We start from the raw sequence: 115,343 nt of genomic DNA, 5'->3' as shown, positions 1-115,343 counted from the left end.
TCCAACTAGTGGTCATGTTCATTTGGAGCCTGGTAAACGTATGTCTGTTTTAGAACAAGATCACTACGCTTATGATGAAACTCCAGTTTTAGAAACCGTATTGAGAGGTAATAAACCATTGTTTGCTATAAAGAAAGAAATGGACGAGCTGTATGCCGACTATTCTGATGAAAATGCTGATAGAATTGGGGAGTTACAGGTTCAGTTTGAAGAAATGAATGGATGGAATGCTGATAGCGATGCTGCTGCTTTATTATCCAATCTAGGAATTTCTGAAGATCTTCATTATAGTTTAATGGCAGACCTTGATGGGAAGCAAAAAGTACGTGTTTTATTAGCACAAGCATTATTTGGAAGTCCAGATGTTTTAATAATGGATGAGCCTACGAATGACTTGGATTTTGAAACTATTAGTTGGTTAGAAAACTTTTTAGCGAATTACGAGAATACTGTAATCGTTGTATCCCATGACCGTCACTTTTTAGATGCTGTTTGTACGAGTATTGCAGATATCGATTTTGGAAAGTTAAACGTATATAGTGGTAACTACACATTCTGGTATGAAAGTAGTCAGCTTGCTGCAAGACAGCGTTCTCAGCAAAATAAAAAGGCTGAAGATAAAGCAAAAGAATTGAATGAATTTATTCAGCGTTTTAGTGCCAATGTAGCGAAAAGTAAGCAAGCTACATCTCGTAAAAAAATGTTGGAGAAGTTAAAAGTAGACGATATTAAGCCTTCTAGTAGACGTTATCCTGCTATTATTTTTGAGCGTGAGCGTGAAGCTGGAGATCAAATATTAAATGTACACGGACTTTCTGCTAGTATAGATGGCGATGTGTTATTTAAAGGAGTAGATATTAATCTTGCTAAAGGAGATAAAGTAGCTATTATCTCTAAAGATTCTCGTGCTACAAGTGCTTTTTATGAGATTATTAACGGGAATGCAGAAGCAGATAGCGGAGAATATAAATGGGGAATTACAACAACCCAAGCATATTTACCATCAGATAATGCTTCGTTCTTTGATAATGACGATACGTTAGTCGATTGGTTGCGCCAATATGCTAAGACAGAAGAAGAAAGAGAAGAGGTTTTTGTCCGTGGATTCTTAGGGAAGATGCTTTTTAGTGGAGAGGAAGCCTTAAAAACAGGGCGTGTACTATCAGGAGGAGAAAAAGTACGTTGTATGTTGAGTAGAATGATGATGATACGTGGAAACGTATTAATGTTAGATGAACCTACAAACCACTTAGACTTAGAGAGTATTACAGCTTTTAATAACTCTTTAAAGAAGTTTCTTGGAACGATTATGTTGACTTCTCATGATCACGAGTTTACACAAACGATAGCCAATAGAATTATTGAGCTTACTCCAAACGGAACTATAGATCGTTACTTAACTTTTGATGATTATATGAGCGATGATTCTATAAAAGAACAACGTGCAAAAATGTATCAGAAGTAAGATACTTTTAAATTATAATTAGAAAGCCTGTCAATTTTTATTGACAGGCTTTTTTAGTTGAAAATGTATGATTTGTTCAGATAAAAAGAGTTTAATAGCAGTCTACCTTTTTAAGTGCTTCCTCTTCTTTAAAATCTATTTTTGTGCTGTTTTTGAAAACAAATTTTCCGTCTTTTTCTTCCGATTCACCATAACCGGGAATATAAGTGTTGTTTTTCTTCATAAAAACTACTTCACGAATGGAAGTTGTTCCTTCTGATTTATATGTGTAATCGGCTTTTATAATAGAACCATTTAGCTTTCCTTTAATGGTACCGTTGCTTTTATCTTTTTCAAAAAACTTATAGTTTAAAATACCGATTATAGCATTATCTTCATTTTCTATTCTTAGCTGAATAGAATCTTTCCCTCTGGTATATAAATAGCATTCTACGGAAGGAATGTCTGATAAAATACTATCTTTTGGTGCTTGATTCAACTCAATAATATTACTCTCTTTACTTTCTTTTTTACAGGAGAAACTTAATATTATGATGAATAAGAAACTTAGCTTTAGTATGTTTTTCATTGGAAGGTTTTATAATTGTTTTTGAAAAGTAATAAAAAAAGCTGAATAGAAAAATGATCCATTCAGCTTTAAAATATATTTATGATTTTTGGGATATATTATTTTAATCCGCCTACCATATCTTCTGGTTTCACCCATTCGTCAAATTCTTTCTCAGTAAGATAATTCAACGCAACGGCAGCTTGTTTTAATGTTGTACCTTCTTCATGGGCTTTATTTGCGATTTCAGCAGCTTTATAGTATCCAATTTTAGTATTTAAAGCAGTTACAAGCATTAAAGAATTGTTTAATAGTTCTTTAATTCGCTGTGTATTAGGCTCGATACCGCTAGCACAATGTTCTTCAAAACTAACACAAGCATCTCCAATAAGTCTAGCCGACTGTAATAAGTTGGAAGCCATCATTGGTTTAAAAACGTTAAGCTCATAATGACCTTGAGTACCACCAACAGTGATAGCAACATCGTTACCCATTACTTGAGCACAAACCATAGTTAGCGCTTCACATTGAGTTGGATTAACTTTTCCTGGCATAATAGAACTTCCTGGTTCGTTAGCTGGAATAATAATTTCTCCAATTCCACTTCTAGGACCAGAAGCCATTAATCTGATATCGTTTGCTATTTTATTAAGAGAAACAGCTAATTGCTTTAGTGCTCCATGTGTTTCTACAAAAGCATCATGAGCTGCTAAAGCTTCGAACTTGTTATCAGCTGTTTTAAAAGGGTGCTCAGTAAACTTAGCGATAAATTCCGCTACACGTTTAGCATATCCTTTAGGTGCATTTAAACCAGTTCCTACAGCAGTACCTCCAAGAGCAATCTCAGAAAGGTGATCCAATGTATTATTTAATGCTCTAAGACCGTGGTCTAATTGAGAAACATATCCAGAAAACTCTTGACCTAAAGTTAGAGGAGTAGCATCCATAAGGTGTGTTCTACCTATTTTTACTACGTTTTTATACTCTTCAGATTTTTTCTTTAGTGTGTTTCTAAGCTGTGTAACTCCAGGGATTGTTTTTTCAACAACCATTTTATAGGCTGCGATATGCATTCCAGTAGGGAAGGTGTCGTTTGAAGATTGAGATTTATTTACATCATCGTTTGGTTGTAAAGTTTTATCTCCTTCTCCAATCTTTTTTCCTGCAATTTGGTGCGCACGATTAGCAATCACCTCATTAACATTCATATTACTTTGTGTGCCAGAACCTGTTTGCCAGATTACAAGTGGAAACTGATCGTCGTGTTGTCCTGCTAGTATTTCATCACATACCTGCGCTATAAGGTCTCTTTTGTCTATTGGTAAAACTCCCAATTCACAGTTGGTATAAGCAGCAGATTTTTTAAGATATGCAAACCCATAAACTACCTCTAAAGGCATTGATGCAGGCGCACCAATTTTAAAATTGTTTCTAGAACGTTCTGTTTGCGCTCCCCATAATTTATCTGAAGGAACTTTAACTTCCCCCATTGTATCTTTCTCTATTCTAAAATCCATAGTTGTATTCATCTATTTTGATGTACAAATTTACATTTTTATTCTTTTGAGAATTTCAATTTTCACATTATTTAGCATTAAAATACACTTAAATTTAAGCCTTCATTTTTATAAAAGATAGATTTAAATGCATTTTAAACATTCTCAAAATTTATATTAATTTGACCTTTAATAAGGTATATAAAACGCTGTTATTCGTTTGCTAGAAAATCTAACTTAGCTCCTTCGACAACATTATCAAGATATTTTTTCAGAAAAAAGAAATTAGTAGCTTTCTTAACACCAATAGCTTTTACAAATTTATTGTAATACTTTTTATCTGTTTTTACCTTCTGAAGATCTGTTTTAATAAGCTCTTTGTTTAGATCATTAATTTGATCTGGAGTATAAGACGCTATGTTTGTAGCATAGTTTTCGAAAAGCTCTGTTTTCTTAACGGAAACTTCTCCACTTTCATCAAGGTATTTATTGAATACAGGAGAAAATGCTTCTCTTTCTGCAGACGTTAATTGAAGCTCTTCGTAGATGAACGATTTTACTTCAAGATTTAAATTTGATTTAATTAGGTTTAGATAATCTTCTTTATCCTGCGCTTGCAATGTTACAACACTTAATAGTAATGCTGTTACTAATACTAATTTTTTCATGTGTTTATATTTATTTTATTTAACTTCTAAGTAATCTTCAGATTGATCAAAAGCTTCATCAACTCTATCTTGGATAAAGTTTATGTTACCACTTTGATCGCCTCTAACAAGCCCATTGATTCCTGCTCCCCAAACAATATCGATTTCTTTATCTTCTTCGTTTAAAGTGGTAGCATCTCCCATTTCAATCAAAATAGTTCCTTCTGTCCATTCGTAATAAACAGGATACCATCCACCTGGGTAGAAAGGATCGTAATATCCCCACCAATCATACCATCCGTCCCAAATTATATCTACATCAGCATAAGTTGTGGCAACAGCCTGTGCAGCTATAATTAAATCAGGAAGATTGGAATCATCTATAGAAGACACTTTTGTGTATCCTAATGAAGCCATATTAGTTTCAATACTAGATAAAATGGCAGCGTCAAAATCTCTTGTTATATTTGGATTAGAGTTGCCAATACCGTTAGGATCTTCAATCCATCTAATTTCGTCTACAAGGTAATAAGTAGAAGGGTTTTCTGTATTCCAGTAAGTTTCAGTATTTTTTGTAATAACCTGATCGTAATCAGAAATGTCGTCATCATCATTATTACAACCAACTAAGAATAGGGTAGCAGTAAGAAAACTGAGTGCAATTAGTTTTTTCATTTTAATATATTATTAAGTTAGTTTTCATATTTAATCAGTTTACTAACTTATATTAAGCATCTGTTTAGGTAGCACATACGAGTAGTTGGAAGATTAATATACTACTGTAAAATTAATTAAAAGACTTTTATTAGCCACTTTTTTTAATCTATAATTCTGAAAAAATACTATAGTTTGTATTTAATGCTGAAATAATTAAATTTAATTGGCTTTAAATTAAGAATTGTCCTTATCTTTGAGCCGAATTCAGAAAAAAAATTTCCGGAAACTATGTTTGAATTTGATCAATACCTTGGCTTTTTAGCATTCTTATCCATTCTAACTATTGGATTTTGGTTAATGATATTTTTATTAACCTTTGTTATTCCTTATTGGTTAGGAGGATCAATCATCGAATTGATTAAAGAGAAAAGAGCGGCTAAAAAAGCAAAGCGAGACGAATAAAAAAAGAAGCCTATTGGCTTCTTTTTTTGTATCTATACTTTTTGGATTACGCTATTTTACAGCGTAATTACCACTTCTTTTTATTGAATATATAGGTTTGTTTAATATACAAGCAAGATTATCTATTGTTCTTTCCTCACTTTAATTCTATGAATCTTACAGCGTATTGAGAACTAGTAAATATCTCTTATAATATTCTATTGTTAAAATTTATCAAGCTATATAGATCTATAGAAACTAAACACACAGCTATTATAATTTTTGATTTTGAATTATAGCTTTTATAGTAGTTCGAAGTCAAAAAAAAAGAAGCCATCGGCTTCTTTTTTTGTCTTTATATCTAACAGTTTTTATCCTTCAAATTCTCCACCGTCGTCACCTCCATTACCATTTCTATTTCCACGTTCTCCACGTGTGTTTTTAGGTTGGTTGAATCTATAGATAAACGATACTGTAAATTGACGTTGTCTCCACTGGAACTCACTATCCGATGTAAACGATAGTTGTCCTGCATCGTTATAAGACTCTGTAAAAGATTGTCTTTTACGAGAGTTGAACAAGTCGCTTACGTTCATAGAAATTGTAGCATTGTCATCTAAAATGTCTTTACTTAATGCCATGTCTATAGAATACATTCCTTCAGATTTTGTCTGAGAGTTTTCTCTTGGTCCCATGTAAAAACCATTTGTTTGCCAGTCTATGCTTTGTGGGAGTTTTACCTTAGCGCTCAAACGAGAAAACCAACTTGTACTCTCTGTACCGTAGTCAATTCCGTTATAATCACCTTCAGTATTAAACTTAAAGAAGTTAAAACTTCCATTAAACTGTAACCACTTTATGGCATTATATATTACGCCAACTTCACCACCATAACGCTGATTGGTAGCAAGGTTTATAGGGATGGTTCTAATAATATTAATACCATCTGAGGTTTGCTGTCCTGTTTCTGTTTGTACTCTCTCAAAAGCGTCTGTTTCTCTTTGGTAATAAACAGAAGATGTTAGCGTAAGTTTTTCCCATCTTTTTAAGTATCCAAGGTCAAAAGCATCTGCAAAAGCAGGGTTTAAATCAGGATTTCCTTGAAAGATGTTAGCTCTACTAGATCTAGAAGGAAATGGATTAATAAACCAACCTCTAGGTCTATTAATTCTTCTATTATAACCTAAAGTAATGTTTTCCCTGTCGTTAATTTCATAGCTTATGTTTACAGTAGGGAAGAGTCCTAAATAATTTTTATCAAAATCTGGATCAAAGTCAAAACCAAGTGTATCTACAAGTTCTTCATCCGTAAGATCAGATTCAACCTTTCCTTTAAGTCTTGTGTTCTCTAAACGCAATCCTAATAAAACAGAAAACTTACCGAATTTATCACCATATTGAGAGTAAACAGCATTTACATTTTCTGTATATGTGAATTTATTTGTTAGGTTATAATTAGTCTCAAATTCGCCTGTAGCTTGGTTAAATTGATTTAATTCATAGTCATTAACCGTTTCTTCAAAATTACCACGGTATCCAGCTTCAAATTGGGCATCTCCCATCGGAAGAACATAATCTGCTTGTAATAAATATTCGTTTTGAGTTTCTCTTTCATTTACCTCCTCTAAAGCGATAAGCTCTTCTGTAGGTAGAATTTCATTCTCATCGATATTGGTTAGAATTTTCTCATTATCGTAAGAATATTGAAAATCTGCCGTTAACTTATGTCCATCATCATTAAAGTTATTGGTATAATTAAGAGAAGCTTGGTAAGTTTCATCATCTTCATTTTCAATCTCTCTACGAAGTGTAGAGCTATCAAAACCAGATTCTTTATATCTTAATGTGTTATTGTCTGTACCATCCATTTCATCAGATTGGCGTGTAAATATACTTCCCGTAATCGATGATTTATCAGTTAAGAAATATTCCATTCCTAGATTAATATTCACACCTTTATCCTCTCTATAAATATCACGATCTTCAGTTATACGTGTAAAATCAGAATTCAAGAAATAATTATTATCAAAATAAGCATTTCCAGGTGGTTCTCTGTAATAGTAACCTATAGTTGTAAAAAGGTTGTATTTATTAGTTCTAAGATTAAGATTAGCATTTACTTGACTGCTAGAAGGGTATCCTGTATTTAAATTTATAGATCCATTAAAACCTAATGTTTTTTCTTTCTTTAAAACGATATTAAGAATACCAGCAGTACCTTCAGCATCATATCTAGCAGAAGGACTTGTAATAACTTCTACTTTTTCTATAGCATCTGCAGGAAGTTGTTTTAATGCGTCTGTAGATCCATATCCTGCAATTGCAGAAGGTTTTCCATTAATTAAGATACGTACATTTTCGTTTCCTCTTAAACTTATAGCGCCTTCTACATCTACGGTTACAGAAGGTACATTTCCTAGAGCATCACTTACAGAAGCACCACTAGTGGTAAGATCTTTACCTATGTTGTATACTTTTTTATCGAGACGTATTTCTACGGTGGTTTTCTCACCAACAACTTCTACAGCGTCTAATTGTGCAACATCTAGCGCTAATTTTATAGTTCCTAAATCTTTAGATTCAGAAAGATCTTGATTGTTAAGTGTATAAGGACGGTAAGAGATATACTCTAATCGGATGTTATATTTTCCTGCTGGAGCTTCGACTTTAAAATTTCCCTTTTGGTCGGTAACTCCACCAGTTACTTTACTTGGGTCGTCAATGCTTTGTAGAACAAGCGTAGCGTATTCTAAAGGTTCTGCAGTTTCTGCATCTATTGCTTTCCCTGTAACAGTAATTTGTTTTTTTTCTCCTCTATCCGGTCGTTGAGCAAATAAAAATGTAGAAAAAAGTGTCGCTGCAAGCATGCAGTAATGTCTAAATTTCATAGTTAGCGTATTAGTAGTAGTTTAGTAAGTTTGACGCCAAAATTAGACCATGGTTTAACCTTAAAGGGTTAAATTTTTCATAAAATTGACTTAATATTTTCAACCGGTCTACCTATTACCGCAACGTTATTTTTTATAACTATAGGACGCTCAATTAGTTTAGGATTATTAAGCATAGCCTCAATAACTTCGTCATCTGTTAAAATTTTATTTTTAAACTCTTCTTTCCAGATGCTTTCATTTTTTCTTACCAAATTGATTGGCTTGATACCCAAACATGTAATAATATTGCGAAGCTCTTTTTCTGATGGAATCTCTTCTAAGTATTTTACAATTTCATACTCTTTTCCAGATTCTTCTAAAACTTGAACTCCTTGTCTTGATTTGCTACAACGTGGATTGTGATATATTTTAATCATAATTTTAATTTATTTGAAAACTTAATTTTCCCAAAGATGAATATAATTATTGGGGAAGATTTAAAATTACTATCTGTTTAATTTATGGTTTGATAAAAAACAATTATTTACTCTTCATCTCTTTGTCCCATCATCATTAAATAGGCTTTTAAAAATTCATCGATATTACCATCCATTACCGCGTCAACATTTCCTGTTTCATGCGTTGTACGAACATCTTTTACAAGTTTATATGGATGCATTACATAGTTTCGAATTTGAGAACCCCATTCAATTTTCATTTTTGAAGACTCAATTTCATCTCTAGCAGCTTGTCTTTTCTTAAGCTCAATTTCATATAACTGAGACTTTAGCATTTGCATCGCTTTTTCTCTATTTTCCAATTGAGAACGAGTTTCAGAGTTATGGATTATAATTCCAGAAGGGTGGTGGGTAAGAATGGCTTTTGTTTCAACTTTATTTACATTTTGTCCTCCAGCACCACTAGAACGTGCAAAATCCCATGAGATTTCTGATGGATTGATATCAATCTCAATAGAATCATCTGCCAACGGATACACATATACAGAAGCAAAAGATGTGTGTCGCTTGGCGTTACTATCAAACGGAGAGATTCTAACCAATCTATGTACTCCATTCTCTCCTTTAAGCCATCCAAAAGCAAAATCCCCTTCAAATTCTAAAGTGACTGTTTTTATTCCGGCAACATCTCCCTCTTGTAAGTTGAGTTCCTTTATTTTATAACCATTTTTTTCACCCCACATTAAATACATTCTCATAAGCATAGACGCCCAATCGCAACTTTCCGTTCCACCAGCACCAGCCGTAATTTGTAATACGGCGCTCATACTATCTCCTTCTTCAGAAAGCATGTTTTTAAACTCCATACTTTCTATTAGAGATTTTGCTTTTTCGAATTGATTTACAAGGTCTTCTTCGGTAGCTTCTCCTTCTTTATAGAACTCAAATAAAACATCTAAATCGTCAACTAGGGTATTGGCTTTATTGTAATCTTCAACCCATTTCTTTTGGGTTCTAAGCTCTCTCATTATTGCCTCCGCTTCTTTTGGTTTATCCCAAAAATCTGGAGCAAAGGTTTTTTCTTCTTCATTTTGGATTTCAATAAGCTTTTGCTCAATATTGAGGTATCCTTTTAAAGCGTTCGTTCTTTCTGCAAGATTTTTTACCTGATCGGTAGTAATCATATCTTCTTATTTTCTTCAAAAGTAAAACACTTTTTTAAATGATAAGAAGTTTTTCATGGATGTGTCTTAACTTTGTGTAAAATATATAGTTTTTATGAAAATAAATCTGATAAGTGATACAGTAACCAAGCCATCTAAGCAAATGTTAGAAGCTATGATGAATGCAGAAGTTGGAGATGATGTTTTTAAAGATGATGCTACTGTAAATAAGTTGGAGGCTAAAGTAGCTGATATGTTTGGAATGGAAGCTGCGTTATTTTTTCCTAGCGGAACAATGGCAAATCAAACAGCAATAAAAGTACACACGCAACCTGGGGAGCAGCTTATAACAGATAAAGATGCTCATATTTTTAATTATGAAGGGGGAGGAGTAAGTTTTAATAGTGGTGTTTCATGTAAGCTTATAGATGGTAATAATGGGAGTTTTACTGCTGAAGATGTTATAGATGCTATCAATCCTCCAGAATTTTATCATAGTCCTTTAACTAGTTTGGTTTCTCTTGAAAACACGGCAAATAGAGGAGGAGGAGCTTGTTGGGATTTTAAAGAGATCTTAGAAATAAGAAAAGTATGTAACGAAAATTCTTTGGGTTTACATTTAGACGGAGCAAGATTATGGAATGCTTTAGTTGCAAAAGGGGAAACGCCAGCGCAATATGGTAAAGTATTCGATTCTATTTCTGTATGTTTAAGCAAGGGCTTAGGAGCTCCAGTGGGTTCTGTTTTAATGGGGTCTAAAGACTTTATGGGGAAAGCATTACGAGTTAGAAAAGTTTTAGGAGGCGGAATGAGACAAGCAGGATATTTGGCTGCAGCTGGTATTTATGCATTGGATAATAATATAACCCGACTTAAAGAAGATCACAAAAGAGCCAAAGAATTAGCAGAAGTTCTTTCTAAAGCGCCTTATATAAAAGCAATAGATCCTGTAGAAACAAATATTGTAATCTTCTATTTAAAGGAAGGAATAGATTGTATAAAATTTATGGATACGTTGCATGAGAATGATATTTCAATCATTAATATGGGGCAAGGGAAGTTAAGAATGGTTACTCATATTGATTATACTCAAACCATGCATGAGAAAGTGCTAGAAGTACTAACAAATAGCAAATAAGATAGTTATTCATAAAACAAAACTGTCTCAAAAGTATTGTTTTCAATAATATATAGTTTTAATAGTTCTAACTGTATATTGTTGAGATTACCTTCGAGACAGTTTCTTTATTTTATATTGACACGTGAATTATACAAATACTTCTTGTTGTATACCTTCTACTTTAGCTTTTGATATATTTAATTGATTTATCAATGCAGTACTATCTGTTGGTGAAAAAATAGCATTATCAAGAAATATAGACGTGTAGTATTCAATCCCTTCTAAAAGATTTTTTGTGTAATTACGAATATGCTTCTCCTGTTTTCTGTCTAACACATTTGGCATTTCCTTAATCTCATTTATTAAATAATCAATATAGATATTCAATTCTTTAATAAACATATGTGGACGGTCTGTTCTAGAAATTACGTTTGTTTTTCCATAAATATGCCCAACCATTTCCTCTAGCTTTAATACTTTAGAGTAATATGCCATGTTTGGACCAGGACAAATAGATACGCCTTCTCCTTCTTTTTTAGTGTCTAAATCATTTGCTAGAAGAGCAGAAGTTCCTAAACCTACACAAATACAAGATTTCTCAACTATTTTATCATAAGCTTTTTTGTAATCTTCTGGATTTAGATTTTCCTCTTCAAGAGCCTCTATTTTTTTATGCTGATATTGTCTTGAAGCGGTACAAATAGACTTATCTGTAAACTCTTTATTTAATGAGACATATTTTTTAGGACAAGAACTTCCAGGGCGTCCTTTATTTATCAATTTGTCTTTCTCTAGATCTTTAGTATTCCCTCTTAAATTATTGAAGGGAACTCCCAAAGGTGAAATATTACTTAGATATAAGTCATTTTCTTTAGCATTAGCTAGTTTTTCTAGTGTTTTTGGATCTACTGTTGTAGCTTCAGGAACTAATAAGAAAGGAGAACCCCAACCTACAGAATCAACCTTATAATAATCTAATAGAAACTGTTGCTCTTCATGCGTTCCTACACCTCCTTGTGCGGTAACTTTAATAGCTAGTGGCTCTGTTGGGCAATCGATTTCCTTTTCAGAAAGTGCTTTCTTGTAAATTTCATGAAGTTCTTGCTTTAAGTCTTCTTTATTATTTTTAAAAGCTTCTAATATCGGACCTAAAAGAAATCCTTCCGTAGCAAAAGCATGTCCGCCACAATTTAAACCAGATTCAATTCTATACTCAGAAACCCAGATTCCCTTTTTGGCTAAGAATTTCCCTTGAATAAGAGCAGAACGGTAATCGCTTACTTTTAAAACGATTTTCTTTTTTAATGTATTCTCTTTAGGATAGAAATCATCAAACTGCTCAATATAACCGTATAATCTAGGATTCATTCCAGCAGAAAGTACGAGAGATCCAGTAACATCACTTTCTGCAAAACCTCTAAGGGCAGCATGTGCGTCGTTATATATGGAAGGGAGCTGTTCGTTATCTTTATAATTATCCTTATCGATTTTGGTCATAATATTTACATCAATGCTTCCTTTATTGATGTTTTTATGAATCCATTTTCTAATTTCTGAAATACATTCTGTGTTGGCTAGTTTGTCTAAAAACTCTTCTTTTACTCCTTCAGAAGGCAATAAATTGAAGTATTTTTTTAACTCATCTATCTTATCTAAAGATGCGTTTTTTAGTTGATCAATTTTTTCATCAACCAATCCGTTCATCATATTTAGGTAAGAAGTAATTCTTTTCGCTCTGTAGTCGTCTATTTTTTCAGTTATTTCTGAATACATGAGATCATATTTTTCACAATAGTTCTTTCTCATTTTTTCAATCAGTATATCATCAACTAGAGAAATAACAGAATCGATCCCGTAATGTGCTACTTTTAGTGGAGAATCTATTGTAAATCCAATTCCCATAACAGGGATATGGAAAGAATGTGTGTTGGTTGTCATAATGATGTTAATATTAAATTAAAAGGAGCTGATTACAGCTCCCTTGCAATATTATCCATCTTAAGGCAATAAAAAAATGATAAATATCAGTATTAGGTGTTAATTAATTTGAAATAAAATGATGTAGAAAATAAGTAAATTTTTTGTGTCAAATTACTGTTATAGAAAGGTTTAAAACTTACTGTAGATCTTTAATTATAGCTTTTTTTATGCTGTTTTTAATAGTATTTATGCTATTATTCATACCTGCTTCCGAGGAGTAAGACCCACTTTTACCAATAGAAATACCACCATTATTTTTTATAATAAAATAGAATTTTCCATCTACCGTTGTTTTACGTTCATAGCTTGCTATAGAGTTGTTAATGATGATATTAACATCTGAATCTAGATCATCTTTATCACTATAGTTTTTACTTATAAAAATGAGTTTCCCATCTGAGTTGCAGAGGTGGAAATAAAAATTATTAGTTTTTTTATTGAAAAAAATTTTAAACATATAGTAAATAATTTATATTTGCACTCGTAAAAAAAACAGCAAATAGGTTATTAATTAATTTTAAGATTCTATTTATCAATAATTTACTCAGTTTTAATTTGATAAAGAAAAAAGTTTTACTTAATTTTATGTTAAATTCACTTCCCTCAAGCACTATTTGCTGCTTAATACTAATCATTTTAATTTAAAAAGAATTATGAAAAGAATTTTATTTTTATTCTTATTAGCATCTAGTTATGGGGCATTTTCTCAAGACTTACCGGCAAATCCAGAACCGGGTAAATGTTACGTTCGTTGTACAACTCCAGACGTATATGTTAATGAAGATGTACAAATTATGGTAAAACCTGCGTATAAGGTTTTAAAAACGTATCCTGCGGAATACAAAACAGTAACAGAACGTGTTCTTGTAAAGGAAGCAAGTAAAAAGTTAACTATTATTCCTGCACAATGGGGAACTGAAACGGTTTCTTTTGTTTCTAAAGAACGTTCTAATGAATTGGAAGTTATTCCAGCAACATTTTCTCCTAGTTCAGAAACTATAGAAATGAAACCAGCGTATGCACAATGGGAATTGGGCGCTCCAGCTCCAGATTGTGATTCTTCAAACCCAGACGATTGTAGATACTGGTGTTATAAAGGATATCCTGCTGTTTACGAAACTTTTCCTAAAGAAGTTTTGAATGTAGATGCATCAACAGTTTCTTCACCTGTAGCAGAAAAATCTAATTCATATACAAAGAAAGTTATTGTAACTCCTGCGAGAGTAGAAGAAGTTGAGATTCCTGCTGAATATGATGAAATTACTAAAGTTGTTTTAGTAAAAGATGCTTATTCTGCTGAAGAAACAGTTCCTGCAGTTTATGAAACAGTTTCTCGTGAAGTACTTAAAGAAAAGGGAGGATTAACTACATGGAGAGAAGTAGAGTGTAAGCTTGTTGAATACAATGCTTTACCTATAAACTGGAACTTAGCTAGTTATACATTAACTCCAGAAGCTAAAAGAATCATTGATGAAAACTTAATGCCTGTTTTAAAACAAAACCCTGGTGTTAAAGTTGAATTAGCTTCTCATACAGATTCAAGAGGTTCTAAAGAAAGCAATAAATTACTTTCTGAAAGAAGAGCTCAAGCAGTAGCAAATTATTTACAAACTAAAGGTGTAAATTCTAGTTTGTTAGTTGCGAATGGTTACGGAGAATCAAAACTTAAAAATAGATGTTCAGACGGTGTATCTTGTACAGAACGTGAACATGCTGTAAATAGAAGAACTGAATTTAGATTGATAAATAACTAACCAACTTTCTTTATCTAAATTCATAAAAAGGAGCTGCAAACGCAGCTCCTTTTTTGTTTAAATCACTTATCTCTTATACTTTGGTAATTTGGTTTGAAGAGACTTAAAAAAGCTGTTTTAGACCATAGATATGCTTGTTAAGTCTCATATAGGGCTATTTTGAATATTGCTAATGATTTGCTTCTAAGAGCTAATACTTTTACTTAAAGTTAGTAAGAGAAACGTGTTGTTGTGTCGATTTTACTACTAAAGATAGAAAAGAGGAGTGCGTATAGATAAAATAAAAAGGGTTTTACTTTTAAAAGTAAAACCCTTTATTATAATAGGTAATCAAATAGTATTTTTTAATATAGACTATTGATATTTTTTTATCATTTCAAAATAATGGCGTGGGTCTCTTAGTGAGTTATAACCTTCAACTTCATTCATTTTTTTTCCTCTTGGATTAAGAAAAACTATTTTAGGGAATACTTTGTCAGAATTATAAGTTCCTAATAATTCTTTATTCTTTTTTAATTGTTCTTCAGAGATAATATCTACTCTCCTTGGAATATCAACTTTAACGAGAACATAGTTTTTAGAAAGCTCCTTAAACTCTTTACTGTCAAATAAATCCTCTTTTAGCATTTTACAGGGGCCACACCAATCGCTTCCAGTAAAATACATCATGATATTCTTTTTTTCATGCTTCGCAATACTTTTTGCTTCAGAAAAATCTGTCTTCCATTCTACATCGCTAGTGCTTGTAGCAAGGATTGTGGTTAAGAATAGGGATATTATAAATTTCATTACTAAGGTATTTTTTCAAGGTTAATAACAAAGACTACGCCAAACTATTTAAACATATCCATTCCAGGGATATCTGGCATTCCATCTTTGGCAGCTGCACCAAGTTCAGCTTCATTGATCTTACTAGCTTGCGAAATAGCTTTATTAAGGTACAAAACCAAATAATCTTCTAATTGCTCTTTATCTTTCAACAGTTCGTCATCTAAACTAATAGATTTTAATTCTCTGTTGGCAGTCATTTCTATTTTAAGAAGTTTATCTGTACTTTCTTCAGAAATAGTAACCGTATCTAGGCGTTTTTTTGTCTCTTCAATTTTTTTCTGGGTTTCTTTTAATTTACCCATCATTCCCATAAGGTCTCCAAACATAATATTATAATTTTTGTGACTGCAAAATTACTAAATTAGTAGTTAACAATCTTAATTTAAATAATTATGGGTATCCGTCCTTTAATTCTTGTACTATGTCTTATTTTTGTGGCTTCCTGTAAAAAGAAAGAAATTAAAGATATGAAAAATATAACTCCTCCAATTGCCGAAAAGAAGCCTAAAAGATTAGAAAAACATGGAGATATTAGGGTGGATGATTATTATTGGATGAATGATAGAGAGAACCCAGAAGTTATTGATTATCTAGAGAGAGAAAATGCTTATTTTAAAGAAATGACTGCGCATACAGATTCTTTTGAAGCCGATTTATTTAAAGAAATGAAAGGCCGTATAAAAGAAGATGATGAGTCGGTTCCTTATAAATATAATGGATACTGGTATATTACAAAATTCCAAGAAGGGAAAGATTATCCTATTTTTCTGCGTAAAAAGGACAGTGAAGGTGCGGAAGAAGAAGTGATGTTCGATTGTAATGAAATGGCAAAAGGATACTCTTATTTTAACTTAAGAGGAATTAATATTAGTCCAGACAATAAATTAGCCATTTTCGGAGTAGATACATTAAGTAGAAGAAAATATACCCTTCAGATAAAAAATCTACAAACAGGAGAGATTTATCCATTAAAAATAGAAAATACTACGGGGGGAAGCACATGGGCAAATGATAATAAAACATTTTTTTATACCCGTAAAGATGATCAAACTTTAAGATCGGATAAGGTTTATAAGCATGTTTTAGAACAGCAGAAAGATGAAGATGAATTAGTTTATCATGAAAAGGACGAAACATTTAATGCTTTTGTTTATAAAACTAAATCTAAGAAATATATCATTTTTGGCTCTGGAAGTACATTAACTTCAGAATTTAGTTTCTTGGATGCTGATAATCCTAACGATGAGATTACCGTTTTTCAACCTAGAATAAGAGGGCTAGAATATAGTATTTCTCATTATCAAGATGCTTTTTATATTATTACAAATGCCGATAAAGCGACCAATTTTAAATTGATGAAGACTTCCGTAGCGAAGACTACAAAAGGGAATTGGGAGGAAGTTATTCCGCATCGTGAGGATGTTTTACTGGAAGATATAGATATTTTTAAAGATTATTTAATAGTTAGCGAGCGTTCTAATGGACTTAATAAAATAAAAGTATCGCGTTGGGATGGAACTAATGAATATTATATCCCTTTTGATAATGAAACTTATACAGCTTTTACATCAACAAACTTAGAGTTCGACACAGACACGCTTCGTTATGTTTATAACTCATTGACTACACCAGCAAGTACAATCGATTTTAACCTGATTACAAAAGAAAAAACAGTTAAAAAAGAGCAAGAAGTTCTTGGAGGGAAGTTCGATAAAGACAATTATGAATCTGAGCGTGTATGGGCAAAAGCTGAAGACGGTACGATGATTCCTATTTCTATAGTTTATAAAAAGGGAATAGAGAAAAATGGTAAGAATCCATTATTATTATATGGATATGGTTCTTATGGAGCCACTATAGACCCTTATTTTTCAACTGTAAGACTTTCTTTATTGGATCGAGGTTTTATTTATGCAATAGCTCATGTTAGAGGAGGGGAATACCTTGGTAGAAAGTGGTATGAAGACGGAAAGTTATTGACAAAGAAAAATACATTTACAGATTTTGTTGACTGCTCTAAATTTCTAATTAATGAAAATTATACTTCAGATAAACATTTATATGCAATGGGCGGTTCTGCTGGAGGATTGTTAATGGGAGCGGTTATAAATATTGCTCCAGAACTCTATAATGGAGTGATTGCAGCGGTACCTTTTGTAGATGTTGTTACAACCATGTTGGACGAATCGATACCGTTAACAACAGGAGAATATGACGAATGGGGAAATCCGAATGACAAAGAATATTACCAATATATAAAGGAGTATTCTCCTTATGATAATATTGAAGAAAAAGAGTACCCAAATTTATTAGTTACAACAGGATTGCACGATTCTCAAGTACAATATTGGGAACCAGCCAAGTGGGTAGCAAAGTTAAGAAGTGTTAAAAAAACGGATAAACTTTTATTGTTCCATATTAACATGGATGCAGGCCACGGGGGAGCTTCAGGGAGATTTGAAGCTTTAAAAGAGGTTGCAGAAGAATATGCTTTCCTCTTAGATTTGGAAGGAATAGGGCAGTAATTAAAAAAAATAATTAAATTTGCATGGTTTGGAGGAATTCAAAACTATTTTGTATCTAACCAAATTGTTTATATGAAACAAAAGATAAATGCTTACGATAACGTTTTAGATTTAATAGGGAATACCCCATTATTAAAGCTTAGAAAAATAACCCAGAATCTTATTGGAAATTTTTATGCAAAAGTAGAAGCTTTCAATCCGGGTCATTCTAGTAAAGATCGTATAGCACTCCACATTATTGAAGAAGCAGAGCGTAAAGGAATTTTAAAACCTGGAGACACAATCATAGAAACTACTTCTGGAAACACTGGTTTTAGTATCGCTATGGTAAGTGTAATTAAAGGATATGATTGTATTCTTGCCGTTAGTTCTAAGTCTTCCCCTGATAAAATAGATATGTTACGCGCCATGGGTGCAAAAGTGTATGTTTGTCCAGCACATGTTAGTGCAGATGATCCAAGATCGTATTACCAAGTGGCGAGGCGTATGCACGATGAAATGAAAGGTTCAGTTTATATAAATCAATATTTTAACGAGCTTAATATCGATGCACATTACCAATCTACAGGACCAGAGATTTGGGAGCAAACAGCAGGACAAGTAACACATTTTATTGCTTGTAGCGGTACAGGAGGAACTATTTCTGGAACAGCTAGGTTTTTAAAAGAGAAAAATCCTGCAATTAGAGTTATAGGAGTTGATGCTTATGGTTCTGTGCTTAAAAAATATCATGAAACTAGAGAATTTGATTCCGATGAAATCTATCCATACAGAATAGAAGGTTTAGGAAAGAATTTAATTCCAACAGCAACCGATTTTGATGTTATTGATAAATTTATAAAAGTTTCAGATGAAGAAAGTGCTCACACAGCTCGTGAGATTTCTAAAACTGAAGGTTGTTTTGTAGGGTATACAAGTGGTGCTGTTATGCAGGCAGTAAAACAATTAGCAGAAGAAGGAGAATTTGACAAGAATAGTAATGTTGTAATGATTTTCCCTGATCATGGTTCACGTTATATGAGTAAAATTTATAGCGACGATTGGATGCGTGCTCAAGGTTTCTTTGATGCTATTAATACAGAAGAAACGCAAAAAATAGAATATATAAAGTAAATTTTGAGATGTCTAATTTCAGTTTGGTCGATAAAGTAGAGAACATCACCAAAAAGGAATTTAAAGAAAGGTATCTTTCAACCAATACACCAGTAATATTTAAAGACTTAGCCAAAGATTGGAGAGCGACTACGAAATGGACTTTTGATTTTTTTAAAGAAAATTACGGAGATTGGGAAATTCCTATGTATGATGATTCTTATCATAATCCAGGAAATGGTTATATGAAACCCGTTTCTCATAAAAAATTTAGAGATTATCTAAATATTATAGAAACAAAACCCACAAATCTAAGATTTCATAATTTTCAAATAATGAAACGAGCTCCTGAGCTTGCAGAAGATTATGAAACGCCTACAATTATGGATGGTTTTTTAAAATTCGCTCTGATGTTTTTTGGAGGTAAGGGCTCAGCACTAAACCTTCACTATGATATTGATTGCTCACATGTGTTTTTAACACATTTTCAAACGCAGAAAAAAGTATATTTATTTCCGCAGGAACAGTCAGAATTGTTATACAAATTACCTTATACCAATCACTCACATTTGGATGTTTTGAATCCAGATTATAATAAATACCCTGCTTATAAATATGCCAAAGGCATGGAAGCAACGATAGAGCATGGGGAAACACTATTTATTCCGAAATTGTGGTGGCATTATGTTTATTATGTTGAAGGAGGTTATTCTTTAGCTTTAAGAGCTAATGACTCATTAAAAACCAAAGCGAAGGGACTTTCAAACTTGGTACGTCTTTTTACCGTTGATAATGGAATGAATTACATCGCTGGAGAGCGTTGGAAAAATTACAAAGATGAAAAAGCTGAAGCAAATGCCATCAAGGCAGTGCAAGAAATAACATCAGCTTAAATAGTTCAGCTTTGCTATAAAAACATATAAATGAAAAACATATTAATTACCGGAGTTTCCTCTGGAATAGGGTATACAACCGCAAAATTATTTCTAGATAAAGGTTTTTTAGTCTTTGGAAGCGTTCGAAAAAAGGAAGACGCAGATAAGTTATCACAAGAGTTAGGAAGTAATTTCCATGCTTTGTTATTTGATGTTATAGATGAAGCAGCTATAAAAGAAGCTGTTATTGAAGTCGAAAAGATCTTAGATGGAAGCTCTCTTGATTGCTTAGTAAATAATGCTGGAGTGTCTGTTAATGGACCTTTAGCTTACATTCCAATCAAAGAGTTTTCAGATCAGTTGGATATTAATGTGCTAGGAGTTCTTCGTGTTACCCAAGCTTTTTTACCACTTCTAGGCTTTGATAATGATCGTCCCAAAGGAAGAATTATAAACATAAGTAGCGGTTCAGGAAGAGTAACAAGACCATTTATGGCGCCATATTCTGCATCTAAATATGCTGTAGAAGCACTTTCTGATGGTTTTAGAAGAGAATTAAGTGATTTTGGAATTGAAGTTTCTATAATAGAACCAGGACCTATAAAATCACAAATTTGGAGTAAAGCCAAAGCAGATGCCGATACGCAAGTAAATAAGTATAAAAATACTCCATACGAGAAAATCTACGATAACATGGATAAAGCAGTTCAAGGTATGGAAGGAATTGCATTAGATGCTAGCGAAGTGTCGAATTTAATCTATGGGATATATGAAGGTAAGAAAAGGAATACAAGGTATCTTGTAGCCCCTAAAAAATGGCTATTTTGGCTAGCTATTAATGTGTTTTCAGACAAGTTCTTAGACAAGATGTTTAAAAAACAGTTTAAGAAACTTGTAGAAGAAAAGTAAATAATTTATGATAAGAGTTTAAATTTAGTTACTTTTGCGTGCTGTAAATTTAACGTTTATTTGAACATAAAAGAAACTCCATTTACATGAGAGATTTATTTGATAGGATTATTGAGAACAAAGGACCATTGGGAAAATGGGCTTCTCAGGCAGAGGGATATTTTGTTTTTCCAAAATTGGAAGGCGAAATTTCAAACAGAATGAAATTTAATGGGAAAGAAGTTATTACCTGGAGTATCAATGATTACCTTGGTCTTGCTAATCACCCAGAAGTATTAAAAGCAGATGCAGAAGCAGCTGCAGATCACGGTGCTGCGTACCCAATGGGTGCCAGGATGATGAGTGGACATACAGACCTACATGAACAATTACAAAACGAACTTGCTGAATTTGTTAACAAAGAGGCTACATATTTATTAAATTTTGGTTATCAAGGAATGGTATCTTGTATAGATGCTTTGGTTACTAAAAATGATATTATTGTATACGATGTAGATTCTCACGCCTGTATTATCGATGGAGTTCGTCTTCATATGGGTAAACGTTTTACATATCAACACAACGACATAGATAGTCTTGAAAAGAATCTAGAGCGTGCTACTAAGATGGCTGAGCAAACTGGAGGAGGTATTCTTGTTATTTCTGAAGGAGTTTTTGGAATGAGAGGTGAACAAGGTAGATTAAAAGAAATTGTAGCATTAAAAGACAAATATAACTTTAGATTGCTTGTTGATGATGCTCATGGATTTGGAACACTTGGTGCAACAGGTGCTGGAGCAGGTGAGGAGCAAGGAGTGCAGGATCAAATTGATGTTTACTTTGCTACTTTCGCAAAATCTATGGCCAGTATAGGAGCTTTCTTAGCTGGAGATAAAGAAGTAATAGATTACTTAAAATATAATTTACGTTCTCAAATGTTCGCAAAATCATTACCAATGATTTTTGTAAAAGGAGCATTAAAGCGTCTGGATATGTTAAGAACAATGCCAGAACTTAAAGCTAAACTTTGGGAAAATGTAAACGCACTTCAGAATGGATTAAAAGACAAAGGTTTTGATATTGGAACAACGCAGAGTTGTGTTACACCAGTATATCTTAACGGTAGTATTCCTGAAGCAATGGCGCTTGTTAAAGATTTAAGAGAAAACTACGGTATTTTCTGTTCTATTGTTGTATATCCTGTAATACCTAAAGGTCTTATATTATTACGTATGATTCCTACAGCTACACATACATTAGAAGACATTGAAGCTACTTTAGATGCGTTCTCTGCTATTAGAGATCGTTTGGAAAATGGTACTTACAAAAGACTGTCTGCTGCTGTAGAAGCTGCAATGGGAGATAAATAGTCCTTATTCTATCATATATAAGAAACCCGCTTTATAGCGGGTTTTTTGTTTTTGATGTATTTTTTTGCTGAATTTTGATATTGGGTAGTTAAAAGAGTGATTATTTAAAAATTGTTTTATATTTTATGCATAACCAACTAACTACCTATTTAAAATGAATATTGGATCATTTAAACATATATACTTTTCTACATTATTAAACATCTCCCTTTTATTAATCATTACAACGGGTTATGCTCAGAAGGAAAATGCCAATCAAGCTAAAGACTCTATTAGAGAACTTCCTGAAAAGGAAAGCGTTTTACCTGAAAATAAAGTTTATAAAGACAATCCTATAGGAGATTATAATGAGGCGTATTATAAGGTAAGTAGGTTGAATAATGTAATGGGGCTTCCTCCAAATAAATATAATTTACAGACGCCTCAAGCTACTTTGGAGCATTTTATTGTTCATTGTCGTAATCAGGATTACAAAGCGGCAGCTTATGCATTAAATCTCAATTTATTGCCAGATAATATTGATGAAAAAGCGATCCAAGAACTAGCACAGAAATTATATATCGTATTAGATTCTCGAGTTAAAATTGATTGGGATGGATTATCAGATCGTCCAGATGGACAATCGGACATTCAGACAACCACAAATCAGGCTATTGCTGGGAATCCACGTCGGAGTGTTGTTTTTGGTGCTGTAGATCTAGGAGAAAGGGATATTGTATTAAGATTGCAACGTGTTAAATATAAAGAGTATGGTGCTTTTTGGTTGGTGTCATCTAATACAGTAGAAAATATTGAAGATTTATATACAGAATACGGTCCAAGAAAATTAGACCGTATGATGCCAAGCTGGGCAAGGTTTAAGCTTTTTAATGCTCCGATATGGAAATTAGTGGGGACATTTATATTGATGGGAATATCCTTTTTAGTTGGATGGATATTTTATAAGCTTTTAAAGTTTATTTTCAAACGTTTTAAAAAGATATGGCTAACTACCATAGCATCAAAATTGGCAAAGCCAGGCGCGATAGCTTTTGGTGTATTATTTTTTTATATCACTTTGAATGAGTTGATATCGTTTGCAGGGCCTTTTGCAAGCAATATTTATACGTTATTATTGATATTAGTGGTAGGTTCTATAACTTGGTTTATCATGAAGTTTATAGATTCTTTTATGATTTATGTTGCTGAAAACCAAATAGCAGATGTTTCTATGGAAGAAAATTCTGAAGCACGTCAATCGCTAACTTATATTTCAGTAGCTAGAAGAATCATAACATTTCTGGTAACAATAATTGGAATTTCAATTGTGCTATCTCAATTTCGTTCCTTAGAAAAATTAGGAATATCTCTGCTTGCTTCAGCAGGGGTTGTTACTGTAATTTTGGGTGTAGCTGCACAAAGTACGCTTGGTAATATTATTGCAGGGATACAAATAGCTATAACTAAACCAGCAAAGATTGGAGATACTGTTATAATTAATGATAATTGGGGTTATGTTGAAGATATTAGGTTTACATATATGGTTGTTAGAACATGGGATTTACGTCGCTTAGTGGTGCCATTAAAGGATATTATTTCAAAGACTTTTGAGAATTGGTCTATGACAAGCGCTAATCAAATCCGACCTATTACTTTATATGCCGATTACCATGTTGATGTAGATAAGATTAGAGAGAAATTCAAGGAATTTTTAGAATCTTCTGATAAGTGGGATAGAGAGACTTCACCAAGTGTTCAAGTAGTAGAAGTAACAGACAAAGCTATAAAAATTAGAGCGCTATGCAGTGGTAAAGATGCTACAACGTCATGGGATTTACACTGTGAGCTTAGAGAAAAATTGGTTAAATATATAAGTTCCTTGGAAAAAGGAAATTACCTATCCAGATCACGTTTATTGGTGGACACAAAATGGAATCAAAACCAAGATAATCTCTAAGCTGAGTTCTAAGATTACTTTATAACTTCTTTGTGTAAGTACGCCATTTCTTTATTAACTTAGGGTCATAGTCCTTCCAAAGAGCTTGTACTTGATTATTAGTTTCTAACTCAGGATTTGTTTCTACAATTTTTATTCCTCGGTTAACAAAGACTTCGTTTACTTTATAAAAAATAATAGCAGTTAGTCCTTTCCTCATATATTCTGGATCAATTCCAATAAGAAGCATGGTTGCTTTATCATTTTTCTTCTGAGCCTTTAAGAGATGATAAAAACCAAAAGGGAAAAGTTTCCCATTTGCTTTTTGTAAAGCTTCAGCAAAAGAAGGCATAATAACAGAAAAACCAACAAGTTTGTTGTTTTCATCAGCAATAAGATTAACATAATCAGGATCCAAGAACTTTAAATATTTGTTCTTGTAATGTTCAATTTGATAAGGTTTTATAGGAACAAAAGATTCTAAATCCTTATGAGATCTATTCATTAAATCAAAAATATCCTGCGCATATGGAAGTAGAGACTTAGTAGTAGGAAGGTCAATAAGTTTTAGATTATATTTCTTCATTATGAGGTTTGAAAATTTTTCCAATCGCTCATAAACTTCTTTTGGAGCTTCTATTTCAAACTCTTTCCAATCCACCTCCTTAGAAAATCCTACGTGCTCCATAAGGTTCGGATAGTATGAATAATTATAATTTGTAGTCATACTTCCAATCCTGTCAAAGCCTTCAATCATCATTCCGGCTTTATCCATGTTAGAAAATCCCGCTGGACCCTCTATGTATTCAAGATCGTTCTGTTTTCCTATTTCAGCAACTTTATTAAAAAGCGCTTCTGCAACATTTGGGTCTTCGATACTATCAAACCATCCAAAACGAAGCTTTTTCTTTCCTAGGTTATTAACCTCATTCCAATTAATAATAGCACATACACGTCCAACAATTTGTTTGTCTTTATAGGCTAAGAAAAACCATGCTTTAGCATCTTTAAAAGCTGGATTTTTCTCCCTGTCAAAATTATTGATTTCTTCATTAATAATTGGTGGAACCCAATTCTTGGACTTTTTATAAAGAGAGAAAGGGAATTTTACAAATTGTTGTAATTCCTTTTTAGTATTTATTTCTTTAACGTGAATCATATATTATTCGTTAGTGTCGATCTCCTCAAAAGGATTTTTATTTTTTCTATTTTTCTTAGCTTCTTTGATAAACTCTTTGTCTTCATCAGAAAGGTTATCAATGTTTTTAGGTTTGTCTTTATGGTTATCTAAACGATAAGAAAGACCTATAGATCCGAAGAATCGGGAAGGAGTATCTTTTATATTTATTCCTAAAGAAGCATCTACCTGAAGATTTTTTTCAAATAAACGGGCAGCACCTGCTCTAAAAATACCATCTCCGTATGCGTCACTTTTGTAACCTTGGTGTTCTACAAATATAGAATATCTTGGATCTGGAAGTGCATGTGTAAGTGTAATTACATAATTAAAAAGTGGATCGTCAGAAGTAAATTTATCATAAACAAAATTCATAACCAACACCCAATTTGCTGTAAAATGATTCTGAGTAGCAATCATTACTTTTGGGCTTACTTGAGGATCATTAGGGTAAAAAGCATTATCTCCAAAGTTGAAGTTAGCTCCAGCGTATACAGCAACAGCAGGAATTAAATCACGCCATTGCACATGGTTGTTAGCTTTCCAGCTGTAAAGATTAGGCTTGTTATTTTCTGGGTTTTTATATGGATCATAGACTAAGTATTTTACTCCGATAGTGTTTTGTGTGAAATTACTTCGTGTATAATCTACGCTAGGAGAAACTGATAAATCGGTTAAATTTTCTTTTATAAAAGTACCATCTAAAATAACCTCTAATTGCTCAAACAAAAAACCATAACGAATTGCGTAATCGACCCCATAACGATTGGCTTCGGTTTCTAAAAGAGAATGGTCTTGACGTTCGTAATAGAAACCAGCTTCTCCTTGGAGAACATTCTTTCCAACAGCAAAAGCACTGTAGGAAGCACCTGGGCGGTTAGAATTAATTACTTCGGTATATTGGGCGTAGGATAAATTGGTAATAAAGAATAAAAAGACAACAATAAAGTATAATCTGTTCATGTCAAAATTTGGTTTAATTCTTATTTTTTGATAAAAATAATTAACAGCGAATTTACTATTAATGATAATTAAAGGGGGTGTAAATATCGTGAAAATATCTCTTTTTATATAGCTATTATATTCCATATACTTTACTAAACTCTTTTTTTAGTGATTTTATTATTTTTTTAAGGAATTATATCCTGTTTTATGGTCAATCTATTGTATTTTTGAAAGTATTTTCAAAGAGGAATTCAATGCAATTATTAAGAACAATTTTAATTATACTTCTTGTTTGGTACGGTTTCAAAATACTATCACGTTTGTTTGGACCTTACTTAATAAAATACGCATCTAAGAAGATGGAAAAGAAGTTTAGTCAACAATTTGGGCAACAACAAAATCAGAATCGTCAGCAGACAAACTACAAAGAGGGAGAAACGGTAATCGATAAGAAACCTCAGAATTCAAATACAAATTCTTCAGGAAAAGTTGGAGAATACATAGAATTTGAAGAAATTGACTAATAAAACATTATTTTAATGACCAACCAATTAAAAAAAATACTGCCACATTTTGTGGTATTTTTAGTTTTTATACTCATCTCCTTAATATATTTTTCTCCTGTTTTACAGGGTAAGAAGATCTTCCAAAGTGATATTGTTCAATATATCGGGATGTCTAAAGAACGTAATGACTTTAAAGATAAAACTGGAGAAGAGTCATATTGGACAAATAGTGCATTTGCAGGGATGCCCACCTATCAATTAGGAGCTAATTACCCTCATAATTATATTAAAAAGCTTGATAAAACAATTCGCTTTTTACCAAGACCAGCAGATTATTTATTCTTATACTTTATAGGCTTTTACATACTTTTATTAGTGTTAAAGGTAGATTGGAAATTAGCTGGAATAGGAGCCTTAGCTTTTGGTTTTTCTACCTATTTAATAATAATTTTAGGTGTCGGTCATAATGCTAAAGCACATGCAATAGGTTATTTCCCTTTCGTATTAGCTGGAATTTTGTTGGCTTTTAGAAAGAAGTATATAGTTGGTTTTTTATTGACTGCTTTTGCAATGGCTTTAGAGATAAATGCCAATCACTTTCAGATGACTTACTATCTATTTTTATTAGTGTTGGTATTAGGAGTGGTCTATTTAATTGATGCATTTAAGAAGAAAGAATTACCTCATTTTTTTAAAACTATTGGGATTCTTTCTGTTGCCGTTATTATTTCTATTGCTACAAATGCTACCAATTTAATGGCTACACAAGAGTATGCGAAGTGGAGTACAAGAGGACAAAGTGAGTTAACTATAAATCCAGATGGATCTCCTAAAGAGCAGACAGGCGGTTTAGATAAAGAATATATTACAAGTTATAGTTATGGACTTTTTGAGTCTTTAAATCTTTTCGTGCCACGACTTTTAGGTGGAGGAAATGATGAAAATTTAGACAAAGATTCTAATAGTTATAAGTATTTAGTAGGGCAGGGAGTACCGCCAGCTCAAGCACAAGACTTTGTTAAAAATCAAGCAGCTAGAATGATGTACTGGGGAGACCAGCCAGGAACTTCAGGACCTGCTTATGTTGGAGCTGTAGTTATATTCTTATTTTTAATAAGTTTGTTTTTACTGAAAGGAAAGCTTAAATGGTGGCTTGTTGCAGGTTCGATAGTATCTTTAATGTTATCGTGGGGACATAACTTCAATTTCCTCACTAATTTAATGATTGATTATTTCCCGTTATACAATAAATTTAGAGCTATTACCTCGATACAAGTGATTTTAGAACTTTGTATTCCTGTGTTGGCAGTACTTAGTTTAAAGGCTCTATTTGATAAAGATGTAGAGAATTCTCAAAAATTAAATGCCTTAAAGTGGTCTTCTATTATTGCTGGAGGAACAGTGATTTTATTATTTCTATTGAAAGGAACTTTTGATTTCGCTCATGCAAATGATGCATATTACCGCCAACAGTTTGATCAAATGGGAATGAATCAGTTGATGAGTAATATAAAGAAAGATAGAATGTCTTTATATACCTCAGACCTTTTGAGAACTTTTATTTTAGTAGCTATTAGCGCTGGAGTTATTTGGATGTTTATCAAGCAAAAATTAAAGGCTAATTACGCAATAATAGCTTTTGGTTTACTTTTTATAATAGATTTAGTAGGGATAGATAGACAATATGTAAATGATGATAATTTTGTTTCTGCTAGAGTTTTAGATAAGCCTTTCCAAGAATCTGCGGTAGATAAGCAGATTTTAGAAGATACAGGATATTATAGAGTTTTCAATTCTCAAGAAAGTATCAACGGAGCAAGTACTTCTTTTTATCATAAATCAATTGGAGGATATCACGCAGCAAAACCTAAGCGTTTACAAGATTTATTTGAATATCAAATAGCGAATAATAATGTTGGAGTTCTTAATATGCTTAATGTAAAGTATATTATTAGGGCTAATGAAAAAGGAGAAGTATATCCAGCTACCAACCCATATGCAAATGGACCTGCTTGGTTTGTAAGTAAATTGATTCCTACAGATAATGCTGATGCTGAAATGAAAGCTTTAGGAGATTTAAATGTAAAAACTGAAGCTGTTTTTAACCAAAGTAAGTTTTTAGATATTTCTGAAAAAAATTATAAGGTTGATAGCTTGGCGAGTATAGCAATCGTAAATTATAAACCTAACGAGATAAAATATAAATCTTCAAATTCGAATGATGGTTTAGCTGTTTTTTCTGAAATGTATTATCCTCATGGCTGGAAAGTAACTATAGATGGACAAGAAGTTGATGAATTTAGAGTAAATTATGCTTTAAGAGCATTAGCTATTCCTGCTGGGGAACACGAGATAACTTTTAAGTTTGATCCTGAAGTTGTAAAGACTGGAAGTACCATAAGTTTGGCCAGTAATCTGTTATTATTCTTACTGCTTATTGGAGGTGTTTTTTATCAGCAAAAAAATAAAAGGGAAAAAGAATCTTAAATATCTTGAAGTTCTTAAAGGGCTTTAATGTTTTGAAGCTGTAGGTTTGTTCACTCTTAAATTTTACGGATGAAAAAAGTTTTAATCATATGTTACTATTGGCCGCCAGCGGGTGGACCAGGAGTACAACGTTGGTTAAATTTCGTGAAGTATTTACCTGAGTTTGGTGTTGAACCAATAGTTTTTGTGCCTGAAAATCCTGATTACCCTATGGAAGACGCTTCTTTTCTTTCTGAAGTTCCAAAGGATATTAAAATTATCAAGCAGCCTATTTTTGAACCTTATAAACTGGCCTCTTTTTTATCAAGTAAGAAGACTAAACAAATTAGTAAAGGGATTATAACAACCAAAAAACAGACATTTTCAGAGAAGTTTTTATTATGGATTCGTGGGAATTTTTTTATTCCTGATGCTCGAATATTCTGGGTAAAACCTTCTGTTTCCTATCTTAAGGATTACATCAAAAAAGAAAAAATAAAGACTGTTATTACTACAGGTCCGCCGCATAGTGTTCATTTAATAGGAATGAATTTAAAGGAGCAGTTAGACTTTAAGTGGATAACTGATTTTAGAGACCCATGGACTAATATTGGATATCATTCTGAGTTGAAACTTTCCAAAAGAGCTTCACAAAAGCATAAAGAGTTAGAAGCAAAAGTTTTAAATAGAGCAGATCATGTAGTAACAACTAGTTTTACTACAAAGAAAGAGTTTGAAGCAATAACTAAAAAGCCAATAGAGGTAATTACCAATGGATTTGTTGCAAATAAAGTAGCTGTTAAATCGTTGGACAATAAGTTTACGATTTCACATATAGGTTCGCTTTTATCGGGAAGAAATCCTGAAAATCTATGGAGTGTAATAGAAGAGCTCCTTGCAGAAAATATAGGCTTCAAAGAAGACTTTAATTTGCAATTAGCAGGTGCAATAAGTGATGATGTCCTCGCTTCTATAAAAGAGCGTGTACCTAGCGAGAATTTAAGCGTTTTAGGATATGTGTCACATAACGATGCTATTAAGTTACAGCGCTCAGCACAAGTATTATTGCTCATTGAGATAGATGCAAAAAAGACCCGAGGGATAATTCCAGGTAAATTATTTGAATATTTTGCTGCGGAACGTCCTATTTTAGCTTTAGGGCCTGAGAAATGGGATGTAGAGCAGTTATTAGACAAAACAAATGCAGGACTTTATTTTAATTATGGGGAGAGAGATAAATTAAAAACAGCTATACTTTCACTTTATAAAGCATATAAAAATGATAATTTGTATGTAAATTCGGTTGGCATCGATGAATACCACCGTAAATCGCTTACTGAACAACTAGCGGGTATCATATAATATCATGGGAATAGTTTTAAATCAGACCGTTAAAAACACATTTGTTACCTACATAGGTTTTGCAATTGGAGCTGTTAGTACCCTTTTTTTATACACAAATTTTCTTTCTGATAATTATTATGGATTGGTAGCTTATTTACTTTCCGCTGCTAATATCATGATGCCTATTTTAGCTTTTGGAGTCCAGAATACTCTTATAAAGTTCTATTCGTCGTATACAAATAGTAAAGAGCAAAATGCCTTCACGGGTTTTATGTTTTTATTGCCATTGGTCATTATAATTCCCGTTGGATTATTGGGAATAGTATCTTATAAATATATAGTGTCTTATCTCACGGAAACTAATAAAATCTTAGAACCTTATGTGTGGACTATTTTTATATTAGCTTTCTCAATGGCCTATTTTGAGGTTTTCTTTGCTTGGGCAAAAGTGCATATGAAATCTGTTTATGGTAATTTCTTAAAAGAAGTTTACCATCGAGTAGTAGTAATGATTTTACTTTTTCTTGTCCATCTTGATGTACTTAGTATTCCGATGTTTATATATTCTTTAATTGGCGTTTACTTCAGTAGAATGATTTTAATGTTAATTAGTGCTTTTATAATCAAGAAACCTGCATTTATATTTCGTTTACCTACAAACTATATAAATGTATTAAAATATTCTTTTTTAATAATACTCACAGGTTCCATTGCTGCAGTATTATTAGATATAGATAAGGTTATGCTTGGACAATTTAAAGAAATCGAAAATATAGCATATTATAATGTAGCTGTCTTTATTGCGATAGTAATAGCTGTTCCTGCTAGAGCGATGCATCAAATTACATATCCAATTACAAGTAAACTTCTAAATACAAGAAACTTTAAGGAACTCGATGTGCTTTATAAGAAGAGTTCGATAAATTTATTTATTGTTGGTGGATTTATTTTTTTATTGATAATATTAAATATAAATGAATTGTATAAACTCCTGCCAGAGCAATATAGTGGGGGAGTGGTTGTGGTTTTTTTGATATCCCTAGCTAAGCTTTTTGATAATCTAATTGGGAATAATAACGCGATAATATTTAATTCGGATTATTATAGAATGGTATTATTTTTTGGAGTGCTTTTAGCGATACTGACAGTTCTTCTTAATGTCATCTTTATTCCTATTTGGGGTATAAATGGGGCAGCATTGGCTACTTTTTTAGCTTTTACACTTTATAATATCGTTAAACTCTATTTTGTAAAGGCTAAACTCAATTTACAGCCATTTTCGCTGAATACTTTCAAAACTGCACTACTGATAACCATTTTATTAGTTAGTTTTTATTTCTGGGATTTCAACTTTTCTCCTATTATAAACATCATCTGTAAGTCTTTATTAGTGAGTTTGATCTTCGTATTCTCTCTTTACAACCTTAAGCTTTCAGACGATATTAATGCCGTTATAGATAAATATATTAAATAAAAAATCCGCTAGCTATTGCTTGCGGATTCTTGTTATTAACGAACTATTAAATTCCACTATGTGGGTTAATGCTGTGTTGTAACATTAAATTTTAACAACTTATTTTATTAGTAATCACTGGTTCTACTAGATGTAGTAGATCTTGTAGATGAAGATCTGCTTGGAGAACTACTACTACGAGTTGATTTAGAAGATGAAGCTCTAGATGAACTACTTCTGCTAGTACTCGTTGGTGTAGATTCTCTTGAAGTTGAGTAATTGCTATTTCCAGAACTTCTACTGCTGCTAGATCTAGAAGTTGATGTACTTCTTGAGTTAATAGGTGTACTTGAACTTCTTGTATTTGTTGGTGACGCAGATCTACTATAGCTACTTCTTCCTGTGTTATTACTTGAATTAGTGTTGCTGCTTCTAGAATAGCTAGGAGAACTACTTCTGCTAGTGCTATTAGTATTTCTAACTTCAGTACCTCTATTAGTTTCGTATGCTAAACTTCTACTACGTACATTATTTTGTACCTTACTATCGTTTCTCACAGTTACTCTTCTATCATTTGAATAAAGAGATTTACGACTGTTACTTTCTTTATAATGATATGTTCTACCAACACTTGCATAGGATCTTCTTCTGTTATCATTATAAGGTTTGTAATACGTGTATCTTACAGGTCTGTAATATCTTCTGTAAGGTTGACGATTTACCATACAATAGCTAGGACGAGGTCTTTCAAAATAGCGATGATAAGGACGGTATACATAAGTTCTATTATAGGCATTTATATATCCTCTAGAATTTACATATACACCATTATTATTGTAATATACCTGTAATCCTCCAATTCTACTTACAAAATTACCACGGTAAAATACGTCTAAGGAACCAATTCTGGTAACACGACCATAAAAATCATAATATATAGGAGTGTTCTCTACTTGAATTACAGCTCCATAATCATCATACTGTACATAAGGATCGTAGCGATAACCTGAATTAAATGTAATGCTAATGTTGTCTGTATGTAATCCTGTATGAATAATTTCAGGAGTATCTATATAAAAGTCAAACTCTCCATCAGGGTAAACAGAGAATGTTATTCCATTTTCTACAAATATAAAAGAACTGCTATATGCAGGATTGTAATTATTATTAGCTTCATCAGATTTTGCAACAGCTGTTCCACTAAGAAATATTGACAATAGTATTATTAATGTATGTTTCATATTTTCTAAGTTTTAGGTTGAAAATTAATCTTTCGATTACTCTTCTCTTATACCAATACAAACTGTGTGCCAAAAAGGGTTATTGATCGAATATATGAAAATTTCTTGTAAGATTTTACTTTGAAAAATACTATAAAGCAAAAGAATATCCTATTAGTAAACTTTACAGAGTTAATATATGTTGTAGTAAAGTAGTGTGTTGAAGGTGAAGCGTGTTGTTTTAAATAGTTTTTAAGTGGTAGTACTAAAGCAAAAAAATAACTGGAGCAAAGCTCCAGTTATTTTTTTAAAAACTATAAATATGTTTAATCTGAGCTACGATTAACCCAAAGAAGATTGAGTTTTATTTTTCTATATAATTTAAAAAAAACATTAGTCCTCATCTTCTTCCTGATCTTCAGGAATATCTAAATTATCTGTTTCTAGCGTATCATCATTCGCAAATTCATCATCGTCATCGTCTTCAAACTTCTCCATTGTATTAGCAAGACGTGTACTTACTTTTACTAAATAGATAGTTTCTTCTGTTCTTACTTCAACAGCCTCAACAGTTTCATTATTTGCATTTTTAAATTTAATGATGTCATCATCACCATATCCATCAGGATATTTATCTACCAGCATAGATAGAATCTCGTTGGTTAATTTTTTGTAATCTACAATTACACGTTTCATAATATTGATAATTAATGCAGGTTCTTAAATATTTTATTAAAGTTACATATCTAAAAGATATGCAAAAATAAGTGGAGCAACAATAGTTGCATCCGATTCTATGATAAATTTAGGCGTGTCGATATCAAGTTTACCCCATGTTATTTTTTCATTTGGAACGGCTCCAGAATATGAACCATAACTTGTGGTAGAGTCGGAAATCTGACAGAAATAGCTCCAAAAAGGAGTTTCTGGTCTTTCCATATCTTGATATAACATTGGAACAACGCAGATAGGAAAATCTCCAGCAATTCCTCCTCCAATTTGGAAGAAACCAACTCCGTTTTCAGAATTTTCAGTATACCAATCTGCTAAATAAGCCATATACTCAATTCCGCTTTTTACAGTAGAGGCTTTTAATTCGCCTTTCATTACGTAAGAAGCAAAAATATTTCCCATGGTGCTATCTTCCCATCCAGGTACTACAATTGGAAGGTTTTTTTCAGCAGCAGCATACATCCATGAATCTTTTAAATCGATTTCATAGTATTCTTCTAATACTCCAGATAATAACATTTTATACATGAACTCATGTGGAAAATAACGTTCACCGTTTTCTTCCGCATCTTTCCATATTTTAAAAATATGCTTTTGTAGTCTTCTAAAAGCTTCTTCTTCAGGAATACAAGTATCTGTAACTCTATTTAATCCTTTTTCTAATAAATCCCACTCTTCTTTTGGAGTAAGGTCTCTGTAATTTGGTACGCGCTTATAATGAGAATGAGCTACTAAATTCATAATATCCTCCTCAAGGTTTGCTCCAGTACAAGAAATGATTTGCACTTTATCTTGACGTATCATTTCGGCAAAGATCTTTCCAAGCTCTGCAGTACTCATAGCCCCAGCTAGAGTTACCATCATTTTAGCTCCGCTTTCTAGTTGTGCTTCATATCCTTTTGCGGCATCTACTAATGCAGCAGAATTGAAGTGGAGGTAATATTTTTCTATGAAATTTGAAATTACTCCTTTATTATTCGTCATCTTCGTCTTGATTTTTTGAGTTTGCGTACTTAAATTTATAAGCTAACATTTTATAATACAACTTTGCAGCTAAGAAATCTGAAGATTTTTCGTTTTCATTAGGACAAAGCTCTACAATATCAAAGCCAACTACATTTTTCTTTTTAAATACTCTTTTTAAATAATCTAATGTCTCATACCATAGTAAACCTCCTGGCTCTGGAGTTCCAGTTGAAGGAAGTATAGATGGATCAAAAGCATCTAAATCTATAGTAATAAATACATTTTCACTCATTTGATGAATAGAATCGTCTACCCAATCATCGCTAAGATTAATATCTTCAGCAAAATAAGTTTGATCTTCTATCATATTATCAAGCTCAGAAATATCCATACTACGTATTCCTACTTGAATAAGTTTTGTGGTCTTACTAGCCTCATAAACAGCACATGCATGATTGCATTTGCTCCCTTCGTAAGATTCTCTTAGATCTGCGTGGGCATCTATTTGTAGCACGGTAAGGTCGTTAAAAGACTCATTAAAAGCTCTAATAGAACCTATAGAAATAGAATGTTCTCCTCCAAAAAGGGTAACAAACTTTTCTTGTTTTATATAGTTTTTAGTTGTTTTATAAACTGCTTCTACCATTTTCTCCGGAGAGCTATTTTCCGTAATCGCAGGAGCCAAGTAAACGCCTTTTTTATAAGGTTCGCTTCTTGTCTCAATATCAAAAAGCTCCATGTTTTCAGATGCATCTAAAAAAGCATCGGGACCCTTATCGGCTCCTTTTTGCCATGTGCTTGTACCATCGTATGGCACTGGAATGAGTACTACTTGAGCATCATCCAAACGTGCGTACTTTTCCGGGATACCGGCATAATGTTTCTTACTCATCGTAACCTAAGATTTTTAAAAAGTCGTTTGCTGTTTGTTGTTCAGAAAAAAGTTTAGTGGTAATATTACCTTCATCATCTTTATTAATAAGAATGTGTTTTGGAGAAGGAATTAAACAATGTTGTAAGCCTCCAAAACCACCTATAGTTTCTTGATATGCCCCTGTATTAAAGAAACCAATATACAATGGCTTCGCTTTATCATACTTAGGCATATAAATGGCATTCATGTTTTGCTCAGAGTTATAATAATCATCGCTATCACAGGTCAGTCCTCCTAAAAGTACACGTTCATATTCATCATTCCAACGGTTTATAGCGAGCATAATAAATCGTTTACTAATAGCCCAGCTGTCTGGTAATGTAGTAATGAAAGAGGAATTAATCATGTTCCACTTTTCACGATCATTTTGTTGCTTCTGATATAAAACTTCATAAATAGCACCTCCGCTTTCTCCTACGGTAAAACTTCCGAATTCTGTAAAAATATGAGGAACAGGAACATTTGCCTCATCACAAGATGTTTTTATCTGGTTGATGATTTCATTTACCATATACTCATAATCATAATCAAATGCTAATGAGTTTTTAATAGGAAATCCGCCTCCAATATTTAATGAATCTACAGTAGGACAAATTTTACGTAATTGGATGTACACTTTTAAACATTTTAGAAGCTCATTCCAATAGTAAGCATTATCGCGAATCCCAGTGTTTATAAAAAAGTGAAGCATTTTTAAGTTCACCTTCTTATTGTCTTTAATCTCACGATTATAAAATGGTACAATATTTTTGTATCCGATTCCTAGTCTACTTGTATAGAATTCAAATTTTGGTTCCTCTTCCGAAGCAATTCTAATCCCTACGTTAAAAGGTTCGTTTATTGATTCTTCTAAAAGGTTTAGTTCTTCATAGTTATCTATAATAGGAATACACTTTTTGTGGGAACCATTAATTAGCTCCGCAATGTTTTCTATATACTTATCTCTTTTAAAACCATTACATAGCACATAATTGTCTTTAGACAATTTGCCTTTTGCAATTAGGTTTTTAACAATATCAATATCAAAAGCAGAAGAAGTTTCTATATGGATATTATTGTTTAAAGCCTCATTTAATACGTGACTAAAGTGCGAGCTTTTTGTACAATAACAATAGTGATAATCTCCTTGGTAGTTATGCTTTTCGATAGCATTTTTGAACCAATATTGAGCTCTTTTAATATTGTTAGAAATTTGAGGTAAATATGTAAACTTTAATGGAGCACCATATTTTTTAACAAGTTCCATTAGATCGATGTCATGAAACTTTAACTGGTTACCATCTAGTTTAAATTCCTCTTGAGGGAAATAGTAGGATTGATCTATAAGATCGAAATACTTCGTCTTCATAGTTGCTTTTTTGTAATATTAAAAAAATGATATTTATTTTATTTTAAATTTATGTTATAAATAGCATTTTTATTCAAATACGCAAATAGGCAGGGAGGTAAGCTATAGATATAATAGCAGATTTTTTTAAAATGTTTTTGGAAGTTAAATTTAAGGACCGAGACCTTGTTTTACAAGATACATATAAATAGGACTTCCTAATATTTATACACACGGAGTTTAAAAAACAGCTCATTAAATTCTATAAAATACAAGAGCAAAAATCACTATTTTTTTTTAATACGCAAGAGAAAAAATTAATTTTTATAGTATTCTAAAGATTTGATTAATAAGTCTTTATTTACAGTGACGTCTAATTTAGGTTTTGAAATGTTTTCTAAGAGGACAAAATTGACATTACCATGCGCATTTTTCTTGTCGAATCTCATCAGCTTAATAATGGCATCCATATCTTCATTTGTAATAGTTACTTTGTCAAAATATGAAAGAAAGTTTGCTTTTACTTCTTCTAATTTATCTTTAGGAAAATCTAAAAGTTCAGAGGAAAGATAAGTTTCCATGATCATTCCAATAGCAATAGCTTCTCCATGTAAGAGTGTTGTTTTTTCTTCTGACTGCAAAAAATAAGATTCTACTGCATGTCCTAAGGTATGTCCGTAGTTTAGTATTTTTCTAAGACCATTTTCACGAGGATCTTCAGTAACAACTTCATTTTTTATTACTACAGATCTATGTATAAGCTGGTCTAAATCTTCAGGAGATAATTGATTCATGTTTTGTAATTGCTTCCAATAGGCTTCATCATAAATGAGACCGTGTTTTAGCATTTCTGCCAATCCACTTCTTAATTCATTCTGCGGAAGTGTTTCAAGGTATTCAGTATCAATTAAAACCATAATAGGGTTAATAATAACGCCAACTTGATTTTTTAATGGACCTAAATCTACGCCTGTTTTACCTCCAACGGAAGCATCTACCATAGAGAGTAGTGTTGTAGGGATATTTAGAAAATCTATACCACGCATATATGTTGCGCCAACAAAACCTCCTAAATCTGTAACCACGCCACCTCCTAAATTTATAAGTAACGATTTACGATCGCCTCCAAGTTCAGAAATAACTTTCCAAACTTCACTACAGGTTTCAATTTGCTTATTCACCTCTCCAGCTTCAATTTCAATAATTTCAAACTCAGGAAGTGTAGTTAATTTCCCAAGAAAAACAGGCAAACAGTTTGCATGTGTATTTTCATCAACTAATATGAAAATTTTAGAATAACCTTTTGTTTCCAAATGAGCATTAAGTTCCTCATAAGATTTTTCATTGAAATGTACTTGGCAACCGTTGCTGTTAATAGAATTAAGCATGAATCTTGAATATAAATTTAGTTACTAGCAAAATAACGAGTTTTTCATGTAAAAAAGTAAAATATCTAACACTATATTTGCAAAAATTTATAGCGGTTTATTGAATGAAGAATTTTTTTGATAACACGGAGATTGCTTTTAAATTAAAAAGCGACTCTGAACTTGAAAGAGCTTACTTTTTATTTAAAATGATAGCTCACCAACCTTTAGTTAGGATTGGAACTGCGGTTACAAATTTTGCTATTAAAGCACACTTGCCAGTAGAGGGTTTGATTAGGGCTACTGTTTTCGATCATTTTTGTGGAGGTGTGAGCGAGTTGGATTGTATGAAAACTGTAGATGCTATTTATACTGCAGGAGTATGTTCTGTTTTGGATTATTCTGTTGAAGGAAAAGAAACGGAAGAGGAGTTTGATGCTGTAGTTGCTAGAACTTTAAAATTAATAGATTTTGTAAAGGAAAAAGAAGCTATCCCTTTTGCAGTTTTTAAACCAACAGCATTAGGTCGTTTTGATCTTTATGTGAAGGTTGGAAATGGAGATACACTTACCAGTGAAGAGAAGGAAGAATGGGAGCGTGTTATATTAAGATTTGATACCGTTTGTAAGAAAGCATATGAATTAGAAGTTTCTTTGCTAATAGACGGGGAGGAAAGTTGGATGCAGACTGCTGCTGATACTATTGTGGAGCAGATGATGCGTACTTACAATAAAGAAAGAGCGGTTGTTTATAATACACTGCAATTATATAGATGGGATCGTTTAGATTATCTAAAAGGCTTACATGAAAGAGCTAAAAAGGATGGCTTTATTATAGGAATGAAGTTTGTTCGTGGAGCTTATATGGAGAAAGAAAATGATCGTGCGGAAGAAAAAGGATATCCAACGCCAATATGTGCTTCTAAAAAAGAAACGGATGATAATTTTAATGCTGCCGTTCGTTATATGATGGATAACCTAGATACCATGGTATTATTTTTAGGAACTCATAATGAAGACAGCACTTTGTTGGTATTATCTATTATGGAAGAAAAAAATATAGCTAAGAATGACGATCGTGTTTGGTTTGGACAATTATATGGAATGAGTGATCATATTAGCTATAATTTATCACATGTAAAATACAACGTAGCTAAGTATCTCCCTTTTGGACCTGTTAGAGACGTGATGCCATACCTTATCAGACGTGCGGAAGAAAATACTTCTGTGGCTGGGCAAACAACACGCGAATTAACTTTATTATCTACAGAAAGAAAACGAAGAAAACTATAAGAAGCTTATTCTATAGTTTCCTTTTTGATATCAAGAATATCAGCAACAAATTTACAATTCTTTACAACGAGCTCTACGGGCTCGTTGTTTATTTTACCGTTTATGTAATAAGTACTACATTTATCTTCCGATGATGTTTGACTACGAGCAATATCGCTTTTATCAAAATTAACATCACCATAAGTTAATACGGAATCTATCTGTTCTTCAGTGATAGTTTTATTGTCTAATAACTGCTGCATATTAGGAGCAAAATTGATTTTCTCTTGTGTTCTTATAGATTTTAGGGTTCTGCAATTTGGAAGATAACAGAATTCTGCTCTTTTCTCTTTGAAAAAATAAGCAAGGAAAATCAGTCCTAGAGCAAGACCGATAAAAAAGAAACCAAATCTTTTTATTAGTGGCATAGTATTTAAAATATCAATAGATTTATATCGCGGTGAGAAAGGTCAAACCATTCTGCAACCGATTTGCTTGTTAAAATTCCGTGGTAAAAATAAAGTCCATTTCTCAGTCCTTTATCAAATCTTAGAGATTGTTCTAATCCGCCATCTTCACCAATTTTTAATAGATAAGGAGTAAAGATATTACTCAGAGAAACCGAAGCTGTTCTAGCATATCTTGCAGGAATATTTGGTACAGAGTAATGAATAACACCGTGTTTTGTAAATGTGGGTTTATCGTGTGAAGTAACCTCACTAGTTTCTATACATCCGCCCATATCGATGCTTACATCAATAATTACAGCTCCTTTTTTCATGTTTTCAACCATGGTTTCAGAAACAACAACAGGAGCTCTATCAATACCTCTTACTGCGCCTATAAGAACATCACAACGCTTTAATGCTTTTAATAAATTTTTAGGCTGTAGGGTAGAGGTGTATAACATCCGACCGAGATTATTCTGGATACATCTTAACCTAGTTATGGAGTTGTCGAATATTTTAACGCTAGCTCCAAGTCCAATTGCGGATCTAGCAGCAAATTCACCCACGGTACCAGCACCAATAATAACGACGTCAACAGGAGGTACTCCAGTGATATTTCCAAACATTAATCCATTACCACTATTTGCATTAGTCATAAGTTCTGCCGCTATTAAAACAGATGCAGTTCCGGCAATTTCACTTAATGCGCGTACAGCAGGATAATTTCCATCATCATCTTTTATAAATTCAAAGGCTAATGCTGTAATTCGTTTATTGGCAAGGGTTTCAAAATATTTTTTACTTCTCGTTTTTATTTGTAATGCAGAAATAAGTATGGTCTGCGGATTAATTAGTTCTAATTCAGAAAGTGATGGTGGCTCTACTTTAAGAATGATAGGGCAAGAAAATACTTTTTTTGTATCAGTAGTAATCTCTGCACCAGCTTCACTGTATTCTTTATCAGAATAATTGGCATGAAAGCCTGCTTTAGACTCTATAATCACACGATGTCCATGTGATGTTAATGCATTTATAGCATCGGGAGTTAAGCAAACTCTATTTTCTTGATAGGAAACTTCTTTGGGGATCCCAATAAATAATTCCCCTTTTTGCTTTAGCAATTCTAGGGTCTCCTCTTGAGGAATAAGTTCCTGTTTTGTAAACGGAGTATTAGGATATGACATGGTATTTTCTTAAAAACTCAAAGGTAGTTAAACTTTTTAAGTCTAAAAGAATTTGTTGTCCTTTTCAGGGTCACTTTCTAGGTTTTCGTATTCTTTTAGCTCTTTATCTATCTTATCTAGATCTATTCCATGGACAACTTTATCAAATAATTTTAATCTGATAAGGTATACTACGGGAATAACAATCATCATTACCGGAATAATGTAGTAAATTTCAAACTCATCTATATATTCAATATCATCATTTAAAGAGCTTACCAGTTGAAAGATATACATACTGATAGGGATTAGAATAACGTGATACCACCAATGTTTACAGGTGAAAAACCATATAATTAAGAGTAGTAATGGAACAAACTTATTCATGAAGTTCCATGCTGCCATATATAATGAAGAGTAATAAGAGGTTTTGAAGGTAACAAAAAAGGTTTCCCAAGTCTGTTCTTGTGGAAAGCTTTCGTATAGGTAAAAGATATAAGGAGATATAGCTATAATAAAAGCCATGACTGAGCCTAAGGCTAGTACTCTAGCTTTATTGCTTTTTTCTAGCTCAAAGGAGTTTTTACTCTTTTTTTTCAAAATTATAAGATTTGGATCTAAACACAAATTAAGCGAATCCAAAAAACATAAACAAATATTTAATTACTTTATGGAATCTTATTTAAGTGAAGAGTTACCCGTTAGAAGGCATTTCTATATTAGCTTTTTTAACTCCTTGATTATAATATATACCATCTTGATATGCAACTCTATCATTAGAGCATGAAGTTAATGATATTGAAAACAAAGTAATGACAGCTCCAGTGATAATTATTTTAGTTGAAGACATGTTGGTTAATTTTGGGGTTGTTTAAGTTTATTTTAATTATCCGTTAGAAGGCATTTCTATTTTAGCTTTTTCAACAGCTTGTGTGTTGTAAAGACTTTCTTGATCAGCAACGCTATCATTTGAACAAGAAGTTAAAGAAATAGAAAATAAAGCGATTGCAGCTATAGTAAAAGTTACTTTTTTAATAGGCATTTTAAGATAGTTTTAGGTTTTTTGATGGGTCAAACATACCAAAAACTTAGATGCGGAGAATAAAAACATTTGTCGTACATTAGTAAGTTTTTAATATACAACTAGTTCTGTCTTATTTTGTAGGAAGTAAATATAGTTTTTTAGTTGATTACCAGCGTTCTTTCATCGTTTAAGTGTGTTTTAATATCGATGACCGTCACTTCTTTAGGTAGAAAATCCATGATTTTATCAGGCCATTCTATAAAACACCAAGCATTACTATATATGTAGTCTTCAAATCCAATATTATGGATTTCCTCAACATCTTCTATCCTATAAAGGTCAAAATGATAGATTGTATCATTCGTTCCTTGGTATTCATTAACTAGTGAGAAAGTAGGACTAGAAACATGGTCTTGACTTCCTAATTCCTCAACTATTTTTTTTATCAAGGTTGTTTTCCCTGCACCCATTTCACCTTTAAATAGGATTATTTTATTTTTAGCGTGTAGAACAATCTCTTTGGCTATTTTGTCTAATTCATCAAGTGTGTATGTTCTTGTAATCATCTTTATAGTCTTTAAGCAAATTTAGTAATACTTTATATTTAATTCCTTTTTCTATACCTTAGAAATTATATTGATTAAATTTGAACTTAAATAAAATATAAAAATTGAATTTAAAACGCAGAAGAAGGGTAAGCTATGATATGCTAATTGTAGTTATTATTATAGTATCATCTTTTATGGTTTATGCACATGTTTTATGTCCTGTGGATGATAATTGGGTAACTAGCCTATTTAGTTTTACTACCAGTTATTACTCTACAGTGGAGATGTATTGTTTTCAGGTTTTATTGTTCTTGTGTAATACAATTTTCTTGTCAATATGGTATATTACATGTAGATATTGGTGGAAGTCTTCTGTTTTTATTCTGCTTGTGGTTGGTTTGTATAAATTATTTGTAGTTGTTTTTTCTGAAGTCCAGCTGTCAGATATAGTTAATAAGATAGTCGTACTTTTCCTTACAATATTAGTAAGTTACGCTGTTTATTTAATTTCTAAAAAGGTGAATTACCCTCTTTGGAATAGGCTTAATCTAGATGCTATAGATTCAGAAGAGATTTTAAAATATAAGTTTAAGAACACTAATCATTATTCTCGTGTATTAAATAGTTTTAATGAAGAAGCTTATGTTTCTAATGTAGATGATCTTAAACAACTGGTTGCGAAAGCTGTTTTAATGTCTGAAGATGAATCAAAAGAAGAGGAGGATAAAGATACATTCTTTAAAAACCCACTAAAGAGGAGAACTCTTGGAGGATATTTGATGTTCTTTTTAATTATATCTATTGTTTTCATTGCTAGAATTTACAAACTAACACCTAGAGATGCTACAACATGGGATTTAGGTTTTATGGAAATTGGATCATTTGAATTTCAAAGTGTTCGAATCTTTTTTTGGTTTACATTAATAAAAGTAACCTCCTTTATTATATTAACAATATGGTTTTTGAGTAGTAGGTATTGGTGGAAGTATTTTTTATTGATTCCATTAACAATAGTAAGCTACCAAATTATAGCTGTGTTTAATGTAAACGAAAAGTTTGTTCATGAGAATGAAGTATGGCAAGCTTTTCCAGTATTAATACCTTTGATGTTATTTTTAGTATTCCTTTCTTTTAAGCTGAATAATTTCACTAAAGTAGAGAAGTTGAAAAATAAGATTAAAGCAGAAACCTTTAAGGTGATATCTTTTTTAGCTAAAGATGAAGAGAGTTATTCTGAAGATAAATTGGCACTAGCAGCTTTAATTGCAGATAAAGATTCTTATGAACCAACAGAGTATTTAAAAAAGTTAGAAGAACTTAATGATAAGTTAAAAGCAAAAAAAAGCATCCAATAGTTAAAAGGATGCTTTTAAGTTTTAAACACTAAAGAAATTAACTTAGCTAATTTCTTTTTTAGTAGTGCTAATTTCAGTTTTAATCTTGTCCATCAAGTTTTTCATTTCGTCTTCTTGATGTGCTTTAATTTTTTGTTCTATTATCGCTTCCACTTCTTTGTATGTAAGCTTCTTTTCTGGGTTTTGTACTTCCGAAGAACTAGAGTCGGTTCCAAACATGGTTCCGTGACCAGTAACTACCCAGTTAATGTTTACAAATGGATACTTTTCTACAATTCTTTCTAGAATATCGCTCCCTACGGATGCATTATTCTTTTTCATACGTAGTGTGTAACCATTAGATGCGCCAATAGACATATCAAATTGTCTAGCGCTCATTCCAAGAGATTGGATAATAGAAAAAATTCTATCAATTGCTTTTGCCATTGTTTTAATTTTGAGGGTTTGGCCAAAAATAGAAAAAAAACTATGTTCGATGCAAGTTTTTTCTTTTTTTTGCATAATATTAACACTATACGATATCAAAACCACCAAATTTGGTGTAGTCTAAGATGTATGGTTTTCTACAAAAAATAGTATAAATGCATTATTTGCGCTATAAAGCTTCCATTAATTGGCTTTTCTACTTCGGACTCAGTACTACATAAGGAATAATAATTTCCTCAAGAGAGATTCCGCCGTGCTGGTATGTGTTTTTAAAGTAGTTTACATAATGATTGTAATTGTTAGGGTAAGCGAAGAATAAATCTTCCTTGGCAAAAATAAAAGAACTACTCATGTTAATTGTAGGTAGTTTAATTTCCTTCGGGTTTTTAACTCCGAGAACCTCTTTGTCTACATAAGAAAGACTCCTTCCTGTTTTGTATCTCAAATTTAAACTTGTATCCCTATCTCCAATTACTTTAGAAGGTCTCTTTACATTGATAGTCCCGTGATCAGTAGTGATGATAAGCTTGAACCCTAATTGTTGAGCTTGTTGGATAATATCTAATAAAGGTGAGTTTTTAAACCAACTTTGAGTTAAAGATCTATATGCTTTATCATTTGAAGCAAGTTCTTTTACAACTTCCATTTCTGTCTTAGAATGAGACAGCATATCTACAAAGTTGTATACAACTACAGTTAAGTCGTTGTCTTTTTGAGATTTAAAATTTTGCGCTAATTGTTTTCCTAATTTTAAGTTTGATATTTTATGATACTCCCATTTAATATCTAACCCTAATCTTTTAATTTGTGACTCAAGGAAAGCTGCTTCATGTAAGTTTTTACCACCTTCATCTGTATCGTTTTTCCATAATTTTGGATATAATTTTTCCATTTCGGAAGGCATTAGTCCTGAAAAAATGGCATTTCTAGCATATTGCGTAGCAGTAGGAAGGATGCTGAAGTAAGGAACTTCTTTATTTTTTTTGTAGTAATTGGTTACAGTCCCTTCAAAGGTTTTCCATTGGTCATATCTTAAATTATCAATTACAACGAGTAAGGTTGGTTGTTTTTTATCAATCTCTTTAGCTATTAATTCTTTAAATAATGTATGAGACATTACAGGACCATCCTCTCCTTGAAACCATTTTGGATAGTTTTTTTCAATGAATTTGCAGAATTGAGTATTAGCTTCCGTTTTTTGAGATTCTAATATTTCTGTCATCCCCGTGTCTTCAATGTCTTCTAATTCAATTTCCCAATAAATTAATTTCTTATAAAGGTCCACCCATTCATCAATAGAATTAACCATTGTTAAATCCATTGCTATTTTACGAAACTCTTGTTGGTAACTAGAGGTCGTTTTTTCTGAAACGAGTCTAGAGTGATCTAAATTCTTTTTTAAACTTAAAAGAATCTGATTAGGGTTTACAGGCTTAATTAAGTAATCGGCAATTTTAGCACCAATAGCCTCTTCCATAATATCTTCCTCCTCACTTTTGGTAATCATAACTACTGGGAGTGTTGGTTTTAAGCTTTTAATTTCACTTAAAGTCTCTAAGCCTGAGAGACCTGGCATGTTTTCATCTAGAAAGACAATATCAAAGTTTTGACCTCTAACTTCTTCTATAGCTTCAGTTCCACTTTGACATGTACTCACTTTATAATTTTTCTTTTCTAGGAATAAAATATGCGGTTTTAGAAGTTCAATTTCATCATCTACCCAAAGTATCTTTATATCATTCATTCTATTGATGTATATTTGTACGTAATTTTACAATTCATTTAGTTTGAACACAGCAAACAAGCTCAAAATATTCAACGATCCAATTTACGGATTTATTACCATCCCTAACGAACAGATTTTTGATTTAATCGAGCATAAATATTTTCAGCGATTACGGAGAATTTCCCAAATGGGACTTTCTTACTTGGTATATCCAGGAGCGCATCATACAAGATTCCATCATGCAATTGGTTGTATGCATTTAATGCAGAAAGCCGTTCAAGTACTTAGATTTAAAGGTGTTGACATTTCCGAAGATGAAGGTAATGCTTTACTAGCGGCCATACTTTTACATGATATTGGTCATGGTCCTTTCTCTCATGCAATGGAGCATAGTATTGTAAATGGAATCTCCCATGAGCATATTTCGCTTCAGTTTATGGAGGAGTTAAATAAAGAGTTTAACGGAACTTTAACGCTAGCCATCAAAATTTTCAAGGGAGTATATCATCGAACGTTCATGAATCAGCTAATTTCAGGTCAATTGGATATGGATAGAGTTGATTATTTGAAGCGCGATAGTTTTTATACAGGTGTTTCTGAAGGAAATATAAATTCTGAACGAATTATCTCTATGTTAAATGTTGTAGATGATAAATTAGTAGTAGAAGAAAAAGGGATTTATTCAGTTGAAAAATTTCTTGTAGCCCGCCGATTAATGTACTGGCAGGTGTATTTGCATAAAACAAGCTTAGCGGCAGAGCAGCTGTTAATTAGAATATTACAACGAGCTAAGCAACTTCATCACAATGGAAAATCTCTCCATGCAAGTAGAGCTCTTCAGTTTTTTCTAGATAATGAAATAGGAAAATCTGACTTCAATGAAGAAATATTAGAGACCTTTTCTCGTTTGGATGATGTTGATATTTTATCAGCAATGAAAGAATGGCAATTTAGTGACGATTTTGTTTTATCTAATTTATGTAAAATATTATTAGAACGAGACCTTCTTAAAATTAAGATTAAGAAGAATCCGATAAAAGAAGCTAAATTAGCAAATCATATTGAAGATTTTATTAATAAATATAACGTAACCGAAGAAGAGGCTAATTACTTTGTTTTTAGTGGTTTAATAGAGAATCAGGCGTATTATGTAGACAAGCAAAATATACATATTTTAATGAAGTCTGGAAAGATTGTAGATGTAGCTAAAGCATCCGATCAATTAAACCTTAAAGCCTTATCAAAAACGGTTACAAAATATTACATGTGCTATCCTAAAAAATAAATAGTACTTTTTTTATACTTTTGCGTGGAAATGAAATTTACAGCAACTCAAATAGCAGGAATATTAGAAGGTGAAATTATAGGCGATCCAGATGTGGAAGTGTCTAAACTTTCTAAAATCGAAGAAGGAACTCAAGGATCGTTAACTTTTTTAGCGAATCCTAAGTATACTCATTATATATATTCAACAGAAGCATCTGTGGCTATCGTTAATAAAACGTTGGTTTTAGATCATGATGTAAATACAACCTTAATAAAAGTTGACGACGCATATAAGTCGTTTTCTAAATTATTAGAGTATTACAATGAGGTGAAGTTGAATAAAACAGGAATAGAGCAACCTATCTTTTTAGCATCTTCTTCTTCATACGGAGAAAATGCATATATCGGGGCATTTGCTTATATAGGAGAAAATGTAAAGATTGGAAACAATGTAAAGATTTTTCCAAATGCCTATATTGGAGATAATGTTACGATAGGAGATAACGCAATCATTTTTGCTGGCGCTAAGATTTATTCTGAATCTATAGTAGGTAAGAATTGCGTAATCCATAGCGGATGCGTAATTGGAGCAGATGGATTTGGTTTTTCTCCAGATGATAAAGGAGAATTTCAGAAAGTGCCACAAATAGGAAACGTTATTCTTGAAGATTATGTAGATGTTGGTGCAGGAACAACTATAGATAGAGCAACATTAGGATCTACAGTTATTAGAAGAGGTGTAAAACTCGATAATCAGATCCAGATAGCTCATAACGTTGAGATAGGAGAAAATACTGTTATTGCAGCTCAAACAGGAATTGCAGGGTCTACCAAAATTGGTAAGAACTGTATGATTGGTGGGCAAGTAGGTATTGTTGGGCATATTACAATAGGAGATAGAGTTAGAATTCAGGCACAGTCTGGTATTGGAAGAAATGTAAAAGATGACGAAGTTTTACAGGGGTCTCCAGCATTAAATTACGGCGATTATAATAAATCGTACGTACACTTTAAGAATTTACCGAAACTTGCAGATAAAATTAATCAACTAGAAAAAAAGTAAAAGATATAACAATGAGTAATCAGGTTATAAAACAGAAAACCATAGCCAAAGAGGTATCCTTAAAGGGTGTAGGCTTGCATACTGGAGAAAATGTAACAATGACATTTAAGCCGGCTCCAGAAGATCACGGATTTGCGTTTAAACGTTTAGATGTAGAAGGAACGCCTATAATAGAAGCAGATGCTAACTATGTTGTGAATACACAACGCGGTACGAATCTTGAGAAACAAGGAGTTAAAATTCAGACTTCGGAGCATGTGTTGGCAGCTTTAGTAGGTTTAGGAATAGATAATGTTTTAATTGAACTCAATGCACCTGAACCTCCAATAATGGATGGGTCTTCTAAGTACTTTATAGAAGCGTTAAAAGAAGCTGGAATTGTAGAGCAGGAAGCAGATCGTGATGAGTTTATAGTTACAGAAGTTATTTCTTATATTGACGAAAAATCAGGAAGTGAAATAACAATTGTTCCTTCTGAAGAATACCAAGTAACGGCAATGGTGGATTTTGGAACTAAGGTTTTAGGAACTCAGAATGCGACATTGACTAACTTAGAGCAGTTTGAAGATGAGATTGCAGATTCCAGAACTTTTAGTTTTTTACATGAAATTGAAGCATTATTAGAGCATGGCCTAATTAAAGGAGGTGATCTTAATAATGCCATTGTTTATGTAGATAAAGAGTTGTCTAAAGAAACAATGGAAAAGCTAAAAGTAGCTTTTAATAAAGATTCTATTTCTGTTAAGCCAAACGGAATATTAGATAATTTAACGCTTCATCATCCAAACGAGGCAGCAAGACATAAGTTATTAGATGTTATTGGAGATCTTGCATTAGTAGGAACTAGAATTAGAGGAAAAGTTTTTGCAAATAAACCTGGGCATTATGTAAATACTCAGTTTGCTAAGAAACTTTCTAAAATTATAAAAGCAGAGAAAAGAAATAAAGCTCCAAAGTACGATCCAAGTATTCCACCATTAATGGATGTGAATCAGATAATGAAAATGTTGCCACATAGACCACCATTTTTATTAGTAGATCGTATTTTAGAATTATCAGATACACATGTTGTGGGAATGAAAAATGTGACTATGAATGAACCTTTCTTCGTAGGACATTTTCCTGGAGCACCTATTATGCCAGGGGTTTTACAAGTAGAAGCCATGGCGCAAACTGGAGGGATCTTAGTACTTAATACAGTTCCAGATCCAGAGAATTACCTTACATTTTTCATGAAAATGGATAATGTTAAGTTTAAAAGACAAGTACAGCCAGGAGACACATTGGTTTTCAAAATGGAATTAATATCTCCTATCCGTAGAGGGATTTGCCATATGAAAGCGCATGCTTATGTTAATGGTCAGCTTGCAACAGAAGCAGAGCTAATGGCTCAAATCGTAAAAGTTAAAGAAACAGACAAGAAATGAATCAGCCACTAGCATATGTGCATCCAGGAGCGAAAATCGCTAAAAATGTAGTGATAGAGCCTTTTGCTACTATTAATAATAATGTAGTAATTGGAGAGGGCACTTGGATAGGAAGTAACGTTACCATTATGGAAGGGGCTCGAATTGGGAAAAATTGTAATATTTTTCCTGGTGCTGTAATTTCAGCAGTTCCCCAAGACATAAAATATAACGACGAAGATACCATCACCCAAATTGGAGATAACACAACTATTAGAGAATGTGTTACCATTAATAGAGGGACTACCGATCGAATGAAAACTGTAATCGGAAAAAATTGTTGGATTATGGCATATAGCCATATTGCTCACGATTGTATAGTTGGAGATTACTGTATTTTCTCAAACAATAGTACTCTTGCAGGGCATATTACTGTTGGAGACTATGTAGTTCTTGCAGGAATGACAGCTGTGCATCAGTTTTGTTCTATTGGAAATCACGCTTTTGTAACTGGTGGTTCATTAGTACGTAAAGATGTTCCTCCATACGCTAAAGCAGCGAGAGAACCTTTATCTTACGTAGGTATTAATTCAGTAGGATTACGCAGAAGAGGGTATTCAACAGAGAAAATTAGAGAAATACAAGATATTTACCGAATATTATACCAAAAGAATTACAATAATTCTCAAGCTGTAGAAATTATCGAAGCAGAAATGGAAGCCACTCCAGAACGAGACGAGATTCTTCAGTTTATCAAAGATTCTCAACGTGGAATCATGAAAGGGTATTTTAGTTCAAATTCAAATCATTAAAATAAAATTATGGCATCTACATCAGATATTAGAAAAGGATTATGCATAAGATATAATCACGATATATATAAAATTATTGAATTTTTACACGTAAAGCCAGGAAAAGGACCTGCTTTTGTTAGAACAAAATTAAGAAGTGTTACTTCAGGAAAAGTATTAGATAATACATTTTCAGCAGGACATAAAATTGAAGATGTTCGTGTAGAAACAAGATCTTATCAGTTTTTATATCCAGAAGGAGATACGTTTCATTTTATGAATACAGATGATTACAACCAAATCACTATTCAGAAAACAGCAATAGACAATCCAGATCTTTTAAAAGAAGGAGAAGTAGTTACGATATTATTTAATACAGAAGATAGCATGCCACTTTCTGTAGATTTACCAGCACATGTTGTTTTAGAAATAACACATACAGAGCCTGGAGTAAAAGGTAATACGGCTACCAATGCAACAAAACCTGCAACAGTAGAAACTGGGGCAACGATAAATGTTCCTTTGTTTATTAATGAAGGAGATAAGATAAAAATTGATACTGATAAAGGTGCTTATATGGAGCGCTATAAAGGATAAGTTTTTATAACATTTTTTTGAATCATATTTTGTAGATTTTAGTATATCAGAATAGTTTACGATGAAGTTTCCTCAAAAGCATACCTTAAAGCAAATAGCAACTATCTTAAGTTGTGATTATGTTGGTCCTGATGATTTTCCTGTAACAGGAATGAATGAAATACATGTGGTAGAGCCAGGTGATATTGTTTTTGTTGATCATCCTAAATATTATGATAAAGCGCTAGAATCTGCCGCTACCGTAGTTCTTATAAATAAAGAGGTTGAGTGTCCGCCAAATAAGGGATTGTTAATTTCTGACGATCCATTTAGAGATTTTAATACGTTAACAACTTTTTTTAAGCCTTTTGAGAAGGCTACAGCTACCATTGCTTTTTCAGCAAAAATAGGAGAGGGAACGGTTGTGCAACCAGGAGCTTTTATTGGTAATAATGTAGTCATCGGAAAAAATTGCTTGATTCATTCTAACGTTAGTGTTTACGACAATTGTATTCTTGGGGATAATATCACTATTCATGCTGGAACTGTTTTAGGAGCAGATGCTTTTTATTATAAAAATAGACCAGAAGGATTTGATAAATTATTGTCTGGAGGACGTGTAGTTTTAGAAGATAATGTAGATTTAGGAGCTCTTTGTACAATAGATAGAGGAGTTACTGGAGACACTTTAATAAAAGAAGGCACGAAGATAGATAATCAGGTGCAAATTGGACATGATACTGTTATAGGTAAAAAATGTTTAATAGCCTCACAAGTAGGAATTGCTGGTTGTGTAATTATTGAAGATGAAGTGACCATCTGGGGGCAAGTGGGAATTGCTAGTGCAATTACAATAGGTTCTAAGGCAGTTTTATTGGCACAGTCTGGTATTAGTAAATCTTTGGAGCCTAACAAAGCGTATTTTGGTTACCCTGCTGAAGAAGCAAGGAAGAAATATAAAGAATTGGCATCGATACGAATGATACCATCAATTATTGAAAAATTACGATAGAGATATGGGACAGTCAATAAAAAAGATTGCAAAAGATTTTTACGAACTTGAGCCTATTAAAAATAGAGCTATTTTAATGGATTACCTCCATGATGATTGTGAGCTTTATTGGAATAGTAGCAAAGGTTTTACTAAATTAAACAAGGAAGAACTTGTTGCTTTGGCCTCAAATATGGAAAATGCATATCATTCTGTAAGAACAGAGATAAGTCATTTGTTAAAAGACGGGAATAGTGTTACGGTACGTTATACCTATCATGTAAAAACAATTGAAAATCCAGATGAAGAGCAACCATTAGCTCATTTTATAACTATATGGGAGTTTAAAGATGATAAACTTTACAAAGGGTATGAGATTAGTCAGCTTGCTGATGACAACCCCGTAAACTTAAATTCTTTTATTCCAACAAGTCAAAAAAATTAACATAAGTAAAATAATTATTTATTTTTTGAAGTAGATTTCTTAAATCGTATTCAAAAAACTATTTTTGTATAGCTTTAAATAAAATATAACCCTAATGAGTGTATTAGTAAATAAAGATTCTAAAATAATAGTACAAGGATTTACAGGTAGTGAAGGAACTTTTCATGCCGAACAAATGATTGAGTATGGTACCAACCTAGTTGGTGGTGTAACTCCAGGAAAAGGAGGTCAAGAGCATTTGGGTAAACCAGTTTTTAATACTGTTAAGGAAGCGGTAGATAAAGTAGCTGCAGATGTATCAATCATTTTTGTTCCGCCAGCTTTTGCTGCAGATGCAATAATGGAAGCTGCTAATGCAGGTATCAAAGTTATAATTACTATCACGGAAGGTATTCCTGTAGCAGATATGATCAAAGCTTCAGACTATATTAAAGATATAGATTGTAGATTAATCGGGCCTAACTGTCCAGGTGTAATTACACCAGGTGAAGCTAAAGTTGGTATTATGCCAGGTTTTGTATTCAGTAAAGGTAAAGTAGGAATTGTTTCTAAATCTGGAACGCTTACTTATGAGGCTGCAGATCAAGTTGTAAAACAAGGTCTTGGTATCACAACTGCAATTGGAATTGGAGGAGATCCAATTATCGGAACTACAACTAAGGAAGCTGTAGAATTGTTAATGAACGACCCTGAAACAGAATGTATTGTTATGATCGGGGAAATTGGAGGTCAACTGGAAGCAGATGCTGCTCGTTGGGTGAAAGAAGACGGAAATAGAAAACCAGTAATAGGATTCATCGCGGGAGAAACTGCACCTAAAGGTAGAACTATGGGTCATGCAGGAGCTATTGTTGGTGGTGATGATGATACTGCTGAAGCAAAGAAACGTATTATGGGAGAATGTGGAATCCACGTTGTAGATTCTCCTGCTGAAATAGGTAAAAAAGTAGCTGAAGTTATGGGCTAAATAGCTCATATATAAAATATTATCTATATATTTATCCATCCCCTGATTTATTTAGGGGATGGATTTTTTTTTAACCAAACTATTTAAAATATGACACTTAAACTATCAAGACTCCTCCTGTTGACTATTTTATTTGTTTCTGTAAGTTGTAAAAACAATTCAGAAGAAAAAATAGTAGCAAAAACGCATACTGATGCAAACGGGTATACTTATGAAACCGTTGAGAACGATCCAACAGGATTACGCCTGTATACACTAGAAAATGGATTAAAAGTTTATCTAAGTAGAAATACAGACGAACCAAAGATTCAGACTTTTATACCTGTCAGAGCTGGTTCTGTTTATGATCCTGCAGATAATACTGGGTTAGCTCATTATTTGGAGCATATGGTTTTTAAAGGGACTCATAAATTTGGAACTACAGATTGGGATAAAGAAAAAGTACTTATTGATGAGATTTCAGATTTGTATGAAGCTCATAAGAAAGCTACCGACACCATAGAGAAAAAAGAAATATATAAAAAAATAGATAGTGTTTCTCAATTAGCTTCGCAAATAGCTATTGCTAATGAGTATGATAAAATGACGGGTTCTATAGGTGCAGAGGGTACAAATGCATGGACTTCTGTTGAAGAAACGGTATATGTAAACAAAATTCCTTCTAACGAATTGGATAAATGGCTTACTTTAGAAAGTGAGCGTTTTAGTACGTTGGTGCTTAGGTTATTTCATACAGAGTTAGAGGCAGTGTACGAAGAATTCAATAGAACACAAGATAGCGATCAGCGAAAAGAATATTATGAGATGCTTTCTACGCTATTTCCTAAACATCCATACGGGCAGCAGCCAACTATAGGGATTTCAGAGCATCTTAAAAATCCATCCATGGTAGCTATTAATAATTATTTTGATACATATTATGTACCTAATAATATGGCAGTAATTCTGGTAGGAGATTTGGAGTTTGACGAAACTATAAAAATGGTAGATAATGCTTTTGGAGATTTCAAGCCTAAAGATGTAACCTATCCAGAGCGTCCTACAGAAGCTCCTATTACTGCTCCTATCGAAAAAGAAGTTTTTGGACCAGAAGCAGCTAGAGTTAGTATTGGTTACAGAACTCCTGGAATAGGAACAGAGGATGAAAAGTATGTTACTCTAATCGATATGCTTTTAAGTAATAGTCAGGCTGGGTTAATTGATTTAAACCTTAATCAGAAGCAAAAAGTACAGCGAGCAGGGAGTTATCCAAACTTTAATAATGATTATGGCGTGCATACTTTATATGGATATCCTAAGTCTGATCAATCTCTGGAAGAAGTAAAAGATCTTTTATTATCTCAAGTTGATAAAATTAAAAAGGGAGATTTTGACGAATGGATGATTCAGGCTGTAGTTAACGATCTTAAGTTGTCTCAGATAAGAAGATATGAAGATGCTTCCGGTGTAGCTTATGCCTATGTAGATGCCTTTGTTCATTTTCAAGATTGGGAAGATGAAGTTAAAAAGTTAGAAGAGCTTAGAAAGGTTACTAAAGAAGAATTAGTAGCGTATGCAAATAAGGCATATGTTGATGATTATGCTGTTGTGTATAAAAGACAAGGGGAGAGTAGAGATCTCGTAAAAGTAGAAAACCCTCCAATTACTCCAGTAGCTTTAAATAGAGATAAACAATCAGATTTCTTACAAGCATTCAATAAAATTGAGGTTCCGCCTATAAAGCCTCAACATATAGATTTTGATAAAGCTATTAAAGAAACTAATACCGATAATGAGTTAGAGGTTTCTTATATCGAGAATAAAGCGAATGATTTAGCTGAAATAGATATCATTTTTGATATGGGTAAAGATAACGATAAGAAGCTGCAATATGCAATTGGTTATGTTGAGTATATCGGAACAGATAAATATTCTCCAGAAGAGTTGAAAAAAGAATTCTATAAGCTTGGAATTGAATACAGCGTACGTGCTGCAAACGATAAGGCGTATGTTACAATTAGCGGACTTAGCGAGAATATGGATAAAGGTTTGGAGTTGTTAGATCATTTATGGTCTAATGCAGTTGCAAACCAAGAGAGTTATGATAAGTATGTTCAGAATATCGGTAAGAGCAGAGAAGATAGCAAAGCTAGTAAAGGGAATATCTTGTGGAACGGACTAATGAGTTATGGGCAATATGGTGATAATTCTAGATTAAGAGATATTTATACCATTGATGCTCTTAAAGATATTAACCCTGAAGAATTGGTGAATATTTTTAAAGATTTGAAAAACTATAAACAGCGTATTTTTTACTTCGGAAATAATATTGATGGGGCAGTTGCTTCTTTAAATGAAAAGTATACGGTACCAACTACTTTAAAAGAATATCCAGATGCTAAGTTATATTTAGAAAAAGAAACTGGAGGTCATGTTTACTTTGTAGATTATGATATGGTACAAAGTGAGATGTTATTCTTAGCAAAGGGAGAAACGTTTGATCCAAAGCAAATGGCGGCTTCATCTTTATTTAACACTTACTTTGGTAGCGGATTGTCTTCGATCGTTTTTCAAGAAATAAGAGAGTCTAAGTCGCTTGCTTACTCTGCTTTTGCAGCATATAGTAATGCTTCTGAAGAAGGAAAACCTAATTATACGTATGCTTATATCGGTACACAGGCTAATAAAATGCCACAAGCCGTAGAAGCTATGATGGAATTGATGACAGATATGCCTGAAGCAAAAGAACAATTTGAATCAGCTAAAGAGTCAACATTGAAGAAATTAGCGTCAAATAGAATCAATAAGCAGGATATTTTTTGGGAATATGAGCGTTTAAAGAAAAGAGGGATTACAGAAGATACAAGACAAGCAATGTATAATGAGATTGAAAAAATGACTTTTGATGATCTAAAAAGTTTCTTTGAAGAGAATATAAAAGGAGAAAGTTATGATGTAATGGTAATAGGGAACAAAAATGATGTGGATATCGATGCATTAAGAAAATTAGGAGATGTTGAGGAGCTGGAAGTTGATTATTTATTTAATTATGAGCAACCAAAACCTCTAAAATCATAATAACATATAAATTGTAGAACTAAACCCTGCATTTTTGCAGGGTTTTTTGTTGAGAAAACATGGTATTTGCTATATTTGATATTCAGTAACAAAAACAAAAAATCTAAATATTACAGATGAAACTTTTAGAAGGTAAAACAGCGATTATCACTGGTGCTAGTCGTGGTATAGGGAAAGGAATTGCAGAAGAGTTTGCAAAACAAGGTGCTAATGTAGCGTTTACTTATAGTTCGTCCGAAGGACCAGCAAAAGAGTTAGAGAAGGAATTGTTGGCAAGTGGTGTAAAAGCAAAAGCTTATAAAAGTAATGCAGCAAGCTTTACAGCATCTCAAGAGTTGGTAGACCAAGTGGTAAAAGAATTTGGAGCTATAGATATCCTTGTAAACAACGCTGGAATTACTAAAGACAACCTTTTAATGCGTATTTCTGAAGAAGATTTTGATAACGTTATTGAAGTAAATCTTAAGTCTGTTTTTAATATGACAAAAGCAGTGCAAAGAACTATGCTTAAGCAGCGAAAAGGCTCTATTATTAACATGAGCTCTGTTGTTGGAGTAAAAGGAAATGCAGGACAAACAAACTATGCAGCATCTAAGGCGGGGATTATTGGTTTTTCAAAATCGGTGGCTTTAGAGCTTGGTTCTAGAAATATCCGTAGTAACGTTGTGGCTCCAGGATTTATTGAAACTGAAATGACAGGGGCTTTAGATGAAAAAGTAGTACAAGGTTGGAGAGATGCTATTCCATTAAAAAGAGGGGGTAACCCAGAAGATATAGCTAATGCATGTGTTTTCTTAGCATCAGATATGTCTAATTATATCACTGGTCAAGTATTACAGGTAGACGGAGGAATGCTTACTTAATATTTCATTCGCTAGATGTAAAATTAATATTTCGAGGTATTTCTCGAAATTCTTGATTATACAATAGTAAAAACTATAATTTAGAGCGTAATCGGGTTTAAAGATTTGCTTACGCTCTAATTAAAGTTTGATTTTCATTTTTCTTTATTTTTGAAGAAATAAATATCCCATTTTAATGATAGGAGCAAGTCCTGTAATTTATGCTTTACTAGCTGCCGTTATTTCTTTGCTAATTGCCTTTTTCTTGTATAGAAAAAGAAGTCGAAAAGGTAAAGTTTTTATAGCGATGGCAATTCTTCGGTTCGTAGCCATTTTTGCATTATTACTGCTCTTAATAAATATAAAATTTTCTAATAAGTCCTTTTTTACTGAAAAGCCTTATTTGTCAATTCTAGTAGATAACTCAAGTTCAATTAAAGAATTGGGTTATGAAGATACAGCAAGAAAACTATTGAATGAGTTGACTAATGATGAAGAGCTGAATAATCGTTTTTCAATAGAAGAATATTCTTTTGATACTGATTTATTACCACAAGATAGTTTATCGTTTTCTGGAAATCAGACTAATATTTCAAATGCATTACAAGCTTTAGAGAATATCAATCGAGGTTCAAACGGTGCGGTTTTAATGCTTTCGGACGGGAATCAAACTTATGGAGCGGATTATGCTTTCACTTCTAAGAGCCTTCAGCAGGAAGTATATCCAGTTGTGTTAGGAGATTCTATAACATATAACGATTTGAAGATTTCACAGCTGAATGTAAACAAATATGCATATTTTAAAAACAAGTATCCTGTAGAGATATTTTTAACTTTTGAGGGGAAATCTACTGTTAGATCGGTGCTTAAAATTTATAGAGGGAACCAATTGCTATATTCAGAAAAGGTTTCTTTTGATGAAAAAAACACTTCCAAAGTTATAAAAACAGAGCTTCTAGCAGATAAAATAGGAGTACAGACTTTAAAAGCTGTTTTGGAGCCTCTTTCAGAAGAGAAGAATAAAGAAAATAACAGTAAATTATTTGCTCTTGAAGTTATTGATCAGAAAAATAACATTGCAATAGTTACTGCTACTAAGCATCCAGATATTGGAGCTTTAAAAAAGATTGTAGAAAGTAATGAGTTTCGAACGGCTTCTATCGTAGATGTAGGTGCGTTTAATGCATTGGAGAACAACTTTCAATTAGTAATTTTATATCAACCAACAAATTCTTTCAATACCGTTATTAAGGAGCTAAAGAATCGAAAACAAAACTATTGGATTATATCTGGAGAGGATACAGATTGGAATTTTCTTAATAGAGCTGAGCTTGGTTTTAATCATGTTTTGAGTGGAGGAAAAGAGGAGGTGTTGCCTCTTTATAACGATACCTATAATTCTTTTCAAACTGAAGATATTGGTTTTGATGATTTTCCACCGCTAACTGCACGTCTTGGAGGGATTGATTTTCTTGGAGCTTCTCACGCATTGTTATATAAAAAAATAGGAAGTATAGCTACTGATGATCCGCAATTGGTGACTTTTGATAATAACGAACAAAAAGCTGCAATATTACTGGGAGAAGGAATTTGGAAATGGCGAGCAGCAAGTTTTATTGAAAATGAAAGTACAGCATCTTTTGATACTTTTTTCGGAAAACTAATTCAGTATTTGTCTTCAACGGAAAAGCGAGCGCGATTAACAATAACGAGTGAATCTTTTTATTATGGTAATTCCCAAGTAAAAATAGGAGCTTCTTACTTTGATAAAAACTATGTTTTTGATCCTAATGCAACAATAAAAATAGAAGTAAAAAATAAAGAAACAGGTGCTGAGGTTGTATATCCTATGCTTTATAAGGGGTCAGGTTATGAAGTAGATTTAAGTTCACTTCCTGCCTCAGCGTATAGTTTTATGGTGCGTGTAGATTCAGAAAAGATCTCAAAATCTGGGAGTTTTAGCATTTTAGCATTTGATGTAGAAAAGCAATTTGTAAATCCAGATATTGGGAGGTTAAATACACTGGCAGAGAATACAGGAGGAGTATTATATTTTAGCGATACTTTTTCAGATTTAAAGCAAGATCTTTTAACGAATTCTAAGTACCAATCTGTACAAAAAAGTAAGGAAAATATTGTACCTTTAATAGATTGGAAATGGTTGCTTCTAGTAATCATTATAGCGCTTTCTTCGGAATGGTTTCTAAGAAAATACAATGGCTTAATTTAAAAATTATATCATAAAATCGTAGGTTTTCAGATTATATTAATTATACTGTGACTTACTTTGATTGAGATTAAAAATTAGAGCATTGTATCCTATAAATAAATAACACAAATAATTTTATTAATAATTCACTTAAACTTTTAAATACTAAAAAATGGATAAATTACCTAAGATTGGGATTCCTATTATTATCATTGCAATAGCAGTAGTTATTATACTTTTTAAATCTGCAGTAAACATTGGTTCTGGAGAGGCTGGAGTTCTTTTTAGACCTTTTTCAGATGGGGTGGTTACAGATGAACCAGCTTTATCAGAAGGGTTTCATATTGTGGCTCCTTGGAATAGTGTTACTCTTTATGAAGTTCGTCAGCAAGAGCTTTCAGAAAAAATGCAAGTATTATCTTCAAACGGACTGGAGATTAAATTGGATGCTTCTATATGGTTTCAACCACAATACGATAATTTAGGTGTATTGCATCAAGAAAGAGGAGTAGATTATATTTCTCGTGTATTGCAGCCTGCAATTAGATCTGCTGCTAGAAGTGTGGTAGGTAGATATACACCAGAACAATTGTATTCTAGTAAAAGGGATGCGATACAGGAAGAGATTTACGATGAGACGAGAAAGATATTATCGAATCAATATGTGCAATTAAATCAGATTTTAGTTAGAGATGTTACGCTGCCTGCAACTATTAAAGATGCGATAGAACGTAAACTTCGTCAGGAACAAGAGTCGTTAGAGTATGAGTTTAGAATAGAGAAAGCAGAGAAAGAGGCTCAAAAGCAAATAATCGAAGCGCAAGGTAAAGCAGATGCAAACCAGATTTTAAGTGCATCTCTTACAGATAAAATTCTTCAGGATAAAGGAATTGAAGCTACAATTAAATTATCAGAGTCTCAAAACTCTAAAGTTGTTGTTATTGGTAGTGGAGATGATGGGTTGCCTATTATTTTGGGGAATCAATAAGATAATATAACAATAAGTGTCAGCAATATCAGCTGATGTAAGGAATAATGAAAACTGGGTTTTTAAGTAAGCTCAGTTTTTATTATTTTAAAGAGTCTTTAAGTTTTTGTGCTTTTCCTTTCCAGTCATCTCTTTTAATGCGTCCTGGAAAAAACTCAATGAGTTCAGTTACAATTTCAATATCTCTATCGTTCAATTTACTTAATTGATCGTATTTGTAGATCCCAATTCCGTTTAATTTCTTTTCAATAAAAGGGCCAATTCCTTCAATCAACTTTAAGTCATCTTTAGCTTCTTCAGAGGCAATGCCTATAACATTAAAATCGAGTTTAAGATTCGAAGAAGGCTTTTTGATAGTAGTAACCTTAAGTTCCTTATCCATAGACATTCCGCTTCTTCCTCGAGTTTGTACCGCTTTTATTTTACTGTCTTCAGCAAAATTAATAGCTTCACTTTTAAGGTTGTTTACCAACGTACTTTTATCTAGTAAGCATTTTTCGAGTTCATTTTTATATTTATTATTCTTTAGGGCTCTGCCTATAAACAAACCAATAAAAAAAGCTAAAGTTACTATTGCGGGAATAAAATAGGGGTTTGTAGTTAAATTTGATGGGTCTATCTGTGCTATCATAGGGGGTATGTGAGGTAATAATTTTTACTAAAGTATAAAATAGTACCAAAGTTTTCAATCTTTTTCGAGAATAAAATAGCAATTAGAGGAATATAAGTCTAATAGAGGCAAAAAAAAACTGACGTTAAAACAAATGCTTAACGTCAGAGATTATAAATAATTTATTTTTTAAGCTTATAGCTTTTTTAGATCATCACGAACTTCTAAGTAAAAGGCATTGAAATCTGGATGTAAGAAAATGTATGATACATTTCCACCTCCAGTATTTGTAGTCACTTTTAATCTTGTTGGTGCAATTTCAAAATCTTCTTGAAGTGTTTTTGTAATAGCAGAAGCTCTTAAAGAATTAATTCTCCAATCTTCACCAGCGCTCTGTGCTGATACTGATAATTCTGGGTACTTTGTTATTGTAGCTGCAAGTCTTCCAATAAAGTCTTTGGCAGAAGCTGTTACTTCAGGATTATCTTCTTTTCCGCTGAAAAGAGTAGAATTTTCCATTTTCACGATAATAGATCCTTTTTCAACTCCAATTTGAGCGTTTTCTCCTAGTGTTTTTTTAAGGTCTGTTAATACTAATAATGCTACAGAGTCGTTAGCGCTAAAAGTATCTCTAATTCCTTTTATTTGTTTTTCTCTTTTTCTTAAAGCTTCTAAAGTTCTACTAATACTGTTGGATTGTTGTGTGGAAGTAGATAAGAAATTGTTCATATTATCTAAAAGTCCCTTATTGGTTTCTTCTAGTTGCTCCACCTGAAATTCTAAGCTTTTAACTTTATTCTGTGATACAGCTAAGTCAGATTGCGTTTGTTTTAAAACTTTAACCTTGTCGTTTAAGGTTGCAACTTGTTCTTTTAATTCCTTTTTACTCTGAGCAGAAAGGGGGGTATTAATTGATAATACTAATAAAAGCAAAGTAATAGTAAAAGTTCTCATTATAAGTATTTGTTTATTTTAAATGCAGCACAAGATATTATTTTTTAATAAGATGACATAAAGAAGAATGCAAACCTTTATATTTTTCTGTATTTTTTATTCAGAACGACTTTTTAGGTTTTATTAATATAAAAAATATAACTTTTCTTATTAAAATCGAGAGATTTAATATATTGTGATAAAAAAAACTCAATATTATTTGCATATCTTTTTTATAATGATTTAAATTTGTAGAAGATTATAATAACAATGACAATATATACATCACATCATCATCATTTTCATACTTGCGCTCAAGCGAGGTGAGATTGTTATGTGTGATTTTTACATAATAAAAACCCGTTTGAGTTATCAAACGGGTTTTTTTTATTGATTTTTTTTAAATAAAACCGTACCAAGAAATAAGTATTTTTATAAAAATTATGGAAGAAAGAAAAATAAAAATTGCGATTCAGAAGTCAGGAAGGTTAAATGAAGATTCTCTGAAAATCTTAAAAGACTGTGGTATTTCTATAGATAATGGAAGAGAGCAGTTAAAGGCTTCTGCTAGAAATTTCCCTTTGGAGGTAATGTATTTACGAAATGGAGATATCCCTCAGTATTTAAGAGATGGAGTTGTAGATCTAGCTATTGTTGGCGAAAATCTACTAATTGAGAAGGGTAAGGACTTACAGATTGTAGAAAAGTTAGGATTTTCTAAGTGTAAAGTTTCATTAGCAGTTCCAAAAGGTAGTGACTTCACTTCCGTTAAAGATCTTGATGGAAAAAAAATAGCCACTTCTTACCCAAATACGGTAAATGAGTTTTTGCAGAGAGAGAAAATCAATGCAGAACTTCATATAATAAGTGGTTCTGTAGAAATAGCCCCTAATATTGGACTTGCGGATGCTATTGTAGATATAGTATCTAGTGGAAGTACCCTTTTTAAAAATAACCTTAAAGAGGTAATTACTATTCTTAGAAGTGAGGCTGTTCTAGTTGGTCCACCTATAATCGATGATGAAATTAGGGCTGTTGTAGATAAGCTGAGATTTAGAATCCAGTCAGTTTTAAAAGCTAGAGATTCTAAATATGTATTGCTTAATGCTCCAAATAATAAAATCGATAAGATCATAGAATTGCTTCCAGGAATGAGAAGTCCTACTGTATTACCTCTTGCAGAAGAGGGTTGGAGCTCTATTCATACCGTTATCAATAAAGATAGATTTTGGGAGATTATAGATGAACTTAAAGCGGTTGGAGCTGAAGGGATTTTAGTTTGCCCAATAGAAAAAATGGTAATGTAGTAAGTAGATTTATTTAAATCATAATAAAAGTAAAAATGAGCAACATATATAACCCAAAGCGAGAAGAATGGTCGGAAATATTACAACGCCCTACGCAAACTATTGATGATATTGAGGCAACTGTATATGAGGTTTTTAATGAAGTAAAGCAAAAAGGAGACGAAGCTGTTAAAAAGTATACCAGCCTTTTTGATGGAGTAACTTTATCTTCTAACATTGTTTCTGAAAAGGAAATAGAAGAGGCTAATAGTCTTGTTTCTGAAGAGTTGAAAGCGGCAATTGCATTAGCTAAATCTAATATAACAAGCTTTCACAAAGCACAAAGAACAGATAAAGTAACAGTAGAGACAACTGCAGGAGTATCTTGTTGGCAAGAAAAACGTCCGATAGAAAAAATTGGACTTTACATTCCAGGAGGAACTGCGCCTTTATTTTCTACAATTTTGATGTTGGCTATTCCTGCTCAAATAGCAGGTTGTAAAGAGGTTGTTTTGTGTACACCTCCAAATAAAGAAGGGAAAGTAAATCCTGCAATTTTGTATACAGCAGCGCTATGTGGAGTTAGTAAAATATATAAAGTAGGAGGGATACAAGCTATTGCAGCAATGACTTTCGGAACAGATTCTATCTCTAAAGTTTATAAAATATTTGGACCAGGAAACCAGTTTGTAACAGTTGCAAAGCAATTGGCAACACGTTACAATGTAGCTATCGATATGCCTGCTGGCCCGTCAGAGTTATTAGTAGTTGCAGATGAAACAGCAAAGGCTGCTTATGTGGCTTCAGATTTGCTTTCTCAAGCGGAGCACGGTGCAGATAGTCAGGTGGTTTTAGTTTCTACTTCTAAAGATTTGATTGAAGCAGTTTCAGAAGAAATAGAATTACAGATAAGTGAATTGCCAAGAGTAGAAATAGCTAAGAAAGCTATTGAAAATTCAAGATTTATTTTAGTAGAGAATGATGAAGAGGCTTTGGAGTTGATTAATGAATATGGTCCTGAGCATTTTATAGTGGTTACGAGTAATGAAGATTTTTATGTAAACGGAGTTACCAATGCTGGATCTGTCTTTATAGGAGATTATACTCCAGAAAGTGCTGGAGATTATGCTTCGGGAACAAACCATACGTTGCCTACTAATGGGTATGCAAAGCAATATAGTGGTGTTAACCTTGATAGTTTTATGAAGAGTATGACTTTTCAGAAAATATCAAAAGACGGAATTAAAAGTATAGGTCCTGCAATTGAGTTAATGGCAGAAGCGGAAGGTTTACAGGCACATAAAAATGCTGTTACATTACGTTTAAATGACTTAAAATAAGGGAAAGTATATATTGGTTAACGAACAATAGAAAATGACATTCGATATAAATAATTTGGTTCGCGAGAACGTAAAGAAACTGAAACCTTATTCGTCGGCAAGAGATGAGTTTAAGGACTTTGATAAAGAGATGGTTTTTTTAGATGCTAATGAGAACCCGTTTAACAATGGTGTAAATAGGTATCCAGATCCACAACAACGTTCTTTAAAAGATGTTTTGGCGCAACAAAAGCAAATAAAGACTTCTCAGGTTCTTTTAGGAAATGGGAGTGATGAAGTTCTAGATCTTATTTTTAGAGCTTTCTGTGAGCCTAAAAAAGACAATATTATAACGCTTCCTCCAACCTACGGAATGTATAAAGTATTGGCAGAAACAAATGACATTGAGAATAGAGAAGTACTACTTACAGAAGATTTTGAACCTAATGTAGAGGCAATCATAAAAGAAGCGGATAGCAACTCTAAGCTTTTATTTATTTGCTCTCCTAATAATCCTACTGGAAATATATTCAATATTAAAAAGGTAGCGCAGTTGCTCCAAAATTTCTCTGGTATTGTTGTAATTGATGAAGCATATATTGATTTTTCTGAAGCTCCAAGTTGGGTTTCTAAATTATCAGAGTATCCAAATTTAATAATAACGCAAACCTTGTCTAAAGCATATGGAATGGCTGGAATTAGATTAGGGATATGTTATGCTTCTGAAGAAATAATTTCAGTAATTAATAAAATAAAACCTCCTTATAACGTAAATGAGCTAACTCAAAAAAGGGCTTTAGACAGAGTTCTTGATGTTGAGTCTGTTAAAAATGAAATTAACTCAATTTTAGGTGAAAGAAGTATTTTATGTAAAGCTTTACTTGAAGTTAATTTTGTCAATAATATTTATCCATCAGATTCAAATTTTGTACTAGCTAAAGTTGATAATGCAGATTTACGTTATCAACAATTACTCGAAAAAGGGGTGGTTATTCGTAACCGTTCTTCACAGCCACTTTGTGAAAATACACTCCGATTTACGATAGGAACTCCTTCAGAAAACAAACAATTAATAGAAGTTTTAAAAGAATTATAATGGCAAAAAAAGTGCTTTTTATAGACCGAGATGGGACACTCATAAAAGAACCCGCAGATGAGCAAATTGATGCTTTTGATAAATTAGATTTTTACCCGCAGGCGTTTACATATATGAAAAGAATTGCGGAAGAGTTCGATTATGAATTGGTAATGATTACAAATCAAGATGGACTCGGTACCGATGTGTATCCGGAAGATACATTTTGGCCTGTTCATAATTTTATAATGCGATCTTTTGAAAATGAAGGGGTTGTTTTTAAAGAAGTGTTTATAGACAAGACTTTTGCAAAAGATAATGCGCCTACAAGAAAGCCAAATACAGGGCTGTTAACTAAGTATTTCTCTGAAGAATATGACTTGGCTAATTCTTTTGTGATTGGAGATCGTCTAACAGACATTGAGTTAGCTAAAAATTTAGGTTCTAAAGGTATTTTTATTAATGATGAAAGTTATTTGGGAGCTGATGAGATATCGGTAAAAAGAAATGACCTTGATGCTTTTATAGCTTTGGAGACAGCTAGTTGGAAAGAAATATATGACTTCCTGAAACTAGATAATCGTGTTGCTGAGATTACAAGAAAAACGAATGAAACGGATATTTTTATAAAACTTAACCTAGATGGAACCGGAAAGAGCGATATAGCTACTGGTTTAGCGTTTTTTGATCATATGTTAGATCAGATTTCTCGTCACGGGCAAATGGATCTAACGGTTAAAGTTAATGGAGATTTGGAGGTAGATGAGCATCATACAATTGAAGATACTGCAATTGCATTAGGTGAAGTTTTTAGTATGGCGTTAGGAAATAAGTTAGGTATAGAGCGATACGGATTTTGCTTGCCTATGGACGATTGTCTAGCGCAAGTTGCTATCGATTTTGGAGGAAGAAACTGGTTGGTTTGGGACGCCGATTTTAAAAGAGAGATGATAGGGCAGATGCCTACAGAAATGTTTTATCACTTTTTTAAATCGTTTACCGATGGTGCAAAAGCTAATCTAAATGTAAAGGCTGAAGGACAAAATGAACACCATAAAATAGAAGCAATTTTTAAAGCTTTTGCTAAAGCAATTAAAGTAGCTGTTAAAAGAGATACTGAAAAAATGATTCTTCCTTCTACTAAAGGAATGATTTAATTGAATTGTTTAATTAATTGGTAATGAATATATTAAATTTAAATATAGAAAACATGCTCATAGCGTGTTTTTAGCTTTTAATTTGAATTTTTAAAACATAATAGTGAATATAACAATCATAGATTACGGAGCAGGAAACATACAAAGTATAAAATTTGCTTTCCAAAGAATAGGTATAAATCCTGAGTTAACTCATAATGCTGAATTGATAATGAAGGCTGATAAAGTAATTTTTCCTGGAGTTGGAGAAGCGAGTAGCGCAATGCATAAATTGGAAGCTACTGGTCTAGATGTTTTGATTCCAAAACTAAAACAACCTGTTTTAGGAATTTGCCTAGGGATGCAATTAATGTGTAATGCATCAGAAGAAGGAGCTACAAAAGGATTGGGTATTTTTGATGTTGATGTAAAAAAATTCAGCAATAAAGTAAAGGTGCCACAGATTGGATGGAATCAGATTTCAGATTTAAAAACGCCCCTTTTTAATGAAATTTCAGAAAAAGAGTATATGTATTTGGTACATAGTTTCTATGCGCCAATTTGTTCAGAAACCATAGCAACTTCTAATTATGAATTAGATTATTCGTCTGCATTGCATAAAGATAATTTTTACGGAACTCAGTTTCATCCAGAAAAAAGTAGTTTAGCAGGTCAGCGAGTTTTGGAGAACTTTTTGAAATTATAGTAAAGTTAGCCAATTGGCAGAGTTGCAAAAGGTGTAAAGAGTAAAATAATTCTAAAAGAAAAAAATGAGAATAATACCCGCAATAGATATAATAGAAGGCAAATGTGTTCGTCTTTCTAAAGGAGATTATAACACCAAAAAGATATATAATGAGCACCCGTTGGAAGTGGCTAAAGAGTTTGAGGCGCATGGGATAGAGTATTTGCATTTGGTGGATTTAGATGGTGCAAAGAGTAAGCACATTGTAAACTATAAGATTTTAGAAGCCATAGCTAGTAAAACAGGTCTAAAAATAGATTTTGGAGGCGGATTAAAATCTGATGAAGATTTAAAAATAGCTTTTGAAAGCGGTGCAAATCAAATTACTGGAGGGAGTATTGCAGTTAAGGAGCCAAGTGTTTTTGAAAGTTGGATCAATAACTACGGGAATGATAAGATTATTTTAGGAGCAGATGCAGATAATGAGAAAGTAGCTGTTTCTGGATGGCAAGAAGAATCGGATGAAGAATTATTACCTTTTATATCAAAATACCTTCAAAAAGGGATAGAATATGTAATTTGTACCGATATTAGTAAAGACGGAATGTTGGAAGGACCTTCATTTGCGCTTTATAAGAAGATTATAGAGACTTCTAAAGAAATTAAACTTATAGCTTCAGGAGGGATTTCTACCTTTGATGAGCTTCCTAAATTGGCCGAAATAGGTTGTGAAGGAACAATTATTGGGAAAGCTATTTATGAAGGTAGAATTAGTTTAAAACAGTTGGAAGATTATATTTTGAATAAATAAGAACATATTGCTGTCTCCATTTTAGGGAGATGGTATTAAAAATTAAAAAAATGGAAGTAAAAGACAGTAATGGAAATGTTTTAAATGATGGTGATTCTGTACACTTAACAAAAGATTTGAAAGTAAAAGGGATGTCGAAAACCTTAAAACGTGGTAATGCGATTAAGAACATCCGTCTTACAGGTTCTCCAGATGAGGTAGAATGTAGAGTAGGAAAAAGTACAATAGTATTAAAAACACAATTTTTAAAGAAATCCTAAATGCTAACAAAACGGATTATTCCTTGTTTAGATATTAAGAATGGTCGTACGGTAAAGGGCGTTAATTTTGTTGACTTAAGAGATGCTGGTGATCCAGTCGAGTTGGCCAAATTATATGCTGAAAACGGTGCTGATGAATTGGTTTTTTTAGATATTTCTGCTACGGAAGAAAGGAGAAAAACACTGATAGATTTGGTGCTTCGTGTGGCAGAGAATGTTAATATTCCATTTACAGTTGGTGGCGGAATATCTTCAGTTGAAGATGTTGACGTTTTACTTAAATCGGGAGCTGATAAAGTATCTATAAATTCTTCAGCAGTTAAAAATCCGCAGTTAATAAATGAGCTTTCAGCTAAATTTGGAAGTCAGTGTGTGGTAGTCGCTATTGATGCTAAACAAATTAACGGACAATGGAAAGTACATTTAGTAGGTGGAAAAGTACCTATGGAGCTTGATTTATTTGAGTGGGCAGAGGAGGTAGAAAAGCGTGGAGCTGGAGAGATATTGTTTACTTCCATGGATAATGATGGTACAAAAGATGGCTTTGCAAACAAAGCTTTAGCAAAATTATCTACAGATTTAAATATCCCAATAATAGCTTCAGGAGGAGCAGGGAAAATAGAACATTTTACAGATACTTTTGTTGAAGGAAAAGCTGATGCAGCATTAGCGGCAAGTGTTTTTCATTTTAAAGAAATAGAAATCAACGACCTAAAGGATGTTTTGAGAGAAAATGGTATTCCTGTAAGATTATAATAGATTTAGAAGAAGAAATATAAAAATGAAAATAGATTTTAATAAAAACGGCGACTCTTTGGTTCCAGCGGTAATTCAAGATGTAAACACTAAAAAAGTGTTGATGTTGGGATACATGAATGAAGAGGCATACAAACAAACCTTAGAAACTGAAAAGGTGACTTTTTTTAGTAGAACGAAGCAACGTTTGTGGACAAAAGGAGAGGAAAGTGGAAATTTTTTATTGCTGAAAGACATTAAAGTCGACTGTGATAATGATACTCTTTTAATTCAAGTTTCGCCTGTTGGTCCTGTTTGCCATAAAGGAACAGATACATGTTGGGAGGAAACTAATGAAGCTAGTTACGGATTTATTAGTAAGTTGGAAACGATAATTTCTGATAGAAAAGAAAATAAAGATAATGAAGAGAGTTATGTAGCGTCACTTTTTAGAAGTGGAATAAATAAAATAGCTCAAAAAGTAGGAGAGGAGGCTGTTGAAACTGTAATTGAAGCTAAAGATGATAATGCAGATTTGTTTTTAAATGAAAGTGCAGACTTACTTTTCCATTACCTTATTTTACTACAAGCAAAAGGATATACTTTAAAAGACATTGTAAAAGTGCTTGAAGAGAGAAACTAAGTTTTATTATCTTTATAAAAAGCATTATTAAAATTTATGAGTAAAAAGAAGATAGATCTTAAGAAAGCGATACGTAAACCATTTAAATCGCTCCGAAAAGTTGGTAAAGCTCCAGGGACGATCACTTATATGGGGCATCGCGAAGGTGGAGAGAATAAGATTACTGTAACAGACTATTCTGATGATTTTTGCGTAACAAAAGATTTTGATGATGTTAAGGAGGCTTTTGTATTTCGAGATACCGATACCGTTTCTTGGATAAATGTTCAAGGATTAAGTAATGAGGTTGAAATAGAAAAGCTTGGGGAATACTATAAAATTAATCCGTTAGTTTTAGAGGATCTTGTAAATACTAATCAGCGGCCTAAAATTGATGAGTACGACGAATATGTATTTTGTGTTTTAAAAATGCTGTATTTGGATGATGATTGTAAGTTGATTACAGAGCACGTAGCTGTTATACTTTGTGAGCATACAGTACTCTTTTTCCAGGAAGTGGAAGATGATGTTTTTAATGGAGTTCGAGATCGTTTAAACAATAAATATGGTAGAATTAGAACCAGAAATGCCGATTACCTTTTCTTTGCGCTTATAGATGCGATTATTGACCAGTATTTTGTTGTTTTAGAGAATTTAACGAATCAGATAGAAATTCTAGAAGAGGAAGTTTACAATAACCCAGAACCAGAGGTGGTAAATCGAATCCAACGACTTCGAAAAGAGGTGTTGCATGTAAGAAAGAATATATATCCAGTTAAAGAGATAACCAATCGTTTAACAAAAACCGATCACCGTTTAATACACAATGAAACAAAGGTTTTCCTGAGTGATGTACACGATCATAGTATTCAGATTCATGAAACTTTAGAAATGCTTCGAGAAATGAGCATGAGTTTAATGGAGATGTATATGAGTAATGTAAGTAATAAAATGAATGAAGTGATGAAAGTATTAACTATTATGTCTAGTATTTTTATCCCACTTACATTTATTGCAGGGGTGTATGGAATGAATTTTCAATATATGCCTGAATTACAAGAAAGAAATGCCTATTTCGTAGTTTTAGGTGTTATGTTGGTTGTATTTATTCTGATGGTTATATACTTTAAACGTAAGAAGTGGCTCTAATTAAGTGTTGTTTATTTTATAATAAAATTAGACATCATTACTAAAGCAGCAAGCACTAATCCCATTCCGATTAGCTTTTCGAGCGTTTTATTTTTCATTTTTAAATTTAACCGTTGTCCTCCTAATGCACCAGCTGCAAAGCCGAGCATAATTGGCCATGCTTTATCTAATTCAATATGCCCTAGCATAAAGTGGCTAAATGTACCCGTTGTGCTTGTAATGACAATCATAAATAGAGCAGTGGCTGTTGCAATTTTTGCTGGCATTTTAAAAACCTTTAGCATAATTGGAGTTTTTAAAAATCCGCCACCAATTCCAAACAGACCGGCTAATGTTCCTGCTAATAGCCCAAAAAATAAAACCATCCAAGCACTAAATCGGTAAGCTACATGGTTTCTTTTATTCTTAATAATATATCTAGGCTTGTATTTATTTAATCGGTAGAAAAACCCTCCATTTCCTTTTTTGTCTTTCTTTCCCTTTTTTAAGAAGAAAGAGATTCCGAGGAATAGCACTAAAACAGCAAATAAAACTTCTAATCTTTCTGCTGAAATATAAGATAGTAGCAGACTTCCAATGACCACACCCAAAATGGTAGGGATTTCAAGGAGAATTCCCATTTTAAAATCAACATAGCCTTCTTTTCTATTTAAATAAGTAGAAATTAAAGAAGAAGGAATGAGAGAGATCATAACTGATCCGACGGCAGTCGTTAGTGGGAAATGAAAAACAGTAATAAGTATGGGAACCATAAATATTCCACCACCAAAACCAACTACAGATCCAAACATGCTTATGGTGAAGCTGATTAAAATTAGAATAATAGTAATGATAATTGCTGTTTCCATGCGCTTTGATATAATATAAAGTTACAAATTTAAAGTATTTCTTTTGTAAGAAAATCTATTAACTAAATAGGGAATTTTAATAATCTCATCAGAATTAATTTAAAAGTAGATCTAAAAATTGAAACTTATAGATTATCATTTTGTGAATAGATTCTTAGATTAAGTGTTTTTTAACTTTCATTCTTACTTATAACTCTATTTTTGTAACCGTGATGTTAAAGAGTTTACACATAAAATGTGGAGTACATTATTTTGTACTGATATTGCTAAGTATTTTATTACTAGCATCACCATGCGCTGCCAGAAATTCTATGCAGGATTTTGCAGGTATGAAAAAAACTTCTACGCTTAATAAAAGCAAAGCAACCAGTTTCTTTGGTGCGTGTACTGCAAATAATAAACTTTATAAAGTAGGGAAAGCCAAAGTAAAAAAAGATAAAACTTTTCTTTTTACGGGCAACTTCTTCAGGTTTTGTATGACGCCTTCTTTAGAGGTGTATCATAGTAAAAAACGTTATCTCTTTATTCTATATAGCTATAACTACCTGGAGATTCCTATGTATATTTTGTATCGAAATATGAAAACTTATCTCGCATAAACTATTATTGACTTACAGAAGATTTAGTTCTTCTAATGACTATTTAAATATTCATAAATATTCTATTGTAGATGAATATCAGTCTTTGTAAGTGTATGTTTTATAGCTAGATAATATATTTTAATACAAAATTTAATTCAATGAATAAAATTATTAATCAGTCATTTTCTATGGCTGGACTTTTTACATTATCCCTACGTTTAGTAGTGGGATGGACATATTTTTCTGCCTTTTGGAGGCGATTAATTTTAAAAGACAAGCTAGATCCTGAGCTCCCAGGATATATAGGAGAAAAGTTTAATCACTTCCTGCCAAACGCTTTAGGAATCAAGCCAATTATTCAATACTTAGTTGAGAACCCCGATCATTTATGGTTTGCAATGATGAGCTTTACTATTATAGAAGGTATTGTAGGACTTTTTATAATGTTTGGTTTATTTACTCGTGCGATGAGTGTAGGTGTTTTTGGATTAGCCATGGGAATTTTATTGGGTTCTGGGTGGATTGGAACTACATGTTTAGATGAGTGGCAAATTGGTGTTTTGGGAATTGCAACCGGGTTTACGTTGTTTTTAAGTGGTAGCGGATACTTTTCTTTAGACCGCTATATTATGAAAAAAGAATTTTCAATTACTAAATGGAAGTGTTGGAATTGGATTGGTTCCGGTAGCTTGCCTATTAATCTTAATGTTTATAAGCGAATTGGACTAGTGGGAGCTATCATGATTTTATTTATGACTCTTTATACGAACCAATATTTTCATGGCGGACTTTGGGGGACATTGCATAATAAATCTGTAAAACCTAAAGTAGAGATTCTCGAGGCTTCCATAAAAGGATCACAATTAGCATTTGATGTATATCGAGTGGAAGGGGTGGATGTTTACGGCTCTTTTTTAATAGGGATATCTGTAAAGAATCAAAAAGGGAATGATGTTTTTCATATAGATGGAGAAACATTAGCGGCACTAGAAAACGATCAGATAGATAATTTTTATATCGCTAAGGTGAAGCCAGGTAAACATAGTTTAATAATTCCTTTAGGAGCCAAAGCAACCATAAACTTAAATAATAACAAATTCAATCAACTTCCAAGAGAAGATTATACTCTAGTACTTACAGATATTAGTGGAGTTACTTGGAAAAAAGAAATAAAAATTAAATAAAATGAAAAGAATAGTAACATTTTTAGGATTGATAATAATGCTAGCCTTTGTGGGCAATGTAGCAAATGCACAAGAGGGACAAAAAGATGATTTTAATAACTATTTTGTTTTAACTAGAAAATTAGAACAATTAAAGCCGATTGCTTTAGCAGCCAAAGAGCTAAAGATAGAAGACGGTAATGATTATGGAGAGTTTCATGTAGTTATTTGTGGTAAAGTAGTTGAACAATTAATAGACAAAGAACTTATGAAATCATATTTAGACTTGTTATCAGAAAATGGTGTTCATGTTTTTGCTTGTGGATTTTCATTGAAGAAATTTAATGTAAAAGAAAGGAAATTAGTCAAGGGGATTGACGTTGTAGAAAATGGAATTCTATATGCATTTCAAGTTCAAAAAAAGGGATTTTTAAATGTGAGTTTATAATCAAAAAAAAAGAGACTGTTTTTTATCAGTCTCTTTTTGCTATATGCTGAATTATTTTAAAAGCCCTTCTAATGTAGCCCATTCCGTCCATGAACCGTCATAAATAGTTTTTTTACAGCTAATAATATTCTCGGAGGCTAAAAGTAAAATGCATGCTGTAATTCCAGAACCACATGAAAAAACTAATTCTGAAGGATTCATTTCAATAATATCTTTAAAAACCAGTTTTAATTCAGTGTCTGTTTTAAAACACCCGTTTTTTAATACTTCAGTGTATGGAATATTGATGGAATTTGGAATATGACCACTTTTTAACTCCTTCCGAGGATCTTCCTCTGTATTATTGAATCTTCCTTTCGATCTAGCATCAACTGTGATTATATTTTCAGAAGAAATATGTTTTTTTATAAAATCATGCTTCCTAATAGCATCTATACTTGGTAAATCTATTTTAAAATTACTGGATTTTATTGTTGTATTATAGTTGTTGACGATGTTATATCCGTCGGCAATCCATTTCGTAAGGCCTCCATCTAATACATATACATTATTAATGCCTATAGTTTTAAACATCCACCAAATTCTAGGGCTTGTATAAATGCCAGCCATATCATAAATAACAATAATGCTGTCTTTCTGAATTCCGAGTTCTGTACATCCTTTTTCTAACTGTTCTATGGATGGAAATGTGCTCGGAAATTTAGCCTCTAAATCACTAAACTTATTTTTTAAATCAAAATACTGAGCATTTTTTATGCATTTTCCTTCGAGTCCCTTAGGAACTTTAGCTGGAAATGTAGCATCGAGGATAATTAAATTAGGATCGTTTATGCTCTTAGCTAGCCACGTTGTGGAAACAATATTTTTATTCAAAATTAAGGTATTAATCAAATAGATCTGAAGAAAGGTAACGATCTCCACGGTCACAGATAATAGCTACAATAACTCCTTTATCAATAGTCTCTGCTAGTTTTAATGCTGCCTTAACTGCGCCACCGCTGCTCATACCAGAAAACACACCTTCTTTTTTAGCAAGCTCTTTGGCCATATTTCTAGCATCTTCTTCGCTAACTTCAATTACTTGATCTACTTTCTTAGGATTGAATATCTTAGGTAGATAAGCTTCTGGCCATTTTCGGATACCAGGAATTTTTGAGTTATCTGTAGGCTGTACACCTACAATTTGCACCTGATGATTTTTTTCTTTTAAATAAGTAGAAGTACCCATTATAGTTCCTGTTGTTCCCATTGAAGAAACAAAATGTGTAATTTCTCCATCAGTATCGCGCCATATTTCTGGTCCTGTAGTTTTATAATGAGCTTTCCAGTTGTCATCATTTCCAAACTGATTAAGCATAACATAGCCTTCATTTTTAACTTTGTTTTCTGCATAATCTCTAGAGCCTTCGATACCAACATCGGCAGAAGTAAGGGTTAGTTTTGCTCCATAAGCACGCATAGTCTGAATCCGTTCTTTAGTAGAATTCTCCGGCATTACAAGCTCTAAATCTAAATGGAATAGGCTCGCAATCATCGCAAGTGCAATACCTGTATTTCCACTTGTTGCTTCTATTAATTTTGTGTTTTCAGAAATATCACCTCTTTCTAAAGCACTTTTAATCATATTATATGCAGGACGGTCTTTTACGCTTCCCCCGGGATTATTACCTTCTAACTTTAGTAAAAGTTTTACACCGGGTTTATTCAAAAGTACTTTAGCTTCCACTAAAGGAGTGTTTCCTATTTGGTCTAATATAGAAGTACTATTCATTCGTAACAGTTTTAATTTTAATATCTGGAGTATGAGAAACTATCGAATTTGCAGGAATGGATTTTGTAAGCCAAACGTTCCCTCCAATAATACTATTCTCTCCAATAACAGTATTTCCTCCTAAAATAGTAGCATTTGCATAAATGGTTACATTATTTTCAATAGTAGGATGTCTTTTTGTGTGTTGTAAATTTTTAGCAACATATAAAGCTCCAAGAGTTACTCCTTGGTAAATTCTAACATGTTCTTTTATAATGGCAGTTTCTCCAATAACAATTCCTGTAGCATGATCTATAAAAAAAGATTTTCCAATTACAGCGCCAGGATTGATATCTACACCGGTAAGCCTATGTGCATACTCGGTCATAAGTCTTGGAACCAAAGGGAAACCAACATCATAAAGCTCGTGGGCTAATCTATATATTGCAATTGCATAAAATCCAGGGTAACATAAGTATACTTCTTCTTGAGAAAGTGCAGCAGGATCATCTTCAACAAATGCCTTAGCGTCAAGATTTAGTAGTTCTAATATATGCGGTAATTTTGCGGTGTAATTTTCCCAAACTTTAGCGCAAGGTTTTTCCACATCCCAACAAGCTAGGTCTACCAATTCTTCAAAAGTAACCTCTAGCTTTTTCATATTTTCAGCTACAGGGGTTTCAGCATCAAAAAGCGTATAGAAAAGTAGGTCTGTAAACTTTTCTGCTGTTTCTTTTAATCTGAACTTTAGATTGGGTTGTTGTTTATGTTTTTCGATACTATCAACAATTGGATTTCCCATTACAATTTCTTTTTAAATCAAAATTAAGAATAAATATAGCCAAAGCATATTCAATTTGTATAACTTTATCAGAGTATAACAAAACAGTTAAGTCGTATGTCGGATACTCACATTTCATCTTCCGTGTATAATTTTTTAAATAAGTTAAAAAAGAATAATAATAGGGAGTGGTTTAATGAGCATAAAAAGGAATTCAAACAAGAAGAACAGAAGGTAAAGTCTTTTTACGTTGACCTAATGTCAAAATTAAGGATGCATGATGAAATAGATGACATGAAGATGTTTCGTATTTATAGAGATGTTCGTTTTTCTGCAAACAAACAACCTTATAAAGAACATTTGTCTGGAACGTTTAGTAGGGTGAAACCAAGATTAAGAGGAGGCTATTATTTACATATAGAGCCTGGGAATACTTTTTTGGCCTGTGGATTTTGGGCTCCTGAAAAAGATGATTTAAAGCGTATTCGAAAGGAGTTTGAATTGGATGCTGAAGAAGTCCGAGAGATAATAAATAATCCTAATTTTAAAAAGGAGTTTGGAGCGTTAGAGGGAGAAGAGCTTAAAACAGCTCCAAGAGGCTTTGATAAAGAACATCCTGCTATAGATTTAATAAAGAAAAAGCAATATATAGTTACTAAGAACTTTACTGATAAAGAAGCAATGTCTCCTGGTTTTATAGATAAAGTAGACGAATCGTTTAAAACAGTTCGCCCATTTTTTGATTATATGAGCGATGTTTTAACGACAGATCTTAACGGTGTATCTACCTTAGATTAGTGTATTTTAAGTATTTGGAAGCTATTTGTATTAAAAGTAATAGTATCACCTACTTTTTTGTCTAATAATAACTGTCCAACAGGAGCTTCTTTAGAGATAGCAAAGTATATGGTGTCGTCTAATGTTATTTTACCTAAAGGAATCGATAGAAAGAAATTACCATTGCTACATTCTACTAAGCTTCCTTGTTTTACAGTATCGTTGGACTGAAAAATATCAACTTGCTTTAATTTAGCCTTTAAAGAGTTTGCTTCTTCTAAGTATTCTAGAGTTTTTGTAAAGTTACTTCCGTACCCACTACCACTGCTACCTTCATCTTCATCTCCTTTGGTTCTGTCTTCATTTTCTACAGACTCCTTTATGATGTTTATTTCAGCTCTGTAACGCTCTATTCTTTCATTTAAAGTGGTTAGGCACTTTCTATATAGTTGTTCTTTTAGCATTATTTATTATTATGATGTTGTAGTGTAAAAATAATAAATAATGATTTTAATTTGCAGGAAAGAATACTATAATCATATAGTTTTTTTCTGAAATAAAAGCATATAATCTAGCTCCTCAAAAGGATTATTTAAGGAGCTAGATAGCTTATAAATTGTTTAATTAAACAAGGACTTCGTTTTCTAAAAGCTGAATTTGATCTTTTAAGCGCTCTACAACAATGTTCATCATACGTTTATTTAAAGCAGATGAATTTTCAATGTAGATATTGTATTCATCAACAGTAAACTGACCTATAACCATCCCTTTTAGGGAATTTCTAAACTTGATATCTTTTTGAATTGCATTTTCAATGTATTGAAATCGCTTTTCTAGCGTATAGGTAAAAAAAATACCCTTGTGTTTTTGGGCATAATTTTTAAAAGCTTCTATTAATAAATCGTTCTGTAATTTGATAATGGGTCTTAACGTAGCGTTTTGAAATCGCTCATCTTTGCTCATTGTATCATAGATAATTGCTGATGGAATTTCTGGACGTACACTGAGTAAATCCGCTGTTCTAGTGTCCATAATAAAGAAGTTTTCTTAAAGATATAAATTTATAGAGCGCTATAATTTGGGATTGAAAGATAGTTTTCAACGATGTTATAAACAAATAACATTCTTTTATGAATAGAAAAATATTCAAATTGGTAACTTAGTAAAAAACATAAATAATGATATATTCCATAAATCCATATACTGAAGAGAAAATTTATAGTTTCACTCCTTTAACATCTAGTGAGGTTTCTGATAAAATTGATGCTGCAGATTCTGTCTACAGAGATTGGAAGGAAACATCTTTTGAAGAGCGTGCAGAATTAATGAAGCAAGCTGCGGCAATATTGAGAGACCGAAAGAAAATTTATGGAGAAGTGATTTCTAAAGAAATGGGGAAACCTATTACTCAAGCAATTGCTGAGGTAGAGAAATGTGCATGGGTTTGTGAGTATTATGCTGAAAACACTGTAGATTTTTTAGCTGATGAGATTATAGAAACAGATGCGCAGAAAAGTTATGTCTCTTATGAACCTCTTGGTGTTCTTCTAGCGGTGATGCCATGGAATTATCCATTTTGGCAAGTATTTAGATTTGCTGCTCCGGCATTAATGGCTGGGAATGCAGCTGTTTTAAAACACGCATCTTCTGTGATGCAAAGTGCAAATAATATACAGGAGGTATTTGAAGATGCAGGTTTTCCTATTGGACTTTATCAGAATCTGGTTATTGGAAGTGATGCCGTGTCGGAAGTTATAAAGAATAAAAAAATTAAAGCAATTACTTTAACAGGAAGTAAGCCTGCCGGAAGTGCTGTAGCTGGCACAGCAGCGAAAGAGATTAAAAAAGCAGTATTGGAACTCGGTGGGAGTAATGCTTTTATTGTTTTAGACGATGCAGATTTGGATAAAGCTGTAGAGGTTGGTGTAAATGCACGTTATCAAAATACTGGTCAGAGTTGTATTGCTGCCAAGAGGTTGTTATTACATGAGAAAGTTGCGGATGCATATTTAGAAAAATATGTAGCAAAAGTTAAGGAACTTAAAAGTGGAGATCCATTAGATGAAAATACATATATAGGCGTCATGGCTCGAGAAGGCTTAGCAAAAGATATAGAAAAGCAGGTGAATGATTCTGTAGAAATGGGAGGGAAGCTTTTAATAGGCGGTAAACGTAAGGGAGCATATTACCCTCCAACTATTGTTGCTGATGTAACAGATGACATGCCAGTTTTTAATGAAGAGACTTTTGGTCCTGTAATTGCTGTACGAACATTTAAAACAATAGCTGAAGCGATAGAGATCTCTAATAACTCTGAATTTGGTTTAGGGGTTTCCCTTTTTACAGAAAATATTGATAAAGCATTAGAGATAGCTCCTAAATTTGAAGAGGGAGCAGTATTTATTAATGAATTGGTTAAATCGGACCCTAGATTGCCATTTGGGGGGATTAAAACATCAGGTTTTGGAAGAGAGTTAAGTAGTTTTGGTATTAGGGAATTTATAAATGTAAAAACGGTATATGTAAAATAAATAAAGCCTCCTAAATTTAGGAGGCTTTAAAATTATAAGCGGATTATTAAATATTAATATCCAGGATTTTGTGTTAAAGTAGGTTGTCCACTTTCATCGATACTTAAATCAATTTGCGCTTGTGGAATAGGGTAGTATTCACTTTTTCCAGGAATAAATTTCCCTCCACGAACATCAGTAGTAATACTACCTTGATATGCAAAGTAAGCATTTAAGGTTTTTTCAGCTGTTCCCCAACGTACTAAATCAAAGAAGCGGTGTCCTTCCATAGCTAATTCTAATTTTCTTTCGAAATAAATAGCTTTAAGAGCGTCTTCTTTTGATCCAAATTGCGCCATTGTATAGTCACTAATATTATAATTAGCAGCATATGTATTTGGATCGAATCCAGCAAGAGGATCACTTTCATCAATATATTCTTTTAAGAACCCATCTGGATTGGCAGCTCTTTCTCTTACTCGGTTTACATACCCCATAGCAACAGAAAGGCTTCCAGTTTGTGCTTCTGCTTCTGCAGCCATTAGTAGTACATCTGCAAAACGAATAATATGAACATTAATAGCTGTTCCAGGAGCCCAAGATGTCTGATCAGCATATAAATCTTGTGTAGCTTGCCAATAGATATTTTTCTTAGGAGCATAAGGTCCACCATAAGCTTGATCTCTTACCCATGCAGCACCAGGATGATCTCCCCAATCATGAAAAGGAACACCTCTACGTCCAGCCGTCCAATCTAATCTAGGATCTAGCGATCCTGTGTATGGAGTAAAGCTTTCATTAGCGCCAATCCCCATGTCATTTTTAACCGGATTCTGATTAAAATTATCTAAATCTGGTAATCCTGTAGTCTCATCAGTTTTATAAGAGTTTACAAGGTCTTGTGTAGGTTGTAAAAATCCGCAACATCTAAATGGACTGTTGTATGGAAAGTTTAATTTACCACCTTGATTTGAGTTGGTAATGTTACCAGTCCCATCATTAGCAACCATTTGAATGTCAAACACTGTCTCTGCATTGTTCTCTGTAGCAGCATCAAAATTATCTTTAAAATTAGCTACTAGATCGTACTTAACTCCGCCAGAATTTACACCCATGTTTATTACATCAGTAAAAATAGCTTTTGCTTCTGTAAATTTCTTCTGATAAAGATATGCTTTCCCTAAATATGCAGCTGCCGCCCATTTATTTGCTCTTGCAAACTCTCCTTGCGTAGCAGGTAAATTATCGTAAGCAAATTGAAAGTCAGCTTCAATCATAGGCCAGATATCTTGATCATTCGGTTGCTTTGGATTTTCTGTAGTTTCATCTATCCAAGGAACCATATTGAACATTTTTTTAAGTTCAAAATAATAATGACCTCTTAAAAAACGTGCTTGTCCAGCTAGGTTTTTTCTATCAGCATCAGAAATATCATCTGCAGCATCTAGGAGTTTTAATGTGTTATTGCATCTAGCAACTCCTTCATAGGAAGCGTTCCATTTTGAATTAAAGAATCCATTAGAAGGGTCAGAGGTAAACTTTGCTATAGGGTCGATGGCGGATTGATCCCCTCCAAAACTTCCTTTACTAGCAGTACCTCCAGCAACAGCTCCGTAGATCCAGTTATCAGGAGCGGCTTCCCATGGATTTCCTCCTCCAAGAGAACCGTCGTTTCTTTGTCCATCTAATGCCCCGTATGCTCCAATTAGAAGCTTTTCAATACCAGGCTGATTTGCAACAACATCTTCACTAAGTGCACCCAATGCAGGTTGGTCTAGAAAACTATCTGCGCATGAGCCAAAAAGCATGAGGAGTGTAATAATAGGTGCGTAGATGCGTCCTATCTCTTTTATAACTTTCATATATATAAATTTTTTAGATTTCATGATTAAAATATTACGTTAAGACCTAATAAAAGTTGTCTTTGATTAGGGTAAGCCCCTTCATCAATACCAAAATTCACCGTACCTCCAGAAATCTCAGGATCCAATCCAGAATAATTTGTAATGGTAAAGGCATTTACAACTTGCGTGTATAACCTTAGTTTAGTGATATTCATTTTCTCTAACAGCGAAGAAGGTAATGTATATCCTAATTGGATTTGACGTGCTCTTAAATAAGAACCATCTTCAACAAAGTATGAATTAGGAACACCAGCTGTACTAAATGAACCTGTAGTTTCCTGAATAGGAGCAGATGCATTTGTATTTTGCGGCGTCCAAGAGTCGTATAAAGCTGTTTTACTTTTAGCTCCTTGGAAAGAACTGTTGAAGTCTGTCCACCAACGTACATTGTTCCATATATCATTTCCGTGTGACCCATATAAAAACATACTAAAATCTAAGTTTTTATAGATAAGTTCGATGTTAATACCGTATGTAAAATCTGGATTTGGATTTCCGATAAATGTACGGTCATCTTTGTTCACAATATTATCACCATTAATATCAGCATATCTAAATCTACCAACCGCAACATCGTTTTGGTAATTTGTATCTGGATTTCCAGTAGCAGCTACTGCAGCTGCATTAGCTTGATCTATTTCGTCTTGTGTATCCCAGAAACCTTCAATTTGGTATCCAAAAAATTGACTTACAGAATGTCCTACTTGGTTTCTTATAAGGTTGTTCCCAGGAAAACGCCGACTTTCTCTGTCAAAATAGTTTTGACCATCAGATACTTTTGTGATTTCGTTATCATAAGTAGTGAGTGTAAAAGAAGTATTTAATCTAAGTTCATTACCGATTTTAAAATAGGTAGATAAATCTAAATCAAAACCACTATTTGTCATTTCAGCAACATTTGCAAAAGGAACCGTTGCGGAACCAACTGTACCTGGTAAATCAGGATTGTATAAAAGGTCTTCGATATCTTTTCTATAATAGTCAGCAGTAAGTTGAACAGTATTATTGAATAAAGTTAAATCGATACCGATATTTGAATTGATATTTTTCTCCCATCCAGCGTTTGGATTACCAATTCTAGATTGTTGGAATCCTTCAGCAATAGAACCATTACTTCCTGAGATAGGGTAGTAAGAAGTCCTATTATCCCCACCAAAAGTAGTAAATGCATTCTCTGGAGCAACGTTAAGTTGATTCCCCATAATACCGTAACCTCCTCTAATTTTGAAATCATTTAACCAGTTACTTTCTGGGAAGAAATTTTCATTTGTAACATTCCATCCAGCACTCACTGCAGGGAACCATCCGTATTGGTCGTTTAAGAATCTAGAAGATCCATCACGACGAATCGTCCCACTTATTAAATAGCGGTCATCAAAATTATAATCTACTCTACTAAAGAAAGAAGATAAGGCATCTGCATATTTAAAACTATAGTTAGTTTGTGTGCCAGAACCTGTATCTAATGTTACGTAATCTGGATCGAAAGAGAAATAATCTAGTGTTGTACCACCAACTTCTCTTCCTTTATTCTGATAGGCCTCTGTACCTACTAAAACAGTTAGATTGTGTTTGTCATTGAAACTGTTTTGATACTTAACAGTGTTTGTCCATGTCCAGTTGAAATTTGTTGCTGCAGCTTCTGTGTATGAGTTCGTTGGATTATTCTCAGCATTTTCGTATTCAGGAAACTGAAAAGAATTAAAGCTATTAGAATAATACTGTCCTCCAAAACTAGTTCTAAAAGTAAAATGCTTTAGAAAGTCTATTTCAGCAAAGATATTTCCAAAAACTCTAGAAGAGACACCTCTATTATTTCTTATTCTATCTTGAATTGCAACAGGGTTTCTAGCATTACCTAATTCTTGTCCAAAAGAACCTGCATAATTACCCATAATATCATAAACAGGGATAATTGGTTGTTGTCTAAAGGCCATACCGATAGCACTGTCTTCTGTTAATGCACTAATTTGTGGATTATCACGAATGGTAAAACTCATGTTTTCTCCAATTCTTACATTTTCTCCTAAATTATACGTTGCGTTGGCACGAATCGTATATCTTTTTAGATATGTATTTTCTAAAGTACCTTCTTGATCAAAATAGTTTAAAGAGAATAAGTAGCTTCCTTTATCGGTACCATTACTAACAGATAGGTTATGACTGGTAATACTAGCTGGGCTAAATATTTCTTGGAACCAATTTGTACCTTCTTTATTAGCTTCTACGATACGATAAAAATTACCTAAATCATCAGAATTTGTATAATTAGGATTTACATTGTAAAGCGATTCATCTACACTATTAACACCTTCAGGAGCAATATAGTTTGGTAATACAGGATTTGCACCGTTTCCGTATTGAGCGCTAGAAGGAGCTTTTCCTGGATTTGTGTTACGCTGCGCTTGGAAATTTAACTCAGCCATTTCTTGTGGGTTAAGAATATTCCAAGGGTTTCCTTTTTGCACCAATTGCATTCCGTAATAGGTGTCGTAAGTAACCTTCATTTTTCCCTTACCTTTTTTAGTAGTAATAATAATTACACCATTAGCGGCACGAGAGCCATAAATAGAAGCAGAAGCAGCATCTTTTAGTACTTGCATTGTTTCTACATCATTTGGGTTTAAATCACCAATACCATCAGTAGGAATTCCATCTACAACATATAGAGGTGTATTATTACCAAAAGTATTTGCACCACGAATTTTTACTTGAGGAGCTTCCCCTGGTTGTCCACCACCAGTAATGGTAACCCCAGAAACTCTACCTTGAAGCTGACTTGTAACTTCGGCAGTGGGTTGTTGTACTAGTTCATCTGTTTTAACAACAGAAATAGCACCTGTTAAATCTTGTTTACGTTGCGTACCGTAACCAACCACCACAATTTCATCAAGTGCAGTAACATCTTGAGAAAGTGTAGCATTAATAGTTGTTTGTCCATCTACAGAAATTTCTTTATTCTGAAACCCTATATAGGAAAAGGTAAGTGTAGCATCACTACTTACAGTAATAGAATAGTTTCCATCAAAGTCTGTAGTGGTACCATTGGTACTTCCTTTTTCGATGACGTTAGCTCCAGGAATTGGTGTTCCTGTTTCTGCATCGATAACAGTACCTGTAACTTGTTGTTGATCTTCTGATTTTTCATCAATCAGGTTCCCTTTGTTAGCATAAATACTTACACTGAAGAGCATGAGTATTAAAGGGAAAAATAGCTTTTTGAAAGTTGTCAAATAGTTTTTCACACATTTAATTTTGGTTAAACAATAGTTAGTTTTATTATGTTAATTAAATCATAATATGGATAAATGTAGCTAAAAAATATTCATTTTGTAAAAATTTTATGTGATATTTTAAAGATTTGACATTATTGTATAGTGGTAATTATGAAAATCATAATAGAGAATTTTCGTACGTATATTTTCTGCTAAGTATTAATGAAATATTAATAGAAAATTAATGAAACACTATTTGATAAATTTTAAAGATGATTGTATTGATCGCTATTAGTATCTTTAATGATTTTATAATAAATAATTAGTTTATGAAGTTTGGTAAAGTAGAAAATCCTGAAAATGTAGATTTTAGTCTAAAAGAAGATCATCCTAAGACGGCGATAACGTTATCCAAAAACCGCATAAATAATACTGCTGTAAATGTGCATGTTGGATGTGCAAAATGGAATAAGCAAGATCTTAAGAATTTTTATCCTCGCGGAACAAAAGATGAGCTTATTTATTATGCAACACAGTTTAATTCTATTGAAATGAACTCTACATTTTATAGGAATTTCCCAATAGCACAATTTGAGAAGTGGCATGATAAAGTCCCGGCTGACTTTAAGTTTTTCCCTAAAGTGAATCAGATGGTGAGTCACATGAAAAGATTGATTGATTTTGAGAGGTATTTACCTGAATATTTGGATGGTGTTGTTCATTTTAAAGAAAAGTTAGGAACGATATTTTTGCAAATGCATAATAACTTTGGACCAAAGAATTTTGATAGAGTAGTGTCGTTTATTGAATATTGGCCAAAAGAGCTGCCATTAGCGGTTGAGTTTAGACATACAGATTGGTTTAATGATGAAGTAGTTGCAAATGAATTGTATAGCTTATTAGAGGAAAACAATGTAGCAAATGTATTGGTTGATACTGCGGGAAGAAGAGATTTAATGCATATGAGATTAACAAATAATGAAGCATTTATTAGATATGTTGGAGCCAATCATCCAAGTGATTATGACCGATTGGATAGTTGGGTACAAAGATTAAAGAAATGGCAATCGGAGGGATTGTCTAATATTAACTTTTTTGTACATCAGAACTTAGAAGAGGCATCTCCTTTATTATCAGCATATTTTATCAAAAAGCTTAATAAAGAGTTGGGCACAGAATTAATTATTCCAAAAACAAAAGACGATGCGCTGCCAACTCTATTCTAAGTTTAGAATTACTTATTTACTTTGTTATCAAATCCTGTAAACCTATTAATATCAGAACCAGAAGGAGCTTCAAAAATCTCTAAGTCGAAATGCGGAACTGCTGCTATGATGTGCTCAAAAATATCTGCCATTATGCGCTCATAGTTTTCCCATCTTTTATCACTAGAAAAGACATATATCTCAATAGGAATTCCTTGCGGAGTAGGAGCTAGATGACGTGCCATCATAAGCATATCTTTATTAGTAGCAGAGTGATTCTGCAAGTATAAATCGCAGTACTTTCTAAAGATTCCAAGATTGGTTTGATTTCTTCCGTTAACGATATTTTGTTCTTTATCGTAACCTTGATCTTTATTGAACTTATTGATATCCTTTTGACGATGGTCTATATATTGTTTTATAGCTTGAATACTGTTATATTTTTCAAGGTCTTCAGAAGTAAGAAATTTAACGCTAGAAGCCTTTAAGAAGATAGCTCTTTTTATACGTCTACCGCCACTTTCTTGCATACCTCTCCAGTTTTTAAAGGAGTCGGATATAAGCGCATAAGTTGGAATTGTGGTAATAGTATAATCAAAATTCCTAACTTTTACAGTAGCAAGGTTTATTTCGACAACATCACCATCTGCATCATATTTTTCCATTGTTATCCAGTCTCCAATACGAACCATGTCGTTAGCTGAAGTTTGGATACTCGCTACAAAACCTAATATAGTATCTCGAAATATTAATAGTAAAATAGCAGAAGCGGCTCCTAATGTAGTTAAGAATTTTGCTATTGAAAGTCCTGTTAATTCAGAAAAAATAAAGAGTAAACCAAAGAACCAAATAAAAATAATGACTACTTGTGCATAGCTATCCAAGGGTTTGTCATAAAAACGATCTGTAGTCCTAAGATAATTCTTTGTAGTTCTCACAATACTTCGCAATATAAAAACTACTAATAATATTAAGTATATATCTGTAGCTTTAGTAAAGAAAACTAGCAGCCCATGATAGTCTGTAAACACATAGGGAATTACATTCTTAATAAATATAAAGGGAGCTATGTGTGCGATGTATTTAGGGAAGTTACTTTTTACCAAGAAATCATCAAAAGTAGTTTTACTTTTATTGGTAAATGCTAAAAAGAATTTTACCACAAAAGTTCTAATGATAATATCAAGTAAATAAACTATAGCTGTAACGACTAAAATATTTGCGATCAGATTTAGCTTTTGGGCGGTACCAATAGCATAATCATGGTCTATTAACCAGTCGTGGATATAGCAACTTAAGCGAGATATTAATTCTTGATTTTCTTCCATAGGAGATTTATATACGATACAAAGTTACTTTAAAAAATAGAGAGTAAATTTAATTATTAGTTAGTTTTAAACTTTTTACTTTTCTTTTTATTCGGATTAGAGAATAATCGCTTAAAAAAGCCATCTCGCTTTTCTGGATTACAGTCTAAACTTTCTAAAATTTCTTTTGAAGGAGTATCGAATTTAGCTTGTGTAATGGGACTTAATTTACTGTTGTTATTCATTTTTTGCATCCATCTACCAAAAATAGGAAGTGCGGCATTTGCACCTTGTCCCATTGCCGTTGTTTTAAATCCAATTTGATGATTATCTAAACCGACCCAAGTTACACTCACCAAATTTGGAGTGATACCAACAAACCAAGCATCTTTATTATTTTGTGTAGTTCCTGTTTTTCCAGCAATATCATTTTTTAATCCATAGCTATTTCGGAGTCTAGTGGCAGTACCGCTATTTATTGTAGACTTCATCATTTCTAGCATTACTTCTCTAGTTGTATCCGAGAATGCTTTCTCATTTTTATCCTCCCGTTTATTTTCCATCAGAATATTTCCTTTATCATCTTCAATTTTATTGATGAAAAATGGATTCGTAGGAACGCTATTATTAACGTATGTTGTGTAAGCTTTTGCCATTTCCATAAGGGTTACTTCTGCTGTTCCAAGTGCTAAAGAAGGAACCTCTGGAAGGGTAGTGGTAACTCCCATTTTCTGGGCTTGTAATATGGTATTTTTAATACCAGCTTTCTCCAATACTTTTACGGCAATGGTATTTATAGAATTACTCAAAGCATGCTGCATAGAATAATTCATATATTCCTCATCTTCATCATTACCAGCATTTTTTGGTTCCCACCCTTTCATATTTTCGTATGCTACAGGTTCGACGGAAAAATAGGTGCAAGGAGAAATACCATTTTCTAGGGCGGTAGTATATACAATAGGTTTAAATGTTGATCCAACCTGTCTCTTACTTTGTATTACATGGTCATATTTAAAAAACTCATAATCAATCCCTCCAATCCATGATTTTAGTGCTCCATTTTTTGGATTAATAGCTACAAAACCACAATTAAGAAATTTTAAATAATGTTGAATACTATCTATTGTACTGAGATTTTCTTTTGAAATTCCTTCCCAATTAAATACAGAGACCTCTTTCTTTTTCTGAAGGGAGTCTATAATTTGGTCATCTTCTAAACCTTTAGCTTTAAGTTTTTTGTAAGCGATGTTTTTTTCAATTTCAGGTTTAAGAATAGCCTCATCAATTAACCAAGGAGCATTTTCACCATAACTATCTTCAAATTGATTTTGAAGTTTACTTAAATGCTCTTTTACAGACTCTTCAGCTAATTGCTGCATGTCATAGTTTATGGTAGTATGAATTTTAAGTCCGTCGGTATAAAAATTTATGGCTGTATCCTTTTTTTCATTATAATCTTTAAGCCAATCTTTTAAGTAAAGACGTACTTGCTCTCTAAAATAAGGAGCAATCCCTTCATTGTAGCTATATTCTTGAATAGATAGTTTTAAAGAATCTTTAATAAGTGTATCATAAGCTTCTTCGTTTATATATTCATAATTTTTCATCTGGCTCAATACAACATCTCTACGGAGTTTACTGCGCTCTGGAAATAACTTCGGATTGTAATAATAAGTAGCCTTTAAGGACCCAATTAGGGTAGCTGCTTCTGGAGTTGTTAAATTCGCAGTAGATTTATTAAAGAAATGTTTTGAAGCACTTTCAATTCCATACGTATTATCGCTAAAAGGCACAGTATTTAAATAATGCAATAGAATCTCATCTTTAGAATAGACATCTTCTAGTCTTTTTGCGATTATAGATTCTCGAAGTTTATGAACTATAATTCCTAAAGAACCAAGGTTTTTTCGGGGATATAAATTTTTTGCGAGTTGCTGTGTAATTGTACTTCCGCCACCAGAAGATTTATCTTGAAGCAATATAGATTTAAAGAATACACGTAGTAAACTTCTATTATCCACACCACTGTGCTCATAAAAACGAGCATCTTCTGTAGCTACTAACGCATTAATTAAGTTTTTTGGAATACTATCAAAAGGAATGGGTTGTCTGTCGTTTATATATATCTTTCCGAGTAATTGTCCGTCATCGGCTAGAATCTCTGTAGCTTGATCAAGTTTTAGATCCGATAATTCTTCTTCAGAAGGCATATGTCCCCAGGCGCCAAGGTATACACTAATTACAAAAATTATGAAAAGAGCAATTATACTTCCAAAAGCAATTAATAGTTGCTTCTTATATTTTTTAAGGTAGGTTTTTATCATAATAACAAACAAACAAAAATATTAGTCAAAGTATGGTTAAAGGACTATTAAATCTGAATAGCCAAAATCATACAATCGTACTATTTATACGAAAAAAAATCCCGCTTGGATGAAGCGGGATTTAATTATTATATAGATTAGGTATTATCCTAAATACATTTTTAAGATTTTACTTCTTGAATTATGTCTTAATCTTCTAATTCCTTTTTCTCGAATTTGTCTTACACGTTCTCTTGTTAAGTCGAAAACATCACCAATTTCTTCAAGTGTCATTGGTTGTTGGTCTCCAATTCCGTAGTTTAAGCGAATCACATCAGCTTCACGAGTGGTAAGCGTTTCTAAAGCTCTATTTATCTCAATATTAAGTGAGTCATGAAGAAGTTGTAAATCTGGTGTCGGAGATTCTCCAGAGCGAACAACATCATATAAATTTGATGTTTCTCCTTCTTTAAGTGGAGCATCCATAGAAAGATGTCTCCCAGAATTACGCATAGATTGCTTAACATCTTTAACCGTCATTTCAAGCTCTTTTGCAATTTCTTCTGCAGAAGGAGCTCTTTCATGTTCTTGTTCTAAGAAAGAATATGCTTTATTAATTTTATTTATAGAGCCAATCTTATTAAGTGGCAACCTTACAATTCGAGACTGTTCTGCAAGCGCTTGAAGTATAGATTGACGAATCCACCATACGGCATAAGATATAAACTTGAAACCACGGGTTTCATCAAATCTTTTAGCAGCTTTTACAAGTCCTAAATTTCCTTCATTAATAAGGTCAGGAAGTTTAAGTCCTTGATTTTGGTACTGTTTTGCTACTGAAACAACAAAACGCAGATTTGCCTTAGTCAACTTTTCCAAAGCAATTTGATCACCTTCTCTAATCCGTTGTGCCAATTCTACCTCTTCATCGGCTGTAATCATATCAATTTTACTAATATCCTGAAGATACTTATCTAATGATTTAGATTCACGGTTGGTTACCTGCTTTATTATTTTAAGTTGTCTCATATATTTTCTCTATATTTTTGATGCGAACTCCATTAGTAACACTTTTTTTTTACAAAAGCAAATTATATCGTGTCTTAATTCGTTTTACGTCAGTATTTTGGCTTAATTTTAAGAATTTAGTGGTTTTGAAGGTGATTTTTGCGATTTTATTCTAAAAAAAAGTGCCTGAGAATTATTTCATCTCAGGCACCATAAATATTTTAGAAACTATAAAATTACTTAATTTCTAGTACTTCTATTTCAAATGTAAGGTCTTTTCCTGCCAATGGGTGGTTTGCATCAACAACGATAGAATCGTCTTTTACATCTGCAACAACTAATTGGATTTCTCTACCATCTGGAGTACGAGAAACAAGTCCCATACCTTTTTGTGGTTCGATATCTTCTGGAAGCTCCTTTTTAGGAATCTCTTGAAGTAATTCTTCTCTAACTTCACCGTATGCTTCAGAAGATGGAATATTGATAGTCTTTTTTTCGTTAACCGCCATATTTAAAATTCCATTTTCAAACCCAGGGATTAATTGTCCTTCACCAAGAGTAAACTCTAAAGGCTCTCTCTCTAATGAACTATCGAAAACTTGACCGTCTTCTAATTTTCCTGTGTAATGAACTTTAACTGTGTCGTTTTCCTTTACTTGACTCATATAAAAATTTTAATTGCGTTTGTATTATGTTACAAACCTTAGTTTTTACTTAAGCAGCGAAACTACAGTAAAATTCTGGAAGCGCAATAGTAATTATGTTAAGGATTGTTTAAAAGGTTTATAATCAGAAGTTTTAATATGAAACGTGTATAAATAAGAAGTTTCTTTGTTAATCTTGTGTTTATCCTGGCCTAAAATTTCAATTTAACCATAAAACTAGCTAAATTTGCACGTTTAACCATTTACCATAATTATAAAAGCATGCTAGCGATTGAAGAAGTAGAAAAAAAGGAGCTTTACGATTATCAAAAAGGGGCTATAGACAAGATTTTTGATCGTATAGAGAATAAACCTAATAATTATCATCTATTATATCAACTACCAACTGGTGGGGGAAAGACGGTTATTTTTTCTGAAATAGTAAGAAGATATATTCAGGAATATAAGAAAAAGGTTGTTGTTCTTACGCACAGAATTGAGTTAAGCAAGCAGACCTCAAAGATGTTACGTGGCTTTAATGTTAAGAACAAGGTTATTAATAGCAAGGTAAAGGAGCTCCCAGATCAAGGAGAATATATGTGCTTTGTTGCTATGGTAGAAACTCTTAAAAACAGGCTTAATGATAATAAGCTGGAAATAGAGGACGTAGGACTTGTTATTATTGATGAAGCACATTATAACTCTTTTAGAAAATTACTTTCTTATTTTAAGAATAGTTTTATTCTTGGGGTTACCGCAACGCCATTAAGTTCGAATATTAAACTTCCTATGAAGGATAATTATAACGAACTTATAATTGGAGAAGCTATAAAAACATTAATAAACAAAGGGTTTTTGGCGAATGCTGAAACTTTCTCTTATGATGTAGGTTTAGGAACATTAAAAGTTGGTATTAACGGAGATTATACCGTTAAATCTTCTGAAGCTTTGTACTCAAATTTAGAGATGCAAGAGAAACTTTTATATGCCTATGAGCAAAAATCTAAAGGAAAGAAAACCCTTATCTTTAATAACGGGATTAATACATCTTGGTATGTTTATGAAATGTTTAGAGAAGCGGGTTATCCTGTTAGGCATTTAGATAATACACATAGTAATAAGGACAGAAAAGAGATTTTAAAGTGGTTTAAAAATACTCCAGATGCTATTTTAAGCTCGGTAAGTATATTAACTACAGGTTTTGATGAACCTTCTGTAGAAACAATAGTTCTAAACAGAGCAACACGTTCTCTAACCTTATATTTCCAAATGATTGGGCGTGGATCCCGAGTTTTAGATGGGAAAAATAAGTTTACAGTATTAGATCTTGGTAATAACGTAGCTCGTTTTGGACTATGGAGTGAACCAGTAGATTGGCAACATATCTTTAAATATCCAGATTTTTATCTTGAAAATATTAAGGATGATGAGGAGATAGAAAGTAATTTTGTTTACGAGATGCCTTCAGAACTCCGTAAGAAATTTGCTAAAACTGAAGATGTGACTTTCAATATTGAAGATTTCTATGATGAAACAATAAAGAAAGGAATGCGCTCAAAAACAATTTTAGAGAAATCTTTAAAGCAACATACGGAAATGTGTGTCGATAATAGTGAAGATGCTTACGATGCTAGAATGCTAGCCATGGAATTAAAAGATGATATTGATAGTAGAATAAAGCGTTATTCACATTGTATAAGTAAAAGTACTAAGAACTATCGCGATTGGTTGGCTGAAGATTATTTCAGAAAACTACGTATGAATATTGTAAAAGAATATCAGTCGTAAATAAAAGCGTTGTGGAAATGTAATATTCACAATGTTTAAGCTAAGATTGAGACTTTAAGTAATATGCTTATTACATAGTATAAGCACAAAAAAAATAGGCTGCCAGAAAAGGCAGCCTATTTTTTTGTTATAAATCTATATTATTTCAAACTAGCTAATAATTTTTCAGCTACTAGCTCAGAAGAGGCTGGATTCTGACCAGTAATAAGATTTCCGTCCTGAAGTGCATACGCAGCCCAATCGTCTTTTTTAGAATAGATTCCGCCATTTTTAGCTAGCATATCTTCAACTAAAAACGGAACTACATCTGTTAATTGTACCGCTTTTTCTTCTGTATTAGTAAAGCCTGTTACTTTTTTACCTTTAACTAACGGATTTCCATCTTCTCCTTTTACATTTTTTAATGCACCAGGCGCATGGCAAACAAATGCTATCGGTTTGTTTTGAGAATTAAATTTTTCGATCAATTCAATAGAAGTAGCGTCGTTAGCTAAATCCCATAGCGGACCGTGACCACCAGGGTAAAATACGGCGTCAAAATCGTCTGGATTCATTGTAGCTAATACTTCTGTATTTGCAATTCTATTTTGGGCTTCTTCATCTTTATCAAAACGTTTTGTAGCCTCCGTAGCCGCATCTGGAGAGTCACTACTTGGATCTATTGGCGCAGCACCTCCTTTTGGCGTAGCTATTGTAATATCTACTCCTTTATCAAGTAATGTATAATATGGATTGGCAAATTCTTCTACCCAAAATCCTGTTTTCTTTCCTGTGTCTCCTAATTTATCGTGAGATGTTAATACAAATAATACTTTCATTTTTTTCTTTTTATAGTTTTTCTCTTCTGAAATTCTTTCAGAAATAATAGCATTGAAAATGAATTAGTAGGCCATTTTCACAATCTTTTCAACCTTATCAGGAGTAAGCGATTGATGCTCTCCTAATCCTAACCAACCGCGATCTGTAAAGCGTTTTGCAATCTCCTCTGCGGTGCCCTCATAATCTTTAGTGTAATCAGACAGTTTTGTTTGGATCCCCAATTGATGGAAAAAAGCTTCTGTCTTTTCGATGGCAGCATAAGCTTTATCATCTGTATTACCTTCTGTTATATTCCAAACACGCTCGGCATACTGCGCTAATTTTTCCTTTTTAGCTTCAAAATTATATTTATAATGACTAGGGGTAATTACTGCCAAAGTACGTGCATGATCAATACCAAATAATGCTGTTAATTCATGACCCATTGCATGCACGGCCCAATCGGTAGGAACTCCTTTTTGAATCAGCCCATTTAATGCCATCGTGCAGCTCCACATAAAGTTGGAGGTTGCTTTATAATCTGTAGGATCTTCTAATACTTTTGGAGCGACTTCCAATAAAGTCTGTAAGATGCTTTCTGCAAAACGATCTTGGAGTAAGGCTCCAATAGGATACGTCATGTATTGCTCTAAAACATGCGTAAAAGCATCTGTTAAACCATTTGCTAACTGACGTTTAGGAATAGAAGCAATTACTTGGGGATCTAGTATTGAAAACTCTGGAAATAATCCAGGACCACCCATAGCAAGCTTTTCTTTAGTTTCTTCTCTAGTAATTACTGCTCCAGAATTCATCTCAGAACCTGTTGCTGGAAGCGTCAAGACTGTACCGAAAGGCATTCCTTTTTCTGTTCTAATTTTATTGGATAAAATGTCCCATGGCGTATCTCCATTATACAATGCAGCGGCAGATAAAAATTTTGTTCCATCAATAACAGAACCACCACCAACAGCTAGTAAATAAGTAATGTTTTCATCCTTAATAATTTTAAGGGCTTTCATTAGAATGCTGTATTCTGGATTTGCAGGGATTCCTCCAAATTCTATTACCTCAAGATTAGATAATGCCTTTTTTACTTGCTCATAGATTCCATTTTTCTTAATACTTCCGCCGCCATAAAGCATTAATACTTTTGCATCTTCTGGAATCTCTGTATTTAATTTTTCTATAGTGTCCTTTCCAAAAATTATTTTGGTAGGGTTTTTAAATTCAAAATTATTCATTTGTTATTTTTTTTATGCTGATTAATATTATTAAATCTTAACTATCATTTTCCCTTTGTTTTTACCGTCAAATAAATCGATAAAAGCATTTGGAATATTATCAAAACCATCAACAATGGTCTCGCTATAAGTTAGTTTTTCTTCAGATAACCAACCAGATAAGTGTTTCATAGCTTCTGGGAATTTATCAGAATAATTAGAAACAATAAATCCTTGCATCAACGCGCTGTTTTTTACTAAGAAAGGTTGTACACTAACGCTTTTAGGTAATTCAGTTTCATTGTAAACAGAAATAGCACCACAAATAACGATTCTAGCGAATTTATTGATATTGAATAATACAGCATCAGAAATTGGTCCACCCACATTATCAAAATAGATGTCTACACCATTTGGAGCAGCTTCAGCAATAGCGCCTTTAATGTCTTTAGTAGTATTATAATTTATACCAGCATCAAATCCGAATTTGGATTTTAGCATTTCAATTTTTTCATCAGTTCCGGCAACTCCAATAACACGAAGTCCTAATATTTTTCCTATCTGACCAACAACACTTCCAACAGCACCAGCAGCACCAGAAACTACAAGTGTTTCTCCAGCCTTAGGTTTACCGATTTCATTAAGTCCTAAATAAGCAGTCATTCCTGTCATTCCAAGAATACCCAAATAAGCACTTAAAGGAGCTTTATTTCCATCTACTTTTAAAAGTCCTTCACCATTAGAAACTTGTTTTGTTTTCCAATCCAACATTCCTGAAACAAAATCTCCTTCTTTAAACTTACTGTTCTTAGAGGCTATTACTTTAGCAATTACACCCGACTGAATAGGTTTATTAAGCTCAAAAGGAGGGACATAAGATTTAGCATCACTCATTCTCCCTCTAAGGTATGGATCTACAGAAACATATGTGGTTTCTAGAAGTAACTCGCCATCGCCAATTTTAAGATCCTTATCTTCAGTTACAAATTCAAAATCTGAAGTTGTAGGTCTTCCTTTTGGTCTATTTTTTAATAATATTGTCTTAGTCATAACTCTATTTTTTATTTTAATTATTATTTAAACTACTTGTTACAAGCTTTTATACTGTTCCAAGCTGATTGATATGCTTCTTCTAAGTGAGATTTATTAAGTTTAAAATCTCCTCGTTTTTGGGTAATCATTAAATACGACAACGGGTTGATGGAATAGGCATACAACAAGTAATCTGAAGATTTTTTTATTATTCCTTCATTTCTACCACGTTCCCAAAGGTCGAGTAGGGGTTGCAAATGTTTAATGCCTTCTTGTCTGCTTGGTTCATCTATAATTGGCGTATTGTCACATTGTGCTAAAAACATTGCGTGTTCACACTCCTTAAGTTTAAAATCTGCAATACGCTTCCATATAATTTCAAAACCTTTTTCTACAGTCATTTCTTCTTTATAAGTTGCAAATGCATATTTTGTATAGGAAGCTTTAACTTCTATATAAGTTTTGTTTACTAAATCTTGCTTATTTTCAAAATATAAGTAAATAGTAGCAGGAGAGACGTTCGCCATTTTTGCAATTTTACTCATTGGCGTTGCATGAAAACCATTATTATTTACTAACTCAATGGTAGCCTTTATTAATGCGTTACGTTTGTCTATACTTTTTTGAAGTGTTGCCATATCATTTTAAATTCTATAGCAAAGGTATAAAAAATGAACGTTCATTCTTTTTTGTTAACAAAGAATTATAATGGAGGTGAAAATAGGGTAAGGTTTTTGCTGATAGGTGTTGGTAATTAATGCAGGATTTTAAGTTATAAAAACTTTATAATGAATGCTTAGCATTATTAAATATTATCATAGTGATAATTTATTTGAACCTACTTTATGTTAGGTAAACTAACCAAAGAGAAGTTTTAGATAAATGGTAATCGCTTGGTGTTACGGGAAGATTTGTAATAAAGCATCAATAATTATAAAGCAAACTGGTGCCTTTATATTTGCACGGAATGATTAATTAATAACTTTATAATCATGTAGCAGTTAACAGTATTAAATTTACTTAAAAGTGTGACGTTGTTCTTGAGTTAGTGAAGCGTTTAATAAAAGATTAAAAGAGCGGATATTATTAAAATTACGAGTAATTTGTTCTGCGACTGCAATTCCTGAGACTCCAGTGTCTAAAATTTCTTTTACATCTTCTAAGGTGATCCCACCACAACCAATAATAGGAGTCTTCGTTTTTAATACATCTACAATTGCGCTATAAACACTTAGTCCTAAAGCTGGATTTGAAGTGTCTTTTGTAGTAGTCGCTCTAAAAGGAGCTAAACTAATGTAATCAACTTCTTTTTTTAGTAATGTTTCGCATTCCTGTAAATTATTTGCAGTTCCACCAATCATTTGCCAAGTATATAAGTACTTCCGAGCAATAAGTGGGCAGGTATCTGTTTGACCTAAATGAACGCCATCAGCTTTAACTTCTTTGGCTACTTTATAAAAATCATTAATAATCAATCTTGTTTGGAAGTGAGCTGTAATTTCTCGAGCTTCTTTAGCAAGCTTTAATACTTTCTTTTCTGAAGTATTTTTAATTCGTAGTTGTACCAATTCAGCACCAGAAGTGCAAGCCTTTTGAATGTTCTCTAAATGCTCTTTTGGAGCGCTTCCTTGGGAGATATAATGTAACTTAGGTATGATCATAACTTCAATATAATACCGTTATTAATAGCAATCTATTCAGACACTATTTTAGCATATTCCATGAAATAAGACTCAAAACGTTGTAAAACGGGATGCATCTTTTCTGAATACATTACAAATTGACATCTTTGAATACTTTGCGTGATCGACATAATAGCATTGTAAGCGGTAGTTTTAGTTAAAAACTCGGCATCATCAATACTTAAGATCTTTAAATCGGCAATGTTAACTCCATTTAATAAAAGTAGTTTATTCATTGATTCAGGAGTAGAAATAAGAATATCTATACCTTCAAAGATCTCTGATTTTTGCACATCGATATGGAGCTGCTCATAACCAACATAAACACGTAACGAATTATATTTAGTGTAGTTTATAAAGGAGTCATATAATTCTAATGCTTTCTCTTTATTTTCTACAAGAACAATAGCTCTAGGACTATTACCAGCAGCTTCACACTTTAACTTTTGTAACGTTGTTACTATTAGCGTAGTAGTTTTACCGCTATCTTTTGGTGCGGTGCAATAAACATTAGCACCACTTTTTATAACAGGAATACTATTGCTTTCAAAAGAAGTTGGAGTTGTTATTTTTAGACGCTCTAACGTCTCTTTTATATCGGAATGTAATTTTCTAAAAGGCATGTGGCAAATATACTACTTTATAAAAGCTAATTCATTGCTTTTGGAGAGTTGTTTTTCTTTTGAAATTTAAATGATAAGCTAAAGGTGAAATTGATAGAAATTGCATAATAAGTTAGAAATACCATCATAAAATTTCAATTATAAAAATGTTTATAGCGTATAGTTTGTTATAAAAGCTATATTTAATTAAAAAAGCGGTAACTTGCAAAAACTAATAAAATATATCCTTAAATAAAAGAATGGCTAAATCCCAACAGACGTATAACAAAACAGAAAAAGAGAAAAAGCGTTTAAAAAAGCGTGAAGACAAGAGAAAGAAGATGGAAGCCCGCAAGGCGGAAGCTAAAGAATCTAATAAGAAAGGAATTGAATTTGCTTATGTAGATTTCAATGGTAATTTAACAGATACTCCACCAGATCCTTCTATGAAAGTAGAAGTGGATGCGGAAGATATCGAAATTAGTATTCCAAGAATATCTGATGAGGATAGAGAAGCATTTGATCCTGTAAGAAAAGGGACTGTTTCTTTTTTTGATACTTCAAAAGGATTCGGATTTATAATTGATGCTGAAGATCAAGAGAAATACTTTACTCATGTAAGTGGTTTGATTGATGAAATAGCTGAAAATGATAAAGTTTCATTTGAACTTGAAAAAGGACTTAAAGGCTTAAATGCTGTTAAGGTAACTTTACAAAAATAAGATCCGCTTTTTATACTCCAAGCTTGGAGTTATTATACTTTAAAAGCTTAAACAATATTATAATAAATACCCGCCTGAAGGAGTTTTTCTTTCAGGCGGGTTTGTTTGTATGCGGTGTAGTGTTTGTGTTTTTATATAATTGAAATCTGTTTTTTCTAAAATGTATATCATATGAGCTAATTAATTTTCAACATAAAATCTTTATTTAAACATTCTACTTTTATATAACTACCTGTTTTAATGGGAGGTATATTTTCGCAAACATCAACATATATAGTCTATACATACAAAAAGGGTGCTTTTGCAACATAAAGTTTAGTTAACTAATAATAGCGTGTATATTCGTATTGAGTTTAAGGTGCTTTTGTGAGCCCCAAATACAAAAGCATCTAAACATTATAGATTTCCCCTAATCTATGAATACTACTTTTAAAACTCCCTAGGTAATGCTTAGGGAGTTTTTTATTTCTAAAACCTAAATATTTTAATTTTCATGTAATTATTCTTGTCATTTGCTGACTAATAGTAAATTATATAAAAATTATGTATCTTTTATAGGTTAATAAATACTACTAAAGTTTATGAAAAAACTAATTAACATAAAACCAATTTTATTTTTACTACTGCTATTATGCACTACATATAATATGTTTGCTTTTAAGGTAGATTTAATGAAAAATTATCCCCAAGATTCTTTACTTTTTAAAGAGTATAAAGGAGTTATTATAGATGATAAAACAGGAGACGAATTAGTATTTGCAACACTTACAATTGAAGATACCAATATTAGCTCTATTACAAATTCTGAAGGGGAGTTTGCGTTAAAGGTTCCAGACTCATTATCGAGTTCTAGTGTGTTAGTTTCTTTCTTAGGATATAAAGAAAGAAAAATTCCAATTTCATCTTTACAAGAGAGAGAAAATGAAATTTCATTAATACCAGTTTCTATCGAACTCATGGGAATAGATGTTACAGCCCCTAAAGATGCTTTAGAATTAGTAAAGCGGATGATAAAAAAGAAAGGCGATAATTATATTGAGTTTCCTGTTAAGATGACTGCATTTTATAGGGAAACTATAAAAAAGAGGAACAGAGATGCTTCTCTCTCAGAAGCGGTAGCTTATATTTATAAACAACCAAATTCATCTGGAAAAAAAGATTATATTGAATTATATAAATCTAGAAAAAGTACCGATTACCATAGGTTAGATACCGTAGCGTTGAAGTTACAAGGAGGACCTTTTACGCCGCTATATGTGGATATTATGAAGTACCCAGAATATATTTTCACAGAGGATCTTATTAAGCATTACGATTTTAAATTTACTACATCTACTACCATAAATGAAGAACCTGTATATGTAGTTAGTTTTAAGCAAAAAGAAGGAGTTATTGATCCATTATTTTACGGTAAGCTATATATCAGTTCTAAGTCAGAAGCGTTAATGAGCGCCGTTTTTAATCTTAATGTCGATAATAAAGAACTTGTAAGTGATCTTTTGGTAAGAAGTAAACCTAATGGAATAGATGCATATCCAACGGAGGCATTGTATAGAGTGGATTATAGAATTAATGATGGGAAGTATTATTATGGCTACGGAAATGTTCAATTAGCTTTTGTGGTTGATAGAAAGGGGAAATTATTTAATTCTAAATATTTTGTAAGTAGTGAGATGGCTATTACAGATTGGGAAGAAGGTGAAGCGGGTAAAGATTTGAGATATAGAGACCGAATGAAGAGTTCTATTATTATTGTTGATGAAGCGTCTGGGTTTTCTGATCCTGAATTCTGGGGAGCGTATAATGTGATAGAACCAGAAAAATCTATAGAGTCGGCAATAAATAAAATTCAGAAGCAATTAGAACGCGATAGTGATTAATTTGCTGTTGATTGTATAATTTTAAATTAAGATAGCGGTATTAATTTTATTTAAGAGTTGTCTTTTATACTGAAAAGCCCTCCAGTTAAGAGGGACTTTTCTAAATTTTTTATTTCTTTACCGAAAAAATATGAATTGGATAATTTAAGTAATATTTATCATTAAATTTTGAAACATTTATACCCAAATCATTTTTCTCTACATCATTAATAATCATGTTTTCTAAAGCATTTGCGTCTCTTGGGTAAGATGCTTTAAGTTGTTCCTTTAATCCAATCTGCATCACATAAAAATCTGTATTCAGACTTTTAAAACAGATTTTTTCAAAAAGATGGGAAAATTCAGTTAATGAAAGTGCAGCAGCATGTGAATAATCCCTGTTTCTTTCCATTTCATTGTATTTTTTAATTTTATTATCGGGTAAAGAGACATCTACAATCAAGACAATCCCATTAGGCTTACACACTCTTTTCATTTCTGACAGAACTTTGAGAGGATTTAAAAAATGATGAAAGCCAAACCTTGATACTACTATTGAAAAGCTGTTGCTTTCATATGGTAAACTTTCAACATTTCCTATTTGCCAAATAACGTTTTTAAGGTTAAGCTTTATCTGTAGTTTTTTTGCTTCATCAAGCATTCCTTGCGTCATATCAATTCCAGTTACATGATTGGTATATTTGGCAAATTCGCATGAGACAATACCTGAGCCACAAGCTATGTCTAAAACATTATCTTTTTTAGAAGCCGATGTTATAGTAATTAATTTTTCCAAAGAATCGCTGTGTGAAGTTATAGATGTATACCCGCTTGCTTGTTTTGAAAATTGTTCTACAATGTTTTCATTGTGTTTTTTAGTGTCCATAAATTCAATATTTTAATTTTCTACAAAATTGGAACTTACATCCGAGTCCTAATTACTATATTTGGACAATGAATGTTGATTATAAGACAGATATTAGAATAGATTATGGTTTTGAGGTAAATGAATCTCATCCTGTTACGACATACTCTGAGCATATTCAAAATTCTAAATGTGCTAATTCACACTCACATCCAAGAGCTCAAATTATATCATGTAATACGGGAATAATGGAGGTTGTTACAAAAAATTATATTTGGATAGTTAATTCTCTACAAAGTGTTTGGATTGCTAGTAATGAAGAACATCAAGTTTTTTTTCCTAATAATGTAAAAGTAAATACAGCTTTTATAGATCAATCTATGTTAAATAATTTACCAAATGATAGTTTTGCTTTTGAAACTTCAGACTTTTTAAATAGTATTTTAGAAAGAATAATCTCCTATTCTAATCCAAGTACACTCACTCAACAACAAAATAGGGTTATAGATGTATTCTTAGATGAACTCTCTAGTTTGAAACCAAGTAAAACTTTTTTACCCACTAGCCAAGACCAAAGGATAAATAGGGTTTTATATTCTTTGATGAATAATTTGTCAAGTAAACATACGATTAATTATTATGCAAGTAAATCATGTGTCAGTCCAAGAACTCTTTCTCGGTTATTTAATAAAGAATTAGGTATGAGTTTTGGGGATTGGAAAATGCGATTAAAATTAATGGAAGCAGTTAAGCTGTTAGGAGAAAACAAAAGCGTAAAAGAGATTGCATTTAATTTAGGATATGAAAACGTTAGTTCATTTATAGTGACTTTTAAAAAATATTACGGAAAAACACCGACAAATTACCTGCCGAGATAAGTACGAAAATACAACAAAAGTTAGTTTGGGTATAGTGCTACAAAGTAAATGGTCTTCTTTTGCCTTACTACTCATAAAGTGTTAATAAGCGCCAATCTTTTAAGATTACTAAGTGTAATTTTTAAAAGATTGGCTTTTTTTTACATTTTTAATTTTCAAATTAACATAAATTAAGTGTTTGGCATAGAATTGGATATTATTTTTACGGCCATAATGGGGTTTATCAATAATAAAGAGATAAAATTTTATTAAAACATTGATGTTTAGGTTTTATAAAAAGCTTTATCTAATTATATTTATCGCTGTCATGAATTATTAATGATAATATGAGATTTTTAGTAACTATAATTATTATACTTTTTGGATCTGTTGCTTACGCTCAAGGGGATTTGCCAAATGCGCCTATCCCATTAGAGGGGCTTAATGCTACGCAACAACAAAATGATGATGCTAAGAAAGAAAAACCATTAGATATTAAAGCTGTTCCAGATTTGGAGATTCCAGATGCTCCTGAAGCTCCTAAAGAGCGTTCTGCAACAGATATTGCTAATAAAGAAGTAAACCTTTTGGCGCCAACAGAGGTTTTTCTAGACCCAGGAGAACGTTTTCAGAAGAAAACTAATAAAGACTTCAGCAAAGGAGACAATCAGAAGATTGGAGCCACAACAACTCAGTATTTTGGAGACTTTAAAACGAATGCCAAAGCAGTAAAAATATTATGTAGAGACCACCAATACGTAGATGGAGATCGGGTGAGTGTTATTGTAAATGATAAAGTGGTGGTTCCTAATGTATATTTAGATTCTAATTTTAAATCATATTTTCTTGAGTTAGAAGCTGGCTTTAATAAAATTGAGTTTAAAGCTTTAAATCAAGGAACTTCAGGGCCTAATACCGCACAATTCGCAATTATAGACGATCAAGGAGTGCAGATATCTTCCAATATTTGGAATTTAGCAACTGGAGTAAAAGCATCTATACTGATAATTAAAGAATAGCAAGAACATACATCTTCTCAAAAGCTTTTATAAAATCTTAACGCGGCTTAGATAGAAAAAATCTAATCAATTTTATATCTTTAGAGTACAGTATCTTAATATCTCATTATATTATAGTTAATGGGTATAGATTTCGTATCATTTTAAAAATATAAATCATGGAACGTGTATTAATAGCTATCGATTATAACCCTACTTCAGAAGAAGTTGTAAAAAAAGGATATCAATTAGCAAAAAAGTTAGGAGCAGAGGTTTGTTTAATGCATGTAATAAGTAATTTGCAGTATTATGGTATCCAATATCCTAGTTTTATGGGGTATGATACAATGAATATTCCTTACGATCCAAGCATCCAAGATGAGATGAAAAATGTAGCTAAAGATTTCTTAGATACGGCTACAAAACATCTTAACGATTCTACTATTTCTTCTCACATTGCAGAAGGAGATACTGCAGACGAAGTCCTAGAATATGCAAAAGAGTGGGATGCTTCACTTATTGTAATGGGGACACATAGCCATAGTACATTAGAAAAGATATTAATAGGTACAGTTGCATCTTCTGTGTTAGAGCGCACCAAAATACCTGTTTTCATGGTTCCTATTAAAAAGGACTAAATTGGAACAACTTTCAATTAATAATTTTATTGCTGAATTTCCTTTTTCTGATAGCGAAATAGAATCTCCATGGAATTTCACTTCACTAATAAAAGAGAACATTCTAAAATATATTAAGTCGTTAAATGACGATTTCCAGATTACAAACAATATAGCGATTCATAAAACGGCAATTATAGAGAATGGTGCAGTACTTAAATCTCCAGGCTTTATAGGAGCAAATAGTTTTGTAGGAGCGAATTCATATTTAAGAGAAGGTTTTTTTATTGCAGACAATGCTCATATTGGAGCTAATTGTGAGATTAAAAGCAGTTATATAGGAAAATCTTCTGCTATAGCACATTTAAATTATATAGGAAATACTATTATTGGAAACAGTGTAAATTTTGAAGCTGGATCCATTGCTGCCAATCATTATAACGAAAGGGACGATAAATCGATTTTTGTTTCTTATAACGGACAACTAATAGCAACAGGAGTTACCAAATTTGGTTCTTTAGTAGGAGACGGATGTAAGATTGGTGCTAATGCAGTTTTATCTCCAGGAACACTCCTTTTAAAGAAAACAATTGTTAAGCGTTTAGAGCTAGTAGACCAAACTACTGAACAGTAGCTATATAAACTTATTTTCAAAATTATTTTATAAATATATAAGTCAGTAATAACATTAATTTAACGTTAGATAATCATATTAATTGTAATATTGCAATAAACAAATTGATATGGGATTAACAAAGGCAGAAATTTTTACGGAAGAGCAAAATGAAATTGCAAGTATTGCCAAAGTATTAGGGCATCCTGCTCGAATAGCTATTTTACAATACCTTTTTAAAACAGAGGCGTGTATCTGTGGAGATTTGGTAAGTGAAATTGGGTTAGCACAACCTACAATATCTCAGCATCTAAAAGAGCTTAAAAATATGGGGATTATTAAAGGAACCATAGAAGGTACTAGCGTTTGTTATTGTATTGATAAAGATAATTGGCAACGTGTATCTGGCACTTTAGGAGTTTTTATTAATAAGAAGCCTTTCTCTATAGATGATTGCTGCTAGGAAGCAATATAGAGCTATGCTACTAACGTTGAATGAAAATAAAGAAAATCACATTTAAATAAATAATAATGAAATTATCAGAATTTAAATCAGAATTAAAAGGAAGAAAAGAAATTGCTTTTCAGTTACCTAACGGAAGTTTAGTACCAAGTCATTTCCACGTTACGGAAGTAGGGGCAATAACTAAAAAGTTTATTGACTGTGGAGGAACTTTAAGAACAAAAGAAGTAATTAATTTTCAACTATGGGAAGAAAATGATTATGATCATCGTTTACACCCTGAAAAGTTAGTTAACATTATAGAGCTTTCAGAAGAAAAGTTAAATCTTGAAGATCATGAGATTGAAGTAGAATACCAAGGAGAAACTATCAGCAAGTATGGACTTTCTGTAGCGGGAGATGCTTTTCTTTTGACAACGAAGCAAACAGATTGTTTGGCTAAAGATGCTTGTGGTATTCCTGAAAAGAAAAAAGTTGAATTATCATCTCTAAATGCCGATGCAGGAAATTCTTGCGTACCTGGTTCTGGATGTTGCTAAATTAAATATGCTATGTATCAAGATATTCAAGACGTAATCGCTTCTTTTAGTGGTAATAATGTTCCTATTGAGCGTAAAGAGACACTAAATTCTTTAGTAAACTTTATTAACGACAAATACGCTGATAGTAAGCAGGTTAATATTAATTTTATTTGTACTCATAATTCAAGAAGAAGTCACTTGTCTCAAGTATGGGCACAAGCGATGGCTAGTTATTTCGATTTAAAGAATATATATTGTTATTCGGGCGGGACAGAGCAGACAGCTATGTTTCCAATGGTAGCAGAGACCCTAAAATCTAGCGGTTTTAAAGTGAATCCTATTTCAGAAGGAGATAATCCTGTGTATACAATTAAATACAGTGCTAATAATCATCCTATCATTGCTTTTTCAAAGAAGTATGATGATGTATTTAATCCTGAAAGTGGATTTGCTGCTATTATGACTTGTTCTCAAGCAGACAGCGGTTGTCCGTTTATTGCAGGAGCTGAAAAAAGAATTCCAATAACTTATGAAGATCCAAAAGCATTTGATGGTACTCCAGAGCAAAAAGAAAAGTATCAAGAAAGAAGCTTGCAAATAGCTGAAGAAATGTATTATGTCTTTTTTAATATAAATAAGTAATGAAGGATAAAAAGAAATTAAATTTTTTAGACAGGTACCTAACGCTTTGGATATTCCTAGCAATGGGAATAGGTGTTTCTTTAGGGTATTTTTTTACTGATATTCCAGAATATATTAATTCATTTAATAGTGGTACTACAAATATACCCATCGCTATTGGGTTAATTTTAATGATGTATCCTCCATTAGCAAAAGTAGATTATGCATTGCTTCCAAAAGTTTTTAAAAACGTAAAAGTCTTATCGATTTCATTAGTCTTAAATTGGATTATTGGTCCTTTTTTAATGTTTTTTTTAGCGATTATATTTTTACAGGATTATCCAGAATATATGGTAGGATTAATATTAATAGGACTTGCAAGATGTATTGCAATGGTATTAGTATGGAATGATCTTGCAGAAGGAAGTAATGAATATGGGGCTGGATTAGTAGCTCTTAATAGTATTTTCCAAGTATTTGGTTATAGCTTCTATGCGTGGTTTTTTATAACGATACTCCCTCCATATTTTGGGTTTGAAGGCGCTATTGTAGATATTCCAATAGAAACAATTGCAGAAAGTGTAGCGATATATTTAGGAATTCCTTTTTTATTAGGATTTTTAAGTAGATATATTTTAGTAAAAGTAAAAGGAGAAGATTGGTATACAAATAAGTTTTTACCATTTATTTCTCCAATTACATTGATTTCACTTTTGTTTACGATTGTTATAATGTTCTCTTTAAAAGGAGAGCTTATCGTAGAAATCCCAATGGACGTTATTATTATAGCTATTCCATTATTGATATACTTTACAGTAATGTTCTTTATAGGTTTCTTTGTTAGTAAAGCAAAGGGAACTCCTTACGAAACGAATGTTGCAATTGCTTTTACAGCAGCCGGAAATAATTTTGAACTTGCAATTGCTGTAGCTATTGCTGTTTTTGGACTTAATTCTGGACAAGCATTTACAGGGGTTATTGGTCCTTTAGTTGAGGTTCCAGCACTTATTCTTCTAGTGAAAGTAGCTTTCTGGCTTAGAAAAAAATATTATCCAGAATCGGTATAACTATTTTAATGATTCCTGTATTTATTTTATGGTTTCTACACTATGGAAACTTTAAAATAAGTACAGGAATTTTTTATTGAATAATATTTACAACCAATAATTGTAAATAGGCTTTAGTCATCCTTCTATTGACTTTTCATTGAGCTTATTATTAATATATAATTCCTCATCGCCATTTTCTTAACACCCTAATTTCAGATTATATTTAGTAATTCAGAAAACTTATAGTATATTTATTATAATGACTTTTAAATACTAACTGTTTACCTAGATTTAAGGTTTATAATGATAGAAGTTAATATAAATTGCGACTTAGGGGAGGGTACTTCAAACGAAGCATCCATAATGCCTTACATACAATCTTGTAATATTGCTTGCGGCGGTCATGCTGGAAATCGTAATACGATAGCGGAAGCAATTCAAATAGCTTTAAAAAATGATGTCGCTATTGGTGCTCACCCTTCTTACCCTGATGTTGAGAATTTTGGAAGAGTTTCTATGCCTATTTCTAATGAAGACCTAATAAATACCATACAAAAACAGATGAAGCTCTTTGATGAGGTTTTATCTGAATATGATGCTACATTACACCATATAAAACCACATGGCGCTCTTTATAATGACATAGCAAAAGATGATAAATTAGCAATTGTTTTTTTATCAGCAATAGCGGATTATAAAAATAGAGCAGCTATTTATGTTCCCTTTGGGAGTGTTGTTGCAAAAAAGGCTTTAGAAGAAGGGTTTACAATATATTATGAAGCTTTTGCAGACAGAGCTTATAATGACGATTTATCTTTAGTAAGTAGAAAACTGCCGAATTCATTGATTACAGATAAGAATCAGGTTTTGGAACAGATCATGCATATTAAAAATGAAGAAGCTGTAATAAGTATAAATAATAAAGCAATACCGATGGAGGCTGCTACATTTTGTGTACATTCGGATACAGAAAATGCTATAGAAATAGTAGAGTTTCTTTATAAAAATTTTCAAACCGCTAACATTGGATAAGTTTAAATTAGAGTATCGGAGATTCGGAAATAAGGCCTTATTAATTGAATGGCCTAGAATGGTTAATGAATCCATTTTAAATGATATTATAAAGTTTAAGAAGCTCATTTTAGAAAATTTAGATGCCTATGAACTTATTCCAGCATATAATTCTCTAACTATAATTTCTAGTAAAGAAATTGATCATGAATCTCTGGTCAAAAAGTTAAAAGAGATTTATAAGCAGAATTATACCCAAGCTAAAATTCAGCGAAAATTATGGCATATTCCTGTTTGTTACGACACAGAATTTGGAATTGATATGGAAGATTACTCTCTGTCCAAAAAAATGAGTATCGAAAAGATTATAGACTTACATGTAGCGCCATTGTATACTATTTATTGTATTGGTTTTTTGCCAGGGTTTATGTATTTAGGAGGGTTAAATAGGGCTTTACATCATCCAAGGAGAGATACCCCGCGCTTACAAATTCCTCAGGGTTCTGTAGGAATTGGAGGAGAGCAAACTGGTGTTTATCCTCAAGTTTCTCCTGGTGGTTGGAATATTATAGGAAATTCTCCGGTCAAAATTTTTAATGCTGCAAATGAAAATCCTTGTGGTGTGAGTGTTGGCGATAAAATAAAGTTTTATTCTATAGATAAAGCGGAACATGAATTAATAACAATTCAGGTAGATGCTAATATATTTCATTTAAAAACATACGAATTAGATGATACAAGTAAATAAACCTGGGTTTTATTCTTCGGTACAAGATTTAGGGAGATTTGGATATCGAGATAAAGGGGTTCCAATAAGTGGAGTCATGGATTCTATTTCTGCAAAATTTGCGAATAAATTATTAGGGAACGATGAAAATGATGCTGTCTTAGAAATTACAATGACGGGACCTGAATTAGTTTTTAGTAGAGCAACAGTTATTGCTATTAGTGGAGCTATTATCTCTCCAAAAATAAATGGTGCTGAGATTTATAATGATGAGGTTTATGAAATACAGCCTGGTGATATTTTAAGTTTTGGTGAACTTAAAACTGGATTTAGATGTTATTTAGCTGTCCAAGGAGGATTTAATACGGAGACTATTTTGGGGAGTAAATCTTGGTATATTTCATTAACAACGTATTCTCATCTTTTACAAGGAAAAAAAATTGAAGTTGATGAAAGTAGTAAACAGGATATTAAGGATGATTTACCAGGAATGAATCATAATTTCGATTCTAAAAAATTAGAAGTATACAAAGGGCCAGAGTTTCATTTGTTAACGGAAGAGCAGGAGCAGCAGGTATTAAACGGAATTTTTAATATTGCTAAAGAGAATAGTAGAATGGCATACCAATTAAAACAGCAACTTTATCCTCATAATTACTCTATATTAACTTCCGCAACCACTCCAGGAACAGTACAGTTTACGCCAGCAGGGAAACTAATTATTTTAATGAAAGATGCACAAACTACAGGCGGGTATCCAAGAGTATTACAATTAACAGATAACGCAATAGCGTTATTGGCTCAAAAAAGAACAGGGGAAGAGGTTATCTTTTCTTTGAAAGAGTAACTGTTATGATATCATTTTATTAGTATTTATTTCTTCTGAAAGAAGAGTTAAAATATCGAGTTTGTTTAAAGAAAGCGATATTTCATTGGCTTTTTTATTTAAAATCTTATGGTTCAATAAAGAATGCCATATCTTATTAATATGATCGGCATGATTTGTATTTTCTTCATAATTGATTATTTCTTCTTCATATGCTTTTAAAATTAGTTCCTTGATAATAATACGAGAGGTATTGATTCTTTCTTCAATAGGTTTTAAAGCATTTGATAGTGTTTCTGTAATTGTTGGAATTAAAGCGGAAGCACGTTCTAATTGATATTTCTTTAATGGAATTCTTTGATCTATAGCGGTGTTAAATCCTAAAACTTCTATTCTATGTGCTGCAATATGTGTATAATCTGCTATTTTGTTTTTTCTTAAAACATCTTCTATGTCTTTTAAAAAGCTATATAGTTCTTCTGAAGCAGAGATATCTTCTTCCTCAATTAAATTTAAAATCCTCTCAAGAGAATAACTTGTTTTTAACTTTATTTTGTTGTGAATGTCTAAATAAGAAGTCTCCCTTTTCATAGCCTGGATTTTTATTTGCAAGATATAGAATATACACATTGATAAAAAGGGGGAAAATCCTGATATATTAGTTTATTATAATCTGTAATATTATATGTTTTCTGTGCTCAAGCATATTTACTTTGTTTACGAACATCTGTTGTAATGTATTTTCAAATATTATGATTATAAAAATGGAGATTACATATTCTGATTACAGAGAAACCTAAACTTTAATCGAATAAATCCTAAATATATATTTAATAAAAATTAAAATATATATTTTAGTCAAAGAGAGTTATAAACTCTCCACTTTAAACCAATAACAAAACTATTAATGATGGAAAAAAAACCTAAAAAGTGTATCACTTCAAAAAAGGCAAAAAAACTTCAAGACAGGTACGTTAAAGTAATTGAAAAGGCTTTAAAAAAGGAATTCAAGAAAGATATCTGTAGAGACTTCAGCTGGTCTTTAGAAGAGCTAGAGGATTATATTGCTTATGTAAAAAGTGAAGCTAAAGAAAAAGGGTACAAAGATCTTGGACTCCGATTTTTTATGGGGAAATATGAAGATGATGAAGAGAAAGGAGATGTAACTATGTTTATAGCTCCAACGGGAACCAAAGAGAATATGGTTCTTAAATCTGCAGTGAGTGATGACGACGATGATACTATTGAAGATATTGATCCTTACAATTCTGGACACAGTAGAATCCCCCCAAGAAATTACTAAATGCTGGATTTTTTACTGACAGATTATTTTTATCACTTAGAGATTATTGCGGCAATTGTTGCCACTTTAACTTATAAAAAATATCTACACACACCGTGTAGATATTTTTTGTTTTATTTATGGGGAGTAGTCATAATTGAGACTATTGGTCTTATTCCTGTGTTACATTATTTTAATCCTTCGTCGGAGTTTATAATATGGTTAACAAGCATTTTTAAAGAGAAATATGTAGTCGTTAACGATTGGTTGTATAATACCTACTTTATACTTCATTATTTATTCTATTTGGCTTTTTACTGGAGGATTTTAAAACTTGAAAAGTTTAAAAACATAGTAAAATTATTAGTGTTAGCATTCATTATTGTTGCTGTAGGGGATGTGGTTTATAATTTTAATGAATATAGCAGTCAGTATTTAATAACGTTACGTATTGTGGGAGCTATATTTTTAACGATAGCTATTTTTCTTTATTTTATAGATATAATTTATAATGACGAATTATCTAAATTTTATTTAACCCTACCGTTTTGGATTTCGATTGGTGCATTGATATTTAATTTATTAATTGTTCCAATCAGTATTTTTTCTGACATGATGTTTTCATCAGATCTTTTTTATGAATGGTTCCATATCATACTAAATATCTCTAATTATTTTCTTTATTCTTTTTTTATTATTGGATTCATTGTTCATACATATCGAGAAAAAATAGAACAATCGTTTCATAAAAGATGAACTCAAAAAGGGTAAAAGTACCCTTTTAGCATTTATGTGATATATTAAATTTGCAATGTTTATAATAATAGTATTTGATAAAAACAGTAAACTATAAATCCCCAAACAACAAACCTTAGTGTTTATAATATATATGGAAAATGAAAAAGAGATTGTAAGTCTAATTATATATGTAAGTGCACTTATAGTTATTCTCGTAATATTTGTAGTTGCCTTTTTTTTAGTTTACCAACGAAGAAAAACTCAACTTCTCTTAGAGAAAGTAGAAGAGCGTCGGAAGTTTGAGCACGAACTGGCAAAAGCACAAACAGAAATTCAAGAACAAACATTTAAAAATATAAGTTGGGAATTACACGATAATATAGGTCAGTTGCTTACGGTTGCAAAAATGCAATTAAATATGTTGCAAAGCGGTTTACCTGAAGAAAAGCAAAAATCTTTTGATGAAGCTTCGAATGTTTTAGGACAAGGAGTAAATGAGATTAGGCAACTTTCTCATTCCTTAAACACTAATTTTATTTCGAAAATAGGGTTACAAGAATCTTTGGAAAGAGAAATAAATAGGTTTAAAAGGCTTAATTTTCTTGAAGTTGAATATGAAGTTGAAGGAGATCCCTATGCTGTTAATAAGAAGGATGAGATTATTATTTTTAGAATTTTCCAAGAGTGTTTTTCTAATGTAGTTAAATATTCAAAAGCTACATTATTAACTATTAAATTATCCTATACATCAAATGAATTATCAGTAGTTGTAAAAGATAATGGAGTAGGTTTTGATATTGATGAAGAAAAAGAGGGGACAGGATTGTTAAATATGAAGATGCGAGCAGCGCTTATTGGTGCAAATTTTTCTATTCAAACTCAAAAAAATGAAGGAGTTTCAGTAACTTTGGTGTATCCAACGAACTAAGACTATAATGAAAAAGTATTCCATTGCTATTGTAGATGATCATCTTTTGTTTGCTAAATCTCTTACATCCTTGGTAGGATCTTTAGATAATTATAAGGTTTCTTTTCATGCAAAAAATGGAAAAGAGTTTATTGAAGCTCTAAAGAATAGTTCAAAGCCAGATATCGTTCTTTTAGATATTAACATGCCAATAATGAATGGAGTTGAAACTATGGAATGGCTAAAGGAAAATTATCCACTCCAAAAAGTTATAGCGCTTTCGATGGATGATCGAGAAGAAACGATTATTCAAATGCTTCGTTTGGGTGCTAAGGGGTATCTTTTAAAAGATATTCATCCAGATGTATTTGAAAGTGCTTTAAATGATGTAATTCTTAAAGGTTTTTATTATTCTGATAAAATAACAAACAAACTTTTAGATCGGATTGATAAAAAGGAAAGTAAGGAGAACGGTATAAAGTTAAAAGACAGGGAGATTCAGTTTTTAAAACTTGCCTGTACAGAAATGACTTATAAAGAAATAGCTGCTGAAATGTGTCTGTCTCCGAAAACTATAGATGGATATCGTGAGAGTCTTTTTGAAAAGCTCGAAGTTAAAAGCCGAATTGGAATTGTACTCTATGGAATAAAAAATAAGTATATAGATAATTAAAGAAATAACTATATACTTATTTTAAATCAAATATATTTTACGTGTATTTATTCACGTTTAAAAGGAGTGTCTTGCAACCATTATTCTTTATAATACTCCAATAATTCTTTTAGTTTATTTTTAGAATCTTTAAGTCCACCTTCTCTATTTCTTAACAACCAAGTTGTTTCTTGATTTTCAATAATAGGAGCTAATTCAGCGGCTAAACTGTCTTTTTCTATCGTTGGAATATTTTTGGTAGCATAATCTTTAGCTTTTAATCGAGCTTCTCCTAAATGCGCTCCATGTAATGCTAAAGCTGCTGCTTGTTTGGTTTCTTTTAATACAATTTCAGCATCTTTTGAGCTAGGTTTTCCTTTAGCTAAAATAGCTAACGCATTATTAACTTCTTTTTCTGCTGCTTGCAATCCTTTTACTGTTAAGTGTTTTGTTTGGAAGTGACCTTTCATGGTCCATTTAAACCTTCTCAACATTAAGTGAAATGCATTAGCATTTCCATTTGGAATATCAGCCTTTAAATAAGCGTCTCCAAGCATAAGTATTGCTTTACCAGTATTTCCAGTTTGATCTTTAAACACATAATGGTTTAATTGGAACTCAAGGTTCTTTGTAGCCTCTTCTTTATAATTCCAAGAATACGAAGCTCCAAGCAATAATGGAGCGTAGGTTACAGAAAGTGGCTGAAAGTGTCCAAAATCCCCCCAATT

At 32.4% G+C, this 115,343-nt stretch carries 111 protein-coding genes (2 of these 111 only partly in view); 61 read left to right on the top strand and 50 right to left on the bottom strand.

Annotation, left to right across the window (positions count from 1 at the left end; genetic code table 11):
* Window positions 1–1,465, top strand: partial view of an ABC-F family ATP-binding cassette domain-containing protein gene (locus tag ACN0TY_RS07575; protein WP_417443987.1) — the 3' portion only. Its footprint begins 155 nt before the window's first position; only the last 1,465 of its 1,620 coding nucleotides appear in the window; its start codon lies off the left edge, out of view; the stop codon is at window positions 1,463–1,465.
* Between the two features lie 91 nt (window positions 1,466–1,556).
* Here ACN0TY_RS07575 and ACN0TY_RS07570 read toward each other — a convergent pair whose 3' ends face one another.
* From ACN0TY_RS07570 to ACN0TY_RS07555, 4 genes are all read right to left on the bottom strand, one after another.
* On the bottom strand, window positions 1,557–2,033 hold the full coding sequence (locus tag ACN0TY_RS07570; protein ID WP_417443986.1) for a hypothetical protein: 477 nt from the start codon (window positions 2,031–2,033) through the stop codon (window positions 1,557–1,559).
* Window positions 2,034–2,131: 98 nt separating this feature from the next.
* Window positions 2,132–3,529, bottom strand: a complete 1,398-nt coding sequence (fumC, locus tag ACN0TY_RS07565) for a class II fumarate hydratase (protein WP_417444009.1) — start codon at window positions 3,527–3,529, stop codon at window positions 2,132–2,134.
* A gap of 191 nt (window positions 3,530–3,720) precedes the next feature.
* The gene (locus tag ACN0TY_RS07560) at window positions 3,721–4,176 is read right to left on the bottom strand and encodes a hypothetical protein (RefSeq protein WP_417443985.1); all 456 of its coding nucleotides are present in this window, start codon (window positions 4,174–4,176) and stop codon (window positions 3,721–3,723) included.
* 15 nt (window positions 4,177–4,191) lie between these two features.
* Window positions 4,192–4,830 carry a DUF4136 domain-containing protein gene (locus tag ACN0TY_RS07555; RefSeq protein ID WP_236958090.1) on the bottom strand — a complete coding sequence of 213 codons (639 nt, stop codon included), beginning with the start codon at window positions 4,828–4,830 and terminating at the stop codon, window positions 4,192–4,194.
* A 270-nt stretch (window positions 4,831–5,100) separates the two neighbouring features.
* Here ACN0TY_RS07555 and ACN0TY_RS07550 point away from each other — a divergent pair, with 270 nt between their 5' ends.
* Window positions 5,101–5,274: a hypothetical protein gene (locus ACN0TY_RS07550; protein WP_236958091.1), complete on the top strand. Its 174-nt coding sequence runs from the start codon at window positions 5,101–5,103 to the stop codon at window positions 5,272–5,274.
* A gap of 350 nt (window positions 5,275–5,624) precedes the next feature.
* On the opposite strand, the gene ACN0TY_RS07545 is transcribed toward ACN0TY_RS07550, so the two are convergent.
* The 3 genes from ACN0TY_RS07545 to prfB all read right to left on the bottom strand — a co-directional run bounded on the left by ACN0TY_RS07545 (window position 5,625) and on the right by prfB (window position 9,765).
* Window positions 5,625–8,141: a TonB-dependent receptor domain-containing protein gene (locus ACN0TY_RS07545; RefSeq protein ID WP_417443984.1), complete on the bottom strand. Its 2,517-nt coding sequence runs from the start codon at window positions 8,139–8,141 to the stop codon at window positions 5,625–5,627.
* 77 nt (window positions 8,142–8,218) lie between these two features.
* Complete coding sequence (gene arsC / locus ACN0TY_RS07540; RefSeq protein WP_236958093.1) at window positions 8,219–8,560, bottom strand: arsenate reductase (glutaredoxin); 342 nt, start codon at window positions 8,558–8,560, stop codon at window positions 8,219–8,221.
* A 107-nt stretch (window positions 8,561–8,667) separates the two neighbouring features.
* On the bottom strand, window positions 8,668–9,765 hold the full coding sequence (gene prfB / locus ACN0TY_RS07535) for a peptide chain release factor 2 (RefSeq protein WP_417443983.1): 1,098 nt from the start codon (window positions 9,763–9,765) through the stop codon (window positions 8,668–8,670).
* A 94-nt stretch (window positions 9,766–9,859) separates the two neighbouring features.
* Here prfB and ACN0TY_RS07530 point away from each other — a divergent pair, with 94 nt between their 5' ends.
* Entirely contained in the window at window positions 9,860–10,882 is a 1,023-nt protein-coding gene (locus tag ACN0TY_RS07530; protein WP_417443982.1) for a threonine aldolase family protein, read from the top strand.
* Between the two features lie 129 nt (window positions 10,883–11,011).
* Here the strand turns inward: ACN0TY_RS07530 and ACN0TY_RS07525 are convergent, their stop codons facing one another.
* Together ACN0TY_RS07525 and ACN0TY_RS07520 are read right to left on the bottom strand one after the other, a co-directional pair.
* Window positions 11,012–12,802 carry a hypothetical protein gene (locus ACN0TY_RS07525; RefSeq protein ID WP_417443981.1) on the bottom strand — a complete coding sequence of 597 codons (1,791 nt, stop codon included), beginning with the start codon at window positions 12,800–12,802 and terminating at the stop codon, window positions 11,012–11,014.
* A gap of 178 nt (window positions 12,803–12,980) precedes the next feature.
* Window positions 12,981–13,301, bottom strand: a complete 321-nt coding sequence (locus ACN0TY_RS07520; RefSeq protein WP_417443980.1) for a YegP family protein — start codon at window positions 13,299–13,301, stop codon at window positions 12,981–12,983.
* Window positions 13,302–13,497: 196 nt separating this feature from the next.
* Here ACN0TY_RS07520 and ACN0TY_RS07515 point away from each other — a divergent pair, with 196 nt between their 5' ends.
* Window positions 13,498–14,598 carry an OmpA family protein gene (locus ACN0TY_RS07515; protein WP_236958098.1) on the top strand — a complete coding sequence of 367 codons (1,101 nt, stop codon included), beginning with the start codon at window positions 13,498–13,500 and terminating at the stop codon, window positions 14,596–14,598.
* A gap of 354 nt (window positions 14,599–14,952) precedes the next feature.
* On the opposite strand, the gene ACN0TY_RS07510 is transcribed toward ACN0TY_RS07515, so the two are convergent.
* Entirely contained in the window at window positions 14,953–15,387 is a 435-nt protein-coding gene (locus ACN0TY_RS07510) for a thioredoxin family protein (RefSeq protein ID WP_236958099.1), read from the bottom strand.
* 44 nt (window positions 15,388–15,431) lie between these two features.
* Entirely contained in the window at window positions 15,432–15,755 is a 324-nt protein-coding gene (locus ACN0TY_RS07505) for a YbaB/EbfC family nucleoid-associated protein (RefSeq protein ID WP_236958100.1), read from the bottom strand.
* A 141-nt stretch (window positions 15,756–15,896) separates the two neighbouring features.
* Between ACN0TY_RS07505 and ACN0TY_RS07500 the strand changes: the two genes are divergently transcribed.
* From ACN0TY_RS07500 to ACN0TY_RS07475, 6 genes are all read left to right on the top strand, one after another.
* A complete protein-coding gene (locus ACN0TY_RS07500) occupies window positions 15,897–17,954 on the top strand; it encodes a S9 family peptidase (protein WP_417443979.1) in 2,058 nt (685 codons plus the stop codon).
* A gap of 72 nt (window positions 17,955–18,026) precedes the next feature.
* A complete protein-coding gene (locus ACN0TY_RS07495) occupies window positions 18,027–19,067 on the top strand; it encodes a PLP-dependent cysteine synthase family protein (protein ID WP_417443978.1) in 1,041 nt (346 codons plus the stop codon).
* An 8-nt stretch (window positions 19,068–19,075) separates the two neighbouring features.
* Window positions 19,076–19,939 carry a cupin-like domain-containing protein gene (locus tag ACN0TY_RS07490; RefSeq protein WP_417443977.1) on the top strand — a complete coding sequence of 288 codons (864 nt, stop codon included), beginning with the start codon at window positions 19,076–19,078 and terminating at the stop codon, window positions 19,937–19,939.
* A 30-nt stretch (window positions 19,940–19,969) separates the two neighbouring features.
* Entirely contained in the window at window positions 19,970–20,830 is an 861-nt protein-coding gene (locus tag ACN0TY_RS07485; RefSeq protein WP_236958104.1) for an SDR family oxidoreductase, read from the top strand.
* A gap of 86 nt (window positions 20,831–20,916) precedes the next feature.
* The gene (locus tag ACN0TY_RS07480) at window positions 20,917–22,179 is read left to right on the top strand and encodes an aminotransferase class I/II-fold pyridoxal phosphate-dependent enzyme (RefSeq protein WP_417443976.1); all 1,263 of its coding nucleotides are present in this window, start codon (window positions 20,917–20,919) and stop codon (window positions 22,177–22,179) included.
* A gap of 154 nt (window positions 22,180–22,333) precedes the next feature.
* The gene (locus ACN0TY_RS07475) at window positions 22,334–24,115 is read left to right on the top strand and encodes a mechanosensitive ion channel family protein (RefSeq protein ID WP_417443975.1); all 1,782 of its coding nucleotides are present in this window, start codon (window positions 22,334–22,336) and stop codon (window positions 24,113–24,115) included.
* 19 nt (window positions 24,116–24,134) lie between these two features.
* On the opposite strand, the gene ACN0TY_RS07470 is transcribed toward ACN0TY_RS07475, so the two are convergent.
* Together ACN0TY_RS07470 and ACN0TY_RS07465 are read right to left on the bottom strand one after the other, a co-directional pair.
* Entirely contained in the window at window positions 24,135–25,253 is a 1,119-nt protein-coding gene (locus ACN0TY_RS07470; protein ID WP_417443974.1) for a GNAT family N-acetyltransferase, read from the bottom strand.
* Between the two features lie 3 nt (window positions 25,254–25,256).
* Window positions 25,257–26,234, bottom strand: a complete 978-nt coding sequence (locus tag ACN0TY_RS07465) for a transporter (protein WP_236958108.1) — start codon at window positions 26,232–26,234, stop codon at window positions 25,257–25,259.
* A 236-nt stretch (window positions 26,235–26,470) separates the two neighbouring features.
* Between ACN0TY_RS07465 and ACN0TY_RS07460 the strand changes: the two genes are divergently transcribed.
* From ACN0TY_RS07460 to ACN0TY_RS07445, 4 genes are all read left to right on the top strand, one after another.
* On the top strand, window positions 26,471–26,740 hold the full coding sequence (locus tag ACN0TY_RS07460) for a DUF4834 family protein (protein WP_236958109.1): 270 nt from the start codon (window positions 26,471–26,473) through the stop codon (window positions 26,738–26,740).
* Window positions 26,741–26,755: 15 nt separating this feature from the next.
* Window positions 26,756–29,209 (top strand): YfhO family protein, encoded by a 2,454-nt coding sequence (locus tag ACN0TY_RS07455; protein WP_417443973.1) that lies wholly within the window; start codon window positions 26,756–26,758, stop codon window positions 29,207–29,209.
* Window positions 29,210–29,278: 69 nt separating this feature from the next.
* The gene (locus ACN0TY_RS07450; protein WP_417443972.1) at window positions 29,279–30,550 is read left to right on the top strand and encodes a glycosyltransferase; all 1,272 of its coding nucleotides are present in this window, start codon (window positions 29,279–29,281) and stop codon (window positions 30,548–30,550) included.
* Between the two features lie 4 nt (window positions 30,551–30,554).
* On the top strand, window positions 30,555–32,006 hold the full coding sequence (locus ACN0TY_RS07445) for a lipopolysaccharide biosynthesis protein (protein ID WP_417443971.1): 1,452 nt from the start codon (window positions 30,555–30,557) through the stop codon (window positions 32,004–32,006).
* 107 nt (window positions 32,007–32,113) lie between these two features.
* On the opposite strand, the gene ACN0TY_RS07440 is transcribed toward ACN0TY_RS07445, so the two are convergent.
* The 6 genes from ACN0TY_RS07440 to aroB form a co-directional block, all read right to left on the bottom strand.
* Window positions 32,114–33,226, bottom strand: coding sequence for a hypothetical protein (locus tag ACN0TY_RS07440; RefSeq protein ID WP_417443970.1), 1,113 nt, complete (start codon window positions 33,224–33,226; stop codon window positions 32,114–32,116).
* A gap of 372 nt (window positions 33,227–33,598) precedes the next feature.
* Complete coding sequence (locus ACN0TY_RS07435) at window positions 33,599–33,901, bottom strand: hypothetical protein (protein ID WP_236958114.1); 303 nt, start codon at window positions 33,899–33,901, stop codon at window positions 33,599–33,601.
* Window positions 33,902–33,943: 42 nt separating this feature from the next.
* Window positions 33,944–34,921 carry a deoxyhypusine synthase family protein gene (locus ACN0TY_RS07430; protein ID WP_417443969.1) on the bottom strand — a complete coding sequence of 326 codons (978 nt, stop codon included), beginning with the start codon at window positions 34,919–34,921 and terminating at the stop codon, window positions 33,944–33,946.
* Complete coding sequence (gene speB / locus ACN0TY_RS07425; RefSeq protein ID WP_417443968.1) at window positions 34,911–35,795, bottom strand: agmatinase; 885 nt, start codon at window positions 35,793–35,795, stop codon at window positions 34,911–34,913. The genes ACN0TY_RS07430 and speB overlap by 11 nt, the downstream gene beginning before the upstream one ends.
* Entirely contained in the window at window positions 35,788–37,185 is a 1,398-nt protein-coding gene (locus ACN0TY_RS07420; protein ID WP_236958117.1) for an arginine decarboxylase, read from the bottom strand. The genes speB and ACN0TY_RS07420 overlap by 8 nt, the downstream gene beginning before the upstream one ends.
* Before the next feature lie 296 nt (window positions 37,186–37,481).
* On the bottom strand, window positions 37,482–38,552 hold the full coding sequence (aroB, locus tag ACN0TY_RS07415; RefSeq protein ID WP_417443967.1) for a 3-dehydroquinate synthase: 1,071 nt from the start codon (window positions 38,550–38,552) through the stop codon (window positions 37,482–37,484).
* A 104-nt stretch (window positions 38,553–38,656) separates the two neighbouring features.
* Here aroB and ACN0TY_RS07410 point away from each other — a divergent pair, with 104 nt between their 5' ends.
* Window positions 38,657–39,823 carry a proline dehydrogenase family protein gene (locus ACN0TY_RS07410; RefSeq protein ID WP_236958119.1) on the top strand — a complete coding sequence of 389 codons (1,167 nt, stop codon included), beginning with the start codon at window positions 38,657–38,659 and terminating at the stop codon, window positions 39,821–39,823.
* A gap of 5 nt (window positions 39,824–39,828) precedes the next feature.
* Here ACN0TY_RS07410 and ACN0TY_RS07405 read toward each other — a convergent pair whose 3' ends face one another.
* The 6 genes from ACN0TY_RS07405 to tsaE all read right to left on the bottom strand — a co-directional run bounded on the left by ACN0TY_RS07405 (window position 39,829) and on the right by tsaE (window position 43,004).
* Entirely contained in the window at window positions 39,829–40,230 is a 402-nt protein-coding gene (locus ACN0TY_RS07405) for a DUF4258 domain-containing protein (protein ID WP_236958120.1), read from the bottom strand.
* 5 nt (window positions 40,231–40,235) lie between these two features.
* Window positions 40,236–41,435 (bottom strand): alanine dehydrogenase, encoded by a 1,200-nt coding sequence (locus ACN0TY_RS07400; RefSeq protein ID WP_236958121.1) that lies wholly within the window; start codon window positions 41,433–41,435, stop codon window positions 40,236–40,238.
* 42 nt (window positions 41,436–41,477) lie between these two features.
* Complete coding sequence (locus ACN0TY_RS07395; RefSeq protein WP_236958122.1) at window positions 41,478–42,014, bottom strand: hypothetical protein; 537 nt, start codon at window positions 42,012–42,014, stop codon at window positions 41,478–41,480.
* A gap of 94 nt (window positions 42,015–42,108) precedes the next feature.
* A complete protein-coding gene (locus tag ACN0TY_RS07390; protein ID WP_417443966.1) occupies window positions 42,109–42,264 on the bottom strand; it encodes a hypothetical protein in 156 nt (51 codons plus the stop codon).
* Window positions 42,265–42,300: 36 nt separating this feature from the next.
* Complete coding sequence (locus ACN0TY_RS07385) at window positions 42,301–42,456, bottom strand: hypothetical protein (protein ID WP_417443965.1); 156 nt, start codon at window positions 42,454–42,456, stop codon at window positions 42,301–42,303.
* A 140-nt stretch (window positions 42,457–42,596) separates the two neighbouring features.
* Complete coding sequence (gene tsaE, locus ACN0TY_RS07380) at window positions 42,597–43,004, bottom strand: tRNA (adenosine(37)-N6)-threonylcarbamoyltransferase complex ATPase subunit type 1 TsaE (protein ID WP_236958127.1); 408 nt, start codon at window positions 43,002–43,004, stop codon at window positions 42,597–42,599.
* A gap of 104 nt (window positions 43,005–43,108) precedes the next feature.
* On the opposite strand from tsaE, the gene ACN0TY_RS07375 reads away from it, so the two are divergent.
* The gene (locus ACN0TY_RS07375) at window positions 43,109–44,341 is read left to right on the top strand and encodes a hypothetical protein (protein WP_417443964.1); all 1,233 of its coding nucleotides are present in this window, start codon (window positions 43,109–43,111) and stop codon (window positions 44,339–44,341) included.
* Window positions 44,342–44,383: 42 nt separating this feature from the next.
* Here the strand turns inward: ACN0TY_RS07375 and ACN0TY_RS07370 are convergent, their stop codons facing one another.
* Together ACN0TY_RS07370 and ACN0TY_RS07365 are read right to left on the bottom strand one after the other, a co-directional pair.
* A complete protein-coding gene (locus tag ACN0TY_RS07370; RefSeq protein WP_236958129.1) occupies window positions 44,384–44,767 on the bottom strand; it encodes a hypothetical protein in 384 nt (127 codons plus the stop codon).
* Window positions 44,768–44,963: 196 nt separating this feature from the next.
* The gene (locus ACN0TY_RS07365; protein ID WP_236958130.1) at window positions 44,964–46,511 is read right to left on the bottom strand and encodes a response regulator; all 1,548 of its coding nucleotides are present in this window, start codon (window positions 46,509–46,511) and stop codon (window positions 44,964–44,966) included.
* A 43-nt stretch (window positions 46,512–46,554) separates the two neighbouring features.
* Between ACN0TY_RS07365 and ACN0TY_RS07360 the strand changes: the two genes are divergently transcribed.
* The 12 genes from ACN0TY_RS07360 (at window position 46,555) to ACN0TY_RS07305 (ending at window position 61,094) form a co-directional block, all read left to right on the top strand.
* The gene (locus tag ACN0TY_RS07360; RefSeq protein WP_417443963.1) at window positions 46,555–47,778 is read left to right on the top strand and encodes an HD domain-containing protein; all 1,224 of its coding nucleotides are present in this window, start codon (window positions 46,555–46,557) and stop codon (window positions 47,776–47,778) included.
* A 30-nt stretch (window positions 47,779–47,808) separates the two neighbouring features.
* A complete protein-coding gene (gene lpxD / locus ACN0TY_RS07355; protein ID WP_236958132.1) occupies window positions 47,809–48,822 on the top strand; it encodes a UDP-3-O-(3-hydroxymyristoyl)glucosamine N-acyltransferase in 1,014 nt (337 codons plus the stop codon).
* An 11-nt stretch (window positions 48,823–48,833) separates the two neighbouring features.
* Complete coding sequence (locus ACN0TY_RS07350; protein WP_417443962.1) at window positions 48,834–50,249, top strand: bifunctional UDP-3-O-[3-hydroxymyristoyl] N-acetylglucosamine deacetylase/3-hydroxyacyl-ACP dehydratase; 1,416 nt, start codon at window positions 48,834–48,836, stop codon at window positions 50,247–50,249.
* Window positions 50,246–51,040, top strand: coding sequence for an acyl-ACP--UDP-N-acetylglucosamine O-acyltransferase (gene lpxA / locus ACN0TY_RS07345; RefSeq protein WP_236958134.1), 795 nt, complete (start codon window positions 50,246–50,248; stop codon window positions 51,038–51,040). The genes ACN0TY_RS07350 and lpxA overlap by 4 nt, the downstream gene beginning before the upstream one ends.
* Window positions 51,041–51,049: 9 nt before the next feature.
* Window positions 51,050–51,616: an elongation factor P gene (gene efp, locus ACN0TY_RS07340; RefSeq protein WP_236958135.1), complete on the top strand. Its 567-nt coding sequence runs from the start codon at window positions 51,050–51,052 to the stop codon at window positions 51,614–51,616.
* A gap of 61 nt (window positions 51,617–51,677) precedes the next feature.
* The gene (locus ACN0TY_RS07335; protein ID WP_417443961.1) at window positions 51,678–52,607 is read left to right on the top strand and encodes a UDP-3-O-(3-hydroxymyristoyl)glucosamine N-acyltransferase; all 930 of its coding nucleotides are present in this window, start codon (window positions 51,678–51,680) and stop codon (window positions 52,605–52,607) included.
* Window positions 52,591–53,031 (top strand): nuclear transport factor 2 family protein, encoded by a 441-nt coding sequence (locus ACN0TY_RS07330; RefSeq protein ID WP_417443960.1) that lies wholly within the window; start codon window positions 52,591–52,593, stop codon window positions 53,029–53,031. The genes ACN0TY_RS07335 and ACN0TY_RS07330 overlap by 17 nt, the downstream gene beginning before the upstream one ends.
* 94 nt (window positions 53,032–53,125) lie before the next feature.
* The gene (gene sucD / locus ACN0TY_RS07325) at window positions 53,126–53,998 is read left to right on the top strand and encodes a succinate--CoA ligase subunit alpha (RefSeq protein ID WP_236958138.1); all 873 of its coding nucleotides are present in this window, start codon (window positions 53,126–53,128) and stop codon (window positions 53,996–53,998) included.
* 90 nt (window positions 53,999–54,088) lie between these two features.
* Window positions 54,089–57,055 carry a M16 family metallopeptidase gene (locus ACN0TY_RS07320; RefSeq protein WP_417443959.1) on the top strand — a complete coding sequence of 989 codons (2,967 nt, stop codon included), beginning with the start codon at window positions 54,089–54,091 and terminating at the stop codon, window positions 57,053–57,055.
* Between the two features lie 116 nt (window positions 57,056–57,171).
* Window positions 57,172–57,918 carry a 3-oxoacyl-[acyl-carrier-protein] reductase gene (fabG, locus tag ACN0TY_RS07315; protein ID WP_417443958.1) on the top strand — a complete coding sequence of 249 codons (747 nt, stop codon included), beginning with the start codon at window positions 57,172–57,174 and terminating at the stop codon, window positions 57,916–57,918.
* Between the two features lie 175 nt (window positions 57,919–58,093).
* A complete protein-coding gene (locus tag ACN0TY_RS07310; protein ID WP_417443957.1) occupies window positions 58,094–60,127 on the top strand; it encodes a vWA domain-containing protein in 2,034 nt (677 codons plus the stop codon).
* A 151-nt stretch (window positions 60,128–60,278) separates the two neighbouring features.
* Window positions 60,279–61,094, top strand: coding sequence for a prohibitin family protein (locus ACN0TY_RS07305; protein ID WP_236958142.1), 816 nt, complete (start codon window positions 60,279–60,281; stop codon window positions 61,092–61,094).
* An 82-nt stretch (window positions 61,095–61,176) separates the two neighbouring features.
* On the opposite strand, the gene ACN0TY_RS07300 is transcribed toward ACN0TY_RS07305, so the two are convergent.
* Together ACN0TY_RS07300 and ACN0TY_RS07295 are read right to left on the bottom strand one after the other, a co-directional pair.
* A complete protein-coding gene (locus tag ACN0TY_RS07300; RefSeq protein ID WP_236958143.1) occupies window positions 61,177–61,725 on the bottom strand; it encodes a hypothetical protein in 549 nt (182 codons plus the stop codon).
* Window positions 61,726–61,899: 174 nt separating this feature from the next.
* Complete coding sequence (locus ACN0TY_RS07295; RefSeq protein ID WP_417443956.1) at window positions 61,900–62,658, bottom strand: hypothetical protein; 759 nt, start codon at window positions 62,656–62,658, stop codon at window positions 61,900–61,902.
* 422 nt (window positions 62,659–63,080) lie between these two features.
* Between ACN0TY_RS07295 and hisG the strand changes: the two genes are divergently transcribed.
* From hisG to corA, 10 genes are all read left to right on the top strand, one after another.
* Entirely contained in the window at window positions 63,081–63,944 is an 864-nt protein-coding gene (gene hisG, locus ACN0TY_RS07290; RefSeq protein ID WP_417443955.1) for an ATP phosphoribosyltransferase, read from the top strand.
* A 35-nt stretch (window positions 63,945–63,979) separates the two neighbouring features.
* Window positions 63,980–65,263, top strand: a complete 1,284-nt coding sequence (gene hisD / locus ACN0TY_RS07285; RefSeq protein WP_417443954.1) for a histidinol dehydrogenase — start codon at window positions 63,980–63,982, stop codon at window positions 65,261–65,263.
* A 34-nt stretch (window positions 65,264–65,297) separates the two neighbouring features.
* Window positions 65,298–66,338: a histidinol-phosphate transaminase gene (gene hisC, locus ACN0TY_RS07280; protein ID WP_417443953.1), complete on the top strand. Its 1,041-nt coding sequence runs from the start codon at window positions 65,298–65,300 to the stop codon at window positions 66,336–66,338.
* Window positions 66,338–67,474, top strand: a complete 1,137-nt coding sequence (hisB, locus tag ACN0TY_RS07275; protein WP_417443952.1) for a bifunctional histidinol-phosphatase/imidazoleglycerol-phosphate dehydratase HisB — start codon at window positions 66,338–66,340, stop codon at window positions 67,472–67,474. The genes hisC and hisB overlap by 1 nt, the downstream gene beginning before the upstream one ends.
* Window positions 67,475–67,577: 103 nt before the next feature.
* Complete coding sequence (hisH, locus tag ACN0TY_RS07270) at window positions 67,578–68,159, top strand: imidazole glycerol phosphate synthase subunit HisH (RefSeq protein WP_417443951.1); 582 nt, start codon at window positions 67,578–67,580, stop codon at window positions 68,157–68,159.
* A 64-nt stretch (window positions 68,160–68,223) separates the two neighbouring features.
* Complete coding sequence (gene hisA, locus ACN0TY_RS07265) at window positions 68,224–68,949, top strand: 1-(5-phosphoribosyl)-5-[(5-phosphoribosylamino)methylideneamino]imidazole-4-carboxamide isomerase (RefSeq protein WP_417443950.1); 726 nt, start codon at window positions 68,224–68,226, stop codon at window positions 68,947–68,949.
* 50 nt (window positions 68,950–68,999) lie between these two features.
* Complete coding sequence (locus ACN0TY_RS07260) at window positions 69,000–69,209, top strand: alkylphosphonate utilization protein (RefSeq protein ID WP_236958151.1); 210 nt, start codon at window positions 69,000–69,002, stop codon at window positions 69,207–69,209.
* The gene (gene hisF, locus ACN0TY_RS07255; RefSeq protein WP_417443949.1) at window positions 69,210–69,965 is read left to right on the top strand and encodes an imidazole glycerol phosphate synthase subunit HisF; all 756 of its coding nucleotides are present in this window, start codon (window positions 69,210–69,212) and stop codon (window positions 69,963–69,965) included. It abuts the gene before it with no gap.
* 25 nt (window positions 69,966–69,990) lie between these two features.
* Window positions 69,991–70,587 carry a bifunctional phosphoribosyl-AMP cyclohydrolase/phosphoribosyl-ATP diphosphatase HisIE gene (gene hisIE, locus ACN0TY_RS07250; protein ID WP_417443948.1) on the top strand — a complete coding sequence of 199 codons (597 nt, stop codon included), beginning with the start codon at window positions 69,991–69,993 and terminating at the stop codon, window positions 70,585–70,587.
* Between the two features lie 36 nt (window positions 70,588–70,623).
* Window positions 70,624–71,715: a magnesium/cobalt transporter CorA gene (gene corA, locus ACN0TY_RS07245; protein WP_417443947.1), complete on the top strand. Its 1,092-nt coding sequence runs from the start codon at window positions 70,624–70,626 to the stop codon at window positions 71,713–71,715.
* Between the two features lie 11 nt (window positions 71,716–71,726).
* Here corA and ACN0TY_RS07240 read toward each other — a convergent pair whose 3' ends face one another.
* A complete protein-coding gene (locus ACN0TY_RS07240; RefSeq protein ID WP_236958155.1) occupies window positions 71,727–72,563 on the bottom strand; it encodes a sulfite exporter TauE/SafE family protein in 837 nt (278 codons plus the stop codon).
* A gap of 739 nt (window positions 72,564–73,302) precedes the next feature.
* Between ACN0TY_RS07240 and ACN0TY_RS07235 the strand changes: the two genes are divergently transcribed.
* Together ACN0TY_RS07235 and ACN0TY_RS07230 are read left to right on the top strand one after the other, a co-directional pair.
* Window positions 73,303–74,328 (top strand): TQO small subunit DoxD, encoded by a 1,026-nt coding sequence (locus ACN0TY_RS07235; RefSeq protein WP_417443946.1) that lies wholly within the window; start codon window positions 73,303–73,305, stop codon window positions 74,326–74,328.
* Between the two features lies 1 nt (window position 74,329).
* A complete protein-coding gene (locus ACN0TY_RS07230; RefSeq protein WP_417443945.1) occupies window positions 74,330–74,755 on the top strand; it encodes a sulfur reduction protein DsrE in 426 nt (141 codons plus the stop codon).
* Between the two features lie 51 nt (window positions 74,756–74,806).
* On the opposite strand, the gene ACN0TY_RS07225 is transcribed toward ACN0TY_RS07230, so the two are convergent.
* Genes ACN0TY_RS07225 through epsC form a run of 3 tightly spaced genes read right to left on the bottom strand, consistent with a single transcriptional unit; the run spans window position 74,807 to window position 77,307 of the window.
* Window positions 74,807–75,628, bottom strand: a complete 822-nt coding sequence (locus ACN0TY_RS07225) for a sulfurtransferase (RefSeq protein WP_417443944.1) — start codon at window positions 75,626–75,628, stop codon at window positions 74,807–74,809.
* 10 nt (window positions 75,629–75,638) lie between these two features.
* The gene (gene cysM / locus ACN0TY_RS07220; RefSeq protein WP_417443943.1) at window positions 75,639–76,526 is read right to left on the bottom strand and encodes a cysteine synthase CysM; all 888 of its coding nucleotides are present in this window, start codon (window positions 76,524–76,526) and stop codon (window positions 75,639–75,641) included.
* Window positions 76,519–77,307, bottom strand: a complete 789-nt coding sequence (epsC, locus tag ACN0TY_RS07215) for a serine O-acetyltransferase EpsC (protein WP_236958160.1) — start codon at window positions 77,305–77,307, stop codon at window positions 76,519–76,521. The genes cysM and epsC overlap by 8 nt, the downstream gene beginning before the upstream one ends.
* Before the next feature lie 96 nt (window positions 77,308–77,403).
* On the opposite strand from epsC, the gene ACN0TY_RS07210 reads away from it, so the two are divergent.
* Window positions 77,404–78,084, top strand: a complete 681-nt coding sequence (locus ACN0TY_RS07210) for a DUF2461 domain-containing protein (protein WP_417443942.1) — start codon at window positions 77,404–77,406, stop codon at window positions 78,082–78,084.
* Here the strand turns inward: ACN0TY_RS07210 and ACN0TY_RS07205 are convergent.
* Window positions 78,081–78,527, bottom strand: coding sequence for a GreA/GreB family elongation factor (locus ACN0TY_RS07205; RefSeq protein ID WP_236958162.1), 447 nt, complete (start codon window positions 78,525–78,527; stop codon window positions 78,081–78,083). The two genes, ACN0TY_RS07210 and ACN0TY_RS07205, sit on opposite strands and share 4 nt — an antisense overlap.
* Window positions 78,528–78,687: 160 nt before the next feature.
* A complete protein-coding gene (locus ACN0TY_RS07200) occupies window positions 78,688–79,095 on the bottom strand; it encodes a glyoxalase (protein WP_236958163.1) in 408 nt (135 codons plus the stop codon).
* A gap of 146 nt (window positions 79,096–79,241) precedes the next feature.
* Between ACN0TY_RS07200 and ACN0TY_RS07195 the strand changes: the two genes are divergently transcribed.
* Complete coding sequence (locus tag ACN0TY_RS07195; RefSeq protein ID WP_417443941.1) at window positions 79,242–80,594, top strand: NAD-dependent succinate-semialdehyde dehydrogenase; 1,353 nt, start codon at window positions 79,242–79,244, stop codon at window positions 80,592–80,594.
* Window positions 80,595–80,647: 53 nt separating this feature from the next.
* Here the strand turns inward: ACN0TY_RS07195 and ACN0TY_RS07190 are convergent, their stop codons facing one another.
* Window positions 80,648–82,435: a RagB/SusD family nutrient uptake outer membrane protein gene (locus tag ACN0TY_RS07190; RefSeq protein ID WP_417443940.1), complete on the bottom strand. Its 1,788-nt coding sequence runs from the start codon at window positions 82,433–82,435 to the stop codon at window positions 80,648–80,650.
* Window positions 82,436–82,461: 26 nt separating this feature from the next.
* Entirely contained in the window at window positions 82,462–85,671 is a 3,210-nt protein-coding gene (locus ACN0TY_RS07185) for a SusC/RagA family TonB-linked outer membrane protein (protein WP_417443939.1), read from the bottom strand.
* A 350-nt stretch (window positions 85,672–86,021) separates the two neighbouring features.
* Here ACN0TY_RS07185 and ACN0TY_RS07180 point away from each other — a divergent pair, with 350 nt between their 5' ends.
* Window positions 86,022–86,918 (top strand): DUF72 domain-containing protein, encoded by an 897-nt coding sequence (locus ACN0TY_RS07180; protein WP_236958167.1) that lies wholly within the window; start codon window positions 86,022–86,024, stop codon window positions 86,916–86,918.
* 8 nt (window positions 86,919–86,926) lie between these two features.
* On the opposite strand, the gene ACN0TY_RS07175 is transcribed toward ACN0TY_RS07180, so the two are convergent.
* The 4 genes from ACN0TY_RS07175 to ACN0TY_RS07160 form a co-directional block, all read right to left on the bottom strand.
* The gene (locus ACN0TY_RS07175; protein WP_236958168.1) at window positions 86,927–88,225 is read right to left on the bottom strand and encodes a mechanosensitive ion channel family protein; all 1,299 of its coding nucleotides are present in this window, start codon (window positions 88,223–88,225) and stop codon (window positions 86,927–86,929) included.
* A 56-nt stretch (window positions 88,226–88,281) separates the two neighbouring features.
* On the bottom strand, window positions 88,282–90,531 hold the full coding sequence (locus ACN0TY_RS07170; RefSeq protein ID WP_417443938.1) for a penicillin-binding protein 1A: 2,250 nt from the start codon (window positions 90,529–90,531) through the stop codon (window positions 88,282–88,284).
* A 144-nt stretch (window positions 90,532–90,675) separates the two neighbouring features.
* Window positions 90,676–91,539, bottom strand: a complete 864-nt coding sequence (locus ACN0TY_RS07165) for a sigma-70 family RNA polymerase sigma factor (protein WP_236958170.1) — start codon at window positions 91,537–91,539, stop codon at window positions 90,676–90,678.
* A gap of 215 nt (window positions 91,540–91,754) precedes the next feature.
* Window positions 91,755–92,183 carry an FKBP-type peptidyl-prolyl cis-trans isomerase gene (locus ACN0TY_RS07160; protein ID WP_236958171.1) on the bottom strand — a complete coding sequence of 143 codons (429 nt, stop codon included), beginning with the start codon at window positions 92,181–92,183 and terminating at the stop codon, window positions 91,755–91,757.
* A gap of 261 nt (window positions 92,184–92,444) precedes the next feature.
* Between ACN0TY_RS07160 and ACN0TY_RS07155 the strand changes: the two genes are divergently transcribed.
* Window positions 92,445–93,950, top strand: a complete 1,506-nt coding sequence (locus tag ACN0TY_RS07155) for a DEAD/DEAH box helicase (protein ID WP_236958172.1) — start codon at window positions 92,445–92,447, stop codon at window positions 93,948–93,950.
* A 140-nt stretch (window positions 93,951–94,090) separates the two neighbouring features.
* Here the strand turns inward: ACN0TY_RS07155 and ACN0TY_RS07150 are convergent, their stop codons facing one another.
* From ACN0TY_RS07150 to ACN0TY_RS07125, 6 genes are all read right to left on the bottom strand, one after another.
* Entirely contained in the window at window positions 94,091–94,828 is a 738-nt protein-coding gene (locus tag ACN0TY_RS07150) for a type 1 glutamine amidotransferase domain-containing protein (protein WP_417444008.1), read from the bottom strand.
* A 3-nt stretch (window positions 94,829–94,831) separates the two neighbouring features.
* Window positions 94,832–95,992 (bottom strand): iron-containing alcohol dehydrogenase, encoded by a 1,161-nt coding sequence (locus tag ACN0TY_RS07145; RefSeq protein WP_417443937.1) that lies wholly within the window; start codon window positions 95,990–95,992, stop codon window positions 94,832–94,834.
* A 30-nt stretch (window positions 95,993–96,022) separates the two neighbouring features.
* Complete coding sequence (locus ACN0TY_RS07140) at window positions 96,023–97,021, bottom strand: NADP-dependent oxidoreductase (RefSeq protein WP_417443936.1); 999 nt, start codon at window positions 97,019–97,021, stop codon at window positions 96,023–96,025.
* A gap of 32 nt (window positions 97,022–97,053) precedes the next feature.
* Complete coding sequence (locus tag ACN0TY_RS07135; protein WP_417443935.1) at window positions 97,054–97,641, bottom strand: TetR/AcrR family transcriptional regulator; 588 nt, start codon at window positions 97,639–97,641, stop codon at window positions 97,054–97,056.
* Between the two features lie 378 nt (window positions 97,642–98,019).
* A complete protein-coding gene (thiE, locus tag ACN0TY_RS07130) occupies window positions 98,020–98,664 on the bottom strand; it encodes a thiamine phosphate synthase (RefSeq protein ID WP_417443934.1) in 645 nt (214 codons plus the stop codon).
* Between the two features lie 32 nt (window positions 98,665–98,696).
* On the bottom strand, window positions 98,697–99,308 hold the full coding sequence (locus ACN0TY_RS07125) for a DEAD/DEAH box helicase (RefSeq protein ID WP_417443933.1): 612 nt from the start codon (window positions 99,306–99,308) through the stop codon (window positions 98,697–98,699).
* A 239-nt stretch (window positions 99,309–99,547) separates the two neighbouring features.
* Here ACN0TY_RS07125 and ACN0TY_RS07120 point away from each other — a divergent pair, with 239 nt between their 5' ends.
* On the top strand, window positions 99,548–100,009 hold the full coding sequence (locus ACN0TY_RS07120; protein WP_236958179.1) for a cold-shock protein: 462 nt from the start codon (window positions 99,548–99,550) through the stop codon (window positions 100,007–100,009).
* A gap of 671 nt (window positions 100,010–100,680) precedes the next feature.
* A complete protein-coding gene (locus ACN0TY_RS07115) occupies window positions 100,681–101,889 on the top strand; it encodes a carboxypeptidase-like regulatory domain-containing protein (protein ID WP_417443932.1) in 1,209 nt (402 codons plus the stop codon).
* A 109-nt stretch (window positions 101,890–101,998) separates the two neighbouring features.
* Here ACN0TY_RS07115 and ACN0TY_RS07110 read toward each other — a convergent pair whose 3' ends face one another.
* Window positions 101,999–102,754, bottom strand: a complete 756-nt coding sequence (locus tag ACN0TY_RS07110; RefSeq protein ID WP_417443931.1) for a class I SAM-dependent methyltransferase — start codon at window positions 102,752–102,754, stop codon at window positions 101,999–102,001.
* Window positions 102,755–102,822: 68 nt separating this feature from the next.
* On the opposite strand from ACN0TY_RS07110, the gene ACN0TY_RS07105 reads away from it, so the two are divergent.
* The 11 genes from ACN0TY_RS07105 (at window position 102,823) to ACN0TY_RS07055 (ending at window position 111,057) form a co-directional block, all read left to right on the top strand.
* A complete protein-coding gene (locus tag ACN0TY_RS07105; protein ID WP_417443930.1) occupies window positions 102,823–103,611 on the top strand; it encodes an AraC family transcriptional regulator in 789 nt (262 codons plus the stop codon).
* Window positions 103,612–103,937: 326 nt separating this feature from the next.
* Window positions 103,938–104,609 (top strand): hypothetical protein, encoded by a 672-nt coding sequence (locus tag ACN0TY_RS07100; protein WP_236958181.1) that lies wholly within the window; start codon window positions 103,938–103,940, stop codon window positions 104,607–104,609.
* Between the two features lie 158 nt (window positions 104,610–104,767).
* The gene (locus ACN0TY_RS07095) at window positions 104,768–105,226 is read left to right on the top strand and encodes a universal stress protein (protein WP_417443929.1); all 459 of its coding nucleotides are present in this window, start codon (window positions 104,768–104,770) and stop codon (window positions 105,224–105,226) included.
* A 1-nt stretch (window position 105,227) separates the two neighbouring features.
* The gene (locus tag ACN0TY_RS07090; protein ID WP_417443928.1) at window positions 105,228–105,839 is read left to right on the top strand and encodes a DapH/DapD/GlmU-related protein; all 612 of its coding nucleotides are present in this window, start codon (window positions 105,228–105,230) and stop codon (window positions 105,837–105,839) included.
* A gap of 109 nt (window positions 105,840–105,948) precedes the next feature.
* The gene (locus tag ACN0TY_RS07085) at window positions 105,949–106,281 is read left to right on the top strand and encodes an ArsR/SmtB family transcription factor (protein ID WP_417443927.1); all 333 of its coding nucleotides are present in this window, start codon (window positions 105,949–105,951) and stop codon (window positions 106,279–106,281) included.
* 68 nt (window positions 106,282–106,349) lie between these two features.
* Window positions 106,350–106,820 (top strand): DUF6428 family protein, encoded by a 471-nt coding sequence (locus ACN0TY_RS07080; protein ID WP_417443926.1) that lies wholly within the window; start codon window positions 106,350–106,352, stop codon window positions 106,818–106,820.
* 12 nt (window positions 106,821–106,832) lie between these two features.
* Window positions 106,833–107,444, top strand: coding sequence for a low molecular weight phosphatase family protein (locus tag ACN0TY_RS07075; protein ID WP_417443925.1), 612 nt, complete (start codon window positions 106,833–106,835; stop codon window positions 107,442–107,444).
* Entirely contained in the window at window positions 107,444–108,490 is a 1,047-nt protein-coding gene (gene arsB, locus ACN0TY_RS07070) for an ACR3 family arsenite efflux transporter (RefSeq protein WP_417443924.1), read from the top strand. Before ACN0TY_RS07075 ends, arsB begins: the two co-directional genes overlap by 1 nt.
* Before the next feature lie 285 nt (window positions 108,491–108,775).
* Complete coding sequence (gene pxpA / locus ACN0TY_RS07065; protein WP_417443923.1) at window positions 108,776–109,504, top strand: 5-oxoprolinase subunit PxpA; 729 nt, start codon at window positions 108,776–108,778, stop codon at window positions 109,502–109,504.
* Window positions 109,497–110,231, top strand: coding sequence for a 5-oxoprolinase subunit PxpB (gene pxpB / locus ACN0TY_RS07060; RefSeq protein ID WP_417443922.1), 735 nt, complete (start codon window positions 109,497–109,499; stop codon window positions 110,229–110,231). The genes pxpA and pxpB overlap by 8 nt, the downstream gene beginning before the upstream one ends.
* Entirely contained in the window at window positions 110,215–111,057 is an 843-nt protein-coding gene (locus ACN0TY_RS07055; protein WP_417443921.1) for a biotin-dependent carboxyltransferase family protein, read from the top strand. Before pxpB ends, ACN0TY_RS07055 begins: the two co-directional genes overlap by 17 nt.
* A 3-nt stretch (window positions 111,058–111,060) precedes the next feature.
* On the opposite strand, the gene ACN0TY_RS07050 is transcribed toward ACN0TY_RS07055, so the two are convergent.
* Window positions 111,061–111,627, bottom strand: coding sequence for a hypothetical protein (locus tag ACN0TY_RS07050; protein WP_236958191.1), 567 nt, complete (start codon window positions 111,625–111,627; stop codon window positions 111,061–111,063).
* A gap of 316 nt (window positions 111,628–111,943) precedes the next feature.
* Between ACN0TY_RS07050 and ACN0TY_RS07045 the strand changes: the two genes are divergently transcribed.
* From ACN0TY_RS07045 to ACN0TY_RS07030, 4 genes are all read left to right on the top strand, one after another.
* The gene (locus ACN0TY_RS07045; protein ID WP_236958192.1) at window positions 111,944–112,339 is read left to right on the top strand and encodes a hypothetical protein; all 396 of its coding nucleotides are present in this window, start codon (window positions 111,944–111,946) and stop codon (window positions 112,337–112,339) included.
* A complete protein-coding gene (locus ACN0TY_RS07040) occupies window positions 112,340–113,074 on the top strand; it encodes a hypothetical protein (protein ID WP_417443920.1) in 735 nt (244 codons plus the stop codon).
* 133 nt (window positions 113,075–113,207) lie between these two features.
* Entirely contained in the window at window positions 113,208–113,984 is a 777-nt protein-coding gene (locus ACN0TY_RS07035) for a sensor histidine kinase (RefSeq protein WP_417443919.1), read from the top strand.
* 7 nt (window positions 113,985–113,991) lie between these two features.
* Window positions 113,992–114,636 (top strand): response regulator, encoded by a 645-nt coding sequence (locus ACN0TY_RS07030; protein WP_417443918.1) that lies wholly within the window; start codon window positions 113,992–113,994, stop codon window positions 114,634–114,636.
* Window positions 114,637–114,716: 80 nt separating this feature from the next.
* Here the strand turns inward: ACN0TY_RS07030 and ACN0TY_RS07025 are convergent, their stop codons facing one another.
* Window positions 114,717–115,343 carry the 3' end of a beta-N-acetylhexosaminidase gene (locus tag ACN0TY_RS07025; protein WP_417443917.1) on the bottom strand. The gene runs 1,272 nt beyond the window's last position, so only the last 627 of its 1,899 coding nucleotides appear in the window; the start codon falls outside the window, past its right edge; its stop codon occupies window positions 114,717–114,719.

This window comes from Joostella sp. (assembly GCF_048266025.1).
Taxonomy (GTDB): domain Bacteria; phylum Bacteroidota; class Bacteroidia; order Flavobacteriales; family Flavobacteriaceae; genus Galbibacter; species Galbibacter atrarenae.
Note: the sequence above shows the minus strand (reverse complement) of the source record. Positions and strands in the feature narration are given on the sequence as shown.

Coding starts and splice junctions, on each gene's coding strand:
- ACN0TY_RS07570 (WP_417443986.1), bottom strand. CDS start 2,033: ATGAAAAACATACTAAAGCTAAGTTTCTTATTCATCATAATATTAAGT.
- fumC (WP_417444009.1), bottom strand. CDS start 3,529: ATGGATTTTAGAATAGAGAAAGATACAATGGGGGAAGTTAAAGTTCCT.
- ACN0TY_RS07560 (WP_417443985.1), bottom strand. CDS start 4,176: ATGAAAAAATTAGTATTAGTAACAGCATTACTATTAAGTGTTGTAACA.
- ACN0TY_RS07555 (WP_236958090.1), bottom strand. CDS start 4,830: ATGAAAAAACTAATTGCACTCAGTTTTCTTACTGCTACCCTATTCTTA.
- ACN0TY_RS07550 (WP_236958091.1), top strand. CDS start 5,101: ATGTTTGAATTTGATCAATACCTTGGCTTTTTAGCATTCTTATCCATT.
- ACN0TY_RS07545 (WP_417443984.1), bottom strand. CDS start 8,141: ATGAAATTTAGACATTACTGCATGCTTGCAGCGACACTTTTTTCTACA.
- arsC (WP_236958093.1), bottom strand. CDS start 8,560: ATGATTAAAATATATCACAATCCACGTTGTAGCAAATCAAGACAAGGA.
- prfB (WP_417443983.1), bottom strand. CDS start 9,765: ATGATTACTACCGATCAGGTAAAAAATCTTGCAGAAAGAACGAACGCT.
- ACN0TY_RS07530 (WP_417443982.1), top strand. CDS start 9,860: ATGAAAATAAATCTGATAAGTGATACAGTAACCAAGCCATCTAAGCAA.
- ACN0TY_RS07525 (WP_417443981.1), bottom strand. CDS start 12,802: ATGACAACCAACACACATTCTTTCCATATCCCTGTTATGGGAATTGGA.
- ACN0TY_RS07520 (WP_417443980.1), bottom strand. CDS start 13,301: ATGTTTAAAATTTTTTTCAATAAAAAAACTAATAATTTTTATTTCCAC.
- ACN0TY_RS07515 (WP_236958098.1), top strand. CDS start 13,498: ATGAAAAGAATTTTATTTTTATTCTTATTAGCATCTAGTTATGGGGCA.
- ACN0TY_RS07510 (WP_236958099.1), bottom strand. CDS start 15,387: ATGAAATTTATAATATCCCTATTCTTAACCACAATCCTTGCTACAAGC.
- ACN0TY_RS07505 (WP_236958100.1), bottom strand. CDS start 15,755: ATGTTTGGAGACCTTATGGGAATGATGGGTAAATTAAAAGAAACCCAG.
- ACN0TY_RS07500 (WP_417443979.1), top strand. CDS start 15,897: ATGAAAAATATAACTCCTCCAATTGCCGAAAAGAAGCCTAAAAGATTA.
- ACN0TY_RS07495 (WP_417443978.1), top strand. CDS start 18,027: ATGAAACAAAAGATAAATGCTTACGATAACGTTTTAGATTTAATAGGG.
- ACN0TY_RS07490 (WP_417443977.1), top strand. CDS start 19,076: ATGTCTAATTTCAGTTTGGTCGATAAAGTAGAGAACATCACCAAAAAG.
- ACN0TY_RS07485 (WP_236958104.1), top strand. CDS start 19,970: ATGAAAAACATATTAATTACCGGAGTTTCCTCTGGAATAGGGTATACA.
- ACN0TY_RS07480 (WP_417443976.1), top strand. CDS start 20,917: ATGAGAGATTTATTTGATAGGATTATTGAGAACAAAGGACCATTGGGA.
- ACN0TY_RS07475 (WP_417443975.1), top strand. CDS start 22,334: ATGAATATTGGATCATTTAAACATATATACTTTTCTACATTATTAAAC.
- ACN0TY_RS07470 (WP_417443974.1), bottom strand. CDS start 25,253: ATGATTCACGTTAAAGAAATAAATACTAAAAAGGAATTACAACAATTT.
- ACN0TY_RS07465 (WP_236958108.1), bottom strand. CDS start 26,234: ATGAACAGATTATACTTTATTGTTGTCTTTTTATTCTTTATTACCAAT.
- ACN0TY_RS07460 (WP_236958109.1), top strand. CDS start 26,471: ATGCAATTATTAAGAACAATTTTAATTATACTTCTTGTTTGGTACGGT.
- ACN0TY_RS07455 (WP_417443973.1), top strand. CDS start 26,756: ATGACCAACCAATTAAAAAAAATACTGCCACATTTTGTGGTATTTTTA.
- ACN0TY_RS07450 (WP_417443972.1), top strand. CDS start 29,279: ATGAAAAAAGTTTTAATCATATGTTACTATTGGCCGCCAGCGGGTGGA.
- ACN0TY_RS07445 (WP_417443971.1), top strand. CDS start 30,555: ATGGGAATAGTTTTAAATCAGACCGTTAAAAACACATTTGTTACCTAC.
- ACN0TY_RS07440 (WP_417443970.1), bottom strand. CDS start 33,226: ATGAAACATACATTAATAATACTATTGTCAATATTTCTTAGTGGAACA.
- ACN0TY_RS07435 (WP_236958114.1), bottom strand. CDS start 33,901: ATGAAACGTGTAATTGTAGATTACAAAAAATTAACCAACGAGATTCTA.
- ACN0TY_RS07430 (WP_417443969.1), bottom strand. CDS start 34,921: ATGACGAATAATAAAGGAGTAATTTCAAATTTCATAGAAAAATATTAC.
- speB (WP_417443968.1), bottom strand. CDS start 35,795: ATGAGTAAGAAACATTATGCCGGTATCCCGGAAAAGTACGCACGTTTG.
- ACN0TY_RS07420 (WP_236958117.1), bottom strand. CDS start 37,185: ATGAAGACGAAGTATTTCGATCTTATAGATCAATCCTACTATTTCCCT.
- aroB (WP_417443967.1), bottom strand. CDS start 38,552: ATGCTTAATTCTATTAACAGCAACGGTTGCCAAGTACATTTCAATGAA.
- ACN0TY_RS07410 (WP_236958119.1), top strand. CDS start 38,657: ATGAAGAATTTTTTTGATAACACGGAGATTGCTTTTAAATTAAAAAGC.
- ACN0TY_RS07405 (WP_236958120.1), bottom strand. CDS start 40,230: ATGCCACTAATAAAAAGATTTGGTTTCTTTTTTATCGGTCTTGCTCTA.
- ACN0TY_RS07400 (WP_236958121.1), bottom strand. CDS start 41,435: ATGTCATATCCTAATACTCCGTTTACAAAACAGGAACTTATTCCTCAA.
- ACN0TY_RS07390 (WP_417443966.1), bottom strand. CDS start 42,264: ATGTCTTCAACTAAAATAATTATCACTGGAGCTGTCATTACTTTGTTT.
- ACN0TY_RS07385 (WP_417443965.1), bottom strand. CDS start 42,456: ATGCCTATTAAAAAAGTAACTTTTACTATAGCTGCAATCGCTTTATTT.
- tsaE (WP_236958127.1), bottom strand. CDS start 43,004: ATGATTACAAGAACATACACACTTGATGAATTAGACAAAATAGCCAAA.
- ACN0TY_RS07370 (WP_236958129.1), bottom strand. CDS start 44,767: ATGGCAAAAGCAATTGATAGAATTTTTTCTATTATCCAATCTCTTGGA.
- ACN0TY_RS07365 (WP_236958130.1), bottom strand. CDS start 46,511: ATGAATGATATAAAGATACTTTGGGTAGATGATGAAATTGAACTTCTA.
- lpxD (WP_236958132.1), top strand. CDS start 47,809: ATGAAATTTACAGCAACTCAAATAGCAGGAATATTAGAAGGTGAAATT.
- ACN0TY_RS07350 (WP_417443962.1), top strand. CDS start 48,834: ATGAGTAATCAGGTTATAAAACAGAAAACCATAGCCAAAGAGGTATCC.
- lpxA (WP_236958134.1), top strand. CDS start 50,246: ATGAATCAGCCACTAGCATATGTGCATCCAGGAGCGAAAATCGCTAAA.
- efp (WP_236958135.1), top strand. CDS start 51,050: ATGGCATCTACATCAGATATTAGAAAAGGATTATGCATAAGATATAAT.
- ACN0TY_RS07335 (WP_417443961.1), top strand. CDS start 51,678: ATGAAGTTTCCTCAAAAGCATACCTTAAAGCAAATAGCAACTATCTTA.
- sucD (WP_236958138.1), top strand. CDS start 53,126: ATGAGTGTATTAGTAAATAAAGATTCTAAAATAATAGTACAAGGATTT.
- ACN0TY_RS07320 (WP_417443959.1), top strand. CDS start 54,089: ATGACACTTAAACTATCAAGACTCCTCCTGTTGACTATTTTATTTGTT.
- fabG (WP_417443958.1), top strand. CDS start 57,172: ATGAAACTTTTAGAAGGTAAAACAGCGATTATCACTGGTGCTAGTCGT.
- ACN0TY_RS07310 (WP_417443957.1), top strand. CDS start 58,094: ATGATAGGAGCAAGTCCTGTAATTTATGCTTTACTAGCTGCCGTTATT.
- ACN0TY_RS07305 (WP_236958142.1), top strand. CDS start 60,279: ATGGATAAATTACCTAAGATTGGGATTCCTATTATTATCATTGCAATA.
- ACN0TY_RS07300 (WP_236958143.1), bottom strand. CDS start 61,725: ATGATAGCACAGATAGACCCATCAAATTTAACTACAAACCCCTATTTT.
- ACN0TY_RS07295 (WP_417443956.1), bottom strand. CDS start 62,658: ATGAGAACTTTTACTATTACTTTGCTTTTATTAGTATTATCAATTAAT.
- hisG (WP_417443955.1), top strand. CDS start 63,081: ATGGAAGAAAGAAAAATAAAAATTGCGATTCAGAAGTCAGGAAGGTTA.
- hisD (WP_417443954.1), top strand. CDS start 63,980: ATGAGCAACATATATAACCCAAAGCGAGAAGAATGGTCGGAAATATTA.
- hisC (WP_417443953.1), top strand. CDS start 65,298: ATGACATTCGATATAAATAATTTGGTTCGCGAGAACGTAAAGAAACTG.
- hisB (WP_417443952.1), top strand. CDS start 66,338: ATGGCAAAAAAAGTGCTTTTTATAGACCGAGATGGGACACTCATAAAA.
- hisA (WP_417443950.1), top strand. CDS start 68,224: ATGAGAATAATACCCGCAATAGATATAATAGAAGGCAAATGTGTTCGT.
- ACN0TY_RS07260 (WP_236958151.1), top strand. CDS start 69,000: ATGGAAGTAAAAGACAGTAATGGAAATGTTTTAAATGATGGTGATTCT.
- hisF (WP_417443949.1), top strand. CDS start 69,210: ATGCTAACAAAACGGATTATTCCTTGTTTAGATATTAAGAATGGTCGT.
- hisIE (WP_417443948.1), top strand. CDS start 69,991: ATGAAAATAGATTTTAATAAAAACGGCGACTCTTTGGTTCCAGCGGTA.
- corA (WP_417443947.1), top strand. CDS start 70,624: ATGAGTAAAAAGAAGATAGATCTTAAGAAAGCGATACGTAAACCATTT.
- ACN0TY_RS07240 (WP_236958155.1), bottom strand. CDS start 72,563: ATGGAAACAGCAATTATCATTACTATTATTCTAATTTTAATCAGCTTC.
- ACN0TY_RS07235 (WP_417443946.1), top strand. CDS start 73,303: ATGAATAAAATTATTAATCAGTCATTTTCTATGGCTGGACTTTTTACA.
- ACN0TY_RS07230 (WP_417443945.1), top strand. CDS start 74,330: ATGAAAAGAATAGTAACATTTTTAGGATTGATAATAATGCTAGCCTTT.
- cysM (WP_417443943.1), bottom strand. CDS start 76,526: ATGAATAGTACTTCTATATTAGACCAAATAGGAAACACTCCTTTAGTG.
- epsC (WP_236958160.1), bottom strand. CDS start 77,307: ATGGGAAATCCAATTGTTGATAGTATCGAAAAACATAAACAACAACCC.
- ACN0TY_RS07210 (WP_417443942.1), top strand. CDS start 77,404: ATGTCGGATACTCACATTTCATCTTCCGTGTATAATTTTTTAAATAAG.
- ACN0TY_RS07205 (WP_236958162.1), bottom strand. CDS start 78,527: ATGCTAAAAGAACAACTATATAGAAAGTGCCTAACCACTTTAAATGAA.
- ACN0TY_RS07200 (WP_236958163.1), bottom strand. CDS start 79,095: ATGGACACTAGAACAGCGGATTTACTCAGTGTACGTCCAGAAATTCCA.
- ACN0TY_RS07195 (WP_417443941.1), top strand. CDS start 79,242: ATGATATATTCCATAAATCCATATACTGAAGAGAAAATTTATAGTTTC.
- ACN0TY_RS07190 (WP_417443940.1), bottom strand. CDS start 82,435: ATGAAAGTTATAAAAGAGATAGGACGCATCTACGCACCTATTATTACA.
- ACN0TY_RS07185 (WP_417443939.1), bottom strand. CDS start 85,671: ATGCTCTTCAGTGTAAGTATTTATGCTAACAAAGGGAACCTGATTGAT.
- ACN0TY_RS07180 (WP_236958167.1), top strand. CDS start 86,022: ATGAAGTTTGGTAAAGTAGAAAATCCTGAAAATGTAGATTTTAGTCTA.
- ACN0TY_RS07175 (WP_236958168.1), bottom strand. CDS start 88,225: ATGGAAGAAAATCAAGAATTAATATCTCGCTTAAGTTGCTATATCCAC.
- ACN0TY_RS07170 (WP_417443938.1), bottom strand. CDS start 90,531: ATGATAAAAACCTACCTTAAAAAATATAAGAAGCAACTATTAATTGCT.
- ACN0TY_RS07165 (WP_236958170.1), bottom strand. CDS start 91,539: ATGAGACAACTTAAAATAATAAAGCAGGTAACCAACCGTGAATCTAAA.
- ACN0TY_RS07160 (WP_236958171.1), bottom strand. CDS start 92,183: ATGAGTCAAGTAAAGGAAAACGACACAGTTAAAGTTCATTACACAGGA.
- ACN0TY_RS07155 (WP_236958172.1), top strand. CDS start 92,445: ATGCTAGCGATTGAAGAAGTAGAAAAAAAGGAGCTTTACGATTATCAA.
- ACN0TY_RS07145 (WP_417443937.1), bottom strand. CDS start 95,992: ATGAATAATTTTGAATTTAAAAACCCTACCAAAATAATTTTTGGAAAG.
- ACN0TY_RS07140 (WP_417443936.1), bottom strand. CDS start 97,021: ATGACTAAGACAATATTATTAAAAAATAGACCAAAAGGAAGACCTACA.
- ACN0TY_RS07135 (WP_417443935.1), bottom strand. CDS start 97,641: ATGGCAACACTTCAAAAAAGTATAGACAAACGTAACGCATTAATAAAG.
- thiE (WP_417443934.1), bottom strand. CDS start 98,664: ATGATCATACCTAAGTTACATTATATCTCCCAAGGAAGCGCTCCAAAA.
- ACN0TY_RS07125 (WP_417443933.1), bottom strand. CDS start 99,308: ATGCCTTTTAGAAAATTACATTCCGATATAAAAGAGACGTTAGAGCGT.
- ACN0TY_RS07120 (WP_236958179.1), top strand. CDS start 99,548: ATGGCTAAATCCCAACAGACGTATAACAAAACAGAAAAAGAGAAAAAG.
- ACN0TY_RS07115 (WP_417443932.1), top strand. CDS start 100,681: ATGAAAAATTATCCCCAAGATTCTTTACTTTTTAAAGAGTATAAAGGA.
- ACN0TY_RS07110 (WP_417443931.1), bottom strand. CDS start 102,754: ATGGACACTAAAAAACACAATGAAAACATTGTAGAACAATTTTCAAAA.
- ACN0TY_RS07105 (WP_417443930.1), top strand. CDS start 102,823: ATGAATGTTGATTATAAGACAGATATTAGAATAGATTATGGTTTTGAG.
- ACN0TY_RS07100 (WP_236958181.1), top strand. CDS start 103,938: ATGAGATTTTTAGTAACTATAATTATTATACTTTTTGGATCTGTTGCT.
- ACN0TY_RS07095 (WP_417443929.1), top strand. CDS start 104,768: ATGGAACGTGTATTAATAGCTATCGATTATAACCCTACTTCAGAAGAA.
- ACN0TY_RS07085 (WP_417443927.1), top strand. CDS start 105,949: ATGGGATTAACAAAGGCAGAAATTTTTACGGAAGAGCAAAATGAAATT.
- ACN0TY_RS07080 (WP_417443926.1), top strand. CDS start 106,350: ATGAAATTATCAGAATTTAAATCAGAATTAAAAGGAAGAAAAGAAATT.
- ACN0TY_RS07075 (WP_417443925.1), top strand. CDS start 106,833: ATGTATCAAGATATTCAAGACGTAATCGCTTCTTTTAGTGGTAATAAT.
- arsB (WP_417443924.1), top strand. CDS start 107,444: ATGAAGGATAAAAAGAAATTAAATTTTTTAGACAGGTACCTAACGCTT.
- pxpA (WP_417443923.1), top strand. CDS start 108,776: ATGATAGAAGTTAATATAAATTGCGACTTAGGGGAGGGTACTTCAAAC.
- ACN0TY_RS07055 (WP_417443921.1), top strand. CDS start 110,215: ATGATACAAGTAAATAAACCTGGGTTTTATTCTTCGGTACAAGATTTA.
- ACN0TY_RS07050 (WP_236958191.1), bottom strand. CDS start 111,627: ATGAAAAGGGAGACTTCTTATTTAGACATTCACAACAAAATAAAGTTA.
- ACN0TY_RS07045 (WP_236958192.1), top strand. CDS start 111,944: ATGATGGAAAAAAAACCTAAAAAGTGTATCACTTCAAAAAAGGCAAAA.
- ACN0TY_RS07040 (WP_417443920.1), top strand. CDS start 112,340: ATGCTGGATTTTTTACTGACAGATTATTTTTATCACTTAGAGATTATT.
- ACN0TY_RS07035 (WP_417443919.1), top strand. CDS start 113,208: ATGGAAAATGAAAAAGAGATTGTAAGTCTAATTATATATGTAAGTGCA.
- ACN0TY_RS07030 (WP_417443918.1), top strand. CDS start 113,992: ATGAAAAAGTATTCCATTGCTATTGTAGATGATCATCTTTTGTTTGCT.